This is a genomic window from Serratia sp. D1N4 (assembly GCF_054552755.1).
In genome coordinates this window covers 2,302,562-2,417,904 of record NZ_CM137274.1, presented here as the reverse complement: position 1 = coordinate 2,417,904, position 115,343 = coordinate 2,302,562, and the positions used below count along the sequence as shown (strand labels likewise).

Annotated in this window: 104 protein-coding genes, 2 tRNA genes, 1 other RNA gene and 2 pseudogenes (2 of these 109 running past the window's edge); 49 read left to right on the top strand and 60 right to left on the bottom strand. The window is 52.6% G+C overall.

What is annotated here, in order from left to right:
• On the top strand, nucleotides 1-109 hold the 3' portion of the coding sequence (pcaG, locus tag ACX1CU_RS10495; protein ID WP_459402491.1) for a protocatechuate 3,4-dioxygenase subunit alpha. The gene continues 518 nt to the left of window position 1, outside the view; only the last 109 of its 627 coding nucleotides appear in the window; its start codon lies beyond the left edge, outside the window; the stop codon is at nucleotides 107-109.
• Nucleotides 110-190: 81 nt separating this feature from the next.
• Complete coding sequence (locus tag ACX1CU_RS10490) at nucleotides 191-1,123, top strand: LysR substrate-binding domain-containing protein (RefSeq protein ID WP_459402776.1); 933 nt, start codon at nucleotides 191-193, stop codon at nucleotides 1,121-1,123.
• Between the two features lie 4 nt (nucleotides 1,124-1,127).
• Here the strand turns inward: ACX1CU_RS10490 and pcaC are convergent, their stop codons facing one another.
• Nucleotides 1,128-1,517, bottom strand: coding sequence for a 4-carboxymuconolactone decarboxylase (gene pcaC / locus ACX1CU_RS10485; protein WP_459402490.1), 390 nt, complete (start codon nucleotides 1,515-1,517; stop codon nucleotides 1,128-1,130).
• A 9-nt stretch (nucleotides 1,518-1,526) separates the two neighbouring features.
• A complete protein-coding gene (locus ACX1CU_RS10480; RefSeq protein ID WP_459402775.1) occupies nucleotides 1,527-2,888 on the bottom strand; it encodes a 3-carboxy-cis,cis-muconate cycloisomerase in 1,362 nt (453 codons plus the stop codon).
• Between the two features lie 244 nt (nucleotides 2,889-3,132).
• Here ACX1CU_RS10480 and ACX1CU_RS10475 point away from each other — a divergent pair, with 244 nt between their 5' ends.
• The gene (locus ACX1CU_RS10475) at nucleotides 3,133-3,966 is read left to right on the top strand and encodes an IclR family transcriptional regulator domain-containing protein (RefSeq protein ID WP_459402489.1); all 834 of its coding nucleotides are present in this window, start codon (nucleotides 3,133-3,135) and stop codon (nucleotides 3,964-3,966) included.
• 38 nt (nucleotides 3,967-4,004) lie between these two features.
• On the opposite strand, the gene ACX1CU_RS10470 is transcribed toward ACX1CU_RS10475, so the two are convergent.
• The 3 genes from ACX1CU_RS10470 to cutC all read right to left on the bottom strand — a co-directional run bounded on the left by ACX1CU_RS10470 (nucleotide 4,005) and on the right by cutC (nucleotide 8,417).
• Nucleotides 4,005-5,180, bottom strand: coding sequence for a 4-hydroxybenzoate 3-monooxygenase (locus tag ACX1CU_RS10470; RefSeq protein WP_459402488.1), 1,176 nt, complete (start codon nucleotides 5,178-5,180; stop codon nucleotides 4,005-4,007).
• Nucleotides 5,181-5,190: 10 nt separating this feature from the next.
• Entirely contained in the window at nucleotides 5,191-6,546 is a 1,356-nt protein-coding gene (locus ACX1CU_RS10465; protein ID WP_459402487.1) for an MFS transporter, read from the bottom strand.
• Between the two features lie 1,112 nt (nucleotides 6,547-7,658).
• Nucleotides 7,659-8,417 (bottom strand): copper homeostasis protein CutC, encoded by a 759-nt coding sequence (gene cutC, locus ACX1CU_RS10460; protein WP_459402486.1) that lies wholly within the window; start codon nucleotides 8,415-8,417, stop codon nucleotides 7,659-7,661.
• A 94-nt stretch (nucleotides 8,418-8,511) separates the two neighbouring features.
• Here cutC and ACX1CU_RS10455 point away from each other — a divergent pair, with 94 nt between their 5' ends.
• Nucleotides 8,512-9,663 (top strand): MalY/PatB family protein, encoded by a 1,152-nt coding sequence (locus tag ACX1CU_RS10455; protein ID WP_459402485.1) that lies wholly within the window; start codon nucleotides 8,512-8,514, stop codon nucleotides 9,661-9,663.
• Here the strand turns inward: ACX1CU_RS10455 and ACX1CU_RS10450 are convergent.
• The 3 genes from ACX1CU_RS10450 to hprR form a co-directional block, all read right to left on the bottom strand.
• Nucleotides 9,660-10,223 carry a VOC family protein gene (locus tag ACX1CU_RS10450; protein WP_459402484.1) on the bottom strand — a complete coding sequence of 188 codons (564 nt, stop codon included), beginning with the start codon at nucleotides 10,221-10,223 and terminating at the stop codon, nucleotides 9,660-9,662. The genes ACX1CU_RS10455 and ACX1CU_RS10450 overlap by 4 nt on opposite strands.
• A 611-nt stretch (nucleotides 10,224-10,834) precedes the next feature.
• Complete coding sequence (locus ACX1CU_RS10445) at nucleotides 10,835-12,190, bottom strand: heavy metal sensor histidine kinase (RefSeq protein WP_459402483.1); 1,356 nt, start codon at nucleotides 12,188-12,190, stop codon at nucleotides 10,835-10,837.
• Nucleotides 12,183-12,863, bottom strand: a complete 681-nt coding sequence (gene hprR, locus ACX1CU_RS10440; protein ID WP_459402482.1) for a response regulator transcription factor HprR — start codon at nucleotides 12,861-12,863, stop codon at nucleotides 12,183-12,185. The genes ACX1CU_RS10445 and hprR overlap by 8 nt, the downstream gene beginning before the upstream one ends.
• Before the next feature lie 135 nt (nucleotides 12,864-12,998).
• On the opposite strand from hprR, the gene hiuH reads away from it, so the two are divergent.
• Both hiuH and argS read left to right on the top strand, forming a co-directional pair.
• Nucleotides 12,999-13,409, top strand: a complete 411-nt coding sequence (gene hiuH / locus ACX1CU_RS10435; RefSeq protein WP_459402481.1) for a hydroxyisourate hydrolase — start codon at nucleotides 12,999-13,001, stop codon at nucleotides 13,407-13,409.
• Nucleotides 13,410-13,652: 243 nt separating this feature from the next.
• Nucleotides 13,653-15,383, top strand: a complete 1,731-nt coding sequence (argS, locus tag ACX1CU_RS10430; RefSeq protein WP_459402480.1) for an arginine--tRNA ligase — start codon at nucleotides 13,653-13,655, stop codon at nucleotides 15,381-15,383.
• A gap of 69 nt (nucleotides 15,384-15,452) precedes the next feature.
• Here the strand turns inward: argS and murJ are convergent, their stop codons facing one another.
• The 4 genes from murJ to rimJ form a co-directional block, all read right to left on the bottom strand.
• The gene (gene murJ / locus ACX1CU_RS10425; protein WP_459402479.1) at nucleotides 15,453-16,988 is read right to left on the bottom strand and encodes a murein biosynthesis integral membrane protein MurJ; all 1,536 of its coding nucleotides are present in this window, start codon (nucleotides 16,986-16,988) and stop codon (nucleotides 15,453-15,455) included.
• Between the two features lie 119 nt (nucleotides 16,989-17,107).
• Nucleotides 17,108-18,025, bottom strand: a complete 918-nt coding sequence (locus tag ACX1CU_RS10420; protein WP_459402478.1) for a Gfo/Idh/MocA family protein — start codon at nucleotides 18,023-18,025, stop codon at nucleotides 17,108-17,110.
• Nucleotides 18,018-18,662, bottom strand: coding sequence for a YceH family protein (locus ACX1CU_RS10415; RefSeq protein WP_459402477.1), 645 nt, complete (start codon nucleotides 18,660-18,662; stop codon nucleotides 18,018-18,020). The genes ACX1CU_RS10420 and ACX1CU_RS10415 overlap by 8 nt, the downstream gene beginning before the upstream one ends.
• Nucleotides 18,663-18,670: 8 nt before the next feature.
• Nucleotides 18,671-19,258 (bottom strand): ribosomal protein S5-alanine N-acetyltransferase, encoded by a 588-nt coding sequence (rimJ, locus tag ACX1CU_RS10410; RefSeq protein ID WP_459402774.1) that lies wholly within the window; start codon nucleotides 19,256-19,258, stop codon nucleotides 18,671-18,673.
• A 345-nt stretch (nucleotides 19,259-19,603) separates the two neighbouring features.
• On the opposite strand from rimJ, the gene mdtH reads away from it, so the two are divergent.
• The 3 genes from mdtH (at nucleotide 19,604) to ACX1CU_RS10395 (ending at nucleotide 22,442) form a co-directional block, all read left to right on the top strand.
• Nucleotides 19,604-20,812, top strand: coding sequence for a multidrug efflux MFS transporter MdtH (mdtH, locus tag ACX1CU_RS10405; RefSeq protein WP_459402476.1), 1,209 nt, complete (start codon nucleotides 19,604-19,606; stop codon nucleotides 20,810-20,812).
• A gap of 226 nt (nucleotides 20,813-21,038) precedes the next feature.
• Nucleotides 21,039-21,686 (top strand): glutaredoxin 2, encoded by a 648-nt coding sequence (grxB, locus tag ACX1CU_RS10400; RefSeq protein ID WP_459402475.1) that lies wholly within the window; start codon nucleotides 21,039-21,041, stop codon nucleotides 21,684-21,686.
• A 192-nt stretch (nucleotides 21,687-21,878) separates the two neighbouring features.
• On the top strand, nucleotides 21,879-22,442 hold the full coding sequence (locus ACX1CU_RS10395) for a lipoprotein (RefSeq protein ID WP_459402474.1): 564 nt from the start codon (nucleotides 21,879-21,881) through the stop codon (nucleotides 22,440-22,442).
• 43 nt (nucleotides 22,443-22,485) lie between these two features.
• Here the strand turns inward: ACX1CU_RS10395 and ACX1CU_RS10390 are convergent, their stop codons facing one another.
• The 3 genes from ACX1CU_RS10390 to ghrA form a co-directional block, all read right to left on the bottom strand.
• Entirely contained in the window at nucleotides 22,486-23,064 is a 579-nt protein-coding gene (locus ACX1CU_RS10390) for a TorD/DmsD family molecular chaperone (RefSeq protein ID WP_459402473.1), read from the bottom strand.
• A gap of 41 nt (nucleotides 23,065-23,105) precedes the next feature.
• A complete protein-coding gene (locus tag ACX1CU_RS10385) occupies nucleotides 23,106-23,843 on the bottom strand; it encodes a PHP domain-containing protein (RefSeq protein ID WP_459402472.1) in 738 nt (245 codons plus the stop codon).
• Between the two features lie 98 nt (nucleotides 23,844-23,941).
• On the bottom strand, nucleotides 23,942-24,883 hold the full coding sequence (ghrA, locus tag ACX1CU_RS10380) for a glyoxylate/hydroxypyruvate reductase GhrA (RefSeq protein WP_459402471.1): 942 nt from the start codon (nucleotides 24,881-24,883) through the stop codon (nucleotides 23,942-23,944).
• Nucleotides 24,884-25,099: 216 nt separating this feature from the next.
• Here ghrA and ACX1CU_RS10375 point away from each other — a divergent pair.
• A tRNA-Ser gene (locus ACX1CU_RS10375) sits at nucleotides 25,100-25,189 on the top strand.
• 65 nt (nucleotides 25,190-25,254) lie between these two features.
• Here ACX1CU_RS10375 and ACX1CU_RS10370 read toward each other — a convergent pair.
• The 9 genes from ACX1CU_RS10370 to ACX1CU_RS10330 form a co-directional block, all read right to left on the bottom strand.
• Entirely contained in the window at nucleotides 25,255-26,352 is a 1,098-nt protein-coding gene (locus tag ACX1CU_RS10370) for an aminotransferase class V-fold PLP-dependent enzyme (RefSeq protein WP_459402773.1), read from the bottom strand.
• A gap of 22 nt (nucleotides 26,353-26,374) precedes the next feature.
• Nucleotides 26,375-27,724, bottom strand: a complete 1,350-nt coding sequence (locus ACX1CU_RS10365; protein ID WP_459402470.1) for a YhfT family protein — start codon at nucleotides 27,722-27,724, stop codon at nucleotides 26,375-26,377.
• A gap of 10 nt (nucleotides 27,725-27,734) precedes the next feature.
• Entirely contained in the window at nucleotides 27,735-28,097 is a 363-nt protein-coding gene (locus ACX1CU_RS10360) for a DUF2620 domain-containing protein (RefSeq protein WP_459402469.1), read from the bottom strand.
• 78 nt (nucleotides 28,098-28,175) lie between these two features.
• A complete protein-coding gene (locus ACX1CU_RS10355) occupies nucleotides 28,176-29,078 on the bottom strand; it encodes a phosphotriesterase-related protein (RefSeq protein WP_459402468.1) in 903 nt (300 codons plus the stop codon).
• Nucleotides 29,075-30,310 carry a phosphopentomutase gene (locus ACX1CU_RS10350; RefSeq protein ID WP_459402467.1) on the bottom strand — a complete coding sequence of 412 codons (1,236 nt, stop codon included), beginning with the start codon at nucleotides 30,308-30,310 and terminating at the stop codon, nucleotides 29,075-29,077. The genes ACX1CU_RS10355 and ACX1CU_RS10350 overlap by 4 nt, the downstream gene beginning before the upstream one ends.
• A complete protein-coding gene (locus tag ACX1CU_RS10345; protein ID WP_459402466.1) occupies nucleotides 30,303-31,478 on the bottom strand; it encodes a YhfX family PLP-dependent enzyme in 1,176 nt (391 codons plus the stop codon). Before ACX1CU_RS10345 ends, ACX1CU_RS10350 begins: the two co-directional genes overlap by 8 nt.
• A 75-nt stretch (nucleotides 31,479-31,553) precedes the next feature.
• Nucleotides 31,554-31,913 carry a PRD domain-containing protein gene (locus tag ACX1CU_RS10340; protein ID WP_459402465.1) on the bottom strand — a complete coding sequence of 120 codons (360 nt, stop codon included), beginning with the start codon at nucleotides 31,911-31,913 and terminating at the stop codon, nucleotides 31,554-31,556.
• Nucleotides 31,914-31,922: 9 nt separating this feature from the next.
• Nucleotides 31,923-32,828 carry a GntR family transcriptional regulator YhfZ gene (yhfZ, locus tag ACX1CU_RS10335; protein ID WP_459402464.1) on the bottom strand — a complete coding sequence of 302 codons (906 nt, stop codon included), beginning with the start codon at nucleotides 32,826-32,828 and terminating at the stop codon, nucleotides 31,923-31,925.
• A 102-nt stretch (nucleotides 32,829-32,930) separates the two neighbouring features.
• A complete protein-coding gene (locus ACX1CU_RS10330) occupies nucleotides 32,931-33,941 on the bottom strand; it encodes a GntR family transcriptional regulator (protein ID WP_459402463.1) in 1,011 nt (336 codons plus the stop codon).
• A 356-nt stretch (nucleotides 33,942-34,297) separates the two neighbouring features.
• On the opposite strand from ACX1CU_RS10330, the gene ACX1CU_RS10325 reads away from it, so the two are divergent.
• From ACX1CU_RS10325 to ACX1CU_RS10290, 8 genes are all read left to right on the top strand, one after another.
• The gene (locus ACX1CU_RS10325) at nucleotides 34,298-35,686 is read left to right on the top strand and encodes an amidase (protein ID WP_459402462.1); all 1,389 of its coding nucleotides are present in this window, start codon (nucleotides 34,298-34,300) and stop codon (nucleotides 35,684-35,686) included.
• A 96-nt stretch (nucleotides 35,687-35,782) separates the two neighbouring features.
• Nucleotides 35,783-36,664, top strand: a complete 882-nt coding sequence (locus tag ACX1CU_RS10320; RefSeq protein ID WP_459402461.1) for a polysaccharide deacetylase family protein — start codon at nucleotides 35,783-35,785, stop codon at nucleotides 36,662-36,664.
• Nucleotides 36,665-36,809: 145 nt separating this feature from the next.
• Complete coding sequence (locus ACX1CU_RS10315) at nucleotides 36,810-38,150, top strand: MFS transporter (protein WP_459402460.1); 1,341 nt, start codon at nucleotides 36,810-36,812, stop codon at nucleotides 38,148-38,150.
• 49 nt (nucleotides 38,151-38,199) lie between these two features.
• The gene (locus tag ACX1CU_RS10310) at nucleotides 38,200-38,976 is read left to right on the top strand and encodes an SDR family NAD(P)-dependent oxidoreductase (protein WP_459402459.1); all 777 of its coding nucleotides are present in this window, start codon (nucleotides 38,200-38,202) and stop codon (nucleotides 38,974-38,976) included.
• A 20-nt stretch (nucleotides 38,977-38,996) separates the two neighbouring features.
• On the top strand, nucleotides 38,997-39,743 hold the full coding sequence (locus tag ACX1CU_RS10305; RefSeq protein WP_459402458.1) for an SDR family NAD(P)-dependent oxidoreductase: 747 nt from the start codon (nucleotides 38,997-38,999) through the stop codon (nucleotides 39,741-39,743).
• Between the two features lie 14 nt (nucleotides 39,744-39,757).
• Nucleotides 39,758-40,069 carry a hypothetical protein gene (locus tag ACX1CU_RS10300; RefSeq protein ID WP_459402457.1) on the top strand — a complete coding sequence of 104 codons (312 nt, stop codon included), beginning with the start codon at nucleotides 39,758-39,760 and terminating at the stop codon, nucleotides 40,067-40,069.
• The gene (locus tag ACX1CU_RS10295) at nucleotides 40,066-41,106 is read left to right on the top strand and encodes a CobW family GTP-binding protein (protein WP_459402456.1); all 1,041 of its coding nucleotides are present in this window, start codon (nucleotides 40,066-40,068) and stop codon (nucleotides 41,104-41,106) included. Before ACX1CU_RS10300 ends, ACX1CU_RS10295 begins: the two co-directional genes overlap by 4 nt.
• Nucleotides 41,103-42,296 carry an ABC transporter substrate-binding protein gene (locus ACX1CU_RS10290; protein ID WP_459402455.1) on the top strand — a complete coding sequence of 398 codons (1,194 nt, stop codon included), beginning with the start codon at nucleotides 41,103-41,105 and terminating at the stop codon, nucleotides 42,294-42,296. Before ACX1CU_RS10295 ends, ACX1CU_RS10290 begins: the two co-directional genes overlap by 4 nt.
• Before the next feature lie 12 nt (nucleotides 42,297-42,308).
• On the opposite strand, the gene ACX1CU_RS10285 is transcribed toward ACX1CU_RS10290, so the two are convergent.
• From ACX1CU_RS10285 to nrfA, 7 genes are read right to left on the bottom strand one after another with little or no spacing between them, the layout of a single operon-like run.
• On the bottom strand, nucleotides 42,309-42,869 hold the full coding sequence (locus ACX1CU_RS10285; RefSeq protein WP_459402454.1) for a TPR domain-containing protein: 561 nt from the start codon (nucleotides 42,867-42,869) through the stop codon (nucleotides 42,309-42,311).
• Nucleotides 42,866-43,252 carry a heme lyase NrfEFG subunit NrfF gene (nrfF, locus tag ACX1CU_RS10280; protein ID WP_459402453.1) on the bottom strand — a complete coding sequence of 129 codons (387 nt, stop codon included), beginning with the start codon at nucleotides 43,250-43,252 and terminating at the stop codon, nucleotides 42,866-42,868. The genes ACX1CU_RS10285 and nrfF overlap by 4 nt, the downstream gene beginning before the upstream one ends.
• Nucleotides 43,240-44,925, bottom strand: a complete 1,686-nt coding sequence (gene nrfE / locus ACX1CU_RS10275; protein ID WP_459402452.1) for a heme lyase NrfEFG subunit NrfE — start codon at nucleotides 44,923-44,925, stop codon at nucleotides 43,240-43,242. Before nrfE ends, nrfF begins: the two co-directional genes overlap by 13 nt.
• Nucleotides 44,926-44,956: 31 nt before the next feature.
• The gene (nrfD, locus tag ACX1CU_RS10270) at nucleotides 44,957-45,904 is read right to left on the bottom strand and encodes a cytochrome c nitrite reductase subunit NrfD (protein WP_459402451.1); all 948 of its coding nucleotides are present in this window, start codon (nucleotides 45,902-45,904) and stop codon (nucleotides 44,957-44,959) included.
• The gene (nrfC, locus tag ACX1CU_RS10265; RefSeq protein WP_459402450.1) at nucleotides 45,901-46,572 is read right to left on the bottom strand and encodes a cytochrome c nitrite reductase Fe-S protein; all 672 of its coding nucleotides are present in this window, start codon (nucleotides 46,570-46,572) and stop codon (nucleotides 45,901-45,903) included. The genes nrfD and nrfC overlap by 4 nt, the downstream gene beginning before the upstream one ends.
• Complete coding sequence (nrfB, locus tag ACX1CU_RS10260; RefSeq protein WP_459402449.1) at nucleotides 46,569-47,138, bottom strand: cytochrome c nitrite reductase pentaheme subunit; 570 nt, start codon at nucleotides 47,136-47,138, stop codon at nucleotides 46,569-46,571. Before nrfB ends, nrfC begins: the two co-directional genes overlap by 4 nt.
• A gap of 42 nt (nucleotides 47,139-47,180) precedes the next feature.
• A complete protein-coding gene (nrfA, locus tag ACX1CU_RS10255; RefSeq protein WP_459402448.1) occupies nucleotides 47,181-48,614 on the bottom strand; it encodes an ammonia-forming nitrite reductase cytochrome c552 subunit in 1,434 nt (477 codons plus the stop codon).
• A gap of 445 nt (nucleotides 48,615-49,059) precedes the next feature.
• On the opposite strand from nrfA, the gene ACX1CU_RS10250 reads away from it, so the two are divergent.
• The 3 genes from ACX1CU_RS10250 (at nucleotide 49,060) to psrA (ending at nucleotide 50,649) form a co-directional block, all read left to right on the top strand.
• Nucleotides 49,060-49,149: transfer RNA gene (locus ACX1CU_RS10250), tRNA-Ser, on the top strand.
• A 45-nt stretch (nucleotides 49,150-49,194) separates the two neighbouring features.
• A non-coding RNA gene (locus ACX1CU_RS10245) (RtT sRNA) lies at nucleotides 49,195-49,317 on the top strand.
• A gap of 432 nt (nucleotides 49,318-49,749) precedes the next feature.
• Complete coding sequence (gene psrA / locus ACX1CU_RS10240) at nucleotides 49,750-50,649, top strand: L-proline-binding transcription factor PsrA (RefSeq protein ID WP_459402447.1); 900 nt, start codon at nucleotides 49,750-49,752, stop codon at nucleotides 50,647-50,649.
• Here psrA and ACX1CU_RS10235 read toward each other — a convergent pair.
• The 3 genes from ACX1CU_RS10235 to ACX1CU_RS10225 all read right to left on the bottom strand — a co-directional run bounded on the left by ACX1CU_RS10235 (nucleotide 50,624) and on the right by ACX1CU_RS10225 (nucleotide 53,731).
• Nucleotides 50,624-51,430, bottom strand: coding sequence for a substrate-binding domain-containing protein (locus ACX1CU_RS10235; RefSeq protein WP_459402446.1), 807 nt, complete (start codon nucleotides 51,428-51,430; stop codon nucleotides 50,624-50,626). The genes psrA and ACX1CU_RS10235 overlap by 26 nt on opposite strands.
• Before the next feature lie 15 nt (nucleotides 51,431-51,445).
• Nucleotides 51,446-52,741: a tricarballylate/proton symporter TcuC gene (gene tcuC / locus ACX1CU_RS10230; RefSeq protein WP_459402445.1), complete on the bottom strand. Its 1,296-nt coding sequence runs from the start codon at nucleotides 52,739-52,741 to the stop codon at nucleotides 51,446-51,448.
• Nucleotides 52,742-53,173: 432 nt separating this feature from the next.
• Entirely contained in the window at nucleotides 53,174-53,731 is a 558-nt protein-coding gene (locus ACX1CU_RS10225; RefSeq protein ID WP_459402444.1) for a hypothetical protein, read from the bottom strand.
• Between the two features lie 129 nt (nucleotides 53,732-53,860).
• Between ACX1CU_RS10225 and ACX1CU_RS10220 the strand changes: the two genes are divergently transcribed.
• The 5 genes from ACX1CU_RS10220 to ACX1CU_RS10200 all read left to right on the top strand — a co-directional run bounded on the left by ACX1CU_RS10220 (nucleotide 53,861) and on the right by ACX1CU_RS10200 (nucleotide 58,506).
• Nucleotides 53,861-54,751, top strand: a complete 891-nt coding sequence (locus ACX1CU_RS10220) for a LysR substrate-binding domain-containing protein (RefSeq protein WP_459402443.1) — start codon at nucleotides 53,861-53,863, stop codon at nucleotides 54,749-54,751.
• A gap of 66 nt (nucleotides 54,752-54,817) precedes the next feature.
• Nucleotides 54,818-55,327, top strand: a complete 510-nt coding sequence (locus tag ACX1CU_RS10215) for a GrpB family protein (protein WP_459402442.1) — start codon at nucleotides 54,818-54,820, stop codon at nucleotides 55,325-55,327.
• A gap of 413 nt (nucleotides 55,328-55,740) precedes the next feature.
• Nucleotides 55,741-56,031 (top strand): hypothetical protein, encoded by a 291-nt coding sequence (locus ACX1CU_RS10210; RefSeq protein ID WP_459402441.1) that lies wholly within the window; start codon nucleotides 55,741-55,743, stop codon nucleotides 56,029-56,031.
• Nucleotides 56,031-56,267 (top strand): hypothetical protein, encoded by a 237-nt coding sequence (locus ACX1CU_RS10205; RefSeq protein WP_459402440.1) that lies wholly within the window; start codon nucleotides 56,031-56,033, stop codon nucleotides 56,265-56,267. Before ACX1CU_RS10210 ends, ACX1CU_RS10205 begins: the two co-directional genes overlap by 1 nt.
• A 262-nt stretch (nucleotides 56,268-56,529) precedes the next feature.
• Complete coding sequence (locus ACX1CU_RS10200) at nucleotides 56,530-58,506, top strand: ORC-CDC6 family AAA ATPase (protein ID WP_459402439.1); 1,977 nt, start codon at nucleotides 56,530-56,532, stop codon at nucleotides 58,504-58,506.
• A gap of 279 nt (nucleotides 58,507-58,785) precedes the next feature.
• Here the strand turns inward: ACX1CU_RS10200 and ACX1CU_RS10195 are convergent, their stop codons facing one another.
• A complete protein-coding gene (locus ACX1CU_RS10195) occupies nucleotides 58,786-59,532 on the bottom strand; it encodes a DUF2971 domain-containing protein (protein ID WP_459402438.1) in 747 nt (248 codons plus the stop codon).
• Nucleotides 59,533-59,870: 338 nt separating this feature from the next.
• On the opposite strand from ACX1CU_RS10195, the gene ACX1CU_RS10190 reads away from it, so the two are divergent.
• Nucleotides 59,871-60,569, top strand: coding sequence for an RluA family pseudouridine synthase (locus ACX1CU_RS10190; RefSeq protein ID WP_459402437.1), 699 nt, complete (start codon nucleotides 59,871-59,873; stop codon nucleotides 60,567-60,569).
• Nucleotides 60,570-60,683: 114 nt separating this feature from the next.
• Here ACX1CU_RS10190 and ACX1CU_RS10185 read toward each other — a convergent pair whose 3' ends face one another.
• Together ACX1CU_RS10185 and ACX1CU_RS10180 are read right to left on the bottom strand one after the other, a co-directional pair.
• Complete coding sequence (locus ACX1CU_RS10185; RefSeq protein WP_459402436.1) at nucleotides 60,684-61,223, bottom strand: DUF2058 domain-containing protein; 540 nt, start codon at nucleotides 61,221-61,223, stop codon at nucleotides 60,684-60,686.
• A gap of 111 nt (nucleotides 61,224-61,334) precedes the next feature.
• On the bottom strand, nucleotides 61,335-62,432 hold the full coding sequence (locus tag ACX1CU_RS10180) for a GGDEF domain-containing protein (RefSeq protein WP_459402772.1): 1,098 nt from the start codon (nucleotides 62,430-62,432) through the stop codon (nucleotides 61,335-61,337).
• A 190-nt stretch (nucleotides 62,433-62,622) separates the two neighbouring features.
• Here ACX1CU_RS10180 and ACX1CU_RS10175 point away from each other — a divergent pair, with 190 nt between their 5' ends.
• Nucleotides 62,623-63,108, top strand: a complete 486-nt coding sequence (locus tag ACX1CU_RS10175; protein ID WP_459402435.1) for a heme-degrading domain-containing protein — start codon at nucleotides 62,623-62,625, stop codon at nucleotides 63,106-63,108.
• 202 nt (nucleotides 63,109-63,310) lie between these two features.
• Nucleotides 63,311-65,002, top strand: a complete 1,692-nt coding sequence (dauA, locus tag ACX1CU_RS10170) for a C4-dicarboxylic acid transporter DauA (RefSeq protein WP_459402434.1) — start codon at nucleotides 63,311-63,313, stop codon at nucleotides 65,000-65,002.
• Nucleotides 65,003-65,066: 64 nt separating this feature from the next.
• Here dauA and kdsA read toward each other — a convergent pair whose 3' ends face one another.
• Genes kdsA through hemA form a run of 6 tightly spaced genes read right to left on the bottom strand, consistent with a single transcriptional unit; the run spans nucleotide 65,067 to nucleotide 70,380 of the window.
• A complete protein-coding gene (kdsA, locus tag ACX1CU_RS10165; RefSeq protein ID WP_459402433.1) occupies nucleotides 65,067-65,921 on the bottom strand; it encodes a 3-deoxy-8-phosphooctulonate synthase in 855 nt (284 codons plus the stop codon).
• Between the two features lie 25 nt (nucleotides 65,922-65,946).
• Nucleotides 65,947-66,756, bottom strand: coding sequence for an invasion regulator SirB1 (sirB1, locus tag ACX1CU_RS10160; protein WP_459402432.1), 810 nt, complete (start codon nucleotides 66,754-66,756; stop codon nucleotides 65,947-65,949).
• Nucleotides 66,753-67,151, bottom strand: coding sequence for a SirB2 family protein (locus tag ACX1CU_RS10155; protein ID WP_459402431.1), 399 nt, complete (start codon nucleotides 67,149-67,151; stop codon nucleotides 66,753-66,755). The genes sirB1 and ACX1CU_RS10155 overlap by 4 nt, the downstream gene beginning before the upstream one ends.
• 16 nt (nucleotides 67,152-67,167) lie before the next feature.
• Nucleotides 67,168-68,001: a peptide chain release factor N(5)-glutamine methyltransferase gene (prmC, locus tag ACX1CU_RS10150; RefSeq protein ID WP_459402430.1), complete on the bottom strand. Its 834-nt coding sequence runs from the start codon at nucleotides 67,999-68,001 to the stop codon at nucleotides 67,168-67,170.
• Nucleotides 68,001-69,086, bottom strand: a complete 1,086-nt coding sequence (prfA, locus tag ACX1CU_RS10145) for a peptide chain release factor 1 (RefSeq protein ID WP_459402429.1) — start codon at nucleotides 69,084-69,086, stop codon at nucleotides 68,001-68,003. The genes prmC and prfA overlap by 1 nt, the downstream gene beginning before the upstream one ends.
• Nucleotides 69,087-69,123: 37 nt before the next feature.
• Entirely contained in the window at nucleotides 69,124-70,380 is a 1,257-nt protein-coding gene (hemA, locus tag ACX1CU_RS10140) for a glutamyl-tRNA reductase (protein WP_459402428.1), read from the bottom strand.
• Nucleotides 70,381-70,612: 232 nt separating this feature from the next.
• Here hemA and lolB point away from each other — a divergent pair, with 232 nt between their 5' ends.
• The 3 genes from lolB (at nucleotide 70,613) to prs (ending at nucleotide 73,220) form a co-directional block, all read left to right on the top strand.
• Nucleotides 70,613-71,236: a lipoprotein insertase outer membrane protein LolB gene (gene lolB / locus ACX1CU_RS10135; RefSeq protein ID WP_459402427.1), complete on the top strand. Its 624-nt coding sequence runs from the start codon at nucleotides 70,613-70,615 to the stop codon at nucleotides 71,234-71,236.
• Entirely contained in the window at nucleotides 71,233-72,099 is an 867-nt protein-coding gene (gene ispE / locus ACX1CU_RS10130; RefSeq protein ID WP_459402426.1) for a 4-(cytidine 5'-diphospho)-2-C-methyl-D-erythritol kinase, read from the top strand. The genes lolB and ispE overlap by 4 nt, the downstream gene beginning before the upstream one ends.
• Before the next feature lie 173 nt (nucleotides 72,100-72,272).
• A complete protein-coding gene (prs, locus tag ACX1CU_RS10125; protein ID WP_095996084.1) occupies nucleotides 72,273-73,220 on the top strand; it encodes a ribose-phosphate diphosphokinase in 948 nt (315 codons plus the stop codon).
• 147 nt (nucleotides 73,221-73,367) lie between these two features.
• Here prs and ychH read toward each other — a convergent pair whose 3' ends face one another.
• On the bottom strand, nucleotides 73,368-73,649 hold the full coding sequence (gene ychH, locus ACX1CU_RS10120) for a stress-induced protein YchH (RefSeq protein WP_459402425.1): 282 nt from the start codon (nucleotides 73,647-73,649) through the stop codon (nucleotides 73,368-73,370).
• A gap of 301 nt (nucleotides 73,650-73,950) precedes the next feature.
• On the opposite strand from ychH, the gene pth reads away from it, so the two are divergent.
• From pth to ACX1CU_RS10070, 10 genes and pseudogenes are all read left to right on the top strand, one after another.
• Nucleotides 73,951-74,541 (top strand): aminoacyl-tRNA hydrolase, encoded by a 591-nt coding sequence (gene pth / locus ACX1CU_RS10115; protein WP_459402424.1) that lies wholly within the window; start codon nucleotides 73,951-73,953, stop codon nucleotides 74,539-74,541.
• A gap of 1,100 nt (nucleotides 74,542-75,641) precedes the next feature.
• Nucleotides 75,642-76,733 (top strand): redox-regulated ATPase YchF, encoded by a 1,092-nt coding sequence (ychF, locus tag ACX1CU_RS10110; RefSeq protein ID WP_459402423.1) that lies wholly within the window; start codon nucleotides 75,642-75,644, stop codon nucleotides 76,731-76,733.
• A gap of 258 nt (nucleotides 76,734-76,991) precedes the next feature.
• Nucleotides 76,992-77,381: pseudogene (locus tag ACX1CU_RS10105) on the top strand (Arm DNA-binding domain-containing protein); the annotation flags it as partial.
• 538 nt (nucleotides 77,382-77,919) lie between these two features.
• A pseudogene (locus ACX1CU_RS10100) lies at nucleotides 77,920-78,616 on the top strand (IS1 family transposase).
• 443 nt (nucleotides 78,617-79,059) lie between these two features.
• Nucleotides 79,060-80,547 carry a tetratricopeptide repeat protein gene (locus tag ACX1CU_RS10095; RefSeq protein ID WP_459402422.1) on the top strand — a complete coding sequence of 496 codons (1,488 nt, stop codon included), beginning with the start codon at nucleotides 79,060-79,062 and terminating at the stop codon, nucleotides 80,545-80,547.
• A 619-nt stretch (nucleotides 80,548-81,166) separates the two neighbouring features.
• Nucleotides 81,167-81,811 carry a thermostable hemolysin gene (locus ACX1CU_RS10090; RefSeq protein ID WP_459402421.1) on the top strand — a complete coding sequence of 215 codons (645 nt, stop codon included), beginning with the start codon at nucleotides 81,167-81,169 and terminating at the stop codon, nucleotides 81,809-81,811.
• Nucleotides 81,808-83,247 (top strand): AMP-dependent synthetase/ligase, encoded by a 1,440-nt coding sequence (locus ACX1CU_RS10085; RefSeq protein ID WP_459402420.1) that lies wholly within the window; start codon nucleotides 81,808-81,810, stop codon nucleotides 83,245-83,247. The genes ACX1CU_RS10090 and ACX1CU_RS10085 overlap by 4 nt, the downstream gene beginning before the upstream one ends.
• Nucleotides 83,244-83,900 carry a TenA family transcriptional regulator gene (locus ACX1CU_RS10080; protein ID WP_459402419.1) on the top strand — a complete coding sequence of 219 codons (657 nt, stop codon included), beginning with the start codon at nucleotides 83,244-83,246 and terminating at the stop codon, nucleotides 83,898-83,900. Before ACX1CU_RS10085 ends, ACX1CU_RS10080 begins: the two co-directional genes overlap by 4 nt.
• Entirely contained in the window at nucleotides 83,897-84,706 is an 810-nt protein-coding gene (locus tag ACX1CU_RS10075; RefSeq protein WP_459402418.1) for an SDR family oxidoreductase, read from the top strand. The genes ACX1CU_RS10080 and ACX1CU_RS10075 overlap by 4 nt, the downstream gene beginning before the upstream one ends.
• Nucleotides 84,703-85,314, top strand: a complete 612-nt coding sequence (locus ACX1CU_RS10070; protein WP_459402417.1) for a tetratricopeptide repeat protein — start codon at nucleotides 84,703-84,705, stop codon at nucleotides 85,312-85,314. Before ACX1CU_RS10075 ends, ACX1CU_RS10070 begins: the two co-directional genes overlap by 4 nt.
• A gap of 138 nt (nucleotides 85,315-85,452) precedes the next feature.
• On the opposite strand, the gene ACX1CU_RS10065 is transcribed toward ACX1CU_RS10070, so the two are convergent.
• The 4 genes from ACX1CU_RS10065 to ACX1CU_RS10050 all read right to left on the bottom strand — a co-directional run bounded on the left by ACX1CU_RS10065 (nucleotide 85,453) and on the right by ACX1CU_RS10050 (nucleotide 92,030).
• Nucleotides 85,453-87,525 carry a glycoside hydrolase family 10 protein gene (locus tag ACX1CU_RS10065; RefSeq protein ID WP_459402416.1) on the bottom strand — a complete coding sequence of 691 codons (2,073 nt, stop codon included), beginning with the start codon at nucleotides 87,523-87,525 and terminating at the stop codon, nucleotides 85,453-85,455.
• A 73-nt stretch (nucleotides 87,526-87,598) separates the two neighbouring features.
• Complete coding sequence (locus ACX1CU_RS10060; protein WP_459402415.1) at nucleotides 87,599-88,594, bottom strand: OmpG family monomeric porin; 996 nt, start codon at nucleotides 88,592-88,594, stop codon at nucleotides 87,599-87,601.
• A gap of 160 nt (nucleotides 88,595-88,754) precedes the next feature.
• Nucleotides 88,755-90,641: a glycoside hydrolase family 3 protein gene (locus ACX1CU_RS10055; RefSeq protein WP_459402414.1), complete on the bottom strand. Its 1,887-nt coding sequence runs from the start codon at nucleotides 90,639-90,641 to the stop codon at nucleotides 88,755-88,757.
• 537 nt (nucleotides 90,642-91,178) lie between these two features.
• The gene (locus ACX1CU_RS10050; RefSeq protein WP_459402413.1) at nucleotides 91,179-92,030 is read right to left on the bottom strand and encodes a PhzF family phenazine biosynthesis protein; all 852 of its coding nucleotides are present in this window, start codon (nucleotides 92,028-92,030) and stop codon (nucleotides 91,179-91,181) included.
• 208 nt (nucleotides 92,031-92,238) lie between these two features.
• Between ACX1CU_RS10050 and ACX1CU_RS10045 the strand changes: the two genes are divergently transcribed.
• On the top strand, nucleotides 92,239-93,027 hold the full coding sequence (locus ACX1CU_RS10045) for a glycoside hydrolase family 16 protein (protein WP_459402412.1): 789 nt from the start codon (nucleotides 92,239-92,241) through the stop codon (nucleotides 93,025-93,027).
• 36 nt (nucleotides 93,028-93,063) lie between these two features.
• On the opposite strand, the gene fdhF is transcribed toward ACX1CU_RS10045, so the two are convergent.
• The 3 genes from fdhF to aegA all read right to left on the bottom strand — a co-directional run bounded on the left by fdhF (nucleotide 93,064) and on the right by aegA (nucleotide 97,920).
• On the bottom strand, nucleotides 93,064-95,211 hold the full coding sequence (gene fdhF, locus ACX1CU_RS10040; protein WP_459402411.1) for a formate dehydrogenase subunit alpha: 2,148 nt from the start codon (nucleotides 95,209-95,211) through the stop codon (nucleotides 93,064-93,066).
• 147 nt (nucleotides 95,212-95,358) lie between these two features.
• Nucleotides 95,359-95,889, bottom strand: a complete 531-nt coding sequence (locus ACX1CU_RS10035; RefSeq protein ID WP_459402771.1) for a 4Fe-4S dicluster domain-containing protein — start codon at nucleotides 95,887-95,889, stop codon at nucleotides 95,359-95,361.
• A 21-nt stretch (nucleotides 95,890-95,910) separates the two neighbouring features.
• A complete protein-coding gene (aegA, locus tag ACX1CU_RS10030) occupies nucleotides 95,911-97,920 on the bottom strand; it encodes a formate-dependent uric acid utilization protein AegA (protein ID WP_459402410.1) in 2,010 nt (669 codons plus the stop codon).
• Between the two features lie 305 nt (nucleotides 97,921-98,225).
• Between aegA and ACX1CU_RS10025 the strand changes: the two genes are divergently transcribed.
• On the top strand, nucleotides 98,226-101,165 hold the full coding sequence (locus ACX1CU_RS10025) for an HD domain-containing phosphohydrolase (protein ID WP_459402409.1): 2,940 nt from the start codon (nucleotides 98,226-98,228) through the stop codon (nucleotides 101,163-101,165).
• Between the two features lie 58 nt (nucleotides 101,166-101,223).
• On the opposite strand, the gene ACX1CU_RS10020 is transcribed toward ACX1CU_RS10025, so the two are convergent.
• From ACX1CU_RS10020 to ACX1CU_RS09990, 7 genes are all read right to left on the bottom strand, one after another.
• A complete protein-coding gene (locus ACX1CU_RS10020; protein WP_459402408.1) occupies nucleotides 101,224-102,552 on the bottom strand; it encodes an MFS transporter in 1,329 nt (442 codons plus the stop codon).
• A gap of 36 nt (nucleotides 102,553-102,588) precedes the next feature.
• Nucleotides 102,589-103,602: an anthranilate 1,2-dioxygenase electron transfer component AntC gene (gene antC, locus ACX1CU_RS10015; protein WP_459402407.1), complete on the bottom strand. Its 1,014-nt coding sequence runs from the start codon at nucleotides 103,600-103,602 to the stop codon at nucleotides 102,589-102,591.
• 62 nt (nucleotides 103,603-103,664) lie between these two features.
• On the bottom strand, nucleotides 103,665-104,168 hold the full coding sequence (gene antB / locus ACX1CU_RS10010) for an anthranilate 1,2-dioxygenase small subunit (protein ID WP_459402406.1): 504 nt from the start codon (nucleotides 104,166-104,168) through the stop codon (nucleotides 103,665-103,667).
• A gap of 17 nt (nucleotides 104,169-104,185) precedes the next feature.
• A complete protein-coding gene (gene antA / locus ACX1CU_RS10005) occupies nucleotides 104,186-105,577 on the bottom strand; it encodes an anthranilate 1,2-dioxygenase large subunit (protein WP_459402405.1) in 1,392 nt (463 codons plus the stop codon).
• Between the two features lie 152 nt (nucleotides 105,578-105,729).
• On the bottom strand, nucleotides 105,730-106,650 hold the full coding sequence (catA, locus tag ACX1CU_RS10000) for a catechol 1,2-dioxygenase (RefSeq protein ID WP_459402404.1): 921 nt from the start codon (nucleotides 106,648-106,650) through the stop codon (nucleotides 105,730-105,732).
• Between the two features lie 169 nt (nucleotides 106,651-106,819).
• On the bottom strand, nucleotides 106,820-107,110 hold the full coding sequence (gene catC, locus ACX1CU_RS09995; RefSeq protein ID WP_076941261.1) for a muconolactone Delta-isomerase: 291 nt from the start codon (nucleotides 107,108-107,110) through the stop codon (nucleotides 106,820-106,822).
• Between the two features lie 29 nt (nucleotides 107,111-107,139).
• Nucleotides 107,140-108,249 carry a muconate/chloromuconate family cycloisomerase gene (locus tag ACX1CU_RS09990; protein WP_459402403.1) on the bottom strand — a complete coding sequence of 370 codons (1,110 nt, stop codon included), beginning with the start codon at nucleotides 108,247-108,249 and terminating at the stop codon, nucleotides 107,140-107,142.
• A 112-nt stretch (nucleotides 108,250-108,361) separates the two neighbouring features.
• On the opposite strand from ACX1CU_RS09990, the gene ACX1CU_RS09985 reads away from it, so the two are divergent.
• On the top strand, nucleotides 108,362-109,267 hold the full coding sequence (locus tag ACX1CU_RS09985; RefSeq protein WP_459402402.1) for a LysR family transcriptional regulator: 906 nt from the start codon (nucleotides 108,362-108,364) through the stop codon (nucleotides 109,265-109,267).
• Nucleotides 109,268-109,273: 6 nt separating this feature from the next.
• On the opposite strand, the gene ACX1CU_RS09980 is transcribed toward ACX1CU_RS09985, so the two are convergent.
• Entirely contained in the window at nucleotides 109,274-110,107 is an 834-nt protein-coding gene (locus tag ACX1CU_RS09980; protein ID WP_459402770.1) for an IclR family transcriptional regulator domain-containing protein, read from the bottom strand.
• A 242-nt stretch (nucleotides 110,108-110,349) separates the two neighbouring features.
• Here ACX1CU_RS09980 and ACX1CU_RS09975 point away from each other — a divergent pair, with 242 nt between their 5' ends.
• From ACX1CU_RS09975 to pcaD, 4 genes are read left to right on the top strand one after another with little or no spacing between them, the layout of a single operon-like run.
• Entirely contained in the window at nucleotides 110,350-111,036 is a 687-nt protein-coding gene (locus tag ACX1CU_RS09975) for a 3-oxoacid CoA-transferase subunit A (protein WP_459402401.1), read from the top strand.
• Nucleotides 111,037-111,045: 9 nt separating this feature from the next.
• A complete protein-coding gene (locus ACX1CU_RS09970; protein ID WP_459402400.1) occupies nucleotides 111,046-111,726 on the top strand; it encodes a 3-oxoacid CoA-transferase subunit B in 681 nt (226 codons plus the stop codon).
• Complete coding sequence (gene pcaF, locus ACX1CU_RS09965) at nucleotides 111,704-112,906, top strand: 3-oxoadipyl-CoA thiolase (RefSeq protein WP_459402399.1); 1,203 nt, start codon at nucleotides 111,704-111,706, stop codon at nucleotides 112,904-112,906. The genes ACX1CU_RS09970 and pcaF overlap by 23 nt, the downstream gene beginning before the upstream one ends.
• 1 nt (nucleotide 112,907) lies before the next feature.
• Entirely contained in the window at nucleotides 112,908-113,663 is a 756-nt protein-coding gene (gene pcaD, locus ACX1CU_RS09960; protein ID WP_459402398.1) for a 3-oxoadipate enol-lactonase, read from the top strand.
• Nucleotides 113,664-113,750: 87 nt separating this feature from the next.
• Here pcaD and ACX1CU_RS09955 read toward each other — a convergent pair whose 3' ends face one another.
• Nucleotides 113,751-115,343: the 3' portion of a fimbria/pilus outer membrane usher protein gene (locus tag ACX1CU_RS09955; protein WP_459402397.1), read on the bottom strand. 459 nt of this gene lie beyond the right edge of the window; the window shows 1,593 of its 2,052 coding nt (coding positions 460-2,052); the start codon falls outside the window, past its right edge — the gene reads right to left on this strand; its stop codon occupies nucleotides 113,751-113,753.

The following is a 115,343-nucleotide window of genomic DNA, read 5'->3' as shown; positions in this document are numbered from 1 at the left end:
ACGGCGCAATACGCTGATTGGTCACAAAAAAACCACCGCAGACGGCACCCTCTATCAGTTCGATATTGTGCTGCAAGGGGAAAATGAAACGGTATTTTTCGATTTGTAATCCAGAGATCGGCCAATCCCGTTCATAACGGCAGGGAGATGAGTTACTCTGCCGTAACCTTGATGACGGAGTGGCCGCGTGATAGATAACAACAGCGTTTTTACCCAGCGTATTCGCCTGCGTCATATCCACTGCTTTGTTGCCGTCGCCCGGGAAGGTTTCCTGCACCGGGCGGCGGAACGCCTGAATCTGAGCCAACCGGCACTGTCGAAAACCCTCAGCGAGTTAGAAGCCCTGACCGGCGTCACCCTGTTCGATCGCGGCCGCCACGGCGCACGGCTGACCGCGCAGGGCGAGGTGTTTCTGGCCCATGCGCAGCGCATTATGGCAGCGCTGGCCGACGCTGGAGACGTGCTGGCGCAGCAGGCCCATGCTCTGCCGCCGCCGCTGCGCGTGGGTGCTCTGCCCACTGCCGCGCTGGGCGTATTGCCGCCGGTAATTGCCCATTTTCAGCAGCTTCACCCCCATCTGCGCATCCAGGTCACCACCGCGCACAATACGGCGCTGCTGGCACAGTTACAAAATGGCGAACTGGATCTGGCGATTGGCCGCATGGCCGATCCACAGATGATGAGCGGCCTGCTGTTTGAATTGCTGTTTCTAGAAGAGTTGCAGGTGGTGGCGCAACCCGCCCACCCGCTGCTGCGTGAAACCCTGACGCTGGAAAATGCCTTGCGCTACCCGTTGGTTGTTGCCCCCAAAGGCACCGTGCCGCGCCAGAACGCCGAAGCGCTGCTGGCCGCCAGCGGCCTTTCCCTACCGGCCCAACGGGTGGAAACCCTGTCACCTTCGCTGGCACGACGGCTGACGCTGCAATACGACTATCTGTGGTTCGTGCCTTCCGGCGCGGTGCAGGACGATCTCACCGCTGGCAGGTTGCTGCCGCTGCCGTTCAGTGGGCCAGGAACCTCGGAACCGGTGGGGATCATCGTGCGTAATCAGGAGCACTCCGGCGGCGCGTTGCAAGATTTTATCGCTGCGGTGCGCCGCGAAGCAGTGGCAATACGACCCTAGCCGTTCAGCCTGCTGCCGCATCCATTTCGGCGAACACCGCTTCAGCCAAATGAAACGCTGCATTGGCGGCGGGTAAACCACAATACAGCGCACTTTGCATCAACACCTCTTTAAGTTCTTCACGGGTGACGCCGTTGTTGAACGCTGCCTTCAGGTGCATGCGTAATTCCGCTTCCCGGTTGAGGGCGATCAGCATCGCGATGGTGATCAGGCTGCGGGTATGGCGCGCTAAACCGGGGCGAGTCCAGATCTCCCCCCAGGCGTAGCGGCTGATAAAGTCCTGAAACTCCTGGTTGAGCGGCGTCAGATTGCTCAGCGTGCGATCAACGTGGGCATCCCCCAGCACTTCGCGGCGCACCGCGATCCCTTGCTGGTAACGCTGTTTATCATCCATGTTTGCTCCTCAGTTATAAGCGGTTATTGATGTTGTGGCTTTGGCGCGTGCCAAAACCTGTTGGATAAACACCGATGCGCTGCCCAGCGCGTTGGCCGGATCGAGCAGTTCGGCCAGCTGTGAGCGATCGAGCCACTTCAGCACCTGCTCATCCTGTTCCAGCACCGCCAGCAAAGACAGATTCTCTGCCTGCGCGCGTTGGCAAGCTTGCTCAATGTGCCGGTGAGCATTCAGGCGCCCCATGGGTTCGCCCAACGCCATGGTGACCGCTTCAGCCAGAATCAGCCCGCCGGTCAACGCCAGATTATCCGCCATGCGGGCCGGGAAAACCTGCAACCCATCAATCAGCGGCACGCTGGCCGCCAGCGCCCCGGCGCTGAGCATCATCAGTTCTGGCAAGCTTTCCCATTCGGCGTGCCAACCACCCAGGCCACGTTCGTGCTCTTGCAGCATCGCCTGATATAGGCCGCTCACCAGCGCGGGTGCGCGCATGGCCGCCGCCAAAATCACCGCACAGGACACCGGATTGCGCTTGTGTGGCATGGTTGAAGACCCCCCGCGCCCTTCGGCCTGCGGTTCGGCAACCTCAGCGATTTCGGTCTGGCACAGCAGTGAGATATCCCGCGCCAGCTTGCCCAGCGTTCCTGCCAGCCCGGCATACCAGCCTGCCACTTCTAGTAAGCGGTCACGCTGGCTGTGCCAAGGGGTGTCGGCTTCCGTCAACTGCAAACGCTGCGCCAGCAGAGCCGACACCGCTTTGCCCTTTGCCCCCAGCGAATTGAGCGTACCGGCGGCACCGCCAAATTGCAGCACCAGCACCCGTGGCAGCATCTGTGTTAGCCGCTGGCGATAGCGCAGCAATGCATCCAACGTGCCTGCCAGCTTTAACCCCAGAGTGGTCGGCAGTGCCTGCTGCATCCAGGTTCGCCCCACCATTAGCGTTTCGTGGTGAATTTCAATCTGGCGCACCAGCGCCGCGATCAGTTGCGTCAACTGGCTATCGGTCTGCGTTAATGCGTTGCGCAGTTGCAGCACCAGCCCGGTATCAATCGCATCCTGGCTGGTTGCCCCCCAATGGACAAAACGCGCCGCCTGCGGATCCTGTTCGGCCACTCGCGCGGTCAGTTGGCGCACCAAAGGGATCGCCAGATTGCCCGCCAGTGCCGCAGCGTTCGCCAGTGAACCCGCATCCAACAGCTCGCTTTGGCAACAGCGAGCGATGGTTTCTGCTGCCGAGGATGGGATCACACCGGCTTCGGCCTGCGCCTGCGCCAATGCCGCCTCAAAATCCAGCATCCCTTGCAAAACCGCCGCGTCGCTAAAGCAGCTATTGATCGCGGAAGGCCGTAGCAACGGTGTCAATAATTCCATCATCTCTCCTGTTCTCTATTCACTCTGGGCAACCCGTCAACGTTAGCCTTGCTAACCAAACAGCGTCAAGGGCGATAATCGTTATAGTGTGCGCATATCGCACATAATTGGATCCCGATTGATTTGCAATCAGATTTTGTGATCAGAACACGGTTTTCACGCGCTAACTTGCTGCCTGCAACGCGAAATGGGCGATTATCGGATACACTGTGCGAAATCCGCAGATACCGACAGGGAACTGACCATGACGCGCAACGCCTCCCCCGACACCTCCACCGAAGACCACAGTTTTGTCGCTGGCAGCAGCAACGATCCGTTCAAGGGCGACCCAAATTTTATGACTTCATTGGCGCGCGGCCTGGAGGTGATCCAAGCGTTCACGCCGCAGCGGCGGCTGATGTCGATCTCGCAAATCAGCCAAAAAACCGGCATCCCGCGCGCCGCAGTACGCCGGTGCCTGTACACGCTCAATAAACTGGGGTTTGTTTACGCGCAGGACGGCAAAAACTTCGAACTGCGTCCGCGCATTCTGACGCTTGGCCACCCTTATCTGGCCTCTACTCCGTTGGCCAAAGCCACTCAGCCGGTGCTGAAACACATCAGCCAGATGCTCAATGAGTCCTGCTCAATCGCCACGCTGGACGGTGACGACATTCTGTATATTGCCCGCGCCTCCAGCTCACGCATTATGAGCATCGATCTGGACATCGGCAGCCGGTTACCCGCCTTTGCCACCTCAATGGGGCGCGTGCTGATCGCCCATTTACCGCCAGAAGCGCTGAATAATTATCTCAAGCGCGTCAGCCTGGTGCGTTACACGCAGTACACCGTGGCCAGCATCAGCAGCCTGAAAGAAGAGCTGAAAAAAGTACGGGCGCAAGGTTACGCTATCAACGATCAGGAATTGGAAATCGGCCTGCGTTCAATTGCTGTGCCGATCCTGGCAGCAGACGGCAGCGTAGGTGCGGCATTGAACGTCGGGGTGCAGGCTGGGTTGGTGCCGGTCAGCGAATTGACCGAACGCATTCTGCCAGCGCTGCGCGACGGGGCTCAGGAGCTGTCGCTACTGTTATCCTAGCTTTAAATATCGCAGCCCTTGCGGGCTGCGGTGGGCGATTAAAATGGCAAACCAACATAGTTTTCTGCCAGCATCGTCATGGCGCTGCGCGATTTAACCATATATTGCAGTTCAGACAGTTGCAGGCGCTGCTGGAACGAGCTGCTTTCCCCTTGGGTATGCAGCATATTGGTCATCCACCAAGAAAAATGCTCAGCGCGCCATACCCGTTGCAATGCCTGCTCGCTGTAAGCATCCAGATGTGACCAGTTGCGCTGGCGATACAGGCTTTCTAGCGCCTGAGCCAGCAGGCGTACATCGGCCATTGCCAGGTTTAACCCTTTCGCTCCAGTCGGCGGCACAATGTGCGCCGCATCCCCGGCCAGCAACAGACGCTTATAGCGCATCGGTTCGGTCACAAAACTGCGCATACCCACCACGTTTTTCTGGAAGATCTTGCCCTGCTTTAATGACCAACCGTCACGGTTTTCCAACCGGGCTTCCAGTTCGCTCCAGATCCGGTCATCAGACCAATCTTCCACCTTTTCCTGCGGATCGCACTGAAAATACATGCGTTGCACCTGCGCAGAGCGCGTGCTGATCAGAGCAAAACCACGCGCATGGCGGGCATAGATCAGTTCGTCGCAGGAAGGTGGCGCTTCCACCAAAATGCCAAACCAGCCAAAGGGGTAGACGCGGGTGTAATCTTTACGCAATCCTCCTGGCATCGCGGCCCGGCAGATGCCGTGAAAACCGTCACAGCCGATGACAAAATCGCAGCTAATGATGTGGTCTTCGTCAAGATGACGATAGTGGATCTGCGGACGTTCACTCTCCAGTTGCTGCAACGATACCTGTTCCACTTCAAACAGCAGTTGCCCCTGTGCCGCCTGACGTGCGGCAATCAGGTCTTTCAACACTTCATGCTGGGCGTAAACGGTAATTTCTCTGTCGGTCAGTTCAGTCAAATCAATACGGTGCTGGTTGCCATCAAACGCCAGCCGAATCCCTTGATGTTTGGCCCCTTCACGCGCCAAACGTGCGCCCAAACCTGTCTGGTTGAGCAAGTCGACCGTTCCCTGTTCCAACACACCGGCGCGGATGGTTGACTCAACCGCTTGCTGGCTGCGCGTCTCTATCACCACAGATTCGATCCCTTGCAGGTGCAGCAGATGAGAAAGCATCAGGCCAGCTGGCCCGGCCCCCACAATCCCTACTTGTGTTTGTCTATGCACAACGTTCTCCTTATTGAGCCTTGTTCAGAGAGCCCAGCAATGCAGGTTCCCTGAGGGAAAAATGTTTAACCATCAACGCCAGCGCGGCGACCAGTGCCGGGATCGCCAGCAGGGTAAAGATCACACTGAACGACAGTTGCAGTTGCATCAGCAATCCGCCGCTCATCGCGCCAAGAATGCCGCCAAAGCGCCCAATGCCCAGCATCCAGGCCACCCCGGTGGCGCGGCCGTTGGTCGGATAAAAACCGGCGGCCAGTGCGGGCATGGATGACTGCGCACCGTTCATGCAGACGCCAGCAATAAACACCACGCCCCCCATCAACAGCGGGTTGGTATTAACAAAGCCGATAGCAAATACGAACAGCGCGGTGAGGAGATAACCAACGGCCACCACTTTGTGTGGATTCATCCGGTCCATCAGCCAGCCCATTGCCAACACCCCAATACCGCCGCCCAAGGGGAACAATGCCGTAATCACCGACGCCTGACGCAGAGAAGCGCCCGTTTCACGGATCAGCAGCGGTAGCCAACTGGTCAGCAGATAGAAAATCATCAGCCCCATAAAGTAGGTCAGACATAGCATCAGGGTGCCGCGCAGGTAATGCGGGGAAAAGATCACCCGCAGCGCGGATTTCTCCGTTTTTTCGCCCTGTTCGTTCAGCGTAAAACGCAGCGGCGTTACCCACTGCTGCGGCGAAATGCGGCGCAGCACGGTAGTAATACGTTCAGCCGCATAACCGTGCAGCACCATAAAGCGCACCGACTCGGGCAATGCGGCCATTAGCACCAGCGCCAACAGCAATGGGGCCACACCGCCCAAGATAAACACGCTTTGCCAGCCAAAATGCGGGATCAACCAGGCAGAAACAAAGCCGCCCAGTGAAGATCCCAAGGGGAAGCCGCAGAACATCAGATTCACCAGTAGGGCACGGCGGCGTTCGGGAGCATATTCCGACATCAACGTCGCGGCGTTAGGCATGGCAGCCCCCAACCCCAATCCGGTGAGGAAACGGAGTAAAGTCAGCATCGATAAATTGGTGGCAAAAGCGGTAAGCAGGCTGAAGCCACCAAAGACCAGCAGCGAGAGAATCAATACTTTTCGGCGGCCAATACGATCCGCCAATTGCCCGGCGGTTAATGCCCCGACGGCAAGGCCAACCAACGCCGCGCTCATCACCGGGCCCAGCGAGGTTTTTTCAATCCCCCATTCCTGTACTAGCGAAGCCGCAATATAACCGACAATCGCCGTGTCAAAACCGTCCAGAGCAACCGTTAAAAAGCACATCGCCAGTATCCACCACTGATAGGGTGAGAATCGGCTGTTATTGATCAGTGCTTGTACATCAATCGTGTTTTCATGTGGCATAGAGCGCTTCCTTGGTTGGCTGAGCTACTGTGACCATAAGGGAACGCGAGGCAAGAACCTGAGAATCCCTTCTTTGCGTGCGATAATCGAACAAAAGTGCGTCAATCGCCTTTAAAGGAAAACACTGACACTGAAAAGTTTCAATATTGTTAAATTAATTACTGTGCGAACACCGAACACACACGCGTTGGTGAGTTAATAATTTCATTTAAAATCAAATTATTAAAAAATTAATGCATGGAGGTAGATATCGAGCTTATGTGACTCAATTAACATTTCATTAATCATTGAGCTCAGTGGCTATCCATTCAACGCGGGGTATCTTGCTGATGGCTTTATCAAAGGCAGGGTTTAGAGGCCTAACAAGTGACAACGTCACTCGACTTGCCCGCATGCGTGCAACTAATAGTTACATTAATGCAACATTAAAACATAAGCATTAGCGAATTATTAACTAAAATAAAAGTGTTGGTATCGCGCCAACACCAGTGAATGTTTGATAACTTCGCCCTGAGCACCTCTACCCTGCTCAGGGCTTTTTTTGATCTGTGAGCAAACTCTGCCAACCCACTGTAATGAAATAAAAGTCACCGCTTGCTTACCACTAACCAGCTACACATCAGCAGCAGACTGTAGCTTGTGGCAAACGACCGAGTGATACCATTAGCCTGCGTATTTATTTTCGGAAAGTTCTTAATATGCAGCGCCAACAAGGTGCATTTTTCTAAACTAAGCTCTAAGTGTTGGTAACGCCCAACATAATAATAATTGACTACTTTAATACGCCTCGCCCTGTACGATCATCCCTGAACAGGGCTTTTTTTTGTCTGTTCGTTATAGGCTTTTATTTTCGGTGGTTGAAATTAAAAAGCCCCGACTAATCGGCAATGCCGATCAGTTAAGGCTAACCAGTTCCCTCTCCCTCGGGGGAGAGGGTTAGGGTGAGGGGAAGATCACTAAACTAAAGCCCCTCACCCCGGCCCTCTCCCACAGGGAGAGGGAGGCCACACCTTCAGCACCTGCTGCATAATTATGCCGTTTTGCGCTTAAGTGAACGGCATTACGACTAATCGGGGCCTGACAATGGAAAAGCGAGATATCACGCAGCGTGCTCAGGCACTCTTGGTCATTGGGTCAACCAGGGCCAGCGCATTCTTCATTGCCTCTACCATTTCGCCATCCACGCAGTAATGGCTGAACTCATCAAACTCACTATCGGCACACATGGTCACCCCCGCTTTGCGGTAACGCATGGTCGATGGCACCGTATGCCCAGAAGAGCTGTGTAACTCCTGAATGCCGATATCGACAAACTTGTGCAGATTGCTTAACCGCACCCCGGCCCCAGCCATAATCACCGGCCCTTGGCTGGCCTGCAGCAGATTGCGCAGCAGCGGTAACCCCAGTTCAGCGTTTTGCTGTTGCCCTGAAGTCAGAATGCGCGCTACCCCTAATTGCGTCAATTGATCCAGTGCCACCAGCGGGTTTTGACACATATCGAACGCGCGGTGGAAAGTCACCGCCATCTCACCGCTCAATTGCATCACTTCGCGCATGCGCGGCAGATCAATATGCCCCTCGTCATCCAACATCCCCACCACCACACCGGCAAATCCCAGATCGCGAATATGGGCAATGTCGTTTTTCATGATCTCGAAATCGACCGCGCTGTAGCAGAAATCCCCACCGCGCGGGCGAACGATCGGGTGTACGGGAATATTCACCCGTTCCCGAGCCAGCAGCAGTGAACCATAACTGGGGGTCAATCCCCCTTCACTCTGGCTGGCGCACAGTTCGATACGGTCGGCACCTGCCTGTTCAGCCGTCATTGCACAATCGACGCTATAGCAACAAACTTCCAGTTTTATCATTGTTACCCCCAGATAACGGCTAAAAATGCTACAGCAGTTGTTATACAAGTCGCTATAGTTACAGGATTTATCGCATAGGCTCAAGGGGCTAACTATGGCATTCAATTTTGATCAATGGATAGACCGCAGTCACAGTGACAGCGTTAAGTGGGCCAAATATCGCGATCGCGACGTTATTCCACTCTGGGTAGCCGACACCGACTTTCTTTCACCCCCTTCGGTGATCGACGCGTTGCAACAGCGCGTTGCACATGGCGTTTTCGGCTACGGCTATCCGTCCCCTGAGCTTGGCCAGATTTTTACCCAGCGCATGGCAGAGCGCTATGGCTGGCACATTCGGCCGGAGTGGCTGGTTTTCCTGCCGGGCCTGATCTGCGGGCTGAACTTATGCGTGCGTGCTTTTACCACTGAAGGCCAAGGTACCCTCGCCCCCTCACCGATTTATCCCCCTTTTCGTAAAGCTGCGAAATTCGCTGGCCGTGCGCAACGGCAAATCCCGCTACGGCTGGAAAATCAGCGCTGGGTGCTGGATCTCAACAGTGCAGAGCCGTTGCTTGAAGGCCATGAGCGCCTACTGATGCTGTGCAACCCACAAAACCCGGGCGGCACCGTCTATCGGCGTGAGGAACTGCTGGAGCAGCACGAGTTCGCCCGCCGTCACGATCTGATCGTCTGTTCGGACGAGATCCATTGCGATCTGTTGTTGGAGCCCGGCTTGCAGCATATTCCGTTTGCCAGCCTGAATGACGATGCGGCGCAGCGCAGTATCACGCTGATGTCCCCTTCCAAGACCTTTAACATCGCCGGATTGGGGGCTTCGCTGGCCATCATCCCTGACAACGAATTGCGCTTGCAGCTATGCCGGGCGCGCAGTGGCATTGTGCCGGAAGTGGACATCCTGGCGCTGGTTGCCGCGCAGGCTGCCTACAGCGGCGGGCAACAGTGGCTGGACGAACAACTGGATTACTTACGGGGCAATCGTGATTTGGTGATCGGGCGTATTAACCAGATGCCCAGCTTGCAATTGCATCCGGTGGAAGCCACCTACCTGGCCTGGATCGATTGCAGCGGTTTGGCGGTAGACAACCCGCACGCATTCTTTGAGCAAGCCGGCGTTGGCCTGAGCCCTGGGCTGGACTTTGGCGACCGCCGCTTTGTGCGCCTTAACTTTGGCTGCCGACGCGAACTGCTGACTGAAGCGCTGGATCGCATGGCGCAGGCGATCCAACGCCTTAGCGCAGGTTAACCCCGCTCGCTGGCCACAATATCGCGGATATGATACGGATGAAATTTAATGGTGATATTGCCATCCGTCAGTGCCAGCGTCGGGTTCGGCAAACGTTCGCCCTCGCCTTTTGGCGCACTCTGCTTCAGTTTGATCCCCGGCAGCAGCAGTGCTTCATCTGCCAAGCAGCTCAGCGCTCGTGCATAAAGGGTGGCCGGATCGCCACTCAGCACCAGTTCGACATGCTCCCAGCCTTCGTGCGGATAACGCTTTTCGCCCGGATAAGGCAGTTCAACACAGTCGATGAGCCACGGACCGACCTTTAATGGCACTGCCAGATCGAACAGGCAAATTGGCCGACCGTTGATCACCGACTCCGACAGTAAAGCACCGCATTGCAACAACCCCAGGCGCCAGCGATCGGCCGTACTGTTCTGATGGCAGCGCACCGAAATATGGTCGGCGCTGAATTGTGACAGATCGAGATGCAGCTTTTCCGCCAACTGGCTCAGCGCCTGCTCAAAGCGCGGTAAATCCTGCGCCAGATCGTTAAGTTCGATGATTGATGACAAAGGGACCATAGGATGCTCAACTTCTCCAAATACAGATAACGGGTGCGATAATTTACACGTCGGATGCAATGCAGGCTATGCCTTACTCAGTAAAAAACCTCGGTCATGGATGAACATTATCTTTTTGGGTACAGGGTTTTATTTTACTAAGAATGCTCACCCTTTCGCAGTAATAAAAAAATCAGCCATTCTTGTTTAGGTTTCATTTATAAATAACGGAATTATTAAATTTACTTAATAGAACAACATTCTTATCGCGCGTGACAAGATGATTAATTATCATCCAAGCGCGTTGATAAAATAAGAATTGTCACACTATTTTTGTGATGAAAAAACCGAGACATTTGCGAGATTCATCCCAATTTTCACGGGTTTCATTGCCTGAACTTATTTATTACGATAACGTGAAGTCGTATTTAACTTCGGGTAGATAAGTATGATTCTCCTAGCTATCTCTCTTGTGCTGATAATAATTGCAGGTTATGCAATCTATCGCCATTACAAAACACGTCGAAGCGGCGCATTGCGCTCTGCTCGCCACAATAGAAGACGTTAAGCCCCTAATCACTGACGTTATCATGAGTTTCACGAAGTCACTTTCCCCAACAGACGGCGAACCGTCACCGCTTGATCCTGATACCAAAGATATTATTCCCATCCTGATGCTGGTAATAGGAATACCCACCGTGCAGCTCGGCGATGGCTTTCACCAGTGAAAGCCCTAAACCGGTGCCTGGCTCATGGCGCGCATTATCGCCTCGCCAGAATCGTGTAAATAACTTCTCGGGTGACTCTAAACGTTCACCCTGATTCTGTACTGAGATCGCAATATACTCATCCTCAGCGTGTGCACACACTAAAATAACCCCGGATTCTGGCGCATAACGAATGGCATTCGTCAGTAAATTGGTGATGGCGCGCTGGAAGAGAATTTTATCGGCACTCATGTTCCCAGAGGCTTGTAAGCTGAAGCTGATGTTTTTCTCTTCCGCCACAGGCTCCAAAAAATCGGTCAGATCGTCTAATGCGTCATAAATTGGAAAGGTTTCTTTAGTGAGGCACACATTGCGGTGATCTGCACGGGCAAGAAAAAGAATGTTACCGGTCAGGCGAGAGAGGTTTTCAAGCTCTTCAATATTCCCTTCCAGCAGACATTGATACTCTTCCTGAGTGCGTTGATAGCTTAAGGCGATCTGGTTCTGGCTGAGCAGAATATTAATCGGCGTGCGCAGTTCATGAGCAAGATCATCGGCGAAGCGCGTCAAACGCAGAAAATCATCCGCCAACCGTTGGCGCATGACATTCAGCGCTTCACCCAGGGGCAGAAGCTCCTGCGGCAACTCGTCCAACGGCAGCGGATGCTGAAGTTTATCACTGCCCGTTTCGGCGGTTATTTTACTGAGCATTTTGATCGCATACAGCCCTCGGCGGATCAGCAAGGGGCTTAGAGCGGCACATAGCAGCAGAACAGCCAGGCATACCATCAGGCTTTTACGGCGATAGCTGGCCAGCATCATTGCCCTTTCTTGAGCAACACGGGCAACGGTGATGGTGACCGGGATCCCCTCGGACTCCCCCTGCAAACTCAGGGCGGTTACCTCGATGCCGGTGTCGCTGATCCAACGACGCAGGTTACCTGAACTGGGGTAGACCCCAGCAGCAAGAGGGTTCAGCTCAGGTAAAGGAACCCCTGTCTGATTGAAGTTAACGTCAAATTTACCTGCTGAGCGGATAGTTAAAATATCTTGCCGATTGTCTATCATGTGATTGAAATAGAGCAGCAGCGAGCGCGGGCTGGCACCGTCTTTCAACAGTTGCCGCAGTTGGGCTGCCCGATTGATCAGTGTCTGGTCGTCGCGCCATATCAGTTCGTGGCGCAAAGCGCTGTAAAGCGTGAGGCTGATACCGACGCAAGCCAGCATGATGGTCAACGTAAATATGGCGGTTAACCGCAGCGTCAGCGAAGGGCTACGCATCTTGCTTGCCTTGCCCTGACAACCGGTATCCCATACCTCTTATTGTGGTGATGAGTTTCAGCTCAAAGGGATCATCCACCTTACGGCGCAGGCGGCGGATCGCGACATCAATGACATTGGTATCGCTGTCGAAATTGATCCCCCAGACTTCGCTGGCAATCAGCATTCTAGGCAAAATCTCTTCGCAACGGCTGGCCAGCAACCATAGAAGAGTAAATTCTCTGCGCGTCAGCGGCACCGTCACTCCTCCTCGGGTCACTAACTGGCGAGTGGAGTCAATGGTCAGATCCGCAACCTTCAAGATGGCGCTTTCCTGGTGATTTTGCCGTAGCTGAGTTCTGATACGGGCCACCAGTTCAGCAAAAGAAAAGGGTTTCACCAGATAATCATTAGCCCCCAGATCCAACCCTTTTACCCGATCGCTAACCGAATCCCTGGCTGTCAGGCAGATAACCGGTGTATCACGCGCGGTTCTTAAGGTGCGTAATACCTGCCATCCATCCATGCCGGGCAGCATGATATCCAGAATAATCAGTGCATAGTGTTGTTCAATAGCCAAATGCAAGCCATCTCGCCCATCGTCAACGCAGTCCACAATATACCCAGCTTCCTGCAACCCTTTACACAGCCAATCGCTGGTTTTCTTGTTATCTTCAATCAATAAGAGTTTCATACGGCAAGTTTGGCATGAGTTAAGTTATTGCCCCAGTATTTCTGGTCAATCTGACAATATTGTCATCTTTCTGACAGTTGTTTCGACAGGACATGAGTGTAAAAAGGACGTCGTACTCAACTTGGAGAATTTAAGATGAAAAAATATTTATCTGCACTGACCCTGGCAGCCATGCTTGCCGCTCCTGCCGCTGTTATGGCCGCCGGGAAAAATCTGTTAAGCGCCCACATATTGAACCAACAAACCGGCAAGCCTGCGCCGGGCGTGGAAGTTACGCTTGAACAAAAGCAAGGTAATGGCTGGAAGATGTTGAATACCGCCACTACCGATGCAGATGGCCGCATCAAAGCCCTCTACCCTGACCAAACCCCGGTAGCGGGTGATTACCGCGTGGTGTTCAAAACGGCAAAATACTTCTCTGAGCAAAAGCAGGAAAGTTTTTTCCCTGAGATCCCGGTAGAGTTCCACATTAGCTCGACCGAGGAGCACTATCATATTCCTCTGTTGCTGAGCCAATATGGTTATTCAACCTATCGCGGTAGCTGATGATCGCACAGGCAGCCTGGTTTCGTTATTACGAGAAGATAGTGTTCATATCGCTATTCATCGCCCCATTTTTTCCTCGGTTTTCGTTCCCCCTGCCCGCGTCAACTGCTGACGCGGCGCCTCTAATCAGATACAATTGCAGGCTGTTTTGTGGTTAGCCATCCGCTCGCGAGTTGGCACAAAAACCACCTTTGAATCCTGAGGGACGTGTTGCACGGCCCTCGTTTGTATTAAGGTAACCCGGTGAATATTCAGGCTCTTCTATCAGATAAAGTCAGCCAGGCGCTGATTGCCGCAGGCGCACCTGCAGATTGCGAAGCTCAGGTTCGTCAGTCAGCGAAAGCGCAGTTTGGTGATTATCAGGCTAACGGTGTCATGTCCGTGGCGAAAAAACTCGGTATGCCACCACGGCAGTTGGCAGAAAAAGTGGTGCAACTGCTGGAACTGGGTGATATCGCCAACAAAGTCGAGATCGCTGGCCCCGGTTTTATCAATATTTTCCTGAACAGTGATTGGGTTGCCCGTCAGACCGATTGGGTTCTGAGCGCGCCCAAACTCGGCGTTGCCCCGGTTGAGCAGCAGACCATTGTTATCGATTACTCTGCGCCAAACGTGGCAAAAGAGATGCACGTTGGCCACTTGCGCTCCACTATTATCGGTGATGCCGCAGCCCGCACCCAGGAATTCCTTGGCCATAACGTGATCCGCGCCAACCACGTCGGCGACTGGGGCACGCAATTCGGTATGCTGATCGCCTACCTGGAAAAAATGCAGAACGAGCATGCCAGCGAGATGGGCCTGTCAGACCTTGAACAGTTCTATCGTGAAGCGAAGAAAAACTACGACGAAGACGAAGATTTTGCCCTGCGCGCCCGTGGCTACGTGGTGAAACTGCAAGGGGGGGATGACTACTGCCTGAAGATGTGGCGTAAGTTGGTGGACATCACCATGGCGCAAAACCAGATCACCTACGATCGCCTAAACGTCACTCTGACCGAAGATGATGTGATGGGTGAAAGCCTGTACAACGCCATGCTGCCGAACATCGTCGCCGATCTCAAAGCGAAAGGGTTGGCGGTAGAGAGCGAAGGCGCTACCGTGGTCTTCCTCGACGAATACAAAAATAAAGACGGTGACCCGATGGGCGTCATCATCCAGAAAAAAGACGGCGGCTATCTGTATACCACCACCGATATTGCCTGTGCCAAATACCGCTATGAAACGCTGGGTGCCGATCGCGTGCTGTATTACATCGATTCGCGCCAGCATCAGCACCTGATGCAAGCCTGGACGATCGTGCGTAAAGCCGGTTACGTGCCAGATGCGGTAACGCTGGAACATCACATGTTCGGCATGATGCTGGGTAAAGACGGTAAGCCGTTCAAGACCCGTGCTGGCGGCACCATCAAACTGTCGGATCTGCTGGATGAGGCCATCGAACGCGCCAGCAAGCTGATTGCTGACAAGAACCCGGACATGTCGGCTGACGAAATGCAAAACGTGGCAAATATCGTCGGCATCGGCGCGGTGAAATACGCCGACCTGTCGAAAAGCCGCACCACCGATTACATCTTCGATTGGGACAGCATGTTGGCCTTCGAAGGCAACACCGCCCCTTATATGCAATATGCCTACACCCGCGTGGCTTCGGTGTTCAAACGCGCTGGCGTCGATGAAAGTGATCTGACTCTGCCATTGGTGATGACCGAAGAGCGTGAAATTGCGCTGGCTACTCGTCTGTTGCAGTTCGAAGAAACCCTCACCGTGGTGGCTCGTGAAGGCACACCGCACGTGATGTGTACTTATCTGTACGATCTGGCCGGGTTGTTCTCCGGTTTCTACGAGCATTGCCAGATCCTGAACGCCGAGAGCGAAGAGGCCCGTCAAAGCCGCCTGAAGTTGGCGCTGCTGACCGCCAAAACGCTGAAAACCGGCCTGGAAACCCTAGGGATCGAAACCGTCGAACGCATGTAAGCCAGATGCAGAATGCAAAAAAGGTCGCTTTTCGCTAGCGACCTTTTTTATTTACAACCAGAGGGAAAATTACGCCACCCGGCGGACAAAATCTCGCGGCCGGAAACCCAGTACCCCCAGCACCGCAAAATAGGTTACTACGCCTGCCACTACCACCACCGCCAACCGCAGCAACCGAGCCAGCATATTGCCCTGATCCCAGGCGGGCATCAGCCACATAATCCCCAGCAACACCACAGACATCGCCAGCACCGCTACCACCAGCTTGGTCAGGAACATTGCCCAACCCGGCTGCGGCTGGAAGATTTTCTGCTTGCGCAGTTGCCAATACAGCAGCGAGGCGTTCAGGCAGGCACCCAGGCCGATCGACAGTGAAAGCCCGGCGTGCTTCAGCGGCCCAATAAACATCAGGTTCATCACCTGCGTCATAATCAGAGTAATGATGGCAATCTTGACTGGGGTTTTGATGTCCTGGCGGGAGTAGAAACCCGGTGCCAACACTTTCACCACGATCAACCCCATCAGGCCAACGGAATAGGCTACCAACGCCCGTTGCGTCATCGCCGCGTCGAAGGCGGTGAATTTACCGTACTGGAACAGAGAAACGGTCAATGGCTTGGCCAAGATCCCAAGCGCAATCGCACTCGGCAGCGCCAAAACAAAGCAAAGACGCAGACCCCAATCCATCAGGCGGTTGTATTCATCCTGATTACCGCTGGAGAAGCTTTTCGCCAGTGAAGGCAGCAGGATGGTTCCCAACGCCACGCCCAGCACACCGGAAGGAAACTCCATCAGACGATCGGCATAATACATCCATGACACCGAGCCAGACACCAGGAATGAGGCAAAAATGGTATTGATAATCAGCGAGATCTGGCTGACCGACACCCCGAGGATCGCCGGACCCATCTGGCGCATGACTCGCCAAACCCCTGCGTCACCCAGCTTCAGGCGCGGCAGTACCAGCATGCCGATCTTTTTAAGGTGCGGTAACTGATAACCCAGTTGCAGCACGCCGCCGACCACCACCGCCCAGGCCAATGCCAGCACTGGCGGATGGAAATAAGGTGCGGCAAACAGCGCAAAACCGATCATGCTGACGTTCAGCAGCGTCGGCGCAAAGGCGGGAATAGAGAAACGGTTCCAGGTGTTGAGGATTGCACCCACCAGCGAAGCCAGCGAGATCAACAGAATATAAGGGAACGTAATACGCAGCAGCGCTGAGGTCAAAGCGAACTTATCCGGCGTATCGGTAAAGCCCGGCGCAGTGATGTAGATCACCCACGGCGCGGCCAACATCCCCAGCACCGTCACCACCGCCAATACCAACGTCAGCAGGCCGGACACATAAGCCACAAAGGTGCGCGTCGCCTCTTCCCCCTGCTGGCTTTTGTACTCGGCCAAAATAGGCACAAACGCCTGAGAAAATGCCCCTTCGGCGAAAATGCGCCGCAGCAGGTTCGGCAATTTGAACGCCACAAAGAAGGCATCCGTGGCCATCCCAGCCCCAAAAACGCGTGCCACTATGGCATCACGCACAAAGCCCAGCACCCGCGAGAACATGGTCATCGAGCTAACGGCTGCCAGTGATTTCAGTAGATTCATGTGGTTTTTCTGATGAGTACGATGTGTAAATATCAACGCCTGCAACAGCAGGCGTCAGTTGAATCGCGATAGTCTACGGATCCACAGAAATAATAGCTACCGCCATAGGTTACAGCGGGTTATCCGACATCACGCAGCATTTGTTCGATCAGGCGCTGCGCGTAGATCGCCTGCTCACCCGCAGTTTCTGGGGTAGTCTGATTGCTGACTGACTGAATAAAGTGCTGCACGGCACCGGTAAAACCGCGCTGAGCGAGCGTGGTCTGCCAACCCGCCGCCGGTTGCTCAACCACGCCCTGCGGATCCTCACGCAGCCACTGGCGCATATCGTTCACCTGATAAACCGCCCCGTCGCTCACCGCCTGCACGCTTTCGCGCTGGCTACCGGCACGGCGGTGCATACTGGTGGTGACCAGCGTTTCCCCGCAGGCAAAATGATGTTCGGCATAAAGCATGGCACCGGCTTCGTTGGCGCGCAGGCTGCCGCTCAGTAGACTCCCCGTGCCGCCACTCAACCACAGCGCCGTATCCACCACGTGCAGATAATCATCCAGCAGGGTAAAACGCAGATCCTGTGGCCCGACGCTGTCCGCACGGTGTTTGTCCATGCGGATCGAGGCTGGCAGATGCATTTGCTGTTTCAGTTGGCAATACAGCGGCGCAAAACGCCGATTAAAACCGACCATCAAAGCTTTGCCACGTTTGTCAGCCAGCGCGATCAGCTGTTCCGCCTGTTCCAGCGTTTCTGCCAGCGGTTTATCCACATAAACATGCACGCCAAGTTCAAGTAGCTCAGTCACCACGGCAAAATGGCTGGCGGTGCTGCTGTGTACAAACACCGCGTCACATTGCTGTGCCAGGCTATCGAGCCGTGAAAAGCAGGCCATACGATAGCTATCGCACACCGGCTGCGCCTTTTGCTGACTCGGTGAGAAACCGCCGACCAGTTGCCAATCCACCGCATGGCTGAGGATCGGCAGATAGGCTTTTTGCGCGATCCCCCCAAGCCCAACCACGCCGATACGTAATTTACTCATGTTGCCCCCGCACCAGCAGCTGTGCCAATTGCTGTTTCAGTTCGGCCACTTCAGCTTCCAAAACCGCTACCCGTTCGCTCAGCTCAGCGCCAGTAGCGGGTTCAATCTCGGCAGGCGCTTCTTCGATCTGGCCGCTGAACAAGTGCATAAACCGGCTTTCACGCTTGCCGGGTTCACGCGGCAAACGCACCACAAACGGGCCATCCTCACGCACGGTCAGTTGCTGTAAGACATCTTCAACCTCGCTGACATCGCTGAATTCGTGCATACGGTTGGTGCGGGTACGCAGTTCGCCTGGCGTCTGCGCACCACGCAGTAATAGCGTTGCAATCACTGCCAACTCGGCCGGGGAGAGTTTAAGTTGGCCGAACTCCGAATTGCAGAAGCGGTGTTCATATTTCACCACCCGGTTACCAAAACCGCTCAGCGTGCGCAAAAAGTGTTTTCTCAGCAGCAAATCAAGAGTCTGCTGAACTTCACTTTCCGACAGGTCCATAACCGGCTCGCGGTTGGTTTTCTGGTTGCACGCCAAGGTGATGGCATTCAGGGAAAGCGGATATTGATCGGGCGTAGTCACCTGTTTTTCCAGCAGGCAACCAATCACTCGGGCTTCTTTAGCACTCAATTCATATTTCATTTATGGCCTCAGTGTGGCGATGGTAGCCATTCTTTATTGGTTAATGCGGTGAGAACGTGATCCTGCCATTTTCCGTCGATCAGCAGATAATCTTTAGCATAACCTTCGCGTTCAAAACCGAGCCGGGCAAGCAGCGCACCGCTGCGTTGGTTATGCGGCATATAGTTGGCCATGATGCGGTGCATCCGCTGCTGACGCAGCATATAACGGATGGCAGATTGCAGCGCTTCATACATCAGCCCTTGCCCTTGCCACTTTTCCCCCAGGGAATACCCCAGAAAACAGGCGTGGAACGAACCGCGCAGCACATTGCTGAAGTTGGCCACGCCGCGCACTTCATGTTCCTCAGGATCCAGCAGAATAAAATAGTAGGCGCTGCCCTGCTTTTGCAATTCGGTAATCATGCTTAACCGCGCCTGCCAGCCGGAAGGATAGCAGTGGCTTTCATCCCGCAGCGGTTCCCAAGGTTTGAGGAACACCCGGTTGGCAGCATAGTATTCAGCCAGGCGATAGGCATCACGCTCATGAACGAGTCGGACGACCAGCCGGTCAGTGGTAAGGCGTACTTTTGGTGATGCAGAGCGATAGCCAAACATCATTTCCCCCGCGGTCAGGACGGTTCGATAAGAAGTATTGATTGGGTGAGCGTCTGAATTATTACCGTTATTGTCTTCACCGCCGGTGCCATTAATGTTCAACAGCCAACGCAGAACCGCACTTGCCCCCGTTTAATATAACCGTAGCCTGCCCCACAGGTAAAACCCCTGTCGTTCAGTAAATAAGCAATCAACCATTTTGTCCGTTTTTTTGGCCAGTTTTGCCACGCACGTAACGTATTGACGATAAAAAAATATTATCTATTCACCCTCTATCAGAATGGGAATATTGAGCGGAGAATGAATGAGTTGTAGTTTTCTCCTCTTAATTGCTCGTGGTGAAGCATGTCTCTGGTATCGCAAGCTCGGAGCTTGGGTAAATATTTCTTATTGTTTGATAATCTGTTAGTGGTTTTAGGCTTTTTTGTGGTCTTCCCACTGATTTCCATCCGCTTTGTCGATCAGCTTGGCTGGGCAGCCGTGGTGGTGGGCATCGCGCTGGGCCTGCGCCAACTGGTGCAACAAGGGCTGGGGATTTTTGGCGGTGCTATTGCCGATCGTTTCGGTGCCAAACCGATGATTGTCACCGGTATGCTGTTGCGCGCCGCGGGCTTTGCCACCATGGCGATGGCGGATCAGCCCTGGCTGCTGTGGTTTTCCTGTGCGCTTTCGGCGATTGGCGGCACGCTGTTCGATCCGCCGCGTACCGCACTGGTGATCAAATTAACCCGTCCGCACGAACGTAGCCGTTTCTATTCCCTGCTGATGATGCAAGACAGCGCCGGTGCGGTGGTCGGCGCGCTGATCGGCAGTTGGTTGCTGCAATACGATTTCCACTTTGTCTGCTGGACCGGCGCCGGGATTTTCGTGCTGGCCGCCGGTTGGAACGCCTGGTTACTGCCCGCCTATCGCATCTCCACCGTTCGTGCGCCGATGAAAGAAGGCATGATGCGCGTGTTGCGTGACCGCCGTTTCCTGACCTATGTACTGACCCTGACCGGTTATTACATGCTGTCGGTGCAGGTTATGCTGATGCTGCCAATCATCGTGAATGAAATTGCCGGTTCACCGGCGGCGGTGAAATGGATGTATGCCATTGAAGCGGCGCTGTCGCTGTCGCTGCTTTATCCTTTGGCGCGCTGGAGCGAAAAACACTTCCGGTTGGAACAGCGCCTGATGGCCGGTTTGTTGCTGATGACCCTCAGCCTGATACCGGTAGGCCTGGCAACCAGTTTGCAGGCGGTATTTACCCTGATTTGCTGTTTCTATCTGGGCTCGATCATTGCCGAACCCGCGCGTGAAACCCTGAGCGCTTCGCTGGCCGATCCACGGGCGCGTGGCAGCTATATGGGTTTCAGCCGCTTAGGTCTGGCTTTGGGCGGTGCGCTGGGTTATACCGGCGGTGGCTGGATGTATGATACCGGCCATGCACTTGGCAGACCGGAATTACCCTGGTTCCTTCTGGGGTTGGTGGGATTCATCACGCTGTTTGCCTTATACTGGCAGTTCAACCCGCGCGCCATTGCTCCGGCACCCAGCGTGAATGAGGGCTAACTCATAACTCAACAGTGGCGGCTGTCCTGGTAGTGCAAAAATGAGCGCAAGAAAGTGCATATCAATGCATTATTTACCCAAAATAATTCGAGTTGCTTGTAGGCGACAGAGCGCAGCCAACACCCAAGCACCTTGAAGTATGAAGGGTATATAACAAGAACTTTGCGCGGCAGCCTACCTAGGCTGTGATAACTATTGCTGTTAAAACCTGATAACGGGAGCAAGCATGAAACTGTTTATTTATGATCATTGCCCATTCTGCGTGAAGGCCCGCATGATCTTCGGCCTGAAAAATCTATCAGTACGTCTGGTTACCCTGCTCAGCGATGACGAAGCTACGCCCATCAGCATGATCGGCAAGAAAATGGCGCCAATCCTGCAAAAGGACGACGGAAGCTATATGCCAGAAAGCATGGATATTGTGCATTACGTCGATAACCTTGAGGGGAAACCGCTGCTGACCGGCAAGACCAACCCGGCGATTGCCGACTGGTTGCAGCAGGCCAACAGCTATACCGGCAAACTGTTGCTGCCGCGTTTTGCCAATGCCGATTTCGAAGAGTTCGCCACTGACAATGCGCGCCGTTATTTCAGCGATAAAAAACAGGCAGCGATAGGCGATTTCGCCACCCATCTGGCAGACAGCGCGGATTTAATTGCTCAGTTGGAAAGCGATCTGGAAAAGCTTGCTACGCTGATCCAGTCGCCTGACGCGGTTAATGGCACTCTCTCTACCGATGATATCCACCTGTTCCCGCTGTTGCGTTCGCTGTCGATCGTCGCTGGCGTCACATTGCCAGACAACGTCGAGGCTTATCGTAACCGTATGGCGCAGCGCTGTGATATCCCGCTGTTGCTCGATATGGAACAGTAGCCCATCTCTCAGGCATGCCAGCATTTTTGGCATGCCTTTTTGCGCCAGGTTTCAGCGTTATCCGATAGGTCACCCGCCCTTTCTGCCGCATCATCTGCTATCCTGCCGCCTGAGCAAACATTTCTTTGCTGGTAGCCAGTTGTTTATCATTATTATCTGTAGCATTTCCGTTAGCAGTTTTACGAGGCACGAATGAAGAAGATCCTGCTGGGCGTTACTGCCCTGATATTTGCCGGTATGCTTGCCGGTTGTAACCAACTGACTCAATACAGCGTCAGTGAACAAGAAGTGAATGATTATCTGCAAAAGCACAACGATTATCAGAAACAGATCGGTGTGCCTGGGTTGGTCGATGCCAATATCGTTTTAACGCAGTTGCAAAGCCAGATTGGCCGCAGTGAGCCGGGCAAAGTGATGCTCTCTGGCAATGCCAAAGTCGATATCACCTCGATTCTTGGCCCGCAGGCCGCCGAACTGCAACTGACGCTGAAGGCGCAGCCGGTTTATGACCGCGAAAAAGGCGCTATCTTCCTGAGGGAAATGGAACTGGTGGACTATAAGGTTCAGCCGGAGAAAATGGATACGGTGATGAAAGCGCTAACGCCTTATCTGAATCAATCGCTGAAAGCCTATTTCGAGCAGCAACCGGTTTATGTCCTGAACCCGGATAACAGTAAAACAGAAGCGCTGGCGCGCAAACTGGCAAAAGGGTTGGAAGTAAAGCCCGGCCAATTGGTGATCCCGTTCACCGACTGATCTTGTTGGGCGCAGTCTTAACATTGACTGCGCCCTCTAAAACTTACTCTTCTGCGTCCGGCCCGGCTTCTTCCTGCTCATACTCCGCCAACTCATCACGCATCGCCGCAATGGCATCACGGGTAATCAATGCCAGAGTACGGTAGAAACCGCTGGTGGCGTGAGCTTCAACCTTGCCCAGAAAACGCCCACACCATGGCAGCAGGAATTCATCAAACAAGGTGATTTGTGCCTGAGCTTCATCCTCCTGCGACTGATCTTCCAGCCATGAGGCCGCCAGCAGCAACGAACCGAAATGATCGGCTGGCGCTTCACCCAGCGGCATCCCGCGCTGTTGCAGGAAAACGCGCACTTCAGCTTCGGTGCTCCCTTCAACGTAGGCAGAACGGAACGGCGGTACACTGCACTCACTGCCGACAAACATCGCGTTGAAATCAGCGGCCAGCAGATGAGCCTCACACTGCTGCTGCAAGCGCGCCAGCAGTTCGTCCTGCTCCAGCGGCCAATGCTGCTGGAGCTTGCCCTCTTTGATCAGGGTAAACAGCGGCACCAACAACGGATCCTGCGGCTGGCGGTAAAACAGCGTCCCCAGCACCCGGCAGACAACGGAAAACTCATTCATAATCAAGCCCTATTCAATACGGAAAATTTGCCGTGACGATGTCACAGATCGGCCAGTTCCGCAATCGCCGGCTTGCCACGCTGCTCAAGAAAATTCAGCAAGCGACGCGGTGACACATTCAAAATACGCTCCGGTGGGAAATCCACCTCTTTGATAATGCGTTCACAGTGCTCCAAATTGCCAAGGGAGAAAGCAATATGTGAGTCAGAACCCAGCGCCAGCCAGCCCCCGGCATCACGCACCGCCGCCGCCACTGCCCGGCAGTTGGCCTCGCTGCCCTTACGCGAATGGGTGAACGAGGAGTTATTCAGCTCCAACGCCACCTGATACTTCGCCGCAGCAGCAGCCACCGCAGCAATATCGATAGGATATTTAGGGTTACCAGGATGGCTGATGATGTGCACATCCCCCTGCGCCATAGCGGCAATCATGGCCTCGGTATTGGCGGCCTTGCCCTGTGGGGCAAATACCGGCTCATGGAAACCGGCGATGATCAGATCGGTCTCATTAAGCATCGGGCCAGTGCAGTCGATATCACCCGCCAGATTTTTGATATTGGCTTCAATGCCTCGCAGGATACCGACCCCATCTACCAGACGTGGCCAGACTCGCATATTCATAAAGTGCCAGTAATGGGGGGCATCGGCCATATCCGGCCCATGGTCGGTGATGGCAAACAGCGTGATGCCTTTTTGTTTCGCCTCTGCAATATAGTCGTGCAGAGTACTGTAAGCATGAGTACTGGCGACGGTATGCATATGTAAATCAACGGGGTACATTATTTCTCCTTTTATGTGCCTACCCATGCCATATGAGGCACGGTAAGCCGACATGTTTCATGATAGCAGTTAACGCTGCCATCAGCAGTGCTGCGTCATCAATAGCCGAGCTGGATATCCACCAGGCCGGTGGGTGCCTTACCCGCTTCAAGCGCCAGAATATTAGCAGCAATTTGGTCCATTGCCTGCTCGGGTAAAGTAATGGCAGAAATATGCGGGGTGATAGTGACTCGCGGATGACGCCAGAACGGATGCGCCTGCGGCAAAGGTTCGTTGGCGAACACATCGAGCGTTGCCGCAGCGATTTGCCCTTGCCCAAGCGCCTGTAGCAGATCGTCTTCCACCAGATGCGCACCGCGGGCCAGGTTGAGCAAGTAAGCCTTCGGTGCAAGCTGGGCAAACAGTTGGCGGTTGAGGATCCCGGCAGTTTCCGGCGTATTGGGCAACAGATTGATCAGCAAGCGCGTGTCATGCAGAAACGCGGCCTGTTGCGCGTTGCCAGCAAAGCTCTGCACGCCGTGAATCTGCTTGGCGCTACGGCTCCAGCAACGCACGTTAAAACCAAACTCGGCCAGTTTTTGCGCCACGCTTTTACCCAGCACACCCGCACCGAGAATGCCGATAGTGAAATCACTCTGCTGATGGGGTGCCAGTGGCAACCAGCGTTGCTGCTGTTGCTGCACCTGATACTCATCGAAACGGCGGAAATAGCGCAATACGCCAGCCAGCGCATATTCCTGCATCTGCTGGGCCATACCGCTGTCTTCCAACCGCATCAGTGGCACGCCGGTTGGCAAGGTGCCAGGGTGCTGGCGTTCCTGCTCAAGGATGGCATCAACCCCCGCTCCCAAGGCGAATACGCCTTTCAGATCGCGGCGGTTGGCCAGCATCTCATACGGCGGCCGCCATACCAGCGCGTAATCTGCCTGAGCGTTATCTCCTGGCTGCCAGGCCCGAATGTTAGCCTGCGGTAAGCGCTGCGCCATTCCCGCCAGCCAATCTTCAGCCGCGAAGAATGGATGGTAAAAGATAATATTCATTGCCTGTCCCTTGATTATTGCTGTTTATTTTCTCATCCAGAGAGAACCCTGCGCTCTGTTGGGCGGGCTAAATTACAGATGATCGTTCGTCAAATCAGCAGATTGCTGCAAGTTTAACTAAACGCGCTCGGCGATGTAAGAAGAGTATTGACGCTGGGAATAGATTCTCCTACATTAGCGCCCATCGCCAGCGCAAAGCGTTGCCGATAACAATATGGTGAGGTGTCTGAGTGGCTGAAGGAGCACGCCTGGAAAGTGTGTATACGCGTAAGTGTATCGAGGGTTCGAACCCCTCCCTCACCGCCATATTCAAAGAGAAAGCCTGAATTCACGTTCAGGCTTTTTTGCTTTTATATTCCCCGCCCCCTGAGCTACCGGCCCGCGCTAACCGCCTGACAGCTTTCACGCAGTATGCGGATAATGCTGTCCGCACCGCTGCGATTAGGGTTTATCCTGATCATACGCTGCTCCAGGCTGGGGTCCGCCTGACGGAAGGTGCCGGAAACGCGGTAAAACAGCGGTGGGATCTCATACTTGGATTCAGCGCCAACCGGATAAGGCAATGCCCCCAATGCCTGCGCCTGCAACAACACCGCCTCAGCGATCGGTTGATGAAACTCCACCAGCAGCACTTTGGATTGCGCATTGGCCAGCAACACCTGCTTTATATGCGCTATCTCGCCCTGATTCAAGCGGCGCACCAACTCTTCATTCACTCGCGCCTGAACCGCGTGCATGACCGGCGCAAACGTCAGGCCGCGCAATACCTCCATCGCCTGAAAACCCTGGATCTGACTACCGCCAGAATACATGCTGCTGCGAATGGCGCTGATTGCCTGCTGCTTGCCTAATACCACGCCAACGCCCTCCGGGCCAAACAGCTTAAAGCTGGAGAAGGTTGATAATGTTGCCCCCTGCTCACAGCCTATCTTCGCTACTTTCATCACCGCGTAGTTATCATCGACTAGCGACGGAATGGCCAGTTGGTTCAACTGGTGGATAACCGCGCCCAAATCATAGCTATCATCAATTTTCTGGCGGGTGTGTTGCACCAATGCCGCCACTGGACGGTGCTCACGCACCGCTTGGGCAATCTGTTCCGGCTGATTGAAATCTGCACGAATCAATCGTAATCCCATTTGTTCAGCAATCACCTTGCTGGTGGGATAGATCGGCGCATCGTGGATCAACAGGCTATCGCCGCATTTGAGCAACGCAGCCAGCCCACAGCGGATCGCCCCCGTCCCGGCACCACTCACCAGCGCCGCCGCTTCGGCGGAAAAAAACTGAGCGATAACCGCCTCAACCTGCCGGGTAATTCGGGGCTGATTAAGCCCCGGTGCAAGCCCCAAATCCCCCTGAGTCAAAAACTCAGCGCCAGGGAAATGACGGCAGATAGTATCCACCAGCCGGAATTGAGCCTGCTGGGCCTGCGCCATATCCATGCTGGCAAGTGGAAAAGTTCTGATCATGGTTCACCCCACAGCGGTATCAGCCAATGCCGACAATCTGAATAATATTGGCCAATATCCCCACCACAATAGTAGCGATCGGGCCGATAGCCATCTCAACCAGTGGTCGTTTCGACGTGCGGTTGAGCAGGTAGAGCCCCGCCACCACCATAAAGCCCATTCCCGGCAAAATAGCGTTCGAGGCGATCATTCCCCCGACCAGCAGCGACACTTCCAGCATCCGGGTGATCGCGGTACGAATGTGGTCACCACAGGCTTTGACGCCAGGGTATTTATCCAACCCGATGGCGATTTTGGTTAGTAACTGGATCTCCATCAGCATAATGACGCAGCCCGCGATAAAGGCTATCCACGGATTATTGGTGGCTAGGCCGGCAACGAACACAAACTTCATGCCGTCCGGGCTGTAAACACCGGTCGCAATGGCCGTCATACCGACCAATGGCACAAAGCTGATGGCGCGCGCCAGCGCTACCAGCATGGCACTGGTTTGTTCACCATGGGCCATCAGTTGCAGTGAGACCGGGCCTTCTGCCAACAGACTAAAAGACATGGTTGCCGCAACCGCCGTCAGCCCGCCGCTTAACACCAGCAACCATTTATTCTTCTGGATACGCTCGATACGGCTGGAAAACAGCCCCACCAGCATTTCATTCGCCCCCGGTTGCTGGCCGTTGGTTGACGGTGCCGGTCGCTCTTTCATGGCAAAGTAGAACATGGCGATCATGGAAAGCAACAGCGCACTGCCATTGGGATCAAGTTTGACTGGTGTGGCGAGCAAACCACCAAAGCTGAGGTTGCCGACAGCCTGGGTGGCGAGATACCCCATTAGCGTTGCCACCAGCACCCAGATCCCTTTGCGGTAACCATATTGATAGCCCACAACAATGGCCGGGAAGAGAGCAAAGCAAGCCACAATAGGATCGCCCACTTTCCCCAAATTACTCATAAAGTTCACCGGCATATGGCTGAACAGCTCGACTACCGAACGCAGTCCGGTTAGCAGGGCGATCGCATACAGCGCGCCGATCACACCAGACAGCACCAGCCCCTTGCGGCTGTCGGCACTCCAAACGCCAATCACGTCGGTGCCGAGCAATAAACTGTGCACCAGAATAATCGGCGCAGTGAGGGAAAAAGGCAGCCCGAAGCCGATAATCAACCCGAAACTCAGAGCGAAGCTGGTTGCGCCAAGTGCCTTGCGGCTCATGCGCCCTTCCAGATATTCAGGCATCAGCGGGCGTAACCCGTCATGAAAGACCGCAATCCCTCGGTTAGCCATCATGGCGGAAATAGCCCCGATCAGTGCTAATAACCCCGCCTTCGTGGGGTCGATCTCAAGCAATCGCATTAAGAATGAGTGTTCCATGGCAACAGCCTCACAGAGAGAACAACGTGTTAATGATCACCGGTACCACCACATCAATATCTTGCCCCGTAAAACCAAAGGCGATCTTGCCCGCTTTGATGCAGGCGGCGATCTCGTCATCGGACAGGATCTTGCCAGGCATACCCACGGTGGCGCATTTATCCATACCGATAATGGCGATCGCCATGGCAAGCGCGCCGCCACCGCCGGTATTGCAGGCACCCAGATAGATATCTGCCTGGCCGCTTTTGATGCTCATCGCGGCTTCGATATCATTCATAATGCTGATAGACGTTGCTTTCTCACCGGCCAGGCGGCGCACGGCGTCGGCAATTTTTTCTTTTTCGATCTGGCCACCAATAACAAATTTCATCTTTTTATCCTTTTTATTCAGTTAACTAGCAGTGTCCTAAAAAATGTTCGTTACGGCTTGCATAACGCTGGGTAGGTATCAGTTGAAAAATCGAGCAGGGTTATCGCGCAGCATCAGATCCACATCGCGTTGAGACAGACCGGCCTCAAGCAACATCGGCACGAAGGTGTGCAACAAATAGGCAAAACCGATCCCGCCGTTGGCTTTTAAATGGGAGCGCCGGGTAATATCCATTGAGAGCATCACCTGCCCAAGCTGCTTGCGCTCAGCAATCGCTTTCAACATGGCAACCCGTTTACTGTCGGGGTAATAGTTGTTTTTGCCGATGGTATCGAACTGCACCCAAGCGCCCTGATCCAGGATCGGCAAAATGGTGTCGAGGTTGTCGGTAAGATCGCAATGCCCAATCACAATCTGCTCCGCAGGCACGCCAAAACTTTGCAAAAGCCGTAGCTGTTCATAGCCCATGGTGCTGAGGGTGGTATGGGTCGATATCGGCCTGCCGGTGCGCTGATGGGCCAAAGCGGCAGCGGCAAATACCCGCCGCTCATCGTCAGTGATTTTCCCGCGGCTGGAGCCAATCTCGGCAATCACCCCGGCTTTCATCGTCGTGCCATCAATGCCTTGTTCAATTTCGCTGCACATCTCCGCCGCAATTTGGGCTTCGCTGAGCAGGGCAAGGTGGGCGGGATAGAATGCCTGCTGGTAATAACCGGTGGAGGCGATGATGTTCATCCCGCTATCGCGCATCAGCGCCTGCAAAAATTCGGCATTGCGCCCCATATAGCGGTTGGTCATCTCCACAATGTTGCGCACCCCAAGCGCGAACAGTTCACGCATTTCCTGGCAGATCAGATCATATTGATCCAACTTGCAGTCGATATCGTTTTTCCCCCCGGAGAGATCAACATGCAGATGCTCATGCACATAGGTGTAACCTGAGTCATCAATCCAGCGGGTAAGCGGTTTCGCGCTTGTCATAGCGTGCTCCAATACGGGTTATGCGGCCTGATTAGGGGTAGAAATGAACGGCCATTCTGCGGTGCAGGGGCGTGAAAGAAATCGCATACGGTGGCACCGATATCCGACAGCGTGCTACGTAAGCCCAAGTCACCGGTTGGCGCGCCTGGGAGATAAACCAGTAGCGGTACCTTTTCCCGCGTGTGCTTGCTGTGGCCAATCGTCGGGTCATTGCCGTGATCGGCGGTGACGATCAGGCAATCCTCCGCAGCCAAACTGCGTAATATTTTCTCCAGGTTACGATCCACCAGTTGCAGACGATCGAGATAACGCTCCGTACTCTGGGCGTGGCCGGCAAGATCGGTCTCCTGAATATTGGTGCAGATGAAACTGTCCCCCGGCTTTTGCAGTTCGGTTAAGGTGATATCCAAAATAGTCTGGCTATCCACCAAATCCTGGTAGCTGGTGCCATGCGGGTTCTCCACAATATCGGCAACTTTGCCGATCAGGACCGTGCTGATGCCCACCTGATGCAACTGCTGTGGCACCTGTACGGCGGCATTCACGCCATACCCCATGTGCTGCACCTGAAAGCCGTTTTCATAGGCTCCAGAGGCCGGAGCGTTAATGCCGATGTACTTATCCTGCCGACTCTCTGCCGCTTGGTGAATACGCTGGCTATCGCCAATCAACCCACCAAAGGCGATCACTCGGGCCACCTTGACCTGCTCGCGCACGATGCGGCCAATTTTCTTGACCTCGTCGAAGGAGATCTGCGTCAGATTGGCGGTAACGTTAAATACCAGCCCCAGATCGGCCTCAATATTGTCCCCCGCCGCGACCGCATCATTCACCCACAGGTATTGCAAACCGTCCCCCATGCGCACCACTGGGTAGCCCGCCCGTTTCAAGGCCGCCTCCACCTCATCAATCACCGATGAAAAGGGAATACACACCGGCGTTTGTGGCTGGGTGCCCATGATTTCCTGGTGCCCCATAAAGGTATCGCCACCTTCATGCTGGAGGTTGACGGTGCCAAACACCGCGCTGGCCGAAGGTTTCATAATATTGGCTTGAAACCCCAAGGCATTAATCAGCCCAAGCCGTTCCAGCGCCGGTAGACGTACTTCAGGGTAAGCCTGCAAAATATGGCCGCAGGTATTAGCCCCCAGGTCCTGAGGCCGCTTCTGCGCAACGTCATCCATAGCACCAACGCCAAAACTGTCGATCACCAGTACCAGAAACTTAGCCATTGCAGCCCCCTTTTTTCACACGGCCCTGGCTGTCATAAATCCCTTCCAGCCTGGGTTTACCGGTGGCAATGCCGGATACCAGTGCTACATCGCTGCGGGTAACAAAAATCTGGGTGCGAAAGCACATGAACACCGGGCTACCCACGGGATATATCCCGTGCAAACCAATGTGATAATCGATACTGGATTCATTCTGCGGCTGAACGTTTGCAGTCAACAGTGGCCCCCCCTTCTCTGCGGCAACCAGCGCATGAAGGACATGGCCCCGGCGATAATAACCGCCACCATAGCAATAGCTGTTACCGGCGAAATGATGGGAAACCTCGGTGAGATAGAGCATGGCAATCTGCTCCGGCTGGTCACCCTCGATATTGGCTGGCATGGTGCCGCTCAGAGCATGACCAGGTTCAGTATGGGTAGCGCCATGCTGCGCCAGCAGCGGCAGCGTGGTACAACTGGCCGCAGAAGGAGCATTGATTTGCCGGATCTCCCAACCGCGTTGCCTTAACTGTTGGCTGGCCTGCTGTAACGTCTGTAGATTGTGCGTCGGTAAGGTTTGCTGCCGTTGAGGATCCCACAGCAAGCAGGGGAAATGGGTCAATCCTTGTAACAACAGCCCCGGCATGGCAGCGATTTTCGCCGCAATCTCTGGCAGTTGATCCAGTACAAAACCGGCCTCTTGCCCGGGATAGAGCAAATCGCCTGGCGCAAACACTTTCAGCATGACCGGTTGCACGTAGCCTAACCGCTGCGCATGTTCAGCAATTTTTGCGGCTTTCTCCAGTGAGAAAACGGTAATGACCTCTGGCCGCTGCGCCACTATCTGCGGGATCAATTTATCCGGGATCTGGACAAGATGCCCGACGTGGCACAGCGGGATCCCGGCTGCGGCAAGGCTCTGAGCCTCGCGAAAATCCACTGCCACCACGCCACGGTAACCCAGCGTAACCAAGCGCTCCGCCAGCCAAGGGTTACGGCCAATCTGCTTGGTCATCAGGTAGAGCTCAATACCGCATGCCCGGGCGACCTGCAACAGCAGGCGGGCATTGGAAATAACCCTATCAACATCAATAATATAGGTATCAGGCAGGATAAGCCCTTGGGCCCATAGATCCCTGGCGACACCAATCATCTTGGGGTTTTGCTTTTGCAATGCGTTAATAAACATATCTTCTCTTCTGCCGCCCTGACGAAGATCTTTATATCTTCAGTAATATGAATATTTAAGCCATGAAATAACGCATCAGTGCTGGCTTTGTCTCTGTAGCAAACTATAGAGATTAGCCAGCAGGTACCCTTCTTCATTGGGATGGGTTTGATGGCCAGATACCTGCAACAGATCCTGATGAATCTGCAAAAGTTGCGGATAAATGTCTGCCTCGCAGACCTCGCGTTGTAGCTCTTCATCCAAGGCTTGGATAACGATATTCTGCTTTGAGCGCATCAGAGCACTGGCCATATGGGTCAACGCCATCACGCCTTGCTCATTACGCACCGGAATTGACCAGCGGTTATCCAACGCATCAAGCACTCTCAGCATGCCATCACGCACTTCGCTATCAATCACGCCGCCTTGGCAGAGCAGGTGCAATCTTTGTTCCATATTCATCCCTCAATAAACCGGCCTTATCTCACCGGCAACAACGCGTTGCTGGTGGAGCAACAGGCCCTGACGATCCACCATGGTATGTAACAACTGCTGTGCCTGTGCATCATGGTGACGAGTCAGGATCACCGCCTCCGACGCACTGATAAAACAATCATCGCCGCTGAGGGATTCTGTCATCAACCCCAGGCGGGCCAATTCTTCATCATCGCTCACGTTCCAGATGGCTGCATCAATGTCACCGCAGATAATCTGTTTCAGGCATTCATGGTAAGAGATCTCAACCAAGGCGATTTCCTGCCCGGCAAAAAAGACAGAAGTCATGATTTTCTGATCCGCAGAGGCGCTGTCTATCCCCACTTTGCGTATGCGATCCCGTTCACCAAGACGATAAATCAGCCGGTGCTGCTCGGTGTAGCTGTGCTCCCCAAGCGACAGCGCGATCTGCACCTGGTGCTGCTGCACGTAACTTTCAGCCGCCAGTCTTGATGTCACTGCCAGATCGTAGAGGCCATTCAGCAAGCACTCAATCCGGATATCCGATCCCCGCATATGGGCAAAATAAAAGGGAATCTCCACAAACTGAGCTTTTAGTCCGCTGGCCAGCCCTTCATAAATCCGGGTATAAGGCAGCGGCATCGCGCAAACCACATTGCCGATATTGGCGTGTTTGAGTAGTGCCTTATGGTCGGCGGCGATGATAAAACTGCCATTACGCCCACGGCGATCTACGTCAATAGCGCCCGTCTGCTCAAGGCTTTTTAACGCCCCCTGCATCAACCCCACGGATAAACCACTCTCTTTCGCCAGGGCATCAATGGTTTTCAGCCTACTGCCTATCTGCTCTGTCAGCAGATAGCGGGCCAAAAACGATTGAGCAATCCCCTCTTTTTTTATAAATTTATGGTTCATTTTGCGCTTCGTCGCTTCATTGGTTTTATATTCATAAAAATGAATATAAAGATCAACGCAAGAAAAGTAAAAACTAGAGAGGTGTCACATCTACGTCGTTTGTCAGCTCAAACGCAATAAATAGGGGGGCAGTTCAGGTTCAGGCAGTACCGAAATGACTTTCAGCCGTTGCAGCGTACGGGCTTGGGAACGGTTGAGATGATCCCGTAAGCCAAATGCCGCAGAGTCATAAGCCCCTTGCAGCAGCATCTGCAACACCAGGCGGTGCTCATTCAGCATCATTTCATCCACTTTAACCCCCAACATATCGTAGAAAATCCGCGTGACGATAAGAGGAGACTGGCTTTGTCGCAGCACGGCCTGCATGGCTTTATTACCCGATGGCTCCAGGCAATGGATATGCAGATCTTCTTCCGCCTGCTCCAGGGCAGCCAGTGAAAAACCGCTATTTTCCAACTGCATCAGCCGTTCCAGGCTGTCCAACAACAATTGGCGAGGCAGATAAGGTGCGGCTTTACGCAGAGCAACCGGTTCCAGGCTGGCGCGGATTTCATAATGATCGGCAATTTCACGCGCGGTCAACGGCCCCACCAGCCACTGGGCATAGGACTCTTTTTCCACCAGGCCGCGATCGCGCAGGCGCATCAGTGATTCACGGATAATATTGCGGCTCACGTTGTGAAATTCTGCGGCTGCGCCTTCATTGACCTGATAGTGACCAAATACCATGCAGGTAGAAAGCGCCTCCTGCAAATAGCCAAGCACCTTCTCACCGGCACTGCGCGTATCCACCAGTTCTTCACGCTGGCGCAAGCCCAACACGGAACGGTTGAGAGGTAAACGCTGCGGTTCTACGTCTTGCCCTTCGGCGGCAACGATGAAACCGCGCCCTTCAAAACGCGCAATCACCCCTTTTTCATGCAGCAGCCCTAGTGCCCGACGAACCGGCACCCGGCTGGTACCAAAAACCTCCGCCAGTGGCCCCTCCAGCAACACTAACCCCGTAGGGACTGCACCAGATTGGATCGCGTCTTCCAGTACCTGCCTGATCATTTCATAACGCGCACCAACGCGCATTTCGCCGCTGTTCTTATCCGCGATCGTTTTTTCCATCTGCATGTAACTCTGCAACCGTTCTCAGCTGAATGAAGGCTATTATTACACATCGCGGCAGCTAAGTTGATGCAGCCACCACCCGTGCTCGCCACTTTGCCCTTCAGTGGTGCAAGTTGTCATTCCCCTGCCCACTAATGAATTATTTTAGATAAAATTCATTTTATCGGGTTATTCCTACGCCATTTTCTTTATACAAGTCACATAATTTTGATTTAACCCCTCCTTTATTTAACATTTAATAAGCATATCGATCACATAACAGCATAAAAAATAACCTACAGGGTTGGAAAGTTGGTATCTCTGTTGCTAGTTTAAAATGTATATTTCAATAAAAAATACATTTTAGAGGTGCTATGGACAACAAACTGTTGAAAACCTCTGGTAATCACGATGGCAACATTCGCGATGCCCGCTATTTTGCCGAACGCTTCCACCAGGGAACCTTCACCCCAAGCGAACTGACTGAGCAAGCATTAACTCTGGCAGAGTCGATGCCTGAGGTTTTTATCAGCCTAACCTCCGAGCGAGCACGCCGTGAAGCGGCTGAAGCGACACGGCGCTGGCAATGCGGAGCCCCGTTAAGCCCGCTGGATGGCATACCTATCGCTTGGAAAGATCTGTTTGATCTGGCCGGTTCGCTCACCACTGCCGGTTCCGCGACTCGCCTTAACGCCCCATTGGCCACGCTGGATGCCGCACTCGTAGCCCGGCTACAGGCAGCCGGAATGGTCAGCCTGGGGAAAACCAACCTCAGCGAGTTCGCCTATTCCGGGCTGGGCCTTAACCCACATTTCGCTACTCCGGCAATTTACGATCGTCACAGCGTAGCGCACGCACCGGGCGGTTCCTCCAGCGGCTCGGCCTGCGCCGTCGCGCGCGGCGTCGTGCCTATCGCCTTGGGTACCGATACCGCTGGTTCCATCCGCATCCCGGCAGCGTTCAACGGTTTGGTCGGTTATCGCAGCAGCCGCCAGCGTTACAGCCGCCACGGAGTGTTTCCCCTGGCACAGAGCCTGGACACCATCGGCCCTCTCTGCCACAGCGTGCGTGATGCTGTCACGCTGGATCAACTGCTGACCGGCGCTTCCTCAACGCCAACCGCTGTAACACTGCGCGGCCTGGTGCTGCGGGTTGATGAGGAGATCCTCAACGACGATCGCGTTGAACCTAGCGTGCGGCAAAATCTGCTGAATATGCTGAGCCAGCTCACTGCCGCGGGCGTGCTGATCGACCGGCGTCCTGTAGCCGCATTGCACCACAGCCTGCAATGGATAGCCCAACAGGGCTGGCCGGGTGCCGTTGAAGCCTTAACCTTGCACCACACGTTGCTTGAAAGCCCGCAGGCGGCACAAATGGACACCCGCGTCCGTACCCGCCTGATGGCCGCCAAGGCGTTACCTGCCGATCTATTGCCGCGCTTTTTACAACAACGCGCAGGCTGGCAGCAGCAAATGCGCACCGAGCTGAACGGCGCGCTGCTGGTTACTCCGACCGTCGCACACGTCGCCCCTGCGCTGGCACCGCTGGAAAACGATGCCGAACTGTTCGCTCAAACCAATCTGGCGACCTTACGCCTGACCATGCCGGGCAGCCTGCTGGATATGCCCGGCATCACGCTGCCAACCGGCCAGGATGCTAACGGATTAGCCACCAGCCTACTGCTGTCGTTGCCCAACGGGGACGATCAACGCCTGCTGAGCCTGGCGCTCAACATAGAACAACACATGGCCCGACAAGAATAAGGTGGCACTCCTTGCCTGATCGCCACCTGACCACCCCGGCAGGCCATCTGGCCACCGGTTTACCTGCGATAACTCGCAAACCTAGGAGCAATTATCATGGCTAAAGAAATACTCTGTGCGTTTGGTGTCGATGTGGATGCCGTTGCTGGCTGGTTAGGATCCTACGGCGGTGAAGACTCACCGGATGATATTTCACGCGGTCTGTTCGCCGGTGAAGTCGGCGCGCCACGGCTGCTGAAGCTGTTTGCCGATCATAACCTGCGCACCACCTGGTTTATTCCAGGCCACTCAATCGAAACCTTCCCAGAGCAAATGCAGGCGGTGGCCGCCGCCGGGCACGAAATTGGCGTGCATGGCTACAGCCATGAGAACCCAATCGCCATGACGCCAGCGCAGGAAGAAGCCATTCTGGATCGCTGCATCGATTTGGTGACCGAGTTAGCGGGTAAGCGCCCAACCGGTTATGTCGCCCCCTGGTGGGAGTTCAGCAACGTCACTAACGAGCTGCTGCTGAAGAAAGGCATCAAGTATGACCACAGCCTGATGCACAACGATTTCCATCCTTACTATGTGCGCGTTGGCGACAGCTGGACCCGCATTGACTACAGCAAACACCCCGACAGTTGGATGAAACCGTTGCAGCGCGGCGAGGAAACCGATCTGGTGGAGATCCCGGCCAACTGGTACCTGGACGATCTGCCGCCGATGATGTTCATCAAAAAATCCCCTAACAGCCACGGCTTCGTCAACCCTCGTCATCTGGAGGAGATGTGGCGCGATCAGTTTGACTGGGTGTACCGCGAGAATGACTACGCGGTGTTTACCATGACCATCCATCCCGACGTGTCCGGCCGCCCGCAGGTGTTACTGATGCTGGAACGGTTGATCAAACACATCCAAAGCCATCAGGGCGTGCGCTTCGTGACCTTTGATGAAATTGCTGACGACTACCTGCGCCGCGTGCCGCGCAAAGTCTAATCCTGACGCTAATGCTTGTCAGTAAGTTCCCTCTCCCTCAGGGAGAGGGGCTACAACGCCAGCAATTGCTGCATAACGATGCAGTTTTACGCTTACCTGACCGGCATTAAATCCTGGTTTTCCTATTGAATGAGTGACAGCAAACATGAGCATCTATAAAAAAACCACGGTCGATGGCTGGCAGCCACAGCAATTAACCCTGAAGGATGTCAAATTCGCCACCTGGATTGCATTCTTCGCCTGGGTATTCGCCGTCTACGACTTTATTCTGTTCGGCACGTTGCTGCCGGAGATCGGTAATCATTTCAACTGGAATGAAGTTGAACAGGCCAAGCTGGCAACCTGGGTAGCGGTTGGCGGTGCCGTTGTCGCCCTGGCCGTCGGCCCGCTGGTGGACAGGCTGGGCCGCAGGCTCGGCATCATCGTGACCGTCACCGGTGCCGCTGTCTGTTCGCTGTTGACCGCCGTAGGGGGAGCCTGGGGCAAAGGAGCCTTGATCGGCATCCGTTCGGTGGCCGGGTTAGGTTATGCCGAGCAGACCGTGAACGCGACCTATCTCACCGAGCTGTATGCCGCCATCAACGACCCAAAGCTGAACCGGCGCAAAGGCTTTATCTACAGCCTGGTGCAGGGGGGCTGGCCGGTCGGCGCGTTAGTCGCCTCGGCGCTGACCGCGCTGTTGATGCCGCTTATCGGCTGGCAGGGCAGCTTTATCTTTGCCGCCATCCCTTCATTTATCATCGCCTTGCTGGCGCTAAAGCTGAAAGAAACCCCACAGTTTCAAATCCACCAGCATATTCACTGGCTGCGTAACGCCAATCAGGCGGATAAAGCCCGGCAGGTGGCGGAGGATTACCATATCGATTACGGCGATCATCAGAGTGCCGGTCTGGCGGCGACGTTTCGCGGTACTTCGCTACGCGCCACCTTGGTGCTGGGCTGTGCGGTGCTGATCAACTGGTTTGCCATTCAGATTTTCAGCGTGCTTGGCACCACGGTGATCACCAAAGTTCACAACGTCTCTTTTGCCAACTCGCTGTTGATTCTGGTGCTGTCCAACCTGGTTGGTTACTGCGGCTATCTGGTGCACGGCTGGCTGGGGGATCGCTTCGGCAGGCGCAACACCATTGCCGTCGGCTGGATACTGGGTGGCCTGGCCTTTGCCGCTATGCTGTTTTGCCCGAGCAATTTCGCCATCATTGTCATCCTGTACAGCGTTGGCCTGTTCTTCCTGATTGGGCCCTATGCCGCCGCCCTGTTTTTTATCAGTGAAAGCTTCCCGACCGCTATCCGCGCCACCGCCGGTGCCTTGATCGGTGCCATGGGGCCGGTTGGCGCCATTATTGCCGGGATTGGCAGCACCACCATTCTCAGCAACGGCGGCAACTGGCAGAGCGCCGCGCTGTTCTTCGGCGCACTCCCCTGCTTTGCCTCGGGCATCATTATGCTGTTTGCCCGCCATGTGGCCCCCCACAGCGTGAAATAGTTCACACGGGGGAGTTGGCTCCCCCTACTTTATGGATAAGGAGTTAATCATGATTGAACATGCAACCTCACGCCCGGTGGCACTGATCAGCGGTGCGGCCAGCGGTATCGGCCTAGCCTTAGCGCTGGAGTTCGCCCGCTGTGGCGTGCGCGTCGCCGCAGGCTATTTCCCTCAGGATCCGCATGATTATCGGCAAGCCGCCGCTCAGGTCGCAGCCATTGGCGGTGAGGCGCTGTGGTTAGAGCTGGATGTCACCTCAACCCCGTCGGTGAATGCTTTCACCCAGCGCGCAGCCGAACACTTTGGTTGCATCGATTACGCCGTGGCCAACGCCGGTTTACTGCGCCGATCGCCGATCGGCGAGATGAGCGATGATCAATGGAATGAAATGCTCAATGTGGATTTAAGCGGCGTGATGCGGCTGTTCCGCGCCGCGTCCAACCATATGCCAGGGGCCGGCAGCATGGTGGCGATCTCTTCGATCGCCGGGGGCGTCTATGGCTGGCAGGATCATGCCCACTACGCCGCCGCCAAAGCTGGGGTTCCCGGCATCTGCCGCTCCATGGCGGTTGAACTGGCACCACGCGGCATTCGCTGTAATGCGGTGATCCCCGGCCTGATCGAAACCCCGCAATCGCTGGACAAGCAGAACTCACTGGGCCCGGAGGGGTTAGCCAAAGCCGCACGCAGCATTCCGTTAGGGCGAGTCGGGCGGCCTGAAGAAGTGGCCAGACTGATCCGTTTTCTTTGCAGCGAGGATGCCTCTTACATTACCGGCCAGAGCCTGATTATCGACGGCGGGTTGACCGTCCGCTGGCCTGATTAACCGTGATGAGGGAGCCAAAAATGTTACTGCAACATCGTCGAACGCTGATCACCGGCGCAGCCAGCGGCATTGGTGCCGCCATTGCCCGCCTGTTTGCTGCCGAAGGCAGCGCTTTGGTGCTCAGCGACCATAACGCCAGCGGGCTGGAGGCCATGGTCAGCCACTGCCGCTCGCTGGGCGCAACCTGCTATGGGGTAGTCGCTGACGTTGGCGACCCTGCCGGTGCCCAGCGCGGCGTGGATGAATGTGTACATCTGCTGGGTGGCATCGATATTCTGGTGAATAATGCCGGTATGCTGACACAGGCGCGCTGCACCGAACTGACGCTGGAAATGTGGGATGAGATGATGGCGGTTGACCTGCGCAGCGTCTTTATCGCAGCACAATGCGCCTTACCTTACATGCTGCAACAACGCTGGGGGCGCATCATTAATATTGCCTCGCAGCTGGGGATCAAAGGCGGTGCCGAGCTTTGCCACTACGCAGCGGCCAAAGCGGGCGTGATCGGCTTTACCAAATCACTGGCGCTGGAAGTCGCCAGCCACAACGTGCTGGTGAACGCCATTGCCCCAGGGCCGATCGAGACGCCGCTGGTCGTCGGGATCAGCAGCGCCTGGAAGGCTGCCAAAGCCGCTGAACTGCCGCTCGGCCGCTTTGGCGATGCCGACGAGATCGCCCCCACGGCGTTGCTGCTGGCCAGTGAACCGGGCGGCAACCTGTACGTGGGCCAGACGCTGGGCCCGAACTCCGGTGATGTCATGCCCTAACCTGAGGAGCACAGATGATGTGCGGACTTTGTGGATTATTAAATGATGCGCCGCAGTGGAGCGATCCGCTACAGCAACAGTCCCTGCCAGTGCGCCAGCTACGGCTGCAACAGCTCGCAGTGTTAAACCGTGCCCTGGCACCGTTCAGATTGAAACTGAGTGACGTGCACGGCAGCGCATGGCTGCTGGCGAGCCCTACCGGTCAGCAACAGGTGATCACCCGCCTGGAGCAACTGTGGGTTGAGGCAGAACGCTTGCTGAAGCATCCGATCGATCCTCTGGACCCGGCCTATCTCGCCGCCCTGAAACTTGCGGAGGCACCATGACCCAAGACGGTAAATTGCCAGTACACGTTCTGAGCGGCTTTCTCGGCAGCGGCAAAACCACGCTGCTGAAGCGTTTACTGGCCGGGCCGGACTTGCACGATGTGGCGCTGCTGGTTAATGAGTTCGGCGAAGTGGGTATCGATCACCTGCTGCTGAACGAAGTGGCGCCCGATATTGTCCTGCTGCCGGGGGGCTGCCTGTGCTGCGCCATTCGCGGTGAGCTGAAGCAGGCCCTGCTGGATTTGTATGAGCGCCGCCAACGCGGCCAGCTTCCGCCGTTCAGCAAGGTGATTCTGGAAACCACCGGGCTGGCAGATCCGGCCCCTATTCTCGCCACCCTGCTACACGATCGACAGCTTCAGCACCACTTTTCTCAGGGGATGCTGGTCACGCTGGTCGATAGCGAACATGGTTGGCAGCAGGCAGAACAGCAGCCGGAATGGTTAGCACAGGTCACCGCGGCTGACTGGCTGCTGCTGAGTAAAACCGATCGCGTTCCGCCGGAGGAATTGCCCGCGCTGCGGGATTATCTGCAACGGTTGAATCCGCTGGCGCAGATCGCCTATAGCCGGGAACTGGCCGATGGCGATCTCAGCCTGTTCGCTACCCCATTTAATCCGCAGGCTCCGCAACGCTTCCGGCGCTGGCTGGGGGAAATAGCGTTGCCGATGAAGGCACCCGCCACCCACGCGGAACATCCGGCCACCACCACCTGCGTTATCACGTTTGACCAGCAGATTAACTGGTCAGCTTTCGCCGTCTGGCTCTCCATGCTGCTGCATTGCCATGGCCAGTCTATACTGCGCATCAAAGGGCTGTTAAACGTGGCCGAAAGCGCCACCCCGGTGGTGATCCACGGGGTGCAACACAGCCTGCATCCCCCGATTCATCTTTCGGCCTGGCCAGAAATGCGGCGACAATCGCAATTAGTGTTTATCATGCGTGGTATTACCGCTTCATGCCTGCAAAATGCCTTTAGCCATTTTCTGCAACCTTACACGACAGAAACCACCGCTGCCGGAGCAAGAACGCCATGAAATCAAGCGCTACCGCTGTAAACCCGATCACCCTGCGAGTCTTGGGCACCTCGGTCACTCTGCTGGAGCTTCTGCGCCAGCGTGCAGAGCAAGACCTGGGGTTGCGTATCGAATACCAGATCTGCGATGTGCAGGATGCACAGCGTATTGCCGTGATGCACCCTGAGCGTTACGATCTTTACGATCAGTGGTTTCACAACGTGGATTTCGTCTGGCCAGCACAGGCGATTCAGCCGTTGGATATCAAACGGCTGAGCTATTGGGATGAGATTAACGATCTGCCCAAGTTTGGCACGCTGTTCCCCGGCGGCAGATTGGGCGACGGCAGCGTACCGGTAGAACGCCTGTATGTTCAGCACGATCACAGCCTGAGCAGTCAACCCACCGACCACATCAGTATGTTGCCGTTGACGCATAACGCCGACAGTTTTGCCTACCATACCGCGCGTTTACCCCAGGTCTTACACGATCAGGAAGAGAGCTGGAGCTGGCTGTTGCACCCCGGCTTTAGCGGGCAAGTGGCTCTGCAAAACGATGCTGCCATGGGGGGATTGGATGCGGCACTGGCGGCGCAAGGGGCCGGGCTAATGCGCTTTGCCAACGTCGGTAATCTGAATCTGGAAGAGATTGATCACTTGACCAACGAGCTCTCAGCTCTGCAACGCCAAGGGCATTTTGCCGCGTTCTGGGCCAGCCAGGATGAAGCCTATAGATTGATCGACGATCCACGCGTCAGCATTCAGAGCCTGTGGGCACCCACCTATTTCCGCCATCATTACCAACAGAAGGGTTATAAATTGGCTACCCCGCGCGAGGGTTACCGTGCCTGGTATGGCGGGCTGTCTTTATCTCGCTGCGCCAGCGGTAAAACGCTGGATGCCGCCTATGCCTACCTCAACTGGTGGCAATCCGGCTGGCCAGGCGCCATGATGGCAAAACAGGGCTACTATATTTCCAACCCACAGCGCAGCCGCCCTTACCTGTCGCCAGCCGAATGGGACTACTGGTATGCGGGGAAAGCCGCCAGCGAAGATCTGCCGGATGCCTATGGCAACCCGCTGATCCCACAAGGTGAAACCCGCGATGGTGGCAGCTATGAGCAGCGGATGAGCCATATCGCGGTTTGGAACTCCGTGATGGACGAACATAATTATCTGGTGCGCCGCTGGCACGATTTTCTGCGGGCCTAAGGCGATTTATGGCTACCGCACCAGCAGGTTAGCCATATTAATTGCCTCGATAAGCTGCTGGCGATTCACGCGTGGCGAATTGCTGTCTAACAGGCGCTGCCACAGACCGATCGCCCGCAGGTAATCCGCCTGCATAAAGGCATCCGCTGCCAGCAGCATCAAGGCTGAGACTTCGTCTTTATCCATCTGCAAGGCTTGTTCTATATAACCCGCCGCCTGCGGCGTAAGATGCTGTCCGGCCTGATAATAGAGCACCGTCGCCAAGGCAGAATACAGCTCTGCATTGCTGCCCCGCAGCGCCAACGCCTGCTGATAGGCTTGGAGCGCTGCGTCAAAATGATCGGTGTAGAGATAGTATTCGCCCAACTCGGCCCACAGCACGCTGTCCTGCGGAGTCTGACGAAGTTTTTGCCGTAGCCGCATCAGCCTGTTATCGGCCTGCTGTGCCAGGGTTAAATTCTGCGCCTGCTGCTGGGCCAGTAGGCTCGCCGGGCGGCCGCTAGCCAGATAGAGGCCAGCCGCGATCGTCAGTACCAAGCCGATAAATAGCAGATGAAAACGGCGCGGCGTCATGGCTTGCTCCTGCTGCGCCACAGCACCAGAGCGACCAGCACCAACATCAGCGGCGGTAGCCCCCACAGGATCAGGGTTGAACTCTCTAACGCCGGTTGATAGCGCACAAAATTGCCGTAGCGCGCGGTCATGAAATTCATGACTTCGCTTTCCGTTTTGCCCTGCTCCGTCATGGCAAAAACCTCATGACGCATAGCCACCGCCGCCGGAGCATTGGACTCCAGCAGGTTCTGATTCTGGCACTGCGGGCAGCGTATTTTGGCCGCCACCGACAGGGCGTGCTCCTGCACTGAGGGCGAGGAAAATGCCCAAGTATCCACCACCTGCGCCCGCAACGGCCATGCCAGCCCGCACCACAGCAGCACAATGGCTAATCTGCGCATGGTTTTCTCCTTTGCCAACCGGCGGACAGCACGCCAATCATCATCAGTGCGCCGCCCCACCAGATCCAGCGGATACCGGTCTGCACATAAAACCGCATGGCGTAGCGATTTTCGCCACTCTTTTCACCCATCACCACGTACCAGTCATGCAGCAGGTTCCAATCGATACCCGGTTCAAACATCTGTTGCCGACGCGCGGTGTAAAAGCGCCGCTCCGGCCTGAGCTGCGTCACCACCTTCCCTTGCTGTGAAACGTCAATCACCGCCTGCTCGCTGGTGAAGTTGCCCTGCGCCTGAAGTTCGATCGAACGGAATGAAAATTCATAGCCCGCCAGCGTCACGCTTTCCCCAACGGCCACATTCAGACTGACCTCATGCCGTTGTAGCGATGAACACAAGATCCCCAAAGCAACCAACAGCACGCCGGAGTGCGCAATCCACTGCGGAAGCTGGCGGCGGAACCCGCCAAAGCACATCAAAACCAGCGCCAGTAAGCCAAAAGGCAGCAGAACCAAATTGAAGTAAGGTGCCCCCACCGAGATCTGCCCCCAGCCCAGCAGCCGGTACAGCATCGGGTAAAGCGTGCCAATCAGTACGATCAGCGCTGCCGAACTGAGCAGCAGCAAGGCTGCTAACAGCACAGGCTGAGCGGGCGGCGCAGGTTGCTCACCACGGTTGGCGCGCAGGGCGTAAATCAAAAAAGAAGCCCCGCTCAGGAAGGCAAACAGCACGAATAATGGTAATGCACGCTGTTCGTCCAGCGCGAAGGCATGTACCGAGAGCAGCACGCCGGAGCGCACGATCAGGGTGCCCAGCAGGCTGAGCACAAAGGTCCCAAGCGTTAACAACAGCGACCAGTGCCGCAGCCCGCCGGTGCGCTGGCTAGCGGCTAAGCTGTGCAGCAATGCCGTTGCGGTCAACCAGGGCAGTAAAGAGGCATTCTCGACCGGATCCCAGAACCACCAGCCGCCCCAGCCCAATTCACTGTAGGCCCACCAGGACCCCAGGATGATCCCGGCGGTGAGAAAGCACCATGCTGGAGCAGCCCAACGCTGGCATAGCCCGGCAATCTGGGCGCTGAACTCCCCATTGAGTAACGCGGCCAGCATCAAAGCGCTACAAACGGCAAAACCGGCATAGCCGAGATACAGCAGAGGGGGATGCAGAATCAGCCCGATATGTTGCAGCATCGGGTTCAAATCACGCCCTTCAACCGCCGGGGGGAAAACCCGAACAAAAGGATCGGAGAAAAGCAGAATGAAGATCAGAAAACAACCGACGATCAGCGCCAGAATAGCCAGCGTGATGGAAGCCGTTGCTTCTTCTGGTTTACTGCGCAGGGCAAAAGCGGCGGCCCAGCCGGACAGGCACAGCAGCCAAAGCAACAATGATCCTTCATGGCCGCCCCACAATGCCCCGGCTTTAAGCAAGCCCGAGAGTTGGCGGTGCCCGTGCTGGGCAACATACAGCACAGAAAAATCATCGCGTAAAAACAGCAGCAGCAGGATAACAAATGCCAGCGCAACCAGTGCAAATATCGCCAAGATCCAGCTACGGACCGGCAACAGCGGTAACCGGTGACGCGCAAGCAGCGTCACGCCAGACATCAGCAATGACGCCGTACACGCCAGCAACAGTGCACCAAACCCCAATTCGGGTAACCACAACAGCACGCTTACCGCCTTATTTCGCTGCTAGTGTCATTCAGGCTACCGTCATTTGCCCGGCATACAGAATGAAATAGCGCAACAGCAACACCCCGCACAGGCTGCTACCGCTGATCAGCAGGATATGAACATGTGCCTTGCCCCAGCCCAACGCCTTTAACAATAGCGGGAGGAACAGCCCGACACCCACCACGCCCAGCCAGAACCACCAGGACCAGAACCCACCGCCCAGCGCCGCCGACAGCGCGCGTAACTTGCCGTCATCCCCCAGCCACAGGCCGATAAAGAAGGCGGCCAGCAGGAAAATTTCCAGCCAGACCACCGGCGTTTCTACCCGGTGCAGAAAATGCATTTCTTTGCTGTGCAGATCGCCTTTGGGGCCGAACACAAAGGCTAACAGCGCCACCGCGATCCCAGAGGAAACGCCCGAGAACAGGAACAGCGCCGGTAACAGCGGGTTATTGAGCATCGGGTAAGATTTCAACGCAGACAGCAGGAACCCGGTATAGGCCCCCAGCAGCACCGCCAGCAGCATCATCAGCGTTTCAATCGGGCGCAGAAACGGCAGGAGCCGTGCCAGCAGCGTGGGGATCAGCGTCAGCTTCGGCAGCCAGCGCTGCTGTAGCGCAGCGACTTCGTCACGGAAAATCAACGCCAGCCAGACCACCAGCACCAACGTATACACCTGAAACAGCATCACCCCCATCGACATCACCGAGGTGAAGCTGTAATGAAACATCAGCTTCCAGAAGGTCCACGGGCGCGTCAGATGGAAAATCAGGATCGCCAGCCCCAGCACGATCGAACTGGGGGCAATAAACAGCGTGGTGCGCATGATGCGGCTGTGGGAGGTGCCTTCTGCCGGATGATAGCGGCGCAGCAAAATGCTCAGGGTCACCAGCCCAGCAGAGATCCCAATCAGAAACAGGTAAATCGCGATCGGCCAATCCCAGACTAGAGAGTCAAAATGAAACGCAGAGGTCATTGACTTATCTCCCCATATTTAAAAGGTACGCGATACACTTTGGGCCGGGTACCCAGCGCAATTTTGTAGCGGTAAGTCGTGGTCTGCCTCAGCAGGCGCGAGATATCACTGCCTGGATCGTCGAGATTGCCAAAGGTCAGCGCCTGAGTCGGGCAGGACAGCACGCAAGCGGGCTGCTTGCCCTGGCTGAGGTTGGTTTTGCGGCAAAAATCGCACTTATCTGCCGTTTTGCTGATCGGGTGAATAAATCGCACCCGATACGGGCAGGCGGCAATGCAGTACTGGCAACCGACGCAAAGATCGGGGTTAACGTCAACAATCCCGCTGCCCGCATCGCGGAATGAAGCGCCAGTTGGGCAGACATCCACGCAGGGTGCATCATCGCAATGCTGGCAGGAGTGGCGGAAAAACCGGTACTTCACCTCGGGGAAACTGCCGATCGGCTCGCTGCGGGTGATGGTCAGGCGCGAAACGCCCTCGGGCACCTGATTGACTTCCCGGCAGGCATCCATACAGGCGGTGCAACCGATACAGCGCGACTCGTCATGCACCATGCCATAGCGCACGCCATTCAGGTTCATGGTGCGCGCCAGCACCTTTTCGGCAGCCACCGAGGTCACCGCCAAAACGCCGATACCGGTTATAAAACGGCGACGTGAGCAGCTCATGGCTGCTCCTTACCCAGCCGCACGGCTGCTGGATTAAACGCCGGATCATCCTGTTGCTGACGGTGGCAATCCACGCAGATCTGTATCCGCCCTTTATCACTCAGCCCCTGCATTTTATCCTGCTGAGGATGAAGCTGATGGCAACTGGCGCAGGTGACTTTGGCCAGGTGAACATCGTGCGGCCAGAAGGCTTTTTGCAACGCCTCTGGCAGATGGCAAGACATACAGACGCTATTTTGCGCTTCCACGCCATACATCGGCTCGTTGAAGCGCATAACATCTTTCACCCCTTCACGGTGCAGCGGTGAAGGGTTACCGTGGCAGTTGGTACAGGTGACCGGCAACTGGTTATTCGGGTTGATCGCACCTTCATGTTTGCCATGCATCGCACTTTGCTGCGGCTTATGGCAGCGCAAACAGGCATCATCGGGGTTACGCTGCAACCCCACGTCAGCAGTTTTCTGTTGCACCGCGGGGCTATCAGTCTGAGCTGATACCGGTAACACTGTCAGCCAAAGGCTGCAGGCCAGCACCCCGGTAGTTAATAACGAACGCAGTACGCTCATATTCACTCCATGTCTTTACGCCCCGCGCACGGGGCGGAGGGGTTATTGGCTTAGCCGCCCGGCTTTGCGCGCCTGCTCATCCCACTGCGGTGCCACCGTCTTGAGGAATTCCTGCTTTTCCGCATTGAGCTGTGGCATATCCATGCCCAAGGCTAACTGCGCCTTTTGCTTGGTGGAGATATCCGGCAACGGGATTTCGTGGCTGATACCTTTGGTGGCCAGCAAACGCACAAGCTTGGTGCGCGCCTGAGCGGCCTGATCGAGCGCAGTGCCCAACACCCGCAGCGCAACGTCCGGCGCATGCATTTGGATACCGTGCGATGCAATCGCATAATCCCAGCGCCACTGCGCATGGCGGATATCCATCAGGATCGGTTTCATCTCTGCTTCTGTTGCACCGGCATCCCACGCGGCTTTCGCCTCAAAATGTGCGCGCACCAGTTGGTCTTCCACCTTCAGCTTGATCTCGGTGATATCTTGCTTACGCTTGGCCACGATCCCTTGCAGGCTGGCTTTATCCTGCGTATGGCAGGTAACACAGGTTTTTTCGAAGTTATCGAACGGGTTGCCAATCTTATGATCGGTATAGATTTTGCCTTGGGCGTTTTGCACTTTCGGCATGTGGCAATCGATACAGGTCACGTTGTTCTGGCCGTGAATGCCTGCACGCCAGGTTTCATATTCTGGATGCTGAGCTTTGATCATCGGCGCTTTGGACAGTGGATTGGTCCAGTCTGAGAAAGCGATATTGTCGTAATAAACTTCCATATCATCGACGGTGGTCCCTTTATCCCAAGGGAATTTCACCGCTTTATCTTTGCCATCAAAATAGTATTCAACGTGGCACTGCCCGCACACCATAGCTTGCTGATCGAGCCGCCCTGCTTTATCAAAGGGTTTACCGATCGCCTCCATCGCCCTGGCCGCATAAGGGCGGGAAAGCGTCAACGCCGGTTTACCCTCGGCGAACTCCGCTGAGGCGGTGTTATGACAATCCGCACAGCCGAGATTGTTGACAATTTCCGGGCCGCCGCGCGCCCATTTGCCATGGAAGTAGCCCTCTTCCCCCTGTTCGGTGATCATTCTGGCGACGTCTGGGCTTTTACAGCTCCAGCAGGCCATCGGCAATGGCCCATCCTCGGCGTTTTTTGGCGCGCCGGTGCGCAGCGTTTCACGCACATCCGTCAGCGCATAGGAGTGACCGCGCGGTTTTTTGTAGTCTTTAGCAAAAGGATATCCGGCCCACAGGATCACCAGGCGCGGGTCTTCTGCCAACGCATCAGTCTGTTCAGACTGCTCTGATGTTGCTTTCCATGATTGGTATTGATCGGGGTGAGGCGTAGCGAACTTTTCGTTTTTGGCTTCGATCTTCTGTGGTGCTGCGGTATTGGTTGCGTCGGCTTGTAGCGAAAACGAGACGAAACCGGCCCAGATCCCTGTCAGAAAGAGTGCCAATATATTGCTTACCTTGGTCATAAGCATCCCATCCATTTAGCCTGCTTGGTAGCAGCGGCTTATTAGTTATTTGATCCACGAAGGACATATCATCGGTATTGCACGCTCGCTAGGGATAACATAGACCACACAAAAATTGTTGTCTTTAATCAAGTTAAGAGGGGCTAATTCGCAACTTCGATTGATTTTTGCGAAGTGACGCAAAACGGCTGAACGTGCTTGTAAATCAAATACCTAATAAGAGTTAGATAATGAATTGTACGCGGCTGAGAGGTTTTTGTTAACGTTGCGTTCTGAGGATTGGCTTGTGATTATCGGGTTCTGGCTAGTGGCTATTTCCGCCTGAGTTTGCAGCAATGCGAACACAGCTTAACCACCCATGCTAAAACCGAGAAAATATTCTTGACCGGATCACCGTCACTCCCTATAGTAGCGCCCCGTTGCACTGAGTAACGCGCAACGAAACGGTGAGGTGTCTGAGTGGCTGAAGGAGCACGCCTGGAAAGTGTGTATACGCGTAAGTGTATCGAGGGTTCGAACCCCTCTCTCACCGCCATATTAGAAGAGAAAGCCTGAATTCACGTTCAGGCTTTTTTGCTTTTATATTCCCCGAAAGAGAGGGGTGAGAACCCTCGACAGGGTTCGACAAAATGGCCTGCCATTTTGGACGGCCACAGGCCGCCCGAAGGGTGAGCGTAGCGAATCAAGCCCTCTCTCACCGCCAAATTTAAAGAGAAAGCCTGAATTCACGTTCAGGCTTTTTTGCTTTTATATTCCCCAGAAAGATAGGGGTGAGAACCCTCGACAGGGTTCGACAAAATGGCCTGCCATTTTGGACGGCCGCAGGCCGCCCGAAGGGTGAGCGCAGCGAATCAAGCCCGACCTCAACGTCAAATTTAAAGAAAAAGCCTGAGCGAAAGTTCAGGCTTTTTTGCTTTTATACTCCCCAAACGCTTATGCAGCACAGGCATTGACCTATATCCCCCACAAGACTGATTACTCAATCTGAGCGTCGGTTAAGTAACCAAGATGCAAATACCCCAGATAACGCGCAGTCAGCAAATGTCGGTCAGTCTTTAAAAAGTTGCTGTTGCCCAATATGCAGCTATCATCTTCCCTTTAATCCCTTACTGCCTCTGACAGGATGTCTGCCACTATGCCCGTGAATTTTGATCTCAACGATCTTTATGCCTTCCGAGCGCTGGTTGAATACGGTAATTTTCGGCTTGCTGCGGAGTCCATTTGCCTTTCACAGTCAGCATTGAGCCGCAGGATAGAGAAGCTGGAATCTGCGCTGGACACTAAGTTGTTCGACAGAACCACGCGGCGCGTCACGCTGACACTTTATGGGCAGACCTTTGCCGAGCGTTCAGATCAGCTACTGGCGAATGTCGAGTTGGTATTAGCGGATATCAATAAGGTCAGTCAGGATCGCATGGGGCTGGTAACCGTCGCCACGGTGCCTTCGGCGGCGTACTATTTTATGCCCGACGTGATCCGCCGTTTCCAGGCCCGCTATCCACGGATACGCGTCAAGCTTATCGATAGCAGTGCAGGTAACGTTATTGAAGCGGTTGCCAGTGGTCAGGCAGACTTCGGCATCTGTTTTGCGAGAAGCCTGCAACCCAATATCGAATTTCTGCCGTTGGTGGAGGATGTCTACGTGGCGGCCTGCAGGCGCGATCATCCCATCGCCAGTAAAAAAAGCCTGACCTGGCGCGAATTTTATCAGCAGGATTATGTGGAGCTGGATAAGACGTCCGGTAACCGCAATCTGCTCGACCAGATGCTGGAACACATCATTCCTGAGCGCCCCAGCCTCTGCGAAACCCGCCATGTGACGACCATGTTGGGCATGGTTGAAGCGGGAGTCGGCATTGCCGCCGTACCCGCGATGTCGATGCCGACGTCAGAGCATTCGGTGCTGACTCACCTGCCGCTGACCGACCCGGTGATGAAGCGAACGGTTGGCCTGATCAAGCGCAGAGGACGTATGCAGTCCTACGTTGCCGCCGAGTTGGAAAAGTTGATCACTGAACAGTATCACGCTGTTTAATTGGTTGTTCAGCTTGCACGGATCTCATCCCAGTTGCGCGAATGGTGTTTTGCGCCTCTACGGAAGACAGGAAATCCAGTAACGCTTTGCCTTCCTGGCGGTGTTCCGCTTTGGCGGTGACTGCGCCAGCAAAGCGGGTAATGTACTGCACATCGTCAGGCAGTTCGCCAACAAAGGTTACGCCTGGCACAGGAAGCAGTTCACTCACTTGCTGGAAACCTACCGCATATTTCCCTTTCGCCACCTCGGATGCCACCGGAATACGCTCAATCATGTGCGTTTTCTCCTTCACCTGGTCTTCGATACCCAGTTTTTTGAACAACTCACCGCTGACATAGCGGCCGCTGGCACTGTCCGAATAGGCAATGGATTTGGCATGGAGCAGAGTGTTGCGTAGATCGGCATCCTTTTTGATATTGGGTTTAGGGTCGCCTTGTTTGACCACCATACCAATCGGCGAGTCGGCCAGTTCCACACGCGACCCTGGCTGGATCCAGTTATCCTTGTCCAAATTTTTCAGCGCATCCCCCACCATAATCACCACATCAGCCTTTTCTCCACGTGCTAGGCGCGTTGGAATTGCCTCGGGCGTTTTACCCATAGAAGGGCCTGAGACCAAAATGATGTTGTCGCCGCTCTTTGCTTCAAATTGCGGAGCCAGTTTTTCCAGTGCGGCTTTAAAGCCGCCTGAAATCATGACGGTCACGTCTTTGGCCAGCACGCCCGTGCTGACAGAGGAAAGCACCAGTGTGGCGAGGAGTGAACGATAAATTTTTTTCATGGCGTAATCCCTGATTTAACATGCGGTTTGTGGTGACAACGCGCTGCGACGGTACAGATAAAACGTCGCCAGTAATGCGCACATCGCAGCAAAACTCATCCAGTAGCCGGGTGAGGCCTTATCGCCGGTGTACTCGATCAGTGCGGTAGAAATAACCGGCGTAAATCCGCCAAAGACAGCAGTCGCCAGGCTGTAGGCCAGCGAGAAACCGGCAACCCGAACCTCCGGCGGCATGATCTCCGTTAACGCCGGGATCATGGCACCGTTGTAGAGGCCGTAGAGGAAGGACAGCCACAACAATACCGTCAGCATCATGGAAAAACTGGGGGCTTCAGCAAGCAGGCCAAGTGCTGGATAGGCAGTGCTCAACGCCAGCAACGCCATGGTAACCAAGACCGGCTTACGGCCAAAACGGTCTGACAAGGCACCGCCTACCGGCAGCCAAAGGAAGTTAGATATCGCTACCAGCAAGGTCACCAGCAGGCTGTCAGAGGCGCTGAGCATCAGCACTTTTTTACCGAAGGTCGGTGCATATACGGTGATCAGATAAAACGCGGTAGTGGTCATGGCGACCATCAACATACCGGCGATAACCACCTGCCAGTTAGCCAAGAGGGTTTTAAACACGTCACGCATCGCCGGATGGTTGCGGCGGGCTGTGAACTCTTGGGTCTCTTCCAGTTTGCGGCGCAGAAAAAAGATGAAAGGCACGATCAGGCAGCCGAACAGGAAGGGCAGACGCCAGCCCCACTCGCGAATGGCGCTTTCTTCCATGACGGCATTCAGTGCGAAGCCCATGGCCGCTGCCACCATAATGGCCACTTGCTGGCTGCCCGATTGCCAACTGGTGTAAAAGCCTTTACGGCCTGGCGTGGCAATTTCAGCCAGATACACGGAAACGCCGCCCAGTTCAGCACCCGCCGAGAAGCCTTGCAATAAACGACCACCCAGCACCAACAGCGGCGCCCAGAGCCCGATTGCTTGATAGGAAGGGATGAGGACAATCAGGAAAGTGCCTGCGGCCATGATCGACAGCGTAACAATCAGCCCTTTACGTCTGCCAACTTTATCAATATATGCGCCCAGCACAACTGCGCCGATAGGACGCATCAGAAAGCCTGCGCCAAAGACCGCGAAGGTCATCATCAGCGAGGCAAACTCACTGCTGGCCGGAAAGAATGTATGGGCGATGTAGGTGGCGTAAAATCCGAACAGGAAAAAATCAAATTGCTCCAGAAAGTTGCCAGAGGTCACACGCAGTATCGCGCTGGTTCTTGCCCGAGTCGTCATGGGGGCGTTAGGTGAATGCATCTTTATCTCCAGTTTGTCATTGACGCTTTTACTGCGTCTGTTGCTGCAGACTGGAGCAGGACAATGAAGTAAATAAGCGCAATAAACTCATGGACCGATGCGTTTGACGCATGAATTATTGTTAACAATTGGATGCAATAAGCTGTAACGGGCCATTAACAAGCTTACCTTGTGCGTTACAGGCTAAAAACTTCATGCGAGTTTTGTGACAGGGTTCATATAAGGTGATGAGGCAGTTAATTTGACACTTTTGATGAGGCCATAAAAAGCTTATTGAATGTCTCAGGGCGTGAGGCAGACGCTGAAACATATACACACTACCCTGCCTTTTTGCCGTTTAAGCCGCAGAAATGCTTAATAAAATACTGGCTAAAAGAGAAAGACCTATCCTGAATCGCTGTTTACAACAGCACCCTCAACAGGTTTTTTTGCTCATGCAATATCACACTCCGCGATTCGCGCAGCCAACGCGCCCAATAAAACCAGGTCGATCAACAGTGCGATAGCGAAGTCTGGCGATGCATGAGATTGGATCAGCAATATCACCGCCAACGTCGTGGCTATACTCGCCAACAAAGCAGCAGCGGTGCCGACACTGATGTTGGCCAGCGGCTGCAACAACGCTGTCGTTATCTGGCTAGCACTGCCCAACCCAATGCCACCAATGACGATTCCCGGCAGCATAGCAAGCCAATCATTACGACCGATCAGTATCAACAGCAGCAATCCCACAGCAGAAAGCACCAGACTCTTCCATAACGCGGCCAGGGTTCTCTGTTTCTCCTCCGCCAACGTACGCATCAACGCGACTCCGCTGGCAAAGGCTAACAACAATGCCAGCAACAGCGTGATGATGGCCTCCGGCCTTCCCCACCAAACGTTAAACAACACAACGCCTACCGATATCAACACGCTAAACACGATGCTCCGAGCGATCGCCCCCGGTTGCCCAACCGCGCCTGCGGCGCTCCTTTCTTCTGGTGATCTCATAACGACTCCTAGCACTGAAGCGGATTGATGAAAAAATCTCACCTCATTAATCGAATGTGATCACACTACCCTAGGTATATACTCATGAAAAATTCATAGTTTTCACCCTTAGATGAAAATAACTCAGCCATGAAAAAAGCACACCTACCACCGTTAGGCACTTTGCGCGCCTTTCATGCTGTTGCCAGCTATAGCAGTTTTAAGCGGGCCAGCGAGGAACTCAGCGTCAGCGCAACGGCGATTAGCCATCAGATAAAATTGCTGGAGTCGATACTGGAATGTCAGGTCTGCGAACGCAGTGCACGAGGGGTTAGCCTGACCGAGGCTGGCGAGATTTTATATGCTGGCACGCAGCGCGCCTTTGCGGCTCTGGAGCAAGCCGCCGAGAGAATTAAGCTCTCACGCCAGCCCCCTACTCTGACGCTTACCACCACCTCCAATTTTCTTACTAATTGGCTGGTGCCGCGCTTGGCCGATTTCAAGGCAGCATTTCCGGCCATCGACCTGCGTTTGCATACCAGCGTAGAACGAGTTGATTTAACGCAGCACAACGTAGATGCCGGTATTCGCTATCGGGAAACGCCGGAGCAAACATTACACTCGACCTTACTGTACGAGGATCGTTTTATCGTGGTAGCCAGCCCGGCATTGACGCTGACGACAATCGACGATTTGCGTGCGCTCACGTTGCTTCATGTTGAAAACCGGCTCGTACCTGCGAACGCCCCGAGCTGGAAAAACTGGCAACGGAGCTATGGGCCACAGAATCTGAATGTTGTCTCGGGGCTGACTTTCAGCGATGAAATGCATGCGCTGCAAGCGGCGATGGCAGGACAAGGTGTGGTTATCGCCAGCCGGTTACTGGTACGAGACCTGTTACAACGCGGCGTGCTACGTGCACCGTTCGAGATGTCATTGCCCGGTGCCAACTATTACCTGGTCACCACGGAGGAAACTGCACAGCGCCCCGATATCATCACGCTGCGCGATTGGCTGTTAAGGAAAATAACGCCAAGCTAATAAACATAACAGGGGTACGTTGGACAGATTTTATGGTAAGTCCGTAGAAAATGAGAAGGAGTTAATATGCGACAAGTGACTATTGTTGCTTATGATGAGCAGTGGCCTGGCCTATTTGAGGCTGAAAGCTCACTGTTACAGATAACACTTGGCAAGGTGATTTCGCGGATTCACCATGTTGGCAGCACGTCGGTACCTGAGTTGGCAGCAAAACCAGTCATAGACATATTGCTGGAGGTTGTTAGTCTGAATGAATTGGATAATTTAAACGTTGAAATGGCACGAGTTGGATATAATGCACGTGGTGAAAATGGTATTTCAAATCGCAGGTATTTCACCAAGGGCGGGGATCAACGTAGTCACCAAGTTCATGCTTTCGTCGTCGGTGATACGCAAATCGTAAAACATCTGGCATTTCGTGATTATCTGATAAAAAACAAGAAAGCAGCAGAACTGTATGCCGAGATAAAACGTGCAGCGGTGCTGGCAAGTGAAAACGATATTCATCGTTATAGCGCTTTTAAAGCAGACTTCATTGAGCATCATCTTCGGCTAGCGCTCATGGATCTAGAATGATAGAAAAAACTTTCCGCCCGGATGTTATGGTTAATCGCTTTAAGCCCTGACCTGCATTGGGTAGTTAAAGATAGCTTGTTGTCAGTCATGAATTCATTGCGACAGACTGCTTTCACTTTGGACCGTTATCGCTCGAAACTGCCTTGACAAGATGTTCGGGTAGTTATGAGCGAAGTGCGCAAGTTAGATTGCCGGAATCTTTCTAAAAAAGAATGGTCCGGGATATCTATGGAGTAATCTGCTTCAGACTGGCTTTTCTCTTGTATCTCTGGCAGAGCAAAGTCAGGCAGAATAACGGTTTTGGTTTACAGTAACAGTAACAGTAGTTGCAGTGTTTTTTTTCGATTAGTATGGTTCACGTGATACATGTTTAATAGCGCTTCACGACTCATGGTGAGCGATTGAGAAAGTAGATGCTGGCGAAGGTAAAAAATGGAGGTGTGATGTTTACCCCGGAATTTATAAATGAAGAACGCGGTGAGTTTATCCTTATAGCCAACCACAGCCTGGAATCCGCAGAATCTATACAATTCAGTATTGAATATAATCTTGCCAGAATATCCTACGGGCAATCCCAGCTTCCACCGCACATTCGAAGCTGTCGGGTCGTCTATGACATCAGAGGACAATCAATCCCTGACGCAGTCTTAGCCCAAATCAACCAAGCGCTTGAACTGGTAGCTATTGTGGAGTTTAAACGCTGATGGGACTCCAGTTAATTGTAAAAGCTGATCGTAAGAAGATTGAAAAAGCTTTAGGGTCACTTACGTTAGAATGTGAGATTTTCCCGATTGCAGAAGGCCTATTTGGTATTTCAATACCTGAGAAAAGTATCTCATCCGTGGGTGAAGATATTGTTTTACATAAACTTGAACAACTAAAGTATTTTGACCTTTGGCAGGGATCCTGGCAAAAATCCAAACGACGTTGGTTCTGGTGAAGTTCAACTCAGAGCGAGGAGCGGACATTCTCAATGTTTAGGACCTTATCAAGGCTATGTTTGTTGCTCAAATAGAAGCAGGTCATGATAATCTTGATGCAGCATTACAGGCCTGTTGGTTGTTTATCTACTTCAGGTGATAATGTTGAGGTTGCATGATTATCTCTTTGACATTAGATAGTATTGCGGTACTATTTTATTAGATAATAGTTTATTTATCTTCTTCATAATCTTTTCAAATGACAAAATCGAATGGACTACTATGCGAAATATAAATTCAATTTTGATGAGACTTGCCAAGAGGGCAGAGAAACTTCAGCCAGACCATCTGATCAGATCCTTTGTTGATGTCGGACCCACATATACCTTATTGTCCAGTAACGACAATCAGATAATGTTTGGTAGAAGAGGTACGGGAAAAACGCATTTCTTAGCTGTTCTTTGTAACAACATTCAACAAAATGGAATCATTTGCGCTCCTATAGATATGAGGTTGATAGGTTCTACTGGAGGGATTTTTTCTGACCCAAATATATCATTAAGTGAAAGGGCCACCAGATTACTTTCTGACACGTTGTGTACTATCCATGAAACGATCCTAGAGTATATTTTTGAAAAAGATCTTGTAAACACGACTGAAATAGCACAATTACTTAATGATTTTATTGATAAGGCAACCTCATTAAATATCGAAGGTACCTCAGAGGAAGAAAGAGGTTCGGCAAACCATAGTTCCACGAATTCTTCGTTAGGTATTGGGGTAACTAATAACAGCATATCTGCCAACTTTACACGTTCAGATAAAATATCATTAGATAATACTGAGAGATCAAAAACATCAGGAAAGAAAACATTAAGGATTCACTTTGGAGAAATCACCAAGCTACTTAGTAATATAGTTTCAAAATTACCTAGAAAGGAATTGTGGGTGTTAATTGATGAGTGGTCTGAGGTTCCAATGGACCTCCAACCTTATCTTGCAGAGCTTCTACGTAGAATTCTATATCCTATCTCTGGTATCACAGTAAAAATAGCCGCAATAGCTCATCGATGTAATTTTTTGCTAAATGATCAAGATACTGGCGTTCGTGTGGGGATTGAGCTTGGTTCTGACGCATCTTCCGTTATTAACTTAGATGAGTATATGGTTTTTGATAATGATCGCGATGCTGCTAAGACTTTTTTCAAAAACCTTCTTCATAAACATGCCCAGGCAATAGATAAAAATTCAATATGTGACGTTGAGGCAAGTTTATTTATCAATGATGTTTTTACTCAACCATCAGCATTTGATGAGTATGTCCGCGCTGTGGAAGGAGTCCCACGTGATGCTATAAATATCATTTCACTTGCTGCACAATCGGCTATGGAAAATAAAATTTCAATTGTACATGTCCGGAAGTCTGCGCAGAAATGGTTTCAAGTAAATAAACATACCGCCCTAAATAGCAAACCTGAAGCCGTCGTATTACTTGATAAAATAATAAATGAAGTCATTGGCCATAGGAAAACAAGAGGCTTCTTAATAAGTAATGAAAACCATAACACACTGATTGATTATCTTTATGACATGCGCGTTATTCACGTATTAAAACAAGGTGTTTCGGCTCGAAATGCAATAGGAAAAAAACATACGCTTTACACTCTTGATTATGGCTGTTATGTAGAGCTTATGTCATCAAGTTCTGCTCCTTTAGGCTTAATAATTGAATCAGATGAAAATGATGAATTAAAGTACATTGAAATACCAAAGTCAGACTATAGGTCAGTAAAAAATTCAATTTTAGATTTCGAAAATATTCATCAATTAAGGTTAAATTTGGTGACGTCAAGTGAGGATCTGCAGCTTCCTATTAATAATGGGAAACATAAAAGTGTAGAAAAGCCTATTGATAGTAGAATAATAAATTCAATCCCAAAAAATATTGGCTCATTAAAAATAGCTGGAACAATTTACATCCCTATAATCATGGTGGCATTGGCATTAAGAAAGGCAAGAGGTTTCGAGAGAAGTCATGCTGTGGAGTTGACGAAAATAATAAATGATCATATTGTTATTGATGTGAATAGACCCAAAATAGCAACTAACAATATGTCAAGAGAACTTAGAAAGGATAATATCCTGGACCTTCCATGGTTAGAGTTCCACGAAAATGGTAGGAATCCGCAATTCGCTTTGCGTTCTAGCTGGAAAGATTATTGGTATCAGTATTTTGGAGAAAAAGCCCCAGCGTTTTGATAAAGAAAGTGGCATTTACAAAAAGAAGTTAATGCCACTATATAATCGTTAATAAAGTAGAAGGCTACCAATCGTTTTTAAAGTATAGTTAAGCCCGTATCTTGTTTTTTTTTGAAAACCCATAAGAATTTTCAGACCACAGCGCTCATCCAATTTAACGTTATTTAATATACAAGTCCTCTTCTGGCACTAACCAGTTCATAGGTTGATCACTGTCTGAAATGAGCTGTGAATTACTCACAGGCTACAATCAGTGAATATGGGTATATTCTTAAGCGATTATACCGATTTAAAATAAATATCGAATTTGTCGCTATGCAAATTACCTTTGTAGTATTTAACATTTGAGTCAGGTATGATACTTTTAACCAAATGTATATCTGACATATCTACCTTACATCCAAAATAGACCGAAGTTAAAGCAGCTGGCCAAGGATGTAACTTATTACCTTGCTCAACTATATGCCTCCACTCCTGTTCGTATTCCCAATGTTTAGATTTTGAATGTAATATTCTTATTTTATTAGATAATGTATGTTCTTTATTTAAAATTGAAGTCGCATTTATCGAAGGATAATTATCATTGTAACTCATGGGTTTGTTTTTTTCATTGTCTGCTAAGGCTGTATTATGAAGACGTTCAAATTCTAAGCACATACCTTTATGTTCAGAAGCATAATGCGACCACATCAGTAAGTTTTTATTACTACTTGATAATGAAAGAACACCTAACTTTTCTATACCTTTCTCGAAGTTACGCAAAAGTTCGTCAAGAGATCTTTTGCTGAAAACCATCGCGTCAGACATGTCTTCATGAAAAATAGCAGATGATTTTTGAGAGTTCATTTCCTGTTCGAATACATACTTCTTTCCTCTCACATTAAATTTGGTGTCAAAAGGATCATTAAATTCTGCCGGTTTTGAGTACCAAATTTTCCGTTGCGCAAGAGCACTCAACTGATTCTTACCAATAGGGCAATATTTGAATAGAGATGTAATTTCAGGATGTATCACTAGCGTTCTCATATTGTCTTCATTATCAATAATGCAACTTTAGCATCTGAAATACCAGTACTAAATCTATCATTAAAATCAAAGTATTATGAGGCCTCTCATGGAAAAAATGCATTTAGACTTACATTCTTCAAGCATACGAACTGAGTTCATTGTCGTAGTACATTAGTCCTTTTGAGTTAAGTTAATAATGTCCTCTACTGGCACAACGCCGCCCACAACAGCATCACCAAACAGCCATAAGCGAGCAACGAACACTTTGCTGCCCGCTACCCGATATCAGAAGAAAATAACACCCGATGGCTGAAAATTCGTTATCATCCGCTCCCACTCTTTATCCGGGCAGCTTGATGTCTACGATTTTCGATACCTTTATTGCCCCGCCGTGCCATGACGAGATAGAAACGCTCTATCAGGACGATCACCTGGCGCTTATCAATAAACCCGCCGGGTTGCTCAGCCTTTCGGGGAAAAACCCGCAAAATCTGGATTCGGTGCATCATCGGCTGGTACAGATATTCCCCGGCTGCACCCTGGTCCATCGCCTGGATTTTGGTACTTCCGGGCTGATGGTGATTGCCCGCAATAAGGCTATCAATGCCGCCCTCTGCCAACAGTTCAGCCAACGCACTGTGACCAAAGTTTACAGTGCACTGCTCTGCGGGCATCTGGGCGATAACGAAGGCGTGATAGACGCAGCGATTGCCAAAGACCCGGCGCTGTTCCCGCTGATGTCGATTTGCGCAATCCACGGCAAGCCCGCTCGCTCCGGCTATCGGGTGGTGGAGCGCTTTTACCATGAGTTGGAAGATGGGGCGTTACTGCCGTTGACGCGGGTACAGCTAACCCCAGAAACCGGGCGCACCCACCAACTCCGCATTCACTGCCAGCAGTTGGGCCACCCTATTTTAGGCTGTGATCTGTATGGCGGCCGCCTGTTGCCGGGTACCGAAAAGACGCCACGGCTGATGCTGCACGCCAGTGAGCTGCATTTTGTTCATCCCATCAGCGGAGAACAAATCAGAGCACGTAATCCCAGCCCATTCTGAAAGCGCAAGTATCAATAATACCGCCGCGCAGTTGCCCGGCGTGGTGCCAAAGTGCATACGCAAACGCTTAATCAGATGCCTTTGATCGTAAAATCGGGCATCTGAAAGCATTCATTACCACATCAAATCATCAGGCACTTTAAAGTCGGCATACGGATCTTCTTCATCTTGCTCTTCCTGACTAAGCGCACTATTTAGTACAATACTGTTCGCATCTCGCTGCGCAATTTTATCGGCGACGCTCGCGGGGATGATGGCATATTGGCTCATGCCACTGTTATCAACAACCAAACGAGCAATGGCGAGACGGCCACTAATCAGCTGAGCTTGAGTAGGCTTATCGACCACTATTTTTTTAATTAAATTATTATCGGTGAAGTTAAAATCAATATCCCCCCTTGAAATGACGACTCGGTTCATTTCAATAAGCTGCTTCACCTGAGCTTTATATTCTTTAGATAAAGCAGCTTGTTTTTGTTGCTCATTGAGCTGTTTATCACGCTCAAGCTGTGCTTTTTTATTTTCTTCCACGGCCTCTCTTGCCTCACGAGCCTGAACCCGTGATTTTTTAGCCGTTCTTTGGACTTTGGCCATTTTCTTGCTGCTCACTAATCCAGCTTTCAGCATCTGTTCTTGCAAGGTAAGTTTTGTCATCTTCGTTTCTAAACCCGTTGAATAATGTGTGGGATTATACCTGTAATTTTTGAGGCTGTAGTAGCAGCATGAACGAATACATCTCAGCAAGCGGCATAAAGCATCCCCCCATCACTGCCTTAAACTGCCGCTCACCGCAGCCAACGACGTCAACCTGCTACTCATCACTCGATTCTTGCCGCCACGCTTGGCGGCATACAGTGCCTCGTCGGCCATTTCTATGGCTTTTTCAATCGTCATTCCAGGCAAAAACAGCGACGTGCCGATAGAAATAGTCAGGCGGATCTCTTTCCCCTCCTCTGTTTTGAAGCAGGAATTTTCAACCTTGCTGTGAATACGCTCCGCCACCGCATTAACCTGCAACGGTTCATAGCTGGAAGTGATAACGATAAACTCCTCACCGCCATAGCGCCCAACGAAATCCTCGTTGCGGACACTGTCTTGCAGAATACGGCCAATGCCGGTCAATACCTGGTCCCCCGCCAGATGGCCGTAGGTATCATTCACCTTCTTAAAATTATCCAAATCCAGCATCATCAAGCCACAAGCTTGGCGCTGCGTCTGTAGCATCATCATTTTTTGATCGATGCTGGCACGGTTATTAATGCGAGTAAGGCTATCTATGGTCGCTTTATTACGCATTGAAAAGAACGCCTGGATATGACGCTCGTTAAAACTCAAGGCATGGTAGCAAATGATCAGACAGAGCGCGAAAGCCGCCTGATAAAGCAGGATATTCGGCCATAATTCGCGGGAGTGGGTTTGTGTGCTGACCACGGCAATGCGATATAGCACAATCATGCCGATGGTGAGATAAAAAATCCGATGCGATTTTTTTCGCCATACGGCAGAGAACAACAGCGGCAAGATAACCGAAGCAATAAACAGATTATCGAGCGTAAAACCGCCGGTAGAAATGAAGCTGACCAGAAAGCATGCCAACCCACTCACACCGCCGCCAAAAAAGATGGCGAGAATCATCGGGATCATGCCAAAACTATAATAAACACCAGCAGCAAACTGGAGCCGCTGCTGATTCAGATAAAGTACCGCCAAACCGGCAATTAACCCAAATAGTATGCGTTTCCACCATTCAGACTGGTAAGAAAACGGTGCATTCTTGCTCAGGGCAAAATAGCTCAGCGACAAGGTGGCATAGGTGATGCAGACATCACTATAGAAAGAGGAAATTGACGCGATATAGGTCATAAACATTCAGCATACCCCCAGAGATTCAGCAGGGTGATTCGTATCAACAGATCCTTGCCTCACCCACTCCGGTCACTGACATCATGCTCAGGTTAATAATAGCTCAGCAGTGCTAAGTTATGATAAGGCTGTCTATAACAATCCCTCAGATCAGGCTAGTCTGTTATTAATCTTGCTAAGGGGAAATGTCATGAGTATTGAAGACGATTTACACGCATTGGCCATGCAGGAAACGGCATTAACCTTTCACCATTTCGATCACGCAGCCGCGTGGGAATTAGGGATGGCACTGAAAGCGGCGGCCGAACAGCACCATCTGGCTATCGCTATTGAGATCCAACTTGCCGGGCAAACGCTGTTTTATTACGCCATGCAAGGCACCACGCCGGATAATGCCGACTGGGTACGCCGCAAACGCAATGTGGTTAACCACTTCCATAAAAGTTCCTATGCCGTTGGCCTGCGCCTGCAACAGCGCCAGGTCTCGCTGGAGGAACGCTATGGCCTCAGCGTTCGTGACTATGCGGCCTATGGCGGCGCATTCCCGATCCGGCTGGCCGGCGTTGGCTGCATCGGTACGATCGCCCTCTCCGGCTCACCGCAGCACGAAGATCATAATCTGCTGGTAGACACTCTGGCGCAGTTTCTCGGCTTATCCCTGCCAGCGATGCACTAAGCGCTAAAAACCTCACTTATCCTATCAACTCAGGCCGGTAACCCCCGGTCTGAGCGGGTTGCCCATTGCCGCAATTATGGCGCATTGATACAGGTCTAAGTATCCTTACACAGAAAGGAGTATGATATCTCTCAGTTATTCGAGACGGACCTCATCTGGCCCGCCATTCCTTTCTCTTTTCTAGATTTGGTTTGCAACTTAGATGAAAACTCACGAAATTAACGGCATTCGTCCTTTTAGTGCGCTGATTGATGCCTGCTGGCGAGAACCCTACACGCTTCAACGTTTGCTGAAAGATGCCATTGCCGGGGTAACCGTCGGTATTATCGCCATTCCGCTGGCGATGGCGCTGGCGATTGCCAGCGGTGTTCCGCCACAGTACGGGCTTTACACTTCGGCGATTGCCGGGATCGTGATTGCCGTCGGCGGTGGTTCACGCTATAGCGTCTCCGGCCCTACCGCCGCATTTGTCGTCATTTTATACCCCGTTTCGCAGCAGTTCGGGCTTTCTGGCCTGTTGATTGCCACCATGATTTCTGGCCTGTTCCTGCTGCTGATGGGGTTGGCGCGCCTTGGCCGGCTGATTGAGTATATCCCGCTGTCGGTCACGCTCGGTTTCACCTCTGGGATCGCCATCACTATTGCCACCATGCAGGTGAAAGACTTTTTTGGCTTGGCTGTGGCGGAAATGCCGGAAACTTACGTCGGCAAGCTGTACGCACTGCTACACGCGCTGCCCAGCTTCGATTTCGGTGATACGCTGATTGGCGTTGTCACCCTGTTGCTCTTGATCCTCTGGCCAAAGTTGGGGCTGCGGGTGCCCGGCCACCTGCCCGCACTGCTGGCGGGGACCGCGCTGATGGCAATCTTGGCGCTGTTTGACCATCAAGTCGCCACCATTGGTTCCCGTTTCAGCTTCCAACTGGCCGACGGTAGCCAAGGCCAAGGGATCCCGCCGATTCTTCCGCAACTGGTATTACCCTGGGATCTCCCCGCCAGCGGTGGCAAACAAATAGAGCTGAGTTGGCATCTGCTTTCCGCGCTGTTGCCCGCTGCGTTCTCCATGGCGATGCTCGGTGCTATCGAATCGCTGTTATGCGCCGTGGTGCTGGATGGCATGACCGGTAAAAAGCACAACTCCAATACCGAGCTGATTGGTCAGGGGGCGGGCAACATTATCGCGCCGTTCTTTGGCGGCATTACCGCCACGGCAGCCATTGCCCGCTCAGCCGCCAACGTGCGGGCGGGGGCAACATCGCCGATCTCTGCCATCATTCACTCGCTGCTGGTGCTGCTGGCATTATTGGTGCTTGCTCCATGGCTGTCTTATCTGCCGCTTGCCGCCATGGCCGCGTTGCTGCTGATGGTCGCGTGGAATATGAGTGAAGCGCACAAGGTGGTTTACCTGCTGCGCCGGGCACCGAAAGACGACATTCTGGTGATGATGCTGTGTATGTCACTGACTGTGCTGTTCGATATGGTGATCGCCATTACCGTCGGTATCGTACTGGCTTCGCTGCTGTTTATGCGGCGCATTGCGCGCATGACGCGTTTGAGTGAGCTGAGTGCAGAAAATGGCATTCTGGTGATGCGCGTCAACGGCCCGCTGTTCTTCGCCGCCGCTGAACGTATCTTCAGCGAATTACTGTTACGCAGCGAGGGTTATCACACCATTGTGTTGCAGTGGGATGCGGTACCGGTGCTGGATGCTGGCGGGCTGAACGCTCTGCAACGCTATATTGATACCCTGCCCGCCGGTAAACAGTTGGCAATCACCGATATTCCATTCCAACCGCTGAAAACATTAGCACGCGCCCGCATGCAGCCCATCGACGGGAAATTGCATTTCTACCCGACGCTGCCGGAAGCCCTAACCGCGCTCAGTGCCCAATAAAATAAACAGAAAGGCCCGACAACATGAGTTGCCGGGCCTCTTTTCTTAATGCACAACCCTCGACTTAATTGCTGGTATCCAGCTCTGGGAAGTTCTTCACCAGTTCGTCAATGGCTTTCATCTGCATCAGGAAGGGTTCCAGCTTATCCAGCGGCAACGCAGACGGGCCGTCACACTTGGCGCTGTTCGGTTCTGGGTGAGCTTCGATGAACAGCCCCGCCAAACCTACCGCCATACCGGCACGCGCCAGTTCGGTTACCTGCGCACGGCGGCCGCCGGAAGCGGCACCGAACGGATCGCGGGTTTGCAACGCGTGGGTCACGTCGAAGATCACCGGATGACCACCGGTCACGTTCTTCATCACGTTGATGCCCAGCATGTCGACCACCAGATTGTCGTAACCAAAGTTGCTGCCGCGATCGCACAGGATCACCTGATCGTTACCGCCTTCTTTAAACTTATCGACGATATTGCCCATCTGACCAGGGCTGACGAACTGGGGTTTTTTGACGTTAATCACCGCGCCGGTTTTGGCCATGGCTTCAACCAAATCGGTCTGGCGCGCCAGGAAGGCAGGTAACTGAATCACATCAACCACTTCAGCAACCGGCTTCGCCTGCGCAACTTCGTGCACGTCGGTGATCACTTTCACGCCGAAGGTGCTTTTGATTTCTTGGAAGATTCTCATCCCCTCTTCCAAGCCTGGGCCACGATAGGAGTGGATGGAAGAACGGTTGGCTTTATCAAATGACGCTTTGAAAACGTAAGGAATACCCAGTTTTTGCGTCACGGTGACGTAGTGTTCGCAGATGCGCATTGCCAAATCGCGTGATTCGAGCACGTTCATACCGCCAAACAGCACAAACGGCAGGTCGTTCGCTACCTTGATGTCACCAATGCTAATTACTTTCTGTTTCATGCTTGCGCCTTTATTTCGGAATTAATTAATGCAGCGTAACCTGCTTCAGTTCAATCGCGTGGATCTGGATTTTAATCACTTCACTGATCGGGTCTTCAGGGCACTGTTCAACAAAATAGTTAAGATCGGAAATCGCGATATGGTTGCACTCCAACTGCGCGTAGATCAGCCCGCGATCGCGGATTTCATAAGGGTCGTCCGGATCAAAGCTCAACACGGCTTCGCTGGCTCGCAGCGCCAGTTCCATCTGCTTCTCTTCCATCAGGGCTGCTTTCAGCGTATCCAGCATCTTGCGCACCACCTGAATGTTTTCTGACTCATCCAGGTCGTCATCTTCCAGCTCAGCGCCCAGGCCCAAGTTGCCCTTGATCCACACTTCCAACTGATGTTCGTTCAACGTTTCACCGTTCAGCGGGTTGATTAACCACATTTCTTCATCCAGCCAGTCGGCGCGCAGGATTAACTGCGTGGGGAAAATCACCGGCATCAGCGGGATGTCAATTTGTTGCGCGATGTACAGGAAAATCGTGCCTAATGAAACCGGTGTGCCCTGCCGTGCGTCCAAGACTTTATCCAGCCAAATGGCATCGGACAGACGATAAACGCCGCTGGCACCACCAAAGCCCCAGGTTTTGAAAAACAGCTCAATGAGCGCATCCAGTTGCTGCTCCTGGTTGAGATCGTCCGGAATAGCCGCGCGTGCTTCATCGGCCAGTTGCTGCAACCTGCGCGCCACGTCAGCAGCAGGGAAATCGCGCCGGATGGCCTGTGACACCTGGATCACGCCGTCACTCAACGGTGAGGTGTTAAATTCGAAATCAGCAATGCTACTCATAGGTATCCCATCAGAAACGGTATTTTCGTCGTGGCAAGTTTAATTATCAGGTACAGACAACCCAGTGCCAGAACAAACGCCAACGTGCGCTGAGTCCAACCCTTGGTTTTCTTGCCCAATGCGACGTAGCCAAGCAGGATATAGATGATAACGCCAAACAGCTTCTCGGTCAGCCATGAGTCCATGCTCAACAGGGGGTAAAATTTGAACATTACCACCAACGCAATCCCGGTCAGGAACAGCAGCGTGTCGTTGACATGGGGCGTTATCTTCACCCAACGCTTCTGCATCATAGCCGAGTCGCGCCATTTCCAGAAGAATCGCAGTACAAACAAGATAATACTGGTGACTACCGTCAACAAATGCAGGTGTTTTAACGCCATATAAGCTGCCATGGTGCTTCCTTAATTCTTATTGTGATTTTTGGCCTAGAGTCACACGATCGTTGCCGCCATAATCGCGGCAGGTTTCAATAGCCCTAAATCCTGCTTCCTTGAGTAACGCACGCACGCTTTCCCCCTGCTGCCAACCATGTTCCAGCAATAGCCAGCCCTGCGGCTGCAAATAGCCCGGCGCATGCTGCACGATCGTTGCCAGATCCGCCAGCCCGTGCTGAGCGGCAACCAGCGCGCTGCTCGGCTCAAAACGCACATCGCCCTGCGCCAGGTGGGGATCGGCGGCATCAATATAAGGCGGGTTACTGGCGATCAGCGCAAACTGCTGCCCGGCAACCGGCGTAAACCAACTGCCCTGCCTGAAATGTGCATTACCGATCGCCAGTTTCTGCGCATTATGCTGCGCCAGCGCAACGGCGTCGGGCTGCAGATCGATACCCGTTACCTGGCAATTTGGGCGTTCGCTGGCCAACGCCAGTGCAATCGCGCCAGTGCCGGTGCCGAGATCGAGGATCGCGCACGGCTCAGCGGGTAAACGCTGTAGTGCTAACTCCACCAGGCATTCGGTATCTGGACGCGGGATCAGGGTAGCTGGCGAAACCGAGAGCGGCAGCGACCAGAATTCACGCTCGCCCACCAGATAGGCCACCGGTTCACCACGCTCGCGGCGGGCCAGCAGCGTGGCTAATTGTTCGGTTTGCTGTGGCGTCAGCAAGGTTTCACCAAACGCCATCAGGAACGTGCGGGCACGGCCGGTAACAAAACCCAACAGGATTTCCGCATCACGCCTGGCGCTTTCGCTCGCAGCCAAGCGGACAACCGCGGTTTTCAGCCAGGTTTGATAATCCATTACTCAGGCTCTGCCGAAAGCGCAGCCAACTGATCGGCTTGATATTCCTGCACGATCGGCTGAATCAGCATATCCAATTTGCCTTCCATCACTTCATCCAGGCGATAAAGCGTCAGGTTGATGCGGTGATCGGTCACGCGCCCCTGCGGGAAGTTATAGGTGCGGTTGCGATCGGAACGATCGCCAGTGCCAAGCAGGTTGCGACGCGTCGAGGCTTCTGCCTGCTGGCGCTTGGCCATTTCGGCAGCACGGATGCGCGCACCCAGCACCGACATCGCTTTGGCTTTGTTCTTGTGCTGTGAACGCTCGTCCTGGCACTCCACCACAATACCGGTCGGCAAGTGGGTAATACGGATCGCCGAATCGGTGGTGTTAACGTGCTGACCACCGGCACCGGATGAACGGAAAGTATCAATACGCAGATCGCTCGGGCTAATATCCGGCAGTTCGGCCTCCGGTATTTCTGGCATCACCGCCACGGTGCAGGCAGAGGTATGAATACGGCCCTGCGACTCGGTTTCCGGCACGCGTTGCACGCGATGCCCACCCGATTCAAACTTCAACTGGCCGTAAACCCCGTCGCCAGAAACTTTGGCGATCACCTCTTTGTAACCACCGTGCTCACCTTCGTTGGCACTCATGATCTCCACCCGCCAGCGGCGCATTTCAGCGTAACGGCTGTACATGCGGAACAGATCGCCGGCGAAAATGGCCGCTTCGTCGCCACCGGTACCGGCGCGCACTTCGAGGAAGCAACCGCGCTCGTCGTCAGGATCTTTCGGCAACAGCAATACTTGCAACTGCTGTTCCAGCTCTTCCGTCGCCGCTTTGGCCTGTTTCAGTTCTTCCTGTGCCATTTCGCGCATTTCAGGATCGTCCAGCATCATTTCTGCCGCTTCGAGATCGTCCTGCACCTGACGCCATTCCAAGAAACAGCGGCTAACATCGGTCAACTGTGCGTATTCACGCGACAGCCCGCGAAACCGATCCTGATCGGCAATAACCCCGGCATCACCGAGCAGCGCCTGTACTTCTTCATGGCGCTCTTGTAACGCTTCCAGTTTGGCAACAATAGAAGGCTTCATGCGTGGTTTTAAACCCTGTTAATAAGAGAGAACTAAGCTAATCCAGCCCGAGGCTGTCGCGTAAAATTTGCAACCGCTCCATGTCGCCATCGCTGGCGGCTTGTTGGAGGGATTTGGTAGGGGCATGAATAAGACGATTGGTCAGCTTGCGAGCCAGTTCCTGAATAACCAACTCAACATCAGCACCCTGCGCAATGGCAGCCAGCGCTTTCGATTCCATTTCTACCCGGACCTGTTCGGCCTGCGAACGGTAGTCGCGGATGGTTTCTGTCGCGCCCTGCGAGCGCAGCCAGGCCATAAAATTGATGCTTTCCTGCTGAACGATCGACTCAGCCTGCACCGCTGCCGCCTGGCGCTGCGCCAGGTTGTTCTGAATGATGGCGTGCAGATCGTCCACGCTGTACAGATAGGCGTTTGCCAGCTTGCCGACTTCCGGCTCGATATCACGAGGTACCGCAATATCCACCAGCAGCATTGGCTGATTGCGGCGCGCTTTCAGCGCACGTTCCACCATACCTTTGCCGATTATCGGCAGCGGGCTGGCGGTAGAGCTGATAATGATGTCCGCATCCGCCAGGCGTTCGTCGATTTCCGGCAAGGTGATCACTTCCGCACCCACCTCTTTCGCCAACAATTGAGCGCGTTCGCGGGTGCGGTTGGCAATAATCATGTGTTTTACGTTGTGCTCACGCAGATGGCGTGCCACCAGTTCAATGGTTTCACCCGCCCCCACCAGCAACACATTCAGTTCAGCTAGAGATTCGAAAATCTGGCGCGCCAAGCTACAGGCGGCAAAAGCGACCGAGACGGCACTAGCACCGATGTCGGTTTCAGTACGGACGCGTTTGGCAACGGAGAAGGTTTTTTGGAACAGTCGTTCAAGCTCGCCAGACAGCGACTGGCCACGTTGTGACTCAGCAAAGGCTTTTTTGACCTGCCCCAGAATTTGCGGTTCACCCAATACCAAGGAATCCAACCCGCTGGCGACGCGCATCAAATGGCTGACGGCCTCGTTACCCTGGTGCCAATACAGGCTTTTAGTGACTTCCTCAGGGCGCAGATGGTGATATTCGCATAGCCAGTTAACCAACTGTTCGTGCAGGTGTTCCTGCTGTTCCACGCTGAGATACAGCTCGGTACGGTTGCAGGTAGACAATACAACACCGCCTCGCACCAACGGCTGTTGGAGCAAGCTATTAAGCGCTTGTTCGATTGACTCTGGAGAGAAGGTTACCCGTTCTCGCAGAGAAACCGGTGCGGTTTTGTGATTAATACCTAACGCAAGCAGGGTCATTGCTTCGAGTAATACTTCTGTTGGTACGGGTTTTCGTTGATTGGCATTCTACTTGATGCACGACATCAATAAAAGTAACAACCGCATCTTCCCCCTAATCGCTGGTATAGTTATTTCCTTGCTGCGAGATGTTGAGTAACATTGTCGACGCCGGGGGTTCCCCGTGAACGTGAGTAGCAAATAAAAGGTTTCGTCGTACGTGCCCGTAAGGACAAAAGGACAACAAAAAGTTATGCCTATCCGCAAAGTTAATTTGCTTCGCCTGCTCCCATTGGCCAGCCTGCTGCTGACCGCCTGTACCCTCACCAAGCCCAGCGGCCCGGCAACCAGCCCCACTTCACCACAGTGGCGTGCCCACGAACAGGCCGTGCAGCAACTCAGCCAATATCAGACCCGTGGTGCTTTCGCCTATCTGTCCGATCAGAAAAAAGTCTACGCCCGCTTCTTCTGGCAGCAATATTCCCCCGAACGCTACCGTTTATTGCTGACCAATCCGCTGGGCAGCACGGAACTGGAGCTTAACGTGCAGAAGGAAGTGGTCCAGTTGAGCGATAGCCAGGGTAAACGCTATACCAGCAACGATGCGGAAGAGATGATCCGCAAACTGACCGGGATGGCGATTCCCTTGAACAACCTGCGCCAATGGATGCTGGGTCTGCCGGGAGAAGCCACCGATTTCACCCTCGACGATCAATATCGCCTGAGCAAGCTGACCTATCAGCAGGGTGCTCTCACCTGGGTGGTAACGTATCAGGATTACAACACCGACCAGCAACCGCCGTTGCCAAGCCGCCTCGAACTGCAACAAGGCGACCAGCGCATCAAGCTGAAAATGGATAATTGGACGCTGAAATGATTCGCCAATGGCCCTCTCCGGCAAAGCTTAATCTGTTTCTGTATATCACTGGCCGTCGTGCTGACGGCTACCATCAGTTGCAAACGCTGTTCCAGTTTTTGGATTATGGCGACACCTTGACCATCGAGCCGCGCCAGGACGACAGCATCCACTTGCTGACGCCGGTTGCCGGGGTGCCGAACGAACAAAACCTGATCGTGCGTGCCGCCCGTTTGTTGCAGGACTACTGCGCGGCTCACGCAATTAGCACCCCGCCGCGTGGCGCTGATATCAGCATTGAAAAGCGTCTACCGATGGGCGGTGGGCTGGGAGGCGGCTCGTCCAACGCCGCCACGGTGCTGATCGCACTGAACGAACTGTGGCAATGCGGTTTGCATGACGAGCAACTGGCAGAATTGGGGCTGACTCTTGGCGCCGATGTGCCGGTGTTTGTACGCGGGCATGCGGCATTTGCCGAAGGCATCGGCGAACAACTGCAACCGGCCGATCCGGCAGAAAAGTGGTATTTGGTGGCTCATCCCGGCGTCAGCATCCCCACACCGGTTATTTTTGCCGACCCGGAATTAAAAAGAAACACCCCGATTCGCTCGCTAAGTGCCCTATTACAGGCTCCTTACGCAAATGATTGCGAACCGATTGCAAGAAAACGTTTTCGCGAGGTTGAACAGCTTCTTTCATGGCTGTTACAATACGCGCCGTCACGCCTGACCGGCACAGGTGCTTGTGTGTTTGCAGAATTCGACTCCGAGCCCGCCGCCCTTCAGGTGTTAAATCAAGCCCCGGCCTGGTTGCGTGGATTTGTAGCGCGTGGTGTTAACATATCGCCACTACATCGCATCCGTTCAGGGCAGTCTGAGTCGTAGCTCAACGTTTCGCTGCGCAAGGTCGTTTATATTTGACCCTGCCATCTCGGCGCTGCCTGCGGTTCAATTTAGTTTTACATACCCGTATGGTTATTGCGTCGGTGTCGCCAACTGCCCCTTGGTGAAGACCGTATGACAATATCTTCTCTGGACGCAAGCCTGAGGTTCTTCTCGTGCCTGATATGAAGCTTTTTGCTGGTAACGCCACCCCGGAACTAGCACAACGTATTGCCAACCGTTTGTACACCAGCCTTGGTGACGCCGCTGTAGGTCGTTTTAGCGACGGCGAAGTGAGCGTGCAAATCAACGAAAACGTACGCGGCGGTGATATTTTCATCATCCAGTCCACCTGTGCACCGACTAACGACAACCTGATGGAACTGGTTGTTATGGTCGATGCCCTGCGTCGCGCCTCCGCAGGTCGTATTACTGCTGTTATCCCTTACTTCGGTTATGCCCGCCAGGATCGCCGTGTGCGTTCCGCCCGCGTGCCAATCACGGCCAAAGTTGTAGCTGATTTCCTCTCCAGTGTAGGGGTTGACCGCGTACTGACAGTGGATCTGCATGCTGAGCAGATCCAAGGCTTCTTCGATGTCCCGGTAGATAACGTATTCGGTAGCCCGATCCTGCTGGAAGACATGCTGCAACAGAATCTGGTGAACCCGATTGTGGTTTCCCCAGATATCGGTGGCGTAGTGCGCGCCCGCGCTATTGCCAAACTGCTGAACGATACCGATATGGCCATCATTGATAAACGTCGCCCACGCGCAAACGTTTCTCAAGTGATGCATATCATCGGTGACGTTGCAGGCCGTGACTGTGTGCTGGTTGACGATATGATCGATACCGGTGGTACTTTGTGTAAAGCGGCTGAAGCGTTGAAAGAACGCGGTGCCAAGCGCGTATTTGCCTACGCGACGCACCCGATCTTCTCCGGTAACGCCGTGGAAAACATCAAGCACTCGGTAATTGATGAAGTGATCGTCTGCGACACCATTCCGTTGTCGGCAGAAATCAAAGCGCTGAAAAACGTACGTACTCTGACCCTGTCCGGTATGTTGGCTGAAGCCATCCGCCGTATCAGTAATGAAGAGTCAATTTCTGCCATGTTTGAGCATTAATCCTCTGCACGGCGCAGCCAACCACTGCGCCGCATCAGTCGATTAAGAACAGCAGAAAGCAGAAAACCCGTTGAAGCTATCCGCAACAACGGGTTTTTTACTTGTTATGCAACATAGCCTAAAGCCTGCATCATTGGAAAAGGTTGATCAATGTGATGAACGATGCTGGTTATTATTCTTGCAGCGTTTATCAAAATGTTTGACCCACCAGTAACGATCGGCAACCTGTTCACGCCCGCCAATACGTGCCCCGGCCAACCACAACAACGCACCGATGAAAATACTCATAACGGCACCGTGAGCAAAGAACTGCGGCAGATTGAGTTGTGACACTTCAGCCAGAATGGAGTATCCGACACCAACGACCATCACCACCATTCCCAGTCCCATTAAAACGTTGCCCATTAAGCCAGCGTTTTTACGTTTCATATGCCACCTCCATCGCGTCATGTACCAATTCGGGATAACGCACAAACTGTTAACCCACTTCGATAAGTTAAGTATAGGCATGCATAGAGAAAGGGTATTGCGCTAGTGGTCACAAATGGCAAATAAACACTGACAAACCTTTACGTTATGCTAAAAATTAGCTAACAAACTGAATGATTTCTCTAATGTATTATTCGTTTTTCAGCCAATACAGCTTCGGCACGGTCAGGGCTTTTGTCATTCTGCGTGCCGACAGGTAAACTATCGCCCTTTCCATTATCTCGATCATAGTGAATCTCTCGTGAGCAGTATCAAATTGATTGTTGGCCTGGCGAATCCGGGCGCAGAGTATGCCCAGACGCGGCACAATGCCGGCGCGTGGTATGTCGATCTACTGGCACAACGCCACAACCAACCGTTGAAGGAAGAGAGCAAATTCTTCGGCTATACCGCCCGCTTGAATCTAGCAGGCAACGATGTTCGCCTGCTGGTCCCTACCACCTTTATGAATCTCAGCGGTAAGGCCGTCGCAGCCATCGCAACCTTTTATCGTATCCAACCGGAGGAGATTCTGGTCGCCCACGATGAGCTGGATCTGCCGCCAGGTGTGGCGAAGCTCAAGCTGGGTGGCAGCAATGGCGGTCATAACGGCCTGAAGGATATCCAGAGCAAGCTGGGCAACACCCCGAACTTTTACCGTTTACGTATTGGTATCGGCCATCCTGGCGACAGAAACAAAGTCGTAGGATTCGTGCTTGGCAAGCCGCCCGCAACAGAGCAAACGCTGATTGATGATGCTATCGATGAGTCACTGCGTTGTACGGAGATTTTGTTGCAGGAAGGCATGACAAAAGCAATGAACCGATTGCATGCCTTTAAGGCAGGTCATTGAAAGTTGGGCCAGATGGGGGCATTCTCACTCATTTGGCTCACTTTCTCATCGGGCAAAAACGGCACAACTTACTCTGTTCACAGTACGACTGTACGACCTGCCCACCACTGTGTACCGTAACACCCGCGATGGAACTCTCTTTCCCACTTTCTCTTGCCGCATGAAAAGGCCGCTCAATCAAAGTCTTTTTCCGTTCGTTACGAAAATGGATAACAAATGATATGACTGACAGCAATAAGAGTATCGGTGCTAGAAACGCATAGACTCCGTTCATTGAATAGTGTTCTCCCTTGGATATAAATATATCAAAAAAATAATACGCGGATATTATCTGAAAAAAATTATATCAACAACACTAACACATAAATTTACAATCATTAAGCTCCCCAACCAAATGCAATTAAGAAACTTCTCAGTCGAACAAGAAACATCTTAACTTTAAACTGTATAATTACTTATCACTGATTAAAGTATAGGCTAGTTTTAATATTAGCCTATATTTCTACAGGATAGTTCTTAATTTTGATTAAAAATAATCCTGTGTGATTTCATTCAGGAGACTGCAAGCCTTACCGATAGCCAACTCCCGCTCTACCCAGATGACTCCGCCGATGAAGAGCCGCAACAATTTATTAACTTATCGCCACTTCAAAAGACATCACCTTATCTTACCTGGCAAATTAGAATCAATGTCGGCCAATCACCTTGAAAGTCTTATTAACTTAAGTATTAATTAATGTTCCGATAACAGTATCAAATGATTACTCTTTAACGTTTCATTACAGAATATCCTGACTTGATAATATCAGGTCAGAATTAGCACAATGCATCCTAAGAATAATGAAACCATACTGCACATTAAAACATCTATTTAAAATGAAACTATTCTAGTGAATACGCTATATCTTGTTGCCAAGATCCTTAATTGCTCATTCTATACACAGCATCATCCCGGTTTTGACCACCTTGGGCAACACGCAAGGCAACTGTCAGATCGAGATAACCACGCATTACGTGTATAATAGTGAGATAACTTTGCCATTTATGCAGCAGGTTAAAACTAACCTGTTGATAGTTAAGATATTTAAGGTGATATAAACATGGGATTCAAATGCGGTATCGTCGGTCTGCCTAACGTAGGCAAATCCACCCTATTCAATGCGTTGACCAAAGCGGGTATTGAAGCAGCCAACTTCCCGTTCTGTACCATTGAGCCTAACACCGGTGTGGTGCCGATGCCTGATTCGCGTCTGGATCAGTTGGCTGAGATCGTCAAACCTCAGCGTATTCTGCCAACCACCATGGAGTTCGTTGATATTGCAGGTTTGGTCAAAGGGGCATCCAAAGGTGAAGGTTTGGGTAACCAGTTCCTGACCAACATCCGCGAAACTGAAGCGATCGGCCATGTGGTGCGCTGTTTTGAAAACGACAACATTATCCATGTGAATAACCGAGTTGACCCTGCCGACGATATTGAGGTAATCAATACTGAACTGGCACTCTCTGACCTTGAGACCTGCGAACGCGCAATCCATCGTGTGCAGAAGAAGGCTAAAGGCGGCGATAAAGATGCCAAAGCCGAACTGGCCGCCTTGGAAAAATGCCTGCCACAGCTGGAAAATGCTGGCATGTTGCGCGCGCTGGATCTGAGCGCTGAAGATAAAGCCGCTATCCGCTACCTGAGTTTCCTCACGCTGAAACCCACCATGTACATCGCTAACGTCAACGAAGACGGTTTCGAGAATAACCCGTACCTGGATAAAGTGCGTGAAATCGCGGCTGCGGAAGGTTCAGTCGTGGTGGCGGTTTGTGCCGCTGTTGAGTCTGACATCGCCGAACTGGACGATGAAGACCGTGCCGAATTCATGGCAGAACTAGGGTTAGAAGAACCCGGTCTGAACCGGGTGATCCGCGCAGGCTACGAGTTGTTGAATCTGCAAACCTACTTCACCGCTGGCGTAAAAGAAGTGCGTGCCTGGACTATTCCCGTTGGCGCGACCGCACCGCAGGCCGCAGGCAAAATCCACACCGATTTTGAAAAAGGCTTTATCCGTGCGCAGACCATCGCTTTTGAAGACTTCATCACCTATAAAGGTGAACAAGGCGCCAAAGAAGCTGGGAAAATGCGCTCAGAAGGTAAGGATTACATCGTTAAAGATGGTGACGTGATGAACTTCCTGTTTAACGTCTAAATAGTTTCACTCGTCTCATGGCGAGTCATAAAGACTGATAAACCTTATAAAATCCACACAGTTGTGTGGATTTTTGTTTTTATGTCATCTCACGTGCTTTCATGAAAGCGCAGTGAACAATGAGTACACAGGTGGGTACAATCAGTTCCCATCTCCGTTTTAGGTGAGTACAGCAACGGTATAAAAAAAATACAATAATACGTTATGCTCACTGATACACAATGTCGCACTGTCAAACCGAAATAAAAACCCAATCGAATCAATGACCTATACCTAGAAGTTAAACCCAACGGCAAGAAAGCATAGCGTTATCGGTTTAAACTCAGCGACAAATCCAGCATGTTTGCGCTGGGCGAATATCCGGCAGTGAAACTTGTCGAAGCGTGAGAAAAATGTGAGCAGGCACGTAAACAGGTCATGGAGGGAATAAACTCACACAAGCACGTCAGTTAGACAAAATCCGCAAGGTTAATGTTGTGGACGTTGGCACGCCCCGCAGAAGTCACAGAAGCGGAATGGTCGGAATTCGACTTAGAAAAAGCACTATGGTCCATCTCGGCAACTCGAATGAAAGCCCGGCGAGAACATGTTATTCCCCTTCCCCCTCAAGCTGTCAAAATGCTCAGAACGCTTTATGGTTTAACAGGTAGCAGCATCTCTTTCCGAAGCAGACGGCGCTTTTCGGGAGAATGTGTTTGGTCCCCCTACAACATTGTGACTTATAAGTTTTCCTTAATATTTTTAAGTAAGAACTTAAAGTTGTAAATTTTTTTGACTTTGATTTTTAGGTTAACTATAAGAGTAACTGCAGTAATAAATATAGATTAAAAGTGTCTGTCAGTACAGCAAGGGATTAACAATATCGGCTCGTACATTTCCCGCTCCAGTCGTAATATCGATACAGCTTCAGGATATCTACTGATGATATGAAGAGGTTTTATTAAGTAAAAGTAGAAATACACAAATGAAATTTTTAGTTTTTACATCTAAAAGGACATTTTATGGAAAATGTAATAATACCTTTAAGTGGCAATCCTGAAATTGATTTCATCCTGAGACAATACAAAGCATTGCCTAGTAACGGTGGTAACACATATACATGGAGCATGGCTAAAACCTCTTACACCAATCCTGGTCGTGACGCAGACTTGCTGATCGCGTATGCTCCGCACTTTGGATATAATTCATGGCAAAAGTTGATGTCGTCTGCCCTCAGTGCAATGAAACCTAGGGTGTACGATGTAACGGACATTCAGCATCCGGTGCCCAACGTTACATCTGCAAGCTCTGCTCAAAGACCTTTCAGCTCAACTTTAGCTATTCCGGTGCCAAACCAGACACACACCAAGCCATTGTTAATATGGCGATGAACGGTTCCGGGTGTCGCGATACCGCACGGGTTCTCGGCATCAGCCTCAACACGGTTCTGCGACACTTAAAAAAATTTCGCCAAAACAGGTAACTGATAATATCGACCCCAAAGCGGAAGTCATTATCTGCTGTGAAGCCGATGAACAGTGGTCTTACGTGCGGGTAAAGCCAATCCCCGGTGGTTGTTCTACGCTTATGACCGTATCCGCAAACGTGCTCTGGCCCACGTCTTCGGCCCGAGAAATGCCTCGACTCTGCAACGATTGCTGGCCCTGCTAAGCAAATTTAATATTGCCTTCTATATGACAGATGCCTGGCCGGTTTATAAGGTTCTGTTGAGCGCAACCAGCCACGTGGTGAGCAAGAAATATACCCAAAGGATAGAACGGCATAATCTTAATCTTCGCACACATATCAAGCGACTGACCCGCAGAACAATTTGCTTTTCGAAGTCAGAGGAAATGCACGATAAGATTATCGGTTGGTATTTTACTATTCATCATTATCAATAAATCTGCGTCACGACCGAAAACTAGATAGTATAAACACTGCTGATGGGAGATCATTAAGTATCAATCAGGTTGAAGCTCTAGTAGGGATAATGCAGAGAGAAACACCTCCACTATCACATACATCCATTATTGATGAATACCTCTCACTGAACTTAGGCGCTGTTATATAGTTGGTTTTAGTGTTCGGGTTAATTAAGCTATCAGTATGGTGAGGTTAAATGAGAGCTTAAAATTAAGCTCATGAAGCTCCCCTCCACAGGAGTAAGAATAAAAGTTATATCTTGTCCTTTGGTTGATACTCCGAGTGTTTATTATACTGAGATTCTGATTTAGCGGGTGTGGGATTTTGGGACGGCGCTCTAGGGGGGAGCTTTTAAGTACAGTAAGCATAATGTAAACTTGAGATTAATAAATTATTCCTTTACGGTTGCAGGGAAATGGCTATGCGGGGAAAAAATAATGGCGGCAGCGATGCGTTGCGTCAGCAACAGGTATTGACGCAGCTGATTCAACAAGGAAAAAAAGAGGAAGCCTGGAGAAAAATTCGCGCTCGCCTACTGTTTGCACCTAATGACGTTTGGTTTATTCATGAAGCTGCTCGTCTGGCGCGGCGAAATGGTCAACTTGAAGAAGCGGTGCGTTATTATCAACGCGGGCTGCGTCTCATGCCACAAGATGCTGGGCTGCTGAATGGGCTAGGGCTTACTCATTACGATGCAGGCCGTTTTGACGATGCGGAGAAATATTACCGTGCAGCGCTGAAAGCGCATCCCGGTTACGATGCATGTCATAATAATTATGCCATTCTGCTGGAAAAAACGCGGCGTTACGATGAGTCATTAGTGCAGTACCAATACGCTTTGCAAGCGATGCCGGATTATACCGAAGCACGTTACGGTATGAGTGCCGTATTAGCGTATATAGGCCGACTGGACGATGCCGAGCGTGAGATGCGTCAAGTGCTGAAGATACAACCTGCCGACCAGCGTTGTAATACTTCGTTAGGTATGGTGCTGTTGCAGAAAGGCCAGTATGCCGAGGGCTGGCGACGCTATCAATCCCGCTATGCTGCTAACAATCCGAAACGCTTCTTTGCTTTACCTGAATTAAAACAGCCTTATTGGCAGGGTGAAAATCTGGCAGGCAAGACGATTCTAGTAAAAACAGAACAAGGGATGGGGGATGAAATCCAGTTCTGCCGTTATCTGACACGACTAAAAGTTGAAAAGCAGGCCGCGCGCGTCATTATGGTAGGGCGTAACACTCTGCGTCCCTTAATCAGTCAAATTCCGAACCTGGACGAGTACATAGTGGTGGCGGACGAACAACCGCTCCCAGCCTTCGACTGTTGGAGTATGTTGCTGGATCTGCCGCAACATTTTATCGCTTCATCTCAACCTTTTGCTCCGGAAGGCCGTTATCTTTACTGCGATAAGGCTCATGATGCTCGCTGGACACTGGCTGGCAACAAACTGAAGGTAGGGCTAGTGTGGAAAGGGGCTGTTGGGCATGCCAACGATCGCAACCGTTCGCTACCACATTTATCTGCGTTAGCCACGCTGCTCAAGTTACCTGATATAGAATGGGTGAGCCTGCAAAAAGGGGCTGGCGAAGATGAGGTGACTGAATGGCCACAGCTACGCCCATTCGGTGCCATGTTTAACGACTACCTTGATACAGCGTCGGTTATCGAACAATTGGATCTGGTTATCGGTGTGGATACGTCGGTGATCCATCTGGCGGGGGCGATGGGAAAACCCTGCTGGGTCATGTTGGCTGCAACAGCAAGAGATTGGCGTTGGCAGGCGCACAGGGAGGATTCATCATGGTATTCCAATACCCGATTATTTTCACAGGAGTACGGTGAGAAAGACTGGTCAGCAGTAATTGCCCGCCTGCAACGTGCCTTGTTGGAGTTGATTGATGCCTAATTTTATGCGGGAACCGCCGTTGATTGCAGATCGGGCGGCTTTCTATGTCAGGTCGCTATAGGTAAGCAGTTGGCGATTAGTATCAACGCTGATTTTCAGGTCAGAATGTGCAGCCCAGTACAGAAAATATCGACATCGATACTCGACGAAGACTGCTTTTTTGATATGTAACCCGACTAAACTTTAATTGCATGAGGGCGACATCTCGGCGTACATGCGCTATCGGTTTAACAAGGCAGGACTCAAGCACGTGTTAGACCGTCAGGTCATCACTTTGCAAGCGTGAGTACAATCCGACAATATAAAAAAAGACACATAAATATCAATTAAATAACATAAAAATCGCCGTTCAACGTCTAACTCTTCATCTTCACTAAAAATCCACGCATTTGCGTGGATTTTTGTTTTCACAGCGCCGCATCGCATGAAAACTCAGTCAAAAATAACTACGCAGATGATTCCGTCTTCATTGTAGGAGAGCCGCACTGCCTAACCCTATTCGAGTTAGCAAGAACCTATTGGAACAGGTTTTTAATGTCCAAATGTAACTACTTCTCTTTCTTAAGTCTTTTTTAAGCCTTGCGCTCTATATTTACTCTTATCAGCAAGAGGAGCGAATATGAGCATACACATCCAAGCACCCTATCAGCTTTTATTCTCTCAGGATAATGTCCATAAAGCGTTATTACAGAGCTATATACAGAATGAATATGGCCGGGAGTTTAATGCCACCATCCCTCATTTCCTTCCCTATCTTTTAGGTATGTACCGCGCAGACGGAGTGCTAGTGGGAGCCTGTGGCCTGGGCCGGGCAGATCTTGGCCCCTTGTATCTGGAACGTTATCTAGATGCCCCCATCGAGGAGGTTATTGCTACTCACACAGGGGAAGCCGTATCACGTAGCCGCCTGGTTGAGATAGGTAACTTTGCCTGTTCTGAGGCTGGGAATGCGCGAATCATGTTTGCAGCCATTTGCCAGTTACTCTGCGATAACCAGCTCGACTATGTGGTATTTACCGGAACCAAGAAACTGAGAAATATCTTCCACCGGCTGCATCTGAATCCGGTTGAACTGGCCCCTGCCCTGCCTGATCGGGTAGGAGTAGAGGTTAACGATTGGGGAAAATATTACCAGCAGCAGCCCTGCGTCATGATGGGAGAGCTCAAGCAAGGTCGCCACGTTCTGAGTAAAACCAGCTTGTTACTTTCATTATTTGGCCCAATGCCGGACATTTTTCCAGTACAAATGAGCGTGCAGCTATGATCCTCTTTGAGCGTATTAAACAAATTGCGGCTGCGGACCCTTCTCGCCCCGCATTATGTGATAGTGAGCAGGTCATCAGTTACGCTGAGTTATTGCAAAAGACAGCGTCTCTGGCGGAGAAGCTCAAAAATGAGCAGGTCTCACGGCTGGCCCTTTTTCTGGATAATGGGTTGAAGTGGGCCGTTATCGATCTTGCTTGCGCATTAGCCAATATTGTCATTATCCCTGTGCCCGTTTTTTTCAGTGCCGAACAGCAAGACTGGCTGCTTGAAAGCAGTGGTGCTGATGCCTTGATTGGCGCTGCGCGTGTCGGTTGGATAACGACCCCCGGTTTTGAATATGCCCTGCAACGTCGGCAACCGCCATCAGTTCCTCAATTACCGGCACATACGGCAAAGATCACCTACACATCAGGGACCACCGGGCGGCCCAAAGGGGTTTGTCTGAGTTGGGAGCACCTGATGCAAGTCAGTTTATCACTGGCAGAACGCGTCGCTCCGGCGAAGACTCAACAACATCTGGCGCTGTTACCCCTTTCGACATTACTTGAAAATATTACCGGGCTGTATGTGCCACTGTTAAGCGGTGTATGCAGCCGTATCCCTTCCCTTGCTGAAGTCGGGTTTACCGGTTCCAGCCAATTTTCCTACCAGACCCTTGCACAAGCTATTGAACAATGGCGCCCACACAGTTTGGTGTTAGTACCAGAACTGTTGCGCTTATTGGTGATGTTATGCGGCATAAATCCCGATCTGGCCAAAAGTTTGCGTTTTGTGGCGGTTGGGGGCGGCAAGGTGGCGGAGGCGTTAGTGGCTAAGTCGCATCAATTAGGGCTGCCGGTTTTTGAGGGATATGGCTTATCAGAGTGCGGCTCCGTTGTGGCGCTTAATGCGCCAGGGAACGTATTGCCGGGCTCTGCGGGAAAAGCGTTACCGCATTGTCAGATCAGCATCGCGGAAGATGGCGAGATCCTCGTTTCTGGCGCAGCAATGCTCGGCTATCTCGGGGAGCCGATCGCTGACTCCTGTGTAGCAACAGGTGACTTAGGGTATGTGGATGACCAAGGTTTCCTGCATATTACCGGGCGTAAAAAGAACGTTCAGATTACCGCCTTTGGCAGAAATTTTTCCCCGGAATGGGTTGAAGCAGAAGCCCAACTCTTCCCCGCCATATCACGCATTGTCGTCTTTGGTGATGGATTGCCAGCCAATGTGGCGTTAATCCACCCCACGCCCGGTTATGAAAACAGCCTCGCTGAGCAAATATCTCAGCTTAATGGCCGGTTACCTGATTATGCGCAGATTCACCATTATATTTTGGCGCAGTTAAGTATCGAAAACGGTTTGTTAACCGCGAATGGACGCCCGCGCAGGGCGCAAATATTGTCCGAATATCAAACCCGCATCCACCAGTTAACGTCAGGAGATATCATATGAGTTTTTATCAACAGCTACAGCGTGAAACGGCGTTGGACAGAGATAAACTCCTTGCAGCTCCGGTCATAGAGGCTTGCCGGAATGGCAATATTAATGCCGAAATGTATATCGCGTTTCTGACACAGGCTTTCTATCACGTCAGCCATACCGTTCCTTTGTTGATGACGGCAGGCGGTCGTATGGGCTCAGAGTATGAATGGGTGCGTGGCGCTATTGCCGAATACATTGATGAAGAGTACGGGCATCAAGAATGGATCTTAAATGACATCAGGACCTGTGGTGGAGATGCCGAAGCGGTTCGCCACGGCCAACCGGTTCTGTCGATCGAATTGATGATTGCGTATCTCTATGACCATGTCTCCCGCCTTAACCCTATGGGTATTTTCGGCATGGTGCACGTCCTTGAAGGAACCAGCGTCGCGATCGCAACGACCGTTGCGCAACAGCTCAAACAGGGGTTGGGATTACCCGAAAAAGCCATGAGTTATCTCAGCTCACACGGTGAACTGGACAAAGAGCACCTGGCCTTTTTTGAATCGTTAATGAACAAGGTCGAAAAAGCGGAGGATCGCGCAGCAATTATTCATTCTGCCAAAGTCGTTTACCAACTTTACGGCGACATGCTGCGTGGCCTGATGGACCAACCACAATGAAACTCGATAACAGCCGTATTTTGCTGACTGGCGCCAGCGGAGGAATTGGGCAGGCGCTCGCCCATGCACTGGCAAAACAAGAGGCCGGTCTCATATTACAAGGGCGTAATGAAACGGTTCTCAAGCAGCTCCTGAATGCATTACCTCACCCGGAAAAACATCAAATATGGCTGGCCGATCTTTGTGACCCGGTGGCAGTCGCGGAGCAAGCTGAGCGGCTCCGCCACCAACAAGGCATTGATATCTTAATAAACAACGCCGGAACTAATCACTTTGCCTGGCTTGAAGATCAAAGTGAGCAACAGATAACGCAGCAGTTATCGCTGAATATTCAGGCTCCGATACTACTGACTCGAGCCTTGCTGCCTTCTATCAATACGCCTGGAATCATTATGAATATCGGTTCCAGCTTTGGCAGCATTGGCTATGCCGGATACAGCGTGTATTGCGCGAGTAAGTTTGCGCTGCGCGGTTTTAGTGAAGCACTTTCACGGGAACTCGCCGGTTCAAACATTAACGTTCTCTACTTTGCCCCTCGGGCCACGCAAACCGCACTGAATACCGACGCGGTTTATGCCATGAATGCCGAATTAGGCACCCAAAGTGACAGCGCTGAATTTGTTGCCAAAGAGGTCGTTATTGCACTTAACCAGGAAACCAAACGACGCTGGTTAGGCTGGCCGGAGCGGTTCTTTGTCAAGCTGAATGCACTTTTCCCAGGTGTTGTCGATAAAGCATTAGCCAAGCAGCGGCATATTATTGCGCGCCATGCCAAGGCTTCCCTTGCGAAGGAGGATCCTCAATGAAAAAACTACTGCTACCGTTCATACTGCTTGGCTGCACCAGTGCCTATGCCCAGAGTGACTTGGTTGATATTCAGAATCAATGGGCGGTTTGCCAATATCAGGTTCCCGAGAAACAAAAAGAGCTCTGCCTCGAGCAGCTCAGCTCCGTCGCAGACCAAGCCAGCTCCGCCAATGGCGCTCGCGCAGATTTGTTGATTTGGTCTGCGATTGTCAAAAGTAGTTGGGCAGGCGAAAAAGGGGGGCTGGGCGCTTTAGATCTGGTCAAGGATGCGAAAATGAAATTGGAATTGGCAATCAAACTTGATCCCAAAGCGTTGGAGGGTTCAGCCTATACCAGCCTTGGCACACTCTATTATCAGGTTCCTGGTTGGCCCATAGGTTTTGGTGATAAAAAACAGGCTGAATCGCTGCTGAAACAGGCTTTACAGATCAATCCAACCGGTATCGATCCAAACTATTTTTATGGCGATTTTCTTTTAGAACAAGGCCGTAAAACCGATGCTAAAGGCTATTTGCAGAAAGCGCTGGCGGCCCCGGCACGCCCTGGCCGGGAATTAGCAGATAAGGGACGTCATCAGGATATTCAAAAACGGCTCGAAAAACTCTGAATTAAGCGCAAAATTGCATAATTACGCAGCAGGTGCTGAAGGTGTGGCCACCCTCTCCCTAAGGGAGAGGGTGAGCCTTAACTGACCAGCATTACGCAATTGCGTGGATTTTTTTATTGTGCCTCAGGATATGACCAATCAATCTGCCGTTACGGTGACTGGGGCGGTTTCATTCTGTGCGGCGTCGATCGCACTGATCAGGTACGTATAACTTTTATCCAGACTGTCGCTGTCCTGGTAGCTGAAGTTATTGCCCTTACCCCGCCATACTTTGGCAACGATATTCTTGGGATCGGCAAAGATCGCATTTGGCTTGCCGGTACCGCGATAGATCACATAGTAGCGTGCATCGTTATCCGCGCTGTCCGACCAGTTAAAGGCGTTTTTACTGCCAGATACAAAGTGGGCCTGTTGCGGCAACGTGGTCACTTTCTGGTCCAGCCAAGGTTTGCTCGGTGGTAGTGTTGGCGTGCTGAGATAGGTTTGCGCAAGCCGCTCAATAGAAGCGTTCTTTGCGCCGTAGGCCCCCTGCTGTGCTACAGGTTGTGCTGCAACATTAGCCACCAGCAGATCGTTATAGCTGAAGAAAACGCTGCCGGAAACGTGGCTAAGCTCCTGATTGTAGCGCATCTGGTTAGGGATCTCCTCGGGGTTCATCCAGGCAGCATCAAAGGAGGCATTGGAAACATGCTTATAGTTGGCATGGCCGATATAAAGCTGCGTATGTGAACCTTCCATCTGGTTATTCCACCAATTGGTCAACTCGCCATAAGGGGCTGCCGCTTGGTCAAAACTCCAGTAAATCTGTGGCACAACATAGTCAACCAGTTCCTCTTTAACCCACTTCCGAGTATCGGCAAAAATACTGCCACTGTATGACTGTGAAGAACCGAGCGGCGTATTAGAGCCCAGTTCGTTGCGCCCTTTATGCTCCCAAATACCAAACGGACTGATACCGAACTGCACCGCCGTACCCTGCTGCTGGTTATGCTGGGTGATGACGCTCTGCACGCGGCTAATCAACCGGGTAACGTTATCTCGCCGCCAATCTTCAATCCCTTGTGGGGTATCAGGGTACTGGTTATTGACCAGGCCATAGGCTTCAAACGCTGCTCTATCCTCGCCCTTATCACCAAACTGCACATTGGCACCGTTAACCGTGATGCGGTATGGATAAAAGTAATCATCAAAATGGATAGCATCAACGTCGTAGCGGCGCACCACTTCTTCTACCGTGTCGGCCACATGCTCAATCACTTCAGGGATGGCCGGATTTAAAAACAGCTTCTCATCAAAGCTCAGCACCCATTGTGGGTTTTTTGCTGCAAAATTATCTGCAGACATAATCCCGGCGCTGACCAGATAGCCAATCTGCTGTTCCGTACTCAAAGATAAAATGTCTTCAGCAGATAAACCCTGATCATTATTTTTTAACAAGCTGCTAATCTTGGCATTGGTCACACGGTACGGGTTAAACCAGGCATGATATTCCATCCCACGCTGATGGGTCTCTTCAATCATCCAGGTCAGGGGGTCATAGCCAGGATCTTTACCCTGCTTACCGCTCAGATACTGCGACCAAGGGTTAATCTCGGAAGAGTAATAAGCGTCCAGCATCGGACGTATCTGGAAAATCATCGCATTCATATTCAGCGCAGTGAAGCGGTCCAGTATGCCCAGATAGGTCTTCTTAAAGGCTTGCTCACTGTTGACCATCGGCATATTAAGATTACCGATGGTTGCTACCCAAGCACTCCTGAAAGCCTGCTTCGGTGGAATATAACTATCGGGGATACTGATAAGCTGATTGGCTCCCTTATAAAGGTCAACAGGAAGACTAATGTCGTAACCATACGTCCCGTCACTGTTTTTGACGTATTTATACAAAGGAGAAAAAGTTTGTACCGGCTTATCAGTATTACCGTTATCGGTATTACCACCTTCAGTATTACCGCCTTCAGTATTGCCACCTTCAGTATTGCCACCTTCAGTATTGCCACCTTCAGCATTACCACCTTCAGTATTGCCACCCTCAGTATTACCGCCGTCAGTATTGCCGCCGTCGGTATTGTTATTATCGGTACTACCAGTGTCCGTCGTGTTAGTGCCGTTATTAGTTGTCGTCACGCCAGAGTCACAACCAAACAGCATCCCAGTAGCAAGAACCATTGCGATCATTTTTGCTGCGATGGAAAGAGAATTATTGTGCATATTCAGAGTCCTTTACGAGTCGATAATATAAGGCTGAGGCGGCCTCATGCCGCTTCAGCCTCCGGTAATAGCATTACCAGGAATATTTGACGCCAGCGGAATACAGACGGAAGTCCTGCTGGTTATTATCCCCATGAGTAATGGTCACAACCTTGCTGTTTTTGGATTTATCCCAATGAGTAGTTTCCCATGCCATATTAGTCCATAACGTTACCTTAGCAGTCAGATTATAGTTAACAATCAAACCAAGTCTTAACCCGCCTAAATCTGCACTATTAGTCGTTTCCCCGGTTAACGGGTTATAGTTCTTTTCGCTCAGGAAGAAGCGGAAATAAGGTTGCAGGTTCCAGTCTTCGTTAATCTTGGTAGGGAAATAACCACGAATCTGATTCTGCTCCCAGGTTTTAGTACCGCTACTGTTCCAGGTCCAGTCGGTATAGTACATAAACTTGGCGGTGAAAGTGTCGTTAAAGCGGTATTGTAAACCATGCTCACTTTCCCACTCCCACTCGTTGATATAAGGGCCTGAGAAGGTGTTGTCGTAATAGTACCCGGCATCCCAGAACACAAAGGACAACCGATCGTTAAATTTATAGGCACCGCTTGGGATCAACCAATATGAATGGTATGAGTTTTTAGCCGGTTGCCCAGACCTGACATCATTCGACTCTTTTCTGTAGACAAAGCTGATATTCAGGTTACCTTCATCACCCTTATACAGCTTACGGTTAGCCTGCAACTGCAAACGGTTACGATTATAGGAGGTTTCTCTGGATTCATAGCCGGTAGTATAATTTCTCATAGAGACCTTATACTCCATAAAGTAACCCCAATCAGAGTCAGGCTTATTAAGGCCTAACTGAACTGCCGGGCTAACTTTATCAAAAACCCGCTCACCATTAACTCGGTGGCCTCTAAAATCTTCAACCTCTAAAAAAGTATTAGTATTAACCTGCCATGGAAGAGCCTGTAATTCTTGAGCCTCAATTTGATCGTCAACTTTAGCCATAGCAGAAAAAGGATGCGCGAATAGCGCCAGCGAAACCAATGCCAACTGATAGTTCTTCATATAATACCTTGCCAATTTTAAAAAAAGTGAATCCAAGCCTGTTTTCACAGGCTATCCCCTAAATAATTCAAGTTGCAGAAAGGCAATTAGCTGCCTCAAAAGCATAGATAATTCGTGTTATTTGCCAATACTCATACAACTTGAAGCCTGCCGCCGGTAATCAGTAAGTTAATCCGTGCCCAAACGGATAAATAATATCACCCTGCGGATTTCTGATATCGACAGGCAACTTACCTTTTGGCGTATTCAATGCTGAATGACTATCACTGGTTTTAAATAGCGTTCTGACACCCGCTTTAATATTGGCTTCCAGAGAATTTCGGTTATTATTGGTTACGTCAAACCCCGTAATGCCATAAATAGCCACGTTGGCTTTCACATTATCCAGATAAGCGATGTCATAAGGGTTGCGAGAGGAAATAACCACCAGCGGTTTATTCAGCTTCGCAGCCTGATTGATCACCTGTTGTGCCGCAGTATCTTTAGCTTTCAGGTTATAGGTCACCAGTATGACGAAATCATTGGCCTTGATATTCGCTACCAGATCGTTTGGCAGAGTCTTTTCATCCAATTTGAATGCAGAACTGGTTACCGCGATCTTTTGCCCCTTAAGTTCGCTGGCAATAGCCTCCAACTCATTGCTGATAATCTTGTTGCGGGCATTTTCATCTGAGATCACCAACAGATTATTTTGTGCTTTCAGTTGATAAGGCAGCAGACGGTCATTCTTAATCAGCGTGATGGCGCTTTCAGCAACCTGCTTCTCAAAGCGTTTATGCTCCGGTGATGCCACTACGGACTTGGCGTAATCCAGAGTATGTGGGCTGTAGGCCGTGACTTTATTGGCCAGTTTAGTCTCAACCACCTGCGTTGCCGCCTGCTGCAAACGCGCTGCAAGCTCAGGTTTTTTCTGGCTTTCCGTTTCAAGATAACGGTAGAGATTTTCCAACTGTTCAATACCCTGCGGATCCCAGATATGTACCGGCATAACGATAACGTCGCTACCCGCCATCAGCGCCATTTCAGTCGCTTCAGACGCACCGAAGTTATCGGCAATCGCCCCCATATCCATCGCATCGGTAAATACCAGCCCTTTAAACTTCAGCTCATCGCGCAGAATACCGCTGATGATTTTCTTGGATAAGGTCGCGGGCAGGCCAATCTCAGTACCGTCTTTTTTGGAGATCATTTTGGTATCATCCAATGCCGGCACGATAATATGCGCAGTCAGCACCGCATCAAGACCATTCTCAACGGCGTTTTTGAAAGGCACCAGATCCGTTTTCCGCCATTCACTTTCCGAATAAGAAACCTGCGGCAAACCAAAGTGCGAGTCGGTTGCTACGTTGCCATGGCCAGGAAAATGCTTTGCGGTCGCCAATACAGAGTGCTGATGCAGCCCTTTAATATAAGAGGCCGACATGCCGTTGACCAAGTCAATATTGCTGCCGAAGGAACGCACGCCGATCACCGGATTGTTTTGATTGGTGTTGACGTCCAGCACGGGCGCAAAGTTGATGTGCACGCCCAAGGCGTTGAGTTCTGCGCCATGCACTTCGCCAACCCGCTGCGCCATACTTTCATTACGGGTAGCAGACAGTGCCATATTACCCGGCATTTCTGTTCCCTCACGCAAGCGCGTCACGTAGCCCCCTTCCTGATCGGTACTGATCAGCAAAGGCAACTGATAACTGGCTTTCTGCAAGTCTTGAATCAACTGGTAGCTCTGTGGCGTGTTGATAAAGTTCTCACGAAACAGGATCACCGATCCTAAACGATAATCTGTGATCGCTTTGGCAAGCTCTGCTGGCAGCACCGTCACATTCTCAGGTTCACCCGCCGCATTCTTGCCCCAGTTACGCACGTCCAGCATCAAGATCTGACCAATTTTTTCCCTGGTACTCATTTGCGAAACAATCTGTTCCGCATTTTCTTTGGGCGCTGCCCACAAGGATTGTTGTTGGCTGACCGTCATCTGCGCATAAGCGCTGGTGACTGCTAGCCCGGCCATGCACGCTGCAATGGCCGTCATTCCGATTTTTTTCATTGTATTTCCTTTTCGTCATCCTAGAGAATTCAAAATAATAAATTCCAAAAAATAAAACAAAAAAGAATTTAATATTCTTGTTATCGGTCACACTCCTTATCAACTCGAGCAAAAAATAGACTCAAATTTAGGATATTCCTTATAATATAAGTATGTAGAGCATCTAACCGAGCCCCATTGCCATGGGGTATAAAAATTTATTATAAATCAATACGATAAGATCATTTTAAAATATAAAAATTTGATTTAATGACAAGAAATCATTCATGAAGCGAATGATTAAGTGCTCGGAGTTATTTATGCTCAATTATTTCACTGACGGGTAAAAAATATGCGTCACGTTCACTATTTACGCATAATTTGCTTTTTATAGGCATTAAAAATGGGTATATTTTCAGGGAGTAAGCGCTTAAAGCTGCTTATTTTTCGGGGTGGAAACGGGGAGGAAATTCTCTTGCTTTGCAAAAGATCGCTTCCCCATTTATTACTTACAACGATCAAGATGGCCTGAAGCAACTTTCTACCAGGGTTGGGGCATTAAAGATTAATGGTGCCGTTAATCACCGTTACCGTCGGCCCACCAATCCAAATGCCATCCTCACGATACTGAACCGTTATACGGCCATTGCGTTGGATTGCGGTTCCCTGACGAGCGTGATAATCCTCCAGAGATCCCCGCGAAGCGAAATAACGCGCCAAGCAAGCATTGGCACTACCGGTGACCGGATCTTCCGTCAGTGCTCCATGTTCAACCATCAAACCACGCACCTCGAATTGCTCGTCGCCATCGCTACGTGGCCCAAAAGGCATTAGGCCATTCACCTGCGCGTGTTTCAGCAGATGCTCTAAAACGCTGACGTTGGGTTTCACTTTTAACACGGCTTCGGCTGATACCATTGGCACCAACAGCCAGCGAATCCCCATATCAGCAATAGTTACCCCCTGTTCCGTATCCAACAGCTCATTGTCAAACACAGTACCGAGCAGCACATCGCCAAACGGCGTGAGAACTGCCTCCGGTGCCGCAAACGCCAGCGCCCCCGAGGAATCAATCTTAATGGTCACCAGACCAACGCCACACTCCTGCACGATTTGCTCTGGCACTTGTGGCACCAGCCCAGCCTCCAGCAACGCATGCGCGGTACCCAGCGTAGGGTGGCCAGCAAACGGCAACTCACCTTCAACAGTAAAAATACGCACCCGATAGTCGGCCTGCTTATCCGTCGGGGTTAACACAAAGGCAGTTTCAGATAAATGCGTCCAGCGGGCGATCGCCGCCATTTCGTCATCGCTTAACGCGTTAGCATCCAGAATGACTGCCAACGGATTACCGCTAAAAGGCAATTGGGAAAAAACATCCACCTGCTTGAAAGCAACTGTTCTGGTCATAGCACACTCGTTGGTTCTACTTTATGGACGGCCGATAAAAATGCGCTGAAAAATGGTAAAGGGATGTGCGTTTTTTCACCAACCCGCTCGATTTATTGATACTGATAAGCATCAGGCCATTTACGATGGCCTTAACATTATCAGGCCAGACATCTTCAGTAAAACACATGACTTCTGTAGCAATATCTTTTAATTCAGGCCGCTAACCATGAAAATCGCACACCAAAGAATCATTGACGGCAGAAAGTACCAGTTGGAATTTTATGATGGCTTTGACCAGGGTTTTCTTGATGAAACCCACTGGCTACCTTATTACCTGCAGCAGTGGAGCAACCGGGAGTTATCCACCCCCCGTTTCACCTTTGGTGAACACGGGTTCTCGCTGAATATTGAGCCAGACCAGCAACCCTGGTGCCCGGAGTTTAACGGTGCCGTCAGAGTGTCCTCTTTGCAGACCGGGGTTTACTCAGGCCCGCTGGGTTCAGCGCTTGGGCAGCATCGCTTTTCGCCTGATTGCAGAGTACGTGAAGAACAGGTAGCGGAGAAAAAGTACCTGCCTAAATACGGCTATTTCGAACTGAGAGCCAGGTGTGATATTGCTGCCAGCAACGTCGCTGCCTTATGGATGATCGGTTATGAAGATCTGCCCGAGCGCTCCGCTGAGATTTGCCTCTTCGAACTCAAAGGCAAAAATATCCATCACGGGCATGCCCTGCTCGGTTACGGCGTTCATCCTTTTGGTGATGCGAAGATTGTCGATGAGTTTTATGAAGAACCCTTCGAGCTTGATGTCACCAAATTCAATACGTACGCCATTGAGTGGACGGAAAACCAAATTGGTTTTTTTATCAATCAGCGAAAAATACGCACTATCCATCAGTCACCGGATTATGAAATGCAGCTGATGCTCAATATTTATGATCTTGAAAACAGTAACGCAGGAAATATGCGTTTCTTTATCGATTACGTAGCGGGATTCCGCCGTTCAGGCGGCTAAATCACCACGCCCAACGGGCGTGGTGGTCTAACAACATCAGGCGCTAGGTGCCGCCTCCAGCAGTTGCTTTTTCAGTGCGCTGTATTGCTGTTGTACTTCCGCCTCTGCCCAAGCCTGATCGGCAATAGCATCAACCCGCACCGCACAGTGTTTAAATTCCGGCGTTTTGGATACCGGATCAACATGATCCAGCGTCAGCTCATTACAGGCACCGATCCACCACTGATAGGTCATATACACCGCACCGGCATTCACCCGCTCGCTGACTTCGGCACGTGCCATCACCTTGCCACGGCGTGAGGCGATCCACACCAGCGCCTGGTCTTCGATCCCCTGCTGAGCCGCGTCATCAGGGTGGATCTGCACATAGCCCGGCTCATCCGCCAGCGTCTGCAATGCCGAACAGTTACCGGTCATTGAGCGGCAACTGTAGTGGCCCACTTCACGCACCGTACACAGCGCCAGCGGATAGGCTTTATCGGTTTTCTCATGCGGCGGGATCCACTCAGCGCTGCACAGGTAACCTTTACCCGTCGGCGTACTGAATTTATTACCTTTGTACAGATAAGGTGTGCCGGGGTGATCTTCACTCGGGCAAGGCCAGGCCACATAACCCAAACCAGCCATTTTCTCGTAGGTTGCACCGTAGAAGTTCGGGCAGAGCTGGCGCAATTCATCCCAGATTTCATTGGTGTTGTGATAAGACATCGGGTAACCCATGGCGCAGGCCAGCAGGCTGACGATCTCCCAGTCGGGTTTCACATCGCCAACCGGTTCAATCGCCTTGCTGAAACGCTGAAAACCGCGATCGGCACAGGTATAAACGCCCTCATGTTCCCCCCAGGACGTCGCGGGCAGAATCACATCCGCCATATAGGCGGTTTTGGTCATGAAGATGTCCTGCACAATTACCAGTTCTAACTGTTCAAAGGCGGTGCGCATCGCCGCCAAGTCAGGTTCAGTCTGGATCGGATCTTCGCCAAAGATGTAATAGGCTTTCAGCTTGCCTTCGGCCACCTTGTGCGGCACGTCGGTGATGGCATAACCAATCTCCTTCGGCAGGCTGTCAACGCCCCAGGCTTTAGCAAATTTGGCGCTGGCAACGGCATCGCCAACCTTCTCATAGCCTGGGAACGTATTGGGCAACACACCCATATCGCAGGCACCCTGCACGTTATTCTGGCCACGCACCGGGCCAACCCCAACGTTAGGCCGCCCCAGGTTGCCGGTTAGCAACGCCAGTGAAGATAGCCCCTTGACCACATCCACCGCTTGCCCCCACTGGGTCACGCCCATGCCCCACAGGATGGTGGCGGTCGGAGCCGCAGCATAGGTACGGATGGCCTCGCGGATCTGCTGCGCCGTTAAACCGGTGATATCGGCCACGTATTCCGGCGTGTACTTCGCCACCGTCTGGCGCAGTTGCTCGAAGCCTTCGGTGTAGGATTCGACATAGCTCTTGTTGTATAAGCCTTCTTCGATCAGCACGTGGATAAAGGCATTCACCAACGCCATATTGCTGCCGTTCTTCAACGGCAACCATTGGTCGGCAATACGCGCGGTTTCAATGTAACGCGGATCGCAGACGATCACTTTGGCCCCTTTGGCTTTCGCCTTCAGGATGCGCCGCGCCACGATCGGGTGCGAATCCGCGGCGTTATAGCCAAATATCAGCAGGCATTCGGTATTTTCCAGCTCATTAATCGAGTTGCTCATCGCCCCGTTACCGAGCGTTTGCTGTAACCCCGCCACCGACGGGCCATGGCATAAACGGGCACAGCAATCGACGTTATTGGTGCCGATCACCGCACGGGCAAATTTCTGCATCACATAGTTGGCTTCGTTGCCCGGGCCGCGCGAGGAACCGGTCATCATGATCGCATCCGCGCCGTGCTGCTGTTTGATGGCAGACAGCTTTTCGCTGACGTAGCCGATGGCTTCATCCCAACTGACTTGTTCAAATTCGCCGCCGCGCTGGCGGCGGATCAGCGGTGAAGTCAGGCGTGGGGTCAGCAGTTTGGTATCCTGCAAGAAATCCCAGCCGTAATAGCCTTTCAGGCACAGTTCGCCCTGGTTAGTAACGCCATTGGCCGGTTGGGCACTGACAATTTTGCCATTCTCCACCAGCAGATTAAGTTTGCAGCCAGAGCCGCAGTACGGGCAAACGGTCGTGATTTTTTCCATTATGTTTCTCCCTATTACCCTAAATAATTCGAGTTGCAGGAAGGCGGCAAGCTCGTGAGTCCCCAGGAGCATAGATAACTATGTGACTGGGGCGAGTGAGCGCAGCCAACGCGCATGCAACTTGAAGTATGACGGGTATGGCTCTGATTATTGCAACAGATTCGGTGTAGAGCCGAGTGCTGCACGCTGCTGTCTTTCGCGCTGCATGGCTTGCAGATCGGCGGGTTTGATCAGCTTCAGCGCCGCTGTCGGACACACCTCAATGCAGGCCGGGCCAGCGCTGCGCCCGTCGCAGAGATCGCATTTATTGGCCTGCGCGCGGCTGTGTGTGCTGCCATCACGGTTGCTAGCGTGATTAACCACCACCTCCATCGCGCCATAAGGGCACACCACCACGCAGGTTTTGCAGCCGATGCAGCGTGACTGCATTACCTGCACACTGCCGTTATGGTTATAGATCGCCTCGTTCGGGCAGGCATTCAGGCAAGGGGCATTCTCACACTGGCGGCACAGCATCGGGGCACTGACGCTGAAGGTTTTCATCACCTTCAGGCGCGGGTTAAAGTTTTCCGGCGTCAGCGGTTGTGGGTTTTCCCCCAGATGTGCCATTGCACAGGCGATCTCGCAGGTGCGGCAACCGATACACTGCTGCATGTCGGCGATAACAAATTGATTCATCATTTCTCTCCTTAGGCCGCGTTATAGAACATTGAGATAATAGGCAATGCTTTCTGCGGCTTTGCGCCCTTCAGCAATGGCAGTCACAATCAGATCGGCGCCGCGCACGATATCGCCACCGGCGAAAATCTTGCGGTTGCTGGTTTGATAGGGATAACCCGCCACGGTGGGCGCCACCACCCGTCCTTGTCGGTCTAATACCACATTGTGCTCGGCCAGCCAGCCCATCCGGTGCGGGCTGAAACCAAAGGCCATGATCACCGCATCGGCAGGCACGATATGCTCGGAACCCACCACTACCACCGCCTGCCGCCGCCCTTGGCTGTCGGCCGCGCCCATTTCGGTACGCTGCATCTTAATGCCGCTGACGTTGCCCTGTTTATCCACCACAATGCTCAACGGTTGCAGGTTGAACATAAATTCAGCGCCCTCTTCACGGGCATTTTTTACCTCCCGCTTGGAGCCCGGCATGCTTTTCTCATCACGCCGATAGGCGCAGATCGCCTGCGTCGCGCCATGCCGCAGCGAGGTGCGCACACAGTCCATCGCGGTATCACCACCACCCAGCACGATCACCCGTTTGCCCGCCATATTGATGTAAGGGCTTTTCGGGTTATCGGGATAGCCCATCAGATGCTGGGTATTGGCAATCAGGAACGGCAGCGCAGCGTGAACCTGCGGTGCATCCTCGTTTTCCAGGCCGGAACTCATGGATTTATAGGTGCCGACGCCGAGGAACAGCGCGTCATATTCATTCAGCAGGGCTTCCATCGAAACATCTTTGCCAATCTCGGTATTCAGGCGGAACTCAACCCCCATATCAGTGAAGATTTCACGCCTTCTGGCCATCACGTCTTTTTCCAGCTTGAAGGCCGGAATGCCGAAGGTCAGCAGGCCACCGATCTCCGGGTAACGATCAAATACCACCGGTTTGATGCCGTTACGCACCAGAATATCGGCGCAGCCGAGCCCCGCCGGGCCAGCGCCGATAATCGCCACCCGCTTGCCGCTGTTTTTGACCGCGGACATATCCGGCCGCCAGCCCATCGAGAACGCGGTTTCGGTGATATAGCGCTCAATATTGCCGATGGTGACCGCTCCGCCGTGGCCGTTCAGGGTGCAGGATTGTTCGCACAACCTGTCCTGCGGGCAGACCCGGCCACAGACTTCCGGCAGGCTGCTGGTCTGGTGCGACAGTTCAGCGGCTTCCCAAATCCGCCCCTGATCGGCCAGTTTGATCCATTGCGGGATCTGGTTATGCAGCGGGCAAGTCCAGGAACAGATGCTCTGCTTACCACAGTTAAGGCAGCGTTCCGCCTGCTGGTGGATCTGCTGTTCGCTGAATGGCTGGTAGATTTCTGCAAAGGTGGTTTTACGTAATTCCAGCGGGATTTTGCTGGCCTCCAAGCGCGGCGCTCGCGGCTGTTGTAGCAGATTACGGATCGGTTTTGGCTGTGCCTGATGGTTTACCGCCGTTTTCTGTTTAACCACGCTGCCAAACAGTTGGCTATGCAGATCGCGCGCCGCACTGCGCTGGCGCTTTTGCATCTGCTGTTCCACCAGAGTTTTGGTATCAACCAGGCTCAGCGCATGAGTTGGGCAAGCGCGCACGCAAGCCGGTTCCTGGTTCAGATCGCTACACAGATCGCATTTCTGCGCTTCGGTTTTCTGATAACTGTCCGCCAGGCGATGATTGGCCGGTTGCACGGTTTCGGTCACCACCGTCATCATGCCAAACGGGCAGGCCACGGCGCAGGCTTTGCAACCGATGCACTTCTCCTGGCTGACCTGAATGCTGTCATGACTTTGCACAATGGCCCCGGTCGGGCAAACATTGGCGCAAGGGGCATTTTCACAGTGATGGCAGAACACCGCCGTATTGGCATTCGGGCCCTGAATCACTTTCACCCGAGGGGTGAAATACTCCCGCTGGCTGGGGTAATCCCCATGATGATGAGCTGTCACACAAGCCACTTCGCAGCTTCGGCAGCCTATACAGGCCTCTGATTCTGCAACGATAAATTGATTCATAGTATCCTTTCCGAACAATTTGGCTAAAAAAGGCATCAATAAATGGTTAGCGTTATGACCTTTTATATCGCTGGCGTAGGCAGGTATCTTCAGGGTTATAACCATGTAAATGTAATGGTTATAATTAATTACATTCCATGACATTTCGCATGAAACAAGCGTACTGCAAAAATTTATGCAAAATTGCTCAGAAAAGTGGGGGTTAGCGAGAGCTTGAATACGTAGGAAAGGATGCAAAACTTTCAGCTTGTCGTCCGTCGTCTATGATTAGAGCAGTGGGAAAACATTCATCCAAGGTTGCTTCTATGCTAGGCCATTTATCTGGGCTAAAAAATCGTTACCCATTGCATATCCAGATTGCCGCGCTGTTTATGCTGCTGATTGTTTCTATCGGCAGCGCGATTGTTATTTTCAGCCATAGCCAATTGACCAAATTAACCGGGATCAGCACCAACCAGCAGTATCAGAAAACCGGTCAGGCTATTGCCGCTGAATTAGATGCGGTGACGCGAACCATGATGATGTCGGTCAATATTCTGACTGACATGCCGATTACCGAAGCCTCAACGTTCGAGCAAAGAATGGCTGCTGTGGGTAAATTTATTGAAATACTCAAGCAGAATGATTATGCCAGTTCGATATACATCGCTTATTCCAATGGCGATTTCTTTATGCTGCGGCGCGTCACTGAGGCTAGCCGCCCCATTTTCCAAGTGCCAGAACATGTGCAGTGGATAGTACAAAGTAATCGTTTTCTAGCCGATAAGCCTGAATACCGCATGGTTTATCTGGACAGCCAGCAACAGGTGGTCGCCGACAGGATCCTCGACAATCCCCCCTTTGATCCGCGTACGCGCAGCTGGTTTATTGAAGCAGCAAAACAGCACAGTTTAGTCACCTCGCCGATTTATACTTTCAAAGGAACAGGGCTGGTTGGCTTCACCTATAGCCGCCAAGCGGATAACGGACAGGCCGTTATTGGCCTGGATGTGACGCTGTCTTTGCTGTCGCAATTTTTACAGCAGCAGCATCTGCCCCCCGGTAGCCAAGCGGCCATTATCAATTTTGCCAATCAAGTTATCGCCAGCCAGCCGATAATCCCGAATGCGCAGATGCAAAATGATAAGAGTTTCAACGGCATCGAACATTTTCCAGTATTAAAAGCGCTGTTAGATCTTCATCATAATAATGGCGCTGATAACCAAGGTAATAGTCTCCTGTTTAAGACACAGGGCCAAGATTGGTACGGTTCCATTGTCAACATCGAGAATAATAGCAATAACTATCAGTTGGTGATTGCGACCCCGGCCGCTTATCTCATCCTGGGGGCCAATTCGATTCGTAACCGCTCAACGTTGGTGGCTTTTGTTCTCTTGCTGCTCAGCCTGCCGCTTGTCTGGTATTTCTCGTTACGCATCTCCAGCCCGCTAATTAGCTTACGGAAAGATGCCGAAGCCATCAGCAATCTGATCTTTGATGATAGAGAACCTGAACATTCGGTCATTGAAGAAGTTGACGATTTACATCGCGCCATGTCCAAAATGAAACAGACGCTGAAGCAATTTATTTCGATGGGCAGCATATTGTCGGCCAAAGACAATTTCCCTCAACAAATGCAGGGGTTGCTGAATGAAACCGCAGATATCGCCGCCATGAACGGCGGGGTGATTTTCCTGACCGATAAAAACAAAGATATCTTTACCCCTATCGCTTTCCACTGGAACGACCAAGACATCCCAATATCAGAGATTGACGCAATACCATTCGATCCCGATAACTTCGCCACATTTTGGCAGATCCGGGAAGGCCAATCGGTTTCTGGGGTGTTGGATCATGAGCATATTCCCACCCCGCTGCGCGCATTTTTCCAGACCTATCTCCCTCTGCACTATATTGCCGTCCCCATGCAAACGCATGATGAAGAGTTATTAGGATTCTTATTGCTATTTAGTACTACCGAATTAAATGCCGAACGCCAGAGCGCCAAAGTACAGTTGGTCAACGCGCTGGTCGGCAGTTTATCTGTCGCCATAGAAACGCAGTATTTGTTGCAAGAGCAAAAAAATCTGCTGAATGCCTTTATTGAGCTGATCGCCGGAGCGATTGACGCCAAAAGCGCCTATACCGGTGGCCACTGTCAGCGCGTGCCCGAGATTACCAAAATGTTGGCCAAGGCGGCCGTTGAGGTGCAAGACGGCCCGTTCGCCGATTTCGCCCTGTCAGAAAACGAGTGGGAAGAGTTACACATCGCCTGCTGGCTGCACGACTGTGGCAAGATCACCACGCCGGAATTTGTGGTGGATAAAGCCACCAAGCTGGAGCTGATTTACGATCGCATTCACGAAATACGCATGCGCTTTGAAGTATTGAAAAGAGAAAAAGAGATCCTCTCGCTGCGCAACCGGCTCCCCACCACCGACGATGCGGCGGCGGAACAACAGCTGGCAGAGGAACTCCGCCAGTTGGATGAAGATTTCTATTTTATCGCCCAATGCAACGTCGGCGGTGAGTTTCTGTCTGACGATGCGCTCGCGCGCATTCGGCAGATTGCCAGCTATCAATGGACCCGCACCTTGGACGATACCGCCGGGGTTTCTCAGGCCGAATGGGCACGCAAAACCCGCCAGCCAGCGCGTGACTTGCCGGTGCAGGAAGCCATGTTGGCGGATAAAGAAGAGCATATCGTCTATCGGGATAGCAAAAATCACCTGCCAGAGAGCTACCAGTTCAAGCTCAAGGAACCTACTTATCTCTATAACTACGGGGAAATTTATAACCTCTCAATTCGCCGGGGCACGCTGAATGAAGAAGAGCGTTATAAGATCAACGAGCATATTATGCAGACGATTATTATGCTGAACAGGCTGCCGTTCCCACGCACGATGGCGAATGTGCCGATCATTGCCGGTGGCCATCACGAGCGTATGGACGGCAAGGGTTACCCCTATCAGCTGAACTATCAGCAAATGAGCATTCCGGTCAGGATGATGGCAATTGCCGACGTATTTGAAGCGCTGACCGCCGCCGATCGCCCTTATAAGCCAGGTAAAATGTTATCAGAAGCGCTGAAGATCATGACGGCGATGGTGAACGAAAATCATCTGGATCGTGAGTTGTTTATTCTGTTCCTGCAATCGGGCGTCTGGCGCGATTACGGCGTGGCCCATTTGCAGGCAGATAAAGTCGATGAAGTGGATATTGCGGCGCTGATACAGAAACTCGGCCCGCAGAATATCACCCTGTGATCTCAATAAACCAATACCCGCAACTGCCTGCGGGTATTGGTGTTCATCTGCCTAGGGGTTAAGAAGCCGCTAGCCGTGGATTAACAAAAAACATGCAACCGGCGGCCAATAATGACGGTAGGGCGAACGCCATAAAGTTTTGTTGTAGCGTTAATTCCATATCGATTAACAACCCCCCCGCAAAAGGGCCGAGAATCGCCCCGATACGCCCGATCCCCAATCCCCAACCCAGCCCCGTCGACGTCATGGTGCTGGGGTAAAAACGGGCGACATAAGAGGTCATGGCGATCTGAGTGCCGATCGTGCTGGCTCCGGCGATAAGCAGCAACAAATACAGCAGACTCATTGAGCTTTGAGCGCCTAAAAGCGCAATCGTCACCGATCCCAACAGGAAGTAACCGATCAACACGGTTCTACCGCTCACTTTATCCATTAGCCAGCAACTGCTTAACGCACCGGCAATGGTGCCAAAGTGTAAGGTAAACAGGAACATCAGGCTGGAACCCAAAGGATAACCGGCCTGCAGCATCAGTTTAGGTAACCAGGACGTCATGCCATAGATCACATACAGCGACATAAAAAAGACCAGCCAGATCATCAGGGTGCTTAATAGTCGGCCCCCGGCGAATAAATCCCCAATGGCCATTTTTACCGGGCCAGCACCGAGAGTCGATTGGCTGACAAATTCGGTCCCGGGTTGATGAATATAATTCGGATCAATTTTTTCCAGCGCACTCTTTAAGCGTTCATTTTGTTTGGTTTTAATTAAAAAGGCCGCTGACTCAGGCAGATGTTTTAACATCCAGGGTAAAAACAGAATGGGGAAAATGGCAACATAGAATATAGACTGCCAGCCCAGCAGCGGAATTAAGTAGATACCTAATATTGCAGCCCACATTCCACCGATGGAATAACCACTGAACATTAAGCCTACCATTAAGCTGCGTCTGTTTTTCGGCGAGTATTCGCTGGTCAGCGCGGTAACATTAGGCATCACGCCGCCTAAGCCTATGCCAGCAATAAAACGGCACCAGCCAAACTGGTTGGCATTAACGGTAAACCCACAGAGAAAGGTAAATAAGCTGAAGGTAATCACGCAGAGGGTAATCACCTTCTTTTTACCTATTTTATCTGAGAGCGAACCCAGTGAAAGTGCGCCCACCATCATACCAATCAGCGTATAGCTACCCAATAAGCCAGCCTGAGTGGCGGTTAATCCCCAGTCAGCCATTAACTTGGGGAGAATAACCCCCAATACGGCCAGGTCATAACCGTCGAATATAATAATATAAGCACACCAAAAAATAGTGAGACGGTGGATATTCTGAAACTTTGCATTGTCGATTATTGGCGTAATATTAACGACGTTTAACTCGATCTGAGCCATAGAAACGCTCCTTGGCGTAAAGTTATTGATCGGTAATCAGCTGGAAACAAAGCGCTCAAAATAGACCTGATGTTCGGCTACCGGTTGGGCAGACAGCCAGTTGCAGGTCGCCTCGATCATCGGCGGTGGCCCGCACAAATAGGCATCGAACGGTTGTTGCAGCAGATGGCTTTCCAATGCATTGGTCACCCAGCCTTTTTTGCCCTGCCATTCAGCACCGGGATCGACCACCACCACCTGATAGCTGAAATTGCCAAGCCGTTGGGTCAATGAGTCGAGCCGCTCCAGTTCGCTGATCTCACTCTCGCGGTTTACGCCGTAATACAGTGCAATAGGTTGCCCACCATCCCCTTGTTCAGCCAGGCTTTCCAGCATGCTGAGAAACGCCGACAGCCCGGTTCCCCCGGCGACAAACAGCAGCGGACGCTTCACTTCACGCAGGTAGAATGCGCCGAACGGGGCGGTAAAACTGATGCTATCCCCCACCTGACAACGCTGGCGTAAATAGTCACTCATCAACCCGCTCGGCAACAAACGAATCAAAAAGCGCACTACCGAAGATTGCGCGCTGGCGCTGGCATACGAATAGGCACGGCTTTCCTCACTGCCGGGGATTTGAATACGCGCATACTGCCCCGGCAGATAGTGCAGCACCGGTTCCCCCGCTTCCAGGGTGATTTCCAGAGTGGCAACGGTATCGGAGAGCAGGTTCAGCGCGCTCACCCGCCCGCGATAGTTCTGCTGGCTGATGTTGCAAATGCTGGAGTCGATATCAAAGTAGAAAGAACCTGGCGACGTCAGCCGGGTCTGGCAGGCCAGCATATAGCCCTGCGCCAGATCGCTGGCGCTCAGCGCATCATCATCGACATACTCCATTTCGATGGTTCCCGACTCGCAGCGCCCACGGCAGGTGGCGCAAACCCCTTCACGGCAGTCCAGCGGCAGCTGGATCCCGTGGCGAAAAGCCGCATCCAACAGTTTTTCGTGTTGCTCGACCTGAATAAACTGCGTGAGTCCGTCCCGGAAAATAATGGCGGCGCGATGGGTCATGGTTACTCCTGTATCATTACTGTTTATAGCAACGGCGGCCGCAGCCGCCGTACCAAAGCTAATCAGAGATGGTAGAAATCGAGCACTGAGTCGATCTTGTCATTCAGCAGCAGCACGTGTTTCCCCGCAATTTTCAACTGTTCGTCTTGCCAGCACAGACGATAGTTGGCACGACCAAAGAAATGGCGGCTTTCGCCAAAGCGGTAGTAGTGCGTTACCCAGTTGACGCTAACGGCCAGTGGGTTATTTTCACCCGCCTGGCAGCGCACGTTATCAATCAGGTGCAGCGTACGCGGCATCGGCGTACAGGCGGCTGACTTACCGGTGCGAATACGGAATACCCGATCCTCCAGACCAGAACGGTTGGCATAGTAGATCAGCGACATTTCGCGCTTTGGATCCTGCGTGTACTCATGTTCACTGCGCCACTGCGGCACATGAAACTCGGCATCTTCGGTGAAATAGCCAAGATAGCGATCCCAATCCTGATGATCGCAGGCCTCTGATACCTGGAATAAAAATTGTTCAACGGCATATTGCTGCTGCTCAGGCGTAATGTTTTGCATGATTTATCTCCGTCATTTCAGCGGGCCGCCGCCTGCGCTATTTTTTTCTCCAGCCCTGCCAGCATCATCTGCTGCCATGCGCGGTGCTGGTTGACATACAGCCCTTCATGGGTAATTTCGGTACCGGTGATCGCAGGCGCTATATTTAAAATGTCGCTGTTGCGCGTTGCACCGTATTGCCAATGCTGATGCCCACGGGAGATATCGCTCCACGGCGTGCTGCGCGCTTCAAACCCGCGCTGCTGCTCGCGAAACTCCACCAGATCGTCCGGCGTTCCCATGCCGGAAACGTTGAAGAAGTCTTCAAACTGGCGGATACGGCTTTCGCGATCCCGATCTGACTCCCCTTTCACCCCCAGGCACAGGCTGATCACTTCAGTTTTATTCCAACTGACCGGGCGGATAATGCGCAGTTGAGAGCTGATCTGATCCATAAAGAACAGGCTGGGATAGATATTCAGGTTACGCAGACGATGCATGGTCCACTGCGCGCGCTCCTGCGGATATTTATCCAGCAGGCGCGGCATGATGCGGCCATAACCGGGGCGCACGTCAGCGGCGTTGGGCATGTCGCTGAACAGCAAACCGTGACCATGCTTGAACGAGAACCAGCCGTCGTCGGTATCTTTATCCCCGGCACCCAGCTTGCTGTAGTCAAGCGTGCTGTCGCTGGCACCGTTGCGTTGGATATTCAGCTCACGGCGGTGGTTGGCCGTCGAGACGTAGTTATAGTGAACGGTGCTGACGTGGTAACCATCCAGCCCATTCTCATTCTGTAACTTCCAGTTGCCCGGATAGGTATAGGTCGAGATACCGGGCAGCACTTCCAGTTCGGCGCTTTCGGACTGCTCCAGCATCATGTCGAAAAACAGCGTGGTGTCGCCCAGGAATTCGGTCAGGCTCTGTTCGGATTCGGTATCCAGGCTGATAAACACAAAGCCCCGATAGCTGGCGATGCGTGCCGCTTTTAAACCATGGCGGCTTTTATCAAAATCAGTGCCGTATTCCGCCGGGGCTTTGACCTTTGCCAATACGCCGTCGGACTTGTAGCACCAGGCGTGAAACGGGCAGGTAAAGGTGCTCTGGTTGCCTTGGCAAACGCGGGTCAGGGTAGCACCGCGATGCTGGCAGGTATTCGCCAGCGCGTGCAGTTCCCCTTTGCCGTCACGGGTGACCAGCATCGGCTGGCGGCCCGCTTGCACGGTGATAAAATCGTGTGGATTAGGGATCTGGCTTTCGTGGCAGGCAAAAATCCACTGCTTCTCGAAGATCAGCTCCATTTCCAGGTCAAACAGCTCCTGGTTGGTAAACATTGAGCGGGCGATGCGATAAACCCCCTCCTGCGGCCGAAAGTCGAGGCTGTTTTCAATAACATGCTGCCAGTTTTGTAGTTCTTGTGGCGTGCTCACATTAATGCTCCTGTTATACCCTTGGCCCCCGGCTCCGCATATGCAGTGCCAGGCGGCTGAATATATTAAAATAATGAAGGCAGGCGTTCGCTCCAGCGGACGATATTCAAGAGAGACTCACTGCCCCTGAATAGAGGCAGTGATAGGCCGGGTTACGCTTGAGCGCGTTTGCGTTCCACTTCGGCTTCTGGCGCAGCAGTGCGTTCTTTATGCAGCGTGAAGTTAAAGTCGATCGAAGAGAAAGGTTTGTTGAGTTGCTTGCTGTCCAACTGATCCGGTGCAGAAATCTTGTTCACCTGCGGCACCAGCCCTTCACGGCTGGCGAAGGCGAAGTCATCCCACAGGTACTCGTCACCGTCGATGTTGATCTGCGTGGTCAGTTTGCGGTAACCATCGGCATAGACGAAGAAGTGGATGTGCGCCGGGCGGCGGCCATGGCGGCCCAACAGGTTCAGCAACTGCTGGGTGGAGCCTTCCGGTGGGCAACCGTAGCCAGACGGCACGATGCTGCGGAACTGATAGTTACCCTGGCTGTCGGTCACAATGGTGCGGCGCAGGTGGAACGCGGGCTGGCTCTTGTCGAAGAACGAATAGTTGCCCATCAGGTTAGCGTGCCAGACTTCAACGGTGGCACCCGGCAGCGGTTTGCCGTTAGCGTCCATTACCGTGCCCTGCATAAACAGCACTTCGCCTTTGGCACTTTCTGTGCCGTCATCCAGGCGGGCAAACCCTTGGCAGACCGGCGCACCGGCCACGTACAGCGGCCCTTCGATGGTGCGCGGCGTACCGCCGGTTAGACCTGCTCTGGCTTCGGCTTCGTCGGCGCGGATATCAATGAAACGCTCCAGCCCCAGCCCGGCGGCCAGCAGCCCCATTTCGTGGCTAGCACCGGTTTCTGCCAGATATTCCAGCCCTTTCCAGATTTCACTCGGCTGAAGATCCAGATCTTCAATCGCTTTAAACAGATCGCCTAATAAACGCACGGTAACCTGCTGAACGCGTGGGTTAACTTCGCCTTTGGCGGTGTCAACAATAAAGCTGTTGACCAGGGTGTCGATGTCGTTATGAGTCATGTCATTGCTCCGTATTCATATTGGCAGTAAACAATTACTGGGCCGAGGGGGTACAGTCCTGCGGCTATTTTTGGTTTTAACGGCTTTCTTTTTTATTCTCCCTGTGGGTATTCACCCGGCAGGGAACAGCGACATAAACATTGGCAGATGATGCAACCAGCGGCCTGACTCAGCGATCGTCCTCCCTGATAGAGGAAGGATGACGGCACAATGGCATCACCTGAATCTTCATGTAAGGGAACAGCGGCAGTTGCGACAGCAGTTGATGCAGCTCATCAATACTGCTGACGTCAAACAGGCTGATGTTGGAATACTGCCCTGCAATGCGCCACAGATGGCGCCATTGGCCGCTGGCCTGTAGCGCCTGCGACTGAGCTTTCTCGGTGGCCTTCAGTGCGGCAGCCTCAGCTTCCGGCATTGAGGCGGGTAAATTGACGTCCATTCTTACGTGAAACAACATAGCGATCGGTCCTTAAGCGTGATGTTCTGTCAGCAACGGCGCAGGGTGGCGACTTTGTCGCGGTCGATCTCAATCCCCAGCCCCGGCCCGGTGGGTACCTGCAACATAAAATCGCGATAAACCAAGGGTTCGGTCAGAATGTCTTCGGTCAGCAGCAGCGGGCCGAACAGTTCGGTACCCTGGCTGAGATCGCTGAAGGTGGAAAACACCTGAGCAGAAGCCGCAGTGCCGATCGCCCCTTCCAACATGGTGCCGCCATACAGGCCGATCCCCGCCAGCGTGGCGATATCGGCCACCTGCCGCGCCTGGGTCAGGCCGCCGGACTGGCTGATTTTCACCGAGAACACATCAGCACCGGCATGGGTAGCCAGATCGAAGGCGTCCAATGGCCCTTTCAGCACTTCGTCCGCCATAATCGGCACGGTAAAACGCCTGGCGAGCCGAGCCAGACCGGCGCGGTTTTCTGCACGGATCGGCTGTTCGATCAGATCGATCCCGCCCGCTTCCAGTGCGGCGATGCCGCGTTCCGCATCCAGTTCGCTCCAGGCCTGGTTGACGTCGACGCGCACGCTGACGTCATCCCCCAACGCCCGCTTGATGGCCAACACGTGTGCCACATCGGCATCGACCGCCCGCAGGCCAATCTTGAGCTTGAAAATACGGTGGCGGCGCAGCTCCAGCATCTTTTCTGCTTCCGCAATATCTTTCTGCGTATCGCCGCTGGCCAGCGTCCAGGCTACCGGCAGCGCGTCACGCACGCGGCCACCCAGCAGTTCACTCAGCGGGATATTCAGCCGCCGCGCCTGCGCATCCAGCAGCGCCGTCTCCAGCGCGCATTTGGCAAAACGGTTGCCCTGGATCGACTTACGCAGCCTGGCCATGGCCGGTGCCACCTGGCTGGCTTCCATGCCGATCAGCAACGGTGCCAGATAGGTATCAATATTCACCTTCACGCTTTCCGGGCTCTCTTCGCCGTAGCTCAGGCCACCGATGGTGGTCGCTTCGCCCCAGCCTTCGATCCCGTCGTCACACAGCACACGCACCAGCACTAGGGTTTGCACATTCACCGTGGCCACCGACAGGCGGTGGGGGCGGATTGCCGGAACATCCAGCAGCAGAGTTTCAATAGCTTTAATCATATTTTTCCGGTATCAAACTTGGCAGGTTCAGGTTGTATATAACCCTATATCCAACATATGCTGGCCGTCTAACACCGATTTGGCATCGTCTTCATACCTTAAAGGTATAGCTATGGAACTGCGTCATTTACGTTATTTTGTCGCCGTCGCGGAAGAACAGAACTTCAGCCGCGCGGCAGAACGGCTGCACATCAGCCAGCCACCGCTCAGCCGGCAAATTCAGCAACTGGAAGAAGATCTGGGTGTGTTACTGTTTGAACGCGGCTCTCGCCCGCTCAAGCTGACCGAAGCGGGCCGTTTCTTCTACGGACATGCGCTGCAATTTCTCGCCCAAAGCGTCGAACTGAAGTCGATGACCCAGCGCGTTGGGCAGTTGGAACGTTCGCTGTCGATTGGCTTTGTCGCCTCAACGCTGTACGGGATCATGCCACGGCTGATCCGCCGCTTTCGCACGCAATACCCGCAAGTCGCAATGAGCCTGCGAGAGATGACCACCATGGAGCAGATCCAGGCGCTGAAAGAGGGCAGAATCGATGTGGGTTTTGGCCGCATCCGCTACGAAGATGCCAACGTGCGCCGTATTATCCTGCGCGATGAAACCTTGATGGCAGCGTTAGCGGCCGATCATCCGTTGGCGAACGCACCTGAACTGACGCTGCGCCACCTGCAAGCTGAGACCCTGATCGTTTATCCGCAAACTCCACGGCCAAGCTTTGCCGACCAGGTGCTGGCAACCTTTCGCGATCGCGCGCTTGAACCGCGCAAAATCATGGAGGTGCGCGAGCTTCAGGTGGCTTTAGGGCTGGTGGCCGCAGGCGAAGGCGTCACGCTGGTGCCTCATTGCCTGCACAGCCTGAAGCGCCAGGATGTGATCTATAAAGCGTTAAATGAGCAGTATCTGGTTTCGCCGATCATCATGAGCACCCGCTTGCTGGATGAGTCAGAAGATATCAAGACGCTGCTGCAAATGATCTACGGCCTGTATGAAGAAGAAGGCATCAGCTACATCAAGCCCTGAGGTGAGCTACAGCAACAGTGCCAGCTCCATTGCCGCACGCTGCAACTGGGGCAAGACTCTTTCACGCAGTTCTGAAGCCGGGACCTGCGAGGCATTGACCCCCACGTTCATCGCCGCGACCACCCCACCTTTGCGCGAATACATCGGCACCGCGATAGAACGCAGGCCGATCTCCAGTTGCTGATCGTTGATCGCATAACCCTGGCGGCGTACCTGCTCCAGTTCGGCACGGAGCGCCTCGGCACTGGCGACGGTAAAACCGGTCAGCGGTTCGATCGCCACCCGCGACAGGTACTCTTCCAGTTGTGGCTCATTCAACGCGCTGAGCAACACCATCCCCATCGACGTGGCATAGGCTGGCAGGCGGCTGCCACGCCCCAGATCGATAGTCATGATGCGTTTTACCGAAGCGCGGGCGATATACAGAATATTGTCACCGTCCAACGTTGCTACCGAGCAGGACTCGTTCAGCAGCTTGCTCAGGTAATCCAGCGAGTTCTGCGCCGCTTTCGCCAGCTCCGAAGAAGAAAGATAGGCATGGCCTAGAGTTAGCACGCGGGGTAACAGGCGATAATGACGGCCATCCGGGCAATGCACAAACCCCAGCGCATTCAGCGTATACAGGCAGCGGCGCACCGCAGCGCGTGGAATGCCGGTGATCTGGCTGATTTCAGACACCGACATCTCCGAGTATTGCGGTTTGAACGCCTGCAATACTTCCAGCCCTCTGGCCAACGAGGCCATAAAGTTTGGATCACCCTTGTATTGGTCGTTGGCCAATTCGCTGATTTCCTGTAGCCGCTGCAACTCTTCGGTAGCAAACTCCGGTTTATCATTCATCATTGACTCCAATTTTCCATACGAATCAGAACACTATACGCCGAGCCGCCAGAAACAGCGTGATGGACGGCGGCAAATGCCAAATTATCTACCTGCGTCACAAAATTAACATCAAAATAACAAAAGCACCGATAATCGCACAACATGCTGATAATCGCACTTGCCGGTCGATTTTTCATCCCCTAAGTTAAAGCAAGCCAAACATCTTGGCACCCTAATCAACCGCATACTCAGGAGAAGAAATGATCAACAAAAGCATGCCTTCCACCGACGCCGCCGTGGCCGATATTCATGATGGCGCTACCCTGATGGTGGGGGGCTTTGGCCCGGCAGGCCAACCTTATGCCCTGCTGGATGCGCTGATCCGCCGCCGCCCGCGCGAACTGACGCTGATCAGCAACAACGCGGGCAACGGTGATTTCGGCCTGGCAGCGCTGCTGAAGGCCGGTTGCGTGCGCAAGGTGATTTGTTCATTCCCGCGCCAGTCAGACTCATGGGTGTTTGACGATCTCTACCGCCGTGGCGAACTGGAGCTGGAACTGATCCCACAGGGCAACCTGGCCGCACGCATACAAGCCGGGGGTTCTGGGCTCGGTGGGATCTATACTCCGACGGGGTATGGCACCCTGCTGGCTGCCAATAAAGAAACCCGCGAGATCGATGGCCGCCAGTACGTGTTCGAACTGCCGCTGAAGGCCGACTTCGCGCTGATCAAGGCCGAACGCGCCGATCGCTGGGGCAACCTGGTGTACAACAAAACCGGGCGCAACTTCGGCCCGATCATGGCGATGGCCGCCACCTGTACCATCGCCGAGGTTAATCAGCAGGTTTCACTGGGTGAACTGGATCCAGAAACCGTGATTACCCCAGGGATCTTCGTGCAGCGCTTGGTTATCTCTCCCGCTAACAGCCAGCAGCTTTCAGCTTAAGGAATAGTTATGTCAAAACTCACTCATGCGCAGTTGGCCGAGCGGATTGCGCGCGATATCCCAGAAGGGGCCTACGTGAACTTGGGGATCGGCATTCCGACCCAGATCGCCAACTACCTGCCCGCCGACAAAGAGATCTTCCTGCACAGCGAGAACGGTATTCTCGGCATGGGCCCGGCACCGGCCGCTGGTGAAGAAGATCCTGAGCTGATCAACGCGGGTAAACAGGCGGTTACCCTGTTGCCCGGCGGCTGCTTTTTTCACCACGGTGACTCTTTCGCCATGATGCGCGGCGGGCACCTGGATATCTGTGTATTGGGGGCCTATCAGGTCTCGGAACGTGGCGATCTGGCCAACTGGAGCACCGGCGCACCGGGTGCTATTCCGGCGGTAGGTGGCGCGATGGATTTAGCCATCGGCGCACGTCAGGTATTTGTGATGACCGAACACCTGACCAAGAAAGGCGAGTGTAAGATCGTCAAAGAGTGCACTTATCCTCTGACCGGAATCGGCTGTATTGAACGTATCTACAGCGATCAGGCGGTGATCGACGTTACGCCGCAAGGTTTGGTGGTGCGTGAAATCTTTGGTGGCCTGACGCCGCAGCAACTACAGGAAATCACCCCGGTCGAACTGACTTTTGCCCTTCAGCATGGAGAGAAACAGCATGAATCCAGCGTATCTGTGTGATGCCGTCCGTACCCCATTCGGCAAGCTTAACGGCAGCTTAGCCACTATTCGCGCCGACGATCTGGCCGCCCTGCCGCTGAAGGCACTGAAACAGCGCCACCCCACGCTGGATTGGCACGCGCTGGACGATGTGCTGCTGGGCTGTGCCAATCAGGCTGGTGAGGACAACCGCAACGTGGCGCGTATGGCGCTGCTGCTGGCGGGCCTGCCGACGTCGGTGCCCGGCTGCACCGTTAATCGCCTGTGCGGCTCCAGCCTGGATGCCGTGGCGATGGCCGCACGCGCGATCAAAACTGGGGAAAGCGATCTGCTGATCGCCGGTGGCGTAGAGAGCATGTCGCGTGCGCCGTTTGTAATGGGCAAAGCGGAAAGCGCCTTCAGCCGCAGCATGCAACTGGAAGACACCACCATGGGCTGGCGCTTTATCAATCCGCAGATGAAAGCGCTGTACGGTGTGGAATCCATGCCGCAGACTGCGGAAAACGTCGCGCTGAAGTTTGGCATCAACCGCCACGATCAGGACGCTTTTGCCCTACGCAGCCAGCAGCGCACCGCCGCCGCGCAGGAGAGTGGATTCTTCGCCAGTCAGTTGACCGAAGTCAGCATCCCACAAAAGAAAGGTGAGCCACTGCTGTTTACTCAGGACGAGCATCCCAGAGCCACCACGCTCCAGGCGTTAGAAAAACTGAAACCGGTGGTCAACCCACAGGGAACCGTCACCGCGGGCAACGCTTCCGGCCTTAATGACGGCGCTTGCGCCCTGCTGTTAGCCAGCGAACGCGGCGTGCAACAACATGGGCTGCAACCCATGGCGCGCATCGTCGCCAGTGCCGTAACCGGTATTGAACCCAGCATTATGGGCTTTGGCCCGGTACAAGCGGTGCGTAAAGTGTTGAACCTCGCCGGGTTAAAGTTGGATCAGATGGATGTATTCGAACTTAACGAAGCCTTTGCCGCACAGGCGCTGGCGGTGACGCGCGAACTGGGGCTGGCAGACGACGCGCCGCAGGTGAACCCGAACGGCGGTGCTATTGCCCTCGGCCATCCTTTAGGGGCTTCTGGCGGCAGGCTGGTGATGAATGCGGCCTGGCAACTGCAAAAAACCGGCGGCCGTTATGGCTTATGCGCCATGTGCATCGGCGTCGGCCAAGGCATTGCCCTGATTATCGAGAGGGTATGAAATGAATATCGACTATCGCCTGGATGGCCCAAGCACAGCACCCTTGTTGGTGCTGTCTAACTCGCTGGGCACCACGTTTGAACTGTGGCAACCGCAAATGGCGGCGTTGACCCAACAGTTCCGCGTGCTGCGCTATAACCAGCGCGGGCACGGTGCTACGCCGCTGCCCGCGGTTCCGTTAATGCTTGAGATTTTGGGCCAGGACGTGATCGCCCTGCTCGATACGCTGGATGTGGAACGCGCCTATTTCTGCGGTATTTCGATGGGCGGGCTGACCGGCCTGTGGCTCAACCGTTACCACCCGCAGCGTTTCCATAAGCTGGCGGTGGCCAACACCGCCGCGCGGATCGGCAATGCGGAGGGTTGGCAGCAGCGCGCACAACAGGTGCAGCAAGATGGGCTGGCACCTATCGCCGCAGCCTCTCCCGCCCGTTGGTTTACCGAGGATTTCCAGCGCGAACAACCGCAACGGGTCGCCAGCTTGGTAAAAACCTTGGCACAGGGAAATGCGGCAGGCTACGCCGCCTGCTGCCAAGCGTTAGCGCAGGCCGATCTACGGGCTGAAGTGCCGCGCATGGCCACCCCAATGCTGGTGATTGCCGGGGAGCACGATCCGGTCACTACCGTGGCAGACGCCCAATGGCTGGTTGCCAACGCCCCCGATGCGCAGCTGGCAACTTTGCCCGCTTCACACATCTCCAACGTGGCTTGCCCGGCGCTGTTCAACCAGCAGGTGACCGACTTTTTTACTGCCTAGGTTGCGCCTCGGAAACACTGTGGTCATACCGGGCAGAAAACAAGCCCGGTATTTGAAGTTGCAGGCCAATAGCGCTGCAACTTCAAACTATGGCATCGCCTTGAGCTGATATTTTCTCAGCACAATGGCACCTTCAGCAGGATAGATACTGTCATCGTTAGCAACGATTTTCCCCGCTGGTAATGTCGTTTGATCAACAGCAATGCGGTTATCGCTATAGGCAGCTAAATTGCTTACCACCGCACATCCTTGACTGTTGGTGGTCAAACCAATCTGATTAATGATGCCAATGCCGGGCGTTTGCTCAATGCAGGCAATGCCAAAGGTATCCCCCACTCGTTGCCCCAGGGTCACGCCTTGAGAGTGCAGAACCACGCTGCCTGTTTGGTTGTAAGTTACCCTCTCTCGATCGGGAGCCTGCGTGTAACGTAACGTTGTATCACCCGCGCTGTACTGGTAGTTGGCGAAAGCCGAGGTCTGATGATATTGCTCATCAACGCTGCCGCTGTAACTGAAGCTTGAATCGCGCAGCACCGAACCAGAGACCATCAACGATTTGCTGATCTTGCCGTTGTTGGAATTCAGCCCAGGCTGTAGCCTGATATTGTTATTTTCAAAAATGCTGAGCGGAATACCTACGCTGAAATTAATGATCCGATCTTCACTGTAGTTACTGCTCTTCATATAGGTCATAAATGCCGAATAGCTGATGCTCTTGTGCAAGACCGTGAGGCCAGTATTGAGCATAGTGGTTCTCTGCCCAGTGCGATCCCAACTGTTCGAAAGGGAACTGAATAGCGAACCTTGTTGCAAATTATACTGCAAACTGGCTTCCAACTGATATTTACGATTGGCATACATCTCTGACATAAAGGGATATTCAGGATCTTCCGCTTGCGTATCGACGAACTCAGTGAGCGAAAGATATTTACTGTTTGGGTAATAAGTGGCCTGAATATTCGTAGTCAGTTGCCCGCCCAGCATCCCTACGGCATAACGCGTTTTAATCGCATCGCCGTATTTGTTCTCCTCACTGTGGGTTCGGTAGCGTACCCCTTTATAATCTACAGAGAACAGCCCGGCCTTGCGTAAATTAAGCCCTACCCCTAACGCACTGGCAAAATAGTTATTGCCATAGATATAGCCGCCATAAGCAGAGACTGTTTTGTTAACCCCATAAACGCTGGTCAATTGTGAATAAGGTTTGCTTGCTGCAGTATCCCAAACCTCAGGCCGTGTTTGCCCGACAAAAAAGTCATATTTGATATTACCCGCCGCCGTGGTGGTAGGTAACACCAATAATGGAATTGTCGTCACCGTGACTGTGCCATCGGATTCACGCACCATCAGCATCAATGCATTTTCAGAGTCGGCCACTTCAACATCTTTAAAGCTGAAAGTTCCGGGTTTCACACGTTTCCGCAGTAAAATGCGATCGCCTTGCTGAATAGTGACTTCGGCAGAAGTACGCGCCACGCCCTGAATATTGCCCATCACCGGGCGCTTACCTGTTGGCAACAGGCGATCGTCGCTATAAATAGCCACTCCTGTACGTGAATTGCTGCTAAAGATATCACTACTGCCATTACCATCACCCAGTTTCAGAACCGATCTTGCTGACAAAAGATTGCGACTCATAGAGAGAGAATCATTAAGCCAACCCCGTTCTCCATTTTGCTG

Coding starts and splice junctions, on each gene's coding strand:
- pcaC (WP_459402490.1), bottom strand. CDS start 1,517: ATGGATGATAAACAGCGTTACCAGCAAGGGATCGCGGTGCGCCGCGAA.
- ACX1CU_RS10480 (WP_459402775.1), bottom strand. CDS start 2,888: ATGGAATTATTGACACCGTTGCTACGGCCTTCCGCGATCAATAGCTGC.
- ACX1CU_RS10475 (WP_459402489.1), top strand. CDS start 3,133: ATGACGCGCAACGCCTCCCCCGACACCTCCACCGAAGACCACAGTTTT.
- ACX1CU_RS10465 (WP_459402487.1), bottom strand. CDS start 6,546: ATGCCACATGAAAACACGATTGATGTACAAGCACTGATCAATAACAGC.
- cutC (WP_459402486.1), bottom strand. CDS start 8,417: ATGATAAAACTGGAAGTTTGTTGCTATAGCGTCGATTGTGCAATGACG.
- ACX1CU_RS10455 (WP_459402485.1), top strand. CDS start 8,512: ATGGCATTCAATTTTGATCAATGGATAGACCGCAGTCACAGTGACAGC.
- ACX1CU_RS10450 (WP_459402484.1), bottom strand. CDS start 10,223: ATGGTCCCTTTGTCATCAATCATCGAACTTAACGATCTGGCGCAGGAT.
- ACX1CU_RS10445 (WP_459402483.1), bottom strand. CDS start 12,190: ATGCGTAGCCCTTCGCTGACGCTGCGGTTAACCGCCATATTTACGTTG.
- hprR (WP_459402482.1), bottom strand. CDS start 12,863: ATGAAACTCTTATTGATTGAAGATAACAAGAAAACCAGCGATTGGCTG.
- hiuH (WP_459402481.1), top strand. CDS start 12,999: ATGAAAAAATATTTATCTGCACTGACCCTGGCAGCCATGCTTGCCGCT.
- murJ (WP_459402479.1), bottom strand. CDS start 16,988: ATGAATCTACTGAAATCACTGGCAGCCGTTAGCTCGATGACCATGTTC.
- ACX1CU_RS10420 (WP_459402478.1), bottom strand. CDS start 18,025: ATGAGTAAATTACGTATCGGCGTGGTTGGGCTTGGGGGGATCGCGCAA.
- ACX1CU_RS10415 (WP_459402477.1), bottom strand. CDS start 18,662: ATGAAATATGAATTGAGTGCTAAAGAAGCCCGAGTGATTGGTTGCCTG.
- rimJ (WP_459402774.1), bottom strand. CDS start 19,258: ATGTTTGGCTATCGCTCTGCATCACCAAAAGTACGCCTTACCACTGAC.
- mdtH (WP_459402476.1), top strand. CDS start 19,604: ATGTCTCTGGTATCGCAAGCTCGGAGCTTGGGTAAATATTTCTTATTG.
- grxB (WP_459402475.1), top strand. CDS start 21,039: ATGAAACTGTTTATTTATGATCATTGCCCATTCTGCGTGAAGGCCCGC.
- ACX1CU_RS10395 (WP_459402474.1), top strand. CDS start 21,879: ATGAAGAAGATCCTGCTGGGCGTTACTGCCCTGATATTTGCCGGTATG.
- ACX1CU_RS10390 (WP_459402473.1), bottom strand. CDS start 23,064: ATGAATGAGTTTTCCGTTGTCTGCCGGGTGCTGGGGACGCTGTTTTAC.
- ACX1CU_RS10385 (WP_459402472.1), bottom strand. CDS start 23,843: ATGTACCCCGTTGATTTACATATGCATACCGTCGCCAGTACTCATGCT.
- ghrA (WP_459402471.1), bottom strand. CDS start 24,883: ATGAATATTATCTTTTACCATCCATTCTTCGCGGCTGAAGATTGGCTG.
- ACX1CU_RS10365 (WP_459402470.1), bottom strand. CDS start 27,724: ATGGAACACTCATTCTTAATGCGATTGCTTGAGATCGACCCCACGAAG.
- ACX1CU_RS10360 (WP_459402469.1), bottom strand. CDS start 28,097: ATGAAATTTGTTATTGGTGGCCAGATCGAAAAAGAAAAAATTGCCGAC.
- ACX1CU_RS10355 (WP_459402468.1), bottom strand. CDS start 29,078: ATGACAAGCGCGAAACCGCTTACCCGCTGGATTGATGACTCAGGTTAC.
- ACX1CU_RS10350 (WP_459402467.1), bottom strand. CDS start 30,310: ATGGCTAAGTTTCTGGTACTGGTGATCGACAGTTTTGGCGTTGGTGCT.
- ACX1CU_RS10345 (WP_459402466.1), bottom strand. CDS start 31,478: ATGTTTATTAACGCATTGCAAAAGCAAAACCCCAAGATGATTGGTGTC.
- ACX1CU_RS10340 (WP_459402465.1), bottom strand. CDS start 31,913: ATGGAACAAAGATTGCACCTGCTCTGCCAAGGCGGCGTGATTGATAGC.
- yhfZ (WP_459402464.1), bottom strand. CDS start 32,828: ATGAACCATAAATTTATAAAAAAAGAGGGGATTGCTCAATCGTTTTTG.
- ACX1CU_RS10330 (WP_459402463.1), bottom strand. CDS start 33,941: ATGGAAAAAACGATCGCGGATAAGAACAGCGGCGAAATGCGCGTTGGT.
- ACX1CU_RS10325 (WP_459402462.1), top strand. CDS start 34,298: ATGGACAACAAACTGTTGAAAACCTCTGGTAATCACGATGGCAACATT.
- ACX1CU_RS10320 (WP_459402461.1), top strand. CDS start 35,783: ATGGCTAAAGAAATACTCTGTGCGTTTGGTGTCGATGTGGATGCCGTT.
- ACX1CU_RS10315 (WP_459402460.1), top strand. CDS start 36,810: ATGAGCATCTATAAAAAAACCACGGTCGATGGCTGGCAGCCACAGCAA.
- ACX1CU_RS10310 (WP_459402459.1), top strand. CDS start 38,200: ATGATTGAACATGCAACCTCACGCCCGGTGGCACTGATCAGCGGTGCG.
- ACX1CU_RS10305 (WP_459402458.1), top strand. CDS start 38,997: ATGTTACTGCAACATCGTCGAACGCTGATCACCGGCGCAGCCAGCGGC.
- ACX1CU_RS10300 (WP_459402457.1), top strand. CDS start 39,758: ATGATGTGCGGACTTTGTGGATTATTAAATGATGCGCCGCAGTGGAGC.
- ACX1CU_RS10295 (WP_459402456.1), top strand. CDS start 40,066: ATGACCCAAGACGGTAAATTGCCAGTACACGTTCTGAGCGGCTTTCTC.
- ACX1CU_RS10290 (WP_459402455.1), top strand. CDS start 41,103: ATGAAATCAAGCGCTACCGCTGTAAACCCGATCACCCTGCGAGTCTTG.
- ACX1CU_RS10285 (WP_459402454.1), bottom strand. CDS start 42,869: ATGACGCCGCGCCGTTTTCATCTGCTATTTATCGGCTTGGTACTGACG.
- nrfF (WP_459402453.1), bottom strand. CDS start 43,252: ATGCGCAGATTAGCCATTGTGCTGCTGTGGTGCGGGCTGGCATGGCCG.
- nrfD (WP_459402451.1), bottom strand. CDS start 45,904: ATGACCTCTGCGTTTCATTTTGACTCTCTAGTCTGGGATTGGCCGATC.
- nrfC (WP_459402450.1), bottom strand. CDS start 46,572: ATGAGCTGCTCACGTCGCCGTTTTATAACCGGTATCGGCGTTTTGGCG.
- nrfB (WP_459402449.1), bottom strand. CDS start 47,138: ATGAGCGTACTGCGTTCGTTATTAACTACCGGGGTGCTGGCCTGCAGC.
- nrfA (WP_459402448.1), bottom strand. CDS start 48,614: ATGACCAAGGTAAGCAATATATTGGCACTCTTTCTGACAGGGATCTGG.
- psrA (WP_459402447.1), top strand. CDS start 49,750: ATGCCCGTGAATTTTGATCTCAACGATCTTTATGCCTTCCGAGCGCTG.
- ACX1CU_RS10235 (WP_459402446.1), bottom strand. CDS start 51,430: ATGAAAAAAATTTATCGTTCACTCCTCGCCACACTGGTGCTTTCCTCT.
- tcuC (WP_459402445.1), bottom strand. CDS start 52,741: ATGCATTCACCTAACGCCCCCATGACGACTCGGGCAAGAACCAGCGCG.
- ACX1CU_RS10225 (WP_459402444.1), bottom strand. CDS start 53,731: ATGAGATCACCAGAAGAAAGGAGCGCCGCAGGCGCGGTTGGGCAACCG.
- ACX1CU_RS10220 (WP_459402443.1), top strand. CDS start 53,861: ATGAAAAAAGCACACCTACCACCGTTAGGCACTTTGCGCGCCTTTCAT.
- ACX1CU_RS10215 (WP_459402442.1), top strand. CDS start 54,818: ATGCGACAAGTGACTATTGTTGCTTATGATGAGCAGTGGCCTGGCCTA.
- ACX1CU_RS10210 (WP_459402441.1), top strand. CDS start 55,741: ATGCTGGCGAAGGTAAAAAATGGAGGTGTGATGTTTACCCCGGAATTT.
- ACX1CU_RS10205 (WP_459402440.1), top strand. CDS start 56,031: ATGGGACTCCAGTTAATTGTAAAAGCTGATCGTAAGAAGATTGAAAAA.
- ACX1CU_RS10200 (WP_459402439.1), top strand. CDS start 56,530: ATGCGAAATATAAATTCAATTTTGATGAGACTTGCCAAGAGGGCAGAG.
- ACX1CU_RS10195 (WP_459402438.1), bottom strand. CDS start 59,532: ATGAGAACGCTAGTGATACATCCTGAAATTACATCTCTATTCAAATAT.
- ACX1CU_RS10190 (WP_459402437.1), top strand. CDS start 59,871: ATGTCTACGATTTTCGATACCTTTATTGCCCCGCCGTGCCATGACGAG.
- ACX1CU_RS10185 (WP_459402436.1), bottom strand. CDS start 61,223: ATGACAAAACTTACCTTGCAAGAACAGATGCTGAAAGCTGGATTAGTG.
- ACX1CU_RS10180 (WP_459402772.1), bottom strand. CDS start 62,432: ATGACCTATATCGCGTCAATTTCCTCTTTCTATAGTGATGTCTGCATC.
- ACX1CU_RS10175 (WP_459402435.1), top strand. CDS start 62,623: ATGAGTATTGAAGACGATTTACACGCATTGGCCATGCAGGAAACGGCA.
- dauA (WP_459402434.1), top strand. CDS start 63,311: ATGAAAACTCACGAAATTAACGGCATTCGTCCTTTTAGTGCGCTGATT.
- kdsA (WP_459402433.1), bottom strand. CDS start 65,921: ATGAAACAGAAAGTAATTAGCATTGGTGACATCAAGGTAGCGAACGAC.
- sirB1 (WP_459402432.1), bottom strand. CDS start 66,756: ATGAGTAGCATTGCTGATTTCGAATTTAACACCTCACCGTTGAGTGAC.
- ACX1CU_RS10155 (WP_459402431.1), bottom strand. CDS start 67,151: ATGGCAGCTTATATGGCGTTAAAACACCTGCATTTGTTGACGGTAGTC.
- prmC (WP_459402430.1), bottom strand. CDS start 68,001: ATGGATTATCAAACCTGGCTGAAAACCGCGGTTGTCCGCTTGGCTGCG.
- prfA (WP_459402429.1), bottom strand. CDS start 69,086: ATGAAGCCTTCTATTGTTGCCAAACTGGAAGCGTTACAAGAGCGCCAT.
- hemA (WP_459402428.1), bottom strand. CDS start 70,380: ATGACCCTGCTTGCGTTAGGTATTAATCACAAAACCGCACCGGTTTCT.
- lolB (WP_459402427.1), top strand. CDS start 70,613: ATGCCTATCCGCAAAGTTAATTTGCTTCGCCTGCTCCCATTGGCCAGC.
- ispE (WP_459402426.1), top strand. CDS start 71,233: ATGATTCGCCAATGGCCCTCTCCGGCAAAGCTTAATCTGTTTCTGTAT.
- ychH (WP_459402425.1), bottom strand. CDS start 73,649: ATGAAACGTAAAAACGCTGGCTTAATGGGCAACGTTTTAATGGGACTG.
- ychF (WP_459402423.1), top strand. CDS start 75,642: ATGGGATTCAAATGCGGTATCGTCGGTCTGCCTAACGTAGGCAAATCC.
- ACX1CU_RS10095 (WP_459402422.1), top strand. CDS start 79,060: ATGCGGGGAAAAAATAATGGCGGCAGCGATGCGTTGCGTCAGCAACAG.
- ACX1CU_RS10090 (WP_459402421.1), top strand. CDS start 81,167: ATGAGCATACACATCCAAGCACCCTATCAGCTTTTATTCTCTCAGGAT.
- ACX1CU_RS10085 (WP_459402420.1), top strand. CDS start 81,808: ATGATCCTCTTTGAGCGTATTAAACAAATTGCGGCTGCGGACCCTTCT.
- ACX1CU_RS10080 (WP_459402419.1), top strand. CDS start 83,244: ATGAGTTTTTATCAACAGCTACAGCGTGAAACGGCGTTGGACAGAGAT.
- ACX1CU_RS10075 (WP_459402418.1), top strand. CDS start 83,897: ATGAAACTCGATAACAGCCGTATTTTGCTGACTGGCGCCAGCGGAGGA.
- ACX1CU_RS10070 (WP_459402417.1), top strand. CDS start 84,703: ATGAAAAAACTACTGCTACCGTTCATACTGCTTGGCTGCACCAGTGCC.
- ACX1CU_RS10065 (WP_459402416.1), bottom strand. CDS start 87,525: ATGCACAATAATTCTCTTTCCATCGCAGCAAAAATGATCGCAATGGTT.
- ACX1CU_RS10060 (WP_459402415.1), bottom strand. CDS start 88,594: ATGAAGAACTATCAGTTGGCATTGGTTTCGCTGGCGCTATTCGCGCAT.
- ACX1CU_RS10055 (WP_459402414.1), bottom strand. CDS start 90,641: ATGAAAAAAATCGGAATGACGGCCATTGCAGCGTGCATGGCCGGGCTA.
- ACX1CU_RS10050 (WP_459402413.1), bottom strand. CDS start 92,030: ATGACCAGAACAGTTGCTTTCAAGCAGGTGGATGTTTTTTCCCAATTG.
- ACX1CU_RS10045 (WP_459402412.1), top strand. CDS start 92,239: ATGAAAATCGCACACCAAAGAATCATTGACGGCAGAAAGTACCAGTTG.
- fdhF (WP_459402411.1), bottom strand. CDS start 95,211: ATGGAAAAAATCACGACCGTTTGCCCGTACTGCGGCTCTGGCTGCAAA.
- ACX1CU_RS10035 (WP_459402771.1), bottom strand. CDS start 95,889: ATGAATCAATTTGTTATCGCCGACATGCAGCAGTGTATCGGTTGCCGC.
- aegA (WP_459402410.1), bottom strand. CDS start 97,920: ATGAATCAATTTATCGTTGCAGAATCAGAGGCCTGTATAGGCTGCCGA.
- ACX1CU_RS10025 (WP_459402409.1), top strand. CDS start 98,226: ATGCTAGGCCATTTATCTGGGCTAAAAAATCGTTACCCATTGCATATC.
- ACX1CU_RS10020 (WP_459402408.1), bottom strand. CDS start 102,552: ATGGCTCAGATCGAGTTAAACGTCGTTAATATTACGCCAATAATCGAC.
- antC (WP_459402407.1), bottom strand. CDS start 103,602: ATGACCCATCGCGCCGCCATTATTTTCCGGGACGGACTCACGCAGTTT.
- antB (WP_459402406.1), bottom strand. CDS start 104,168: ATGCAAAACATTACGCCTGAGCAGCAGCAATATGCCGTTGAACAATTT.
- catA (WP_459402404.1), bottom strand. CDS start 106,650: ATGACTCATAACGACATCGACACCCTGGTCAACAGCTTTATTGTTGAC.
- catC (WP_076941261.1), bottom strand. CDS start 107,110: ATGTTGTTTCACGTAAGAATGGACGTCAATTTACCCGCCTCAATGCCG.
- ACX1CU_RS09990 (WP_459402403.1), bottom strand. CDS start 108,249: ATGATTAAAGCTATTGAAACTCTGCTGCTGGATGTTCCGGCAATCCGC.
- ACX1CU_RS09985 (WP_459402402.1), top strand. CDS start 108,362: ATGGAACTGCGTCATTTACGTTATTTTGTCGCCGTCGCGGAAGAACAG.
- ACX1CU_RS09980 (WP_459402770.1), bottom strand. CDS start 110,107: ATGAATGATAAACCGGAGTTTGCTACCGAAGAGTTGCAGCGGCTACAG.
- ACX1CU_RS09975 (WP_459402401.1), top strand. CDS start 110,350: ATGATCAACAAAAGCATGCCTTCCACCGACGCCGCCGTGGCCGATATT.
- ACX1CU_RS09970 (WP_459402400.1), top strand. CDS start 111,046: ATGTCAAAACTCACTCATGCGCAGTTGGCCGAGCGGATTGCGCGCGAT.
- pcaF (WP_459402399.1), top strand. CDS start 111,704: ATGAATCCAGCGTATCTGTGTGATGCCGTCCGTACCCCATTCGGCAAG.
- pcaD (WP_459402398.1), top strand. CDS start 112,908: ATGAATATCGACTATCGCCTGGATGGCCCAAGCACAGCACCCTTGTTG.